The following is a 98,716-nucleotide window of genomic DNA, read 5'->3' on the forward strand; positions in this document are numbered from 1 at the left end:
TTTTAAGGCTTTTGATTTACTGTTTCATTATGTCAATTATGGCTGGGTATAGTGAGCATACTTTTTAGACCACAGCCAAAAATTTAATGGGTTAAAACGCCTTGTTTGACCATCAAGGGTGGCGAGTTTTGATACCTACTAGACTGGCGTAAAATTTGCTGACTTAACCAGTCAATTTGCGCATCGACAAACGGCGTGTCGGTCTGTAATTGGTTAAAAATAACCAAAGCGACTTTTAGCCCTGCTTGCCAAATGGCTTGTAGGGTTAGCATGGCGTGATTAAGGCTGCCAAGCTTGATACCGACGACCAGGATGACAGGGCATTTGAGCGCGGCTGCCACATCAGCAAGCGTTTCTTGCTCATTAATAGGGGTAAACCAGCCGCCTGCCCCTTCAACTAAAATCACATCGGCAGGATAGGCTGCGATGGACTTATGGATGGTATCGACTAATTGGGTTTTGGTGAGTGTCACGTTATCAAGCTGCGCGGCGATATGCGGTGAGCAAGGCGTCGCTAGCTGGATAGGCGCAATGACAGACAGCGGTGGTTTGACATTGGCAAATTGATTGATGCGCCTTGCATCATCGCTATATGTTTGCCCGTTGTCATCGGTTTCCATGCCTGCCGTAACGGGCTTGATAGCATATACACTTTTGCCTTTTTCAGCTATATTCTTGACCAGTTGCGCGGTGGTGGTGGTTTTACCGATTTCTGTGTCGGTACCTGTGACAAAATATGCGCCGTTTAGTGAAGATGCAGCATCGTTAACATTAGATAAATTCATTATTTCTTACTTGCTTTATGGTTAATGGTTTGGGTGGTTTTTTGAGCTGATTGGGTAATTTTTTCAATTTTTTGCTCAAACGCTGGCATTAGTTCTTGCAAAGTTTGTTGCTGATTTTTCATAAGCAGTCTATAAACAACCCATGAACACAGCCATTTTTAATAATTTCATTGTGATTCCTTTTTTAAAATACGTGCAAAAATCTGCTAAACTTTATCACAACTCTAATCAATGTCGCAAAATAACAGGAAAAAAGATGAACGATTCACCGATTATTGCCATTGTTGGATTTGGCTCATTAGGGGCGTTATTTGCAAGTTTATTAGCCCCGAATATGCCTTTTGAAAACTTGCGTATCGTCGCCGATACTGACCGTGTCAACCGCTACCAACAGCAAGGTTTATTGGTGAATGGCGAACCATTACCACTCAACTATGTCATACCAAATGAAAGCCCTCCTTCAGACCTAAGTCCTGCCGACTTGGTCATCGTCTGTACCAAGTTTTATCAACTCAATGACGTATTGCCCTTGATTGAAAGTCAACTTGGCGACAATACACTGATTGTTTCTGCCCTCAACGGTATCGCCAGCGAAAAAGTGTTGGCAAACGCCTTTGGTGATGAGCGCATTGTGTATTGTGTGGCGCAGCAAATGGACGCCATGAAAAATGAACCGCATGAAAAAAATGGGAAAAATGGTAGCCAACTGATTTATCGCGATCATGGACAATTGGTCATTGGCGCGATGACAACTGATAGCGCTGAACGCGCACGCGTGCAACAAGTCGATGCCCTCTTTAATCAAGTCAATTTCCCGCACTCAGTGAGCGATGACATGCCGCGCCAGCTGTGGGGCAAGTTGATGTTAAATACCGGCGTCAATCAAACCGTGGCATTGTATCAAGGCACCTTTGATACTGTGCAACAAGCGGGTGAGGCGCGCGAGATGTTCAAAGCCGCCATGCGAGAAGTGATGGCAGTGGCACACGCTGAAGGCGTAACCTTAACTAAGGAAGATTTCAAAAAATGGTTGGCAATTATGGATGCGCTGGATCCTAAAGGCATGCCATCGATGCGACAGGATTTAAAAGCAGGGCGACGCTGTGAGCTTGATTTGTTTGCAGGGACGATTCGCGAATTGGGTGATAAGCATGGCATTGACACGCCGGTCAATGACATCCTATATGATGGTATCATTGCATTAATGACAAACAATCAGTCGTGATGACAACCCTAGCGCTATTGAAAATAAGTAGGCATAAAAGCAGTGAATGGAAACGGTGGATAAAAGCAATGAATAACCACTACAAATAAAAAAAGGGCATCTACCTTGCCCTTTTTTATCTCAACAACCATTATTTTTTACCAAAACGCTCACTCATTTGCGCATAAAAACGTGCCACATGGTCACCCACTACACTGGCATCTTTGGGATTAAACTTCATCACTCGCCCAAAATCCAAGCCAACATACAACACGATATCAGCGAAGGTGAGTCTATCACCGAGCAAGTATTTATGACTCGATAATAGCTTGTCAAAGTACGGCAATGCTTTTTTGACACGGTTGATGCTCTCTTCTGCCATACCAGGCACTTGGTTGCCCACCGAAGCGCGAGATGGATGCCCATGCTGGAAAGCCAGCATCATGTTATACAGCACATGAAACTCCGCATTGCGTGACATCGCGGTAATTTTGGCGCGCTGTATAGGGTCTGAGCCCATCACTTGCTTACCATTCCCTGCAAGTCGACTATCAAGGTATTCACAAATGGCATGTGAATCGTTAAGCACAGTGCCATCATCAAGCACTAATACAGGCAACAGCCCCAGTGGATTTACCGCCAAAAACTCTGGCGAGTTTTGCTCATTTTTTCCAATATCCACGTTGATGACTTGTAAATTATGAATATCATTGATATCAAGCTCTTTGACTTTTAATAATAAGTCGACCTTGCGAGGATTTGGCGGGGCATTCATGGTATATAGTTTCATCACTTGTTCCTTATGATGTGTGATTTTAGCTTTAATATACTTGAAACCACCGTTTTACGAAATAGGGTTTTTAAGGGCAAAGGAAATTTCGCTGATAAAAAATCCCCCTAGCGGCAGGAGGATTTTTCAGTTTGAGAACAAATGTTTATCAAAGCTTATTTTTTATCCTGCGCTTTTTGCTCATCTTTATGGCCTTCTTTATGCCAAAAGGCTTTGACTACTTCAAATTGCTCGGCAAGCGTCTGCATCAAGGAGCTGTCTTTGTGCGCTTTTTTGGCGAGGGGTGGCAAGATGTGCTCATAATAGGTATTGGCGAGCACTCGGCGCAGTAAGCCTTCGCCGATGAAGCCTTGGTCATCGTTGAGTGTACTGGCAGAGCGGAGCATGTTGCGAATGTCGTATTGGGTTGGCACGATATCAGGCACCTGCTTATTACAATCTGTTAGGGTGTACACCGCGACCCGCGCCGAGCGTACTGAAGTTTCAACGGTGAACACCACATCGTTGTTGGTCTCAACAAATTGACCGATGAGACCTAAATTGGTGCAGCCTTCGGGTACGATTTGTGGACGGTCGCCTTTGGCACGTGGCATAAACATCGAAGTGATATAAGGCATATAGGCGGTGTTAGCGATGGTGTTGGCTAAAATATCATCTTTTTGCTCGAGCAAATCTAGGTGATATAGTAGCTCCGTTACAATTTCATGCCCGGTACATTCTGGCATGGTTTTTGGCACATAGTTGCCTTTTTTGTCCATCAACAGCCCATACACCCATATCACCACCACGTCTTTGGGTTGGTCAGGAAATTGCGGTTGGCGGTTGATAGTAAAGCTCATAAGCCAGTTGGAATCAGTGATGGTAACAATACCGCCTGTGACTGTTTTGCCTGATAGCGGCGGATTGACAGAATATTTTTCGCTGATTTTGCGTAAAAACGCCGAGTCTTTGCAAGTTAAGGTTGCTGACATCCAGGCAGATTTGGGTACATGACGGTTAAATTTCTCTGGACGACCAAACACAGCGGATTGTTTGGCAAGGTCATTCCATAGTACCCAGCCTTTCGTTTTTCCCATTTCATCATCAGTTAGATGGATATCAGGCGCAGTGTCACTGGTGCCATAGCGCGTATCTTCCGTCATTGACCCTGTGGTAATAATCACAAAATCATTGTCCCGTACAGGGATATGGACTTGTTGACCTTGTTGGGTTGTTGTCAGCCCTTTAACGATTTTTTTGTCGCCTTGCTGCTCAAAATCTACCGCTGTCACTAACGTGTCACTTTGTAGTTTGACGCCTTTATTGATTAAAAATTTTTGCGCAGGTACCACAAAGCTGTCATATTGGTTGTATTTAGAAAATAACAGGGTCGACATATCTTTGATACCATCTAAGGCTTCCAAAAACCGGTGCATATAAAGCTTGCACTCAAGTAAGCTGTGCCAGTTTTCAAAAGCAAACATACTACGCCATAGCGTCCAAAAATTACTGTCCAAAAAACTCTGGCTAAAGTAATCTTCAATGGTGAGATTATCGAGTTCGTCTTGATTTTTTAGTAATAAGCGGACGATGGCAAGTTGGTCGGCTTTGTTGAGATTAAACTTGTGAAAATCTTTGATGTCACCTTTGTTATGAATCAACCGTGCTTTGGAATAGTTGGGGTCATTGTCATTGATCAGGCGGTATTCATCAAGCACTGAATAAGGCTCTGGTAACTCTAGCGCCGGTATATCTTGGAACATATCCCAAAAATTCTCATAGGTGGTAATCATCTCACGACCGCCGCGCATGATATAACCGTCTTTGGCATTACCAGCGCCATCGAGTGAGCCGCCTTGCACCGCTAATTCTTCTAAAAAGGTAATATTCTCGCCTGGGATATGGGCATCTCGGATAAAATAATACGCCGCTGCCAACCCGCCAATACCGCCGCCGACAATATAGACTTTACTGTCTTTAAAACGTCCGGTATCAAAACCGATATTACGCTGATAGTTACCTCGGGCATCGCTAAACGGCATCGAATTGCCAGGTTGATTAGATTGATAATCCGCCCGCTGTGGCTGGTGATCGATCTCTTTAAAAACCATATTTTTCAAAAATTCACTGTTGTTCTTAGGGTTGGTTGTCATAATGAAGTGCCTTATTTTGAATAAGATTAGTATTGAATATCATTAGCGTTAATTAACTTTTAAATCGCGCTGCTACCCTTTGACATTGACCGTAACTGCGCATTCTTAATTGCCCATTAAGACTGCTACACAACAACCAAAGATAAAGGCGTGGTTATAAAAATTATGATTGATAGTCATTATTTATAATTAATAAACTCACTTAGCTTTTTAACTAAGCAATTTTATTATAACCACATTATAGAACCTCGCTAAAGCAACTTTGTGTCGACTAAGCTTTGATTAAATATTCAGTTATTTGCGCTTTTGTAATCAAAAGTAACCAGTCGTCGCACCTATTCAGTTTTCTAAAGGGATAAAAATCGATTGAGTTCACTGGCTAAACTTCGTAAAATGTATCACTATACTAGAACACTGAAATGCTTTACTTGTTATCTTTTACTCAAAAAAACCTACTATGCCGCATACTTCGCCATCATCCCTATCCGCCTATGATTATTTGGTTGAGCTATTGAGCCAAACCGATGATAGTGACTTTATCCGCGAAATTTTGGCAGCGCTACTGACTGAAAAAGAACAAAAAGAAATCGCCAATCGTATTCAAATTTTTGCCTTGTTTCAGCAAGCGCTACCACAACGCGAAATTGCGGAGCGCTTGGGGGTGGGCATTGCAACCGTATCACGGGGCGCCAAAGCATATGGTCAACACGATATCAACCAATTATTGCCAAATCTGAGTCATTTGAACCTATAAATTTGTGATAATGGCTTCAAGCGTAAATAAGCCCCTCACAGTAGCATACATACTTTAGGGTGATTAGAAGGACGATGAAAATCAGCGTGAAAATAACTGGCATGCCATAAAAGAGTTGCAAGCAGGGGTTAATCTGATTACAATGTATCATCATACTAGAACACTGAAACATTAATTAAAATTTATGATAGGGTAAATTTAAGCCGCTATAAATTTAAGATACGGTAAATTTAAGACACTATAAATCTAAGACACCATGATGACTACACACGCCAAACCGCCCAAAATCGCCCTTGCCAGCAAACCAAGCCTGATTAAACTTGCACAAGACATTGATTTTTTTGAACTCTTTAAACGCATCGAAGCCAAATACGCTACTTGTTTTTTACTGGAATCGTTGGGCGAAGAAAGCTATATCTCACGTCATCATGCCATCGGCTTTGACCCTGCGATGACAGTGTTGGCAAAAGATCGCCATACCTTGACTATCACCAACAATCGTACGGGGGAAAGCACGGATTATACCTGTGACAATCCTTACCAACTACTGCGCGAAATCACCCCACAACATGTGATTTCACGTAGCCATACCGGCGGATTGGTCGGTTTTCTGGGATTTGATAGTGTCAATTTTTTTGAGCCGACCCTGAATATTCAAACCAGTGATGATTTCGAGCCGTTCAAATTCGGGGTGTACTTAGATGGGTTAAGCCTTGATAAGATGACCGGTGAAATTTTTTATTATTATTACGATACCGACCACCAAAGCAATCGTATTGACGAAATCAAGTCATTATTGAATGCTATTTCGCCTAACTATACGCAGCCCACTGCTGAGCATTTGGGCGATGGGATGAACCGCGAGCAACATGCGGTAGCGGTGATGAAAGTCAAAGAAGACATTAAAGCTGGGCTGATTTTTCAGTGTGAAGTGGGTTTCAAATCGCATTATCGCATCCAAGGCGATACTATGCCAATTTATAGTAAACTGCGCGAAGTCAACCCGTCACCGCATATGTACTATGTCAAATTTGGCGCCCAAAAAATCATCGGCGCATCGCCTGAGTTGTTGTTCCGATTGCGCAATGGTGAGATGGAGACCTTCCCACTGGCGGGCACCACCAAGCGCGGCAAGGATGAGACCGAAGATCGCCAATTAGCGCGCGCCTTGCTCAATGACCCCAAAGAAATCGCCGAACATAATATGTTGGTGGACTTACATCGTAATGATATCGGGCGGGTGGCACGCTTTGGGACGGTAAAAGTGCGTAACTTAATGGATATCAAGCGCTTTTCACATGTCCAGCATATCTCCAGTGAAATCGTCGGTATTCTTGACCCTAATCATGATATGTTCACCGCGCTTGCCAGTAATTTTCCCGCAGGCACGCTATCGGGCGCACCCAAAATTGAAGCGATGAAAATTATAAATACGCTAGAGCCCGATGGTCGCGGCGCTTACGGTGGCGCACTCGGTCAGTTTTGTTTTAATGGGGATTGTATTTTTGCTATTCCGATTCGCTCGCTGTTTATCAATGGCGAAAAAGCGTATGCGCAAACTTGCGGCGGCAATGTATATGACTCCAATCCTGAAGATGAGTATGAAGAAATTGTGCGAAAACTGTCTGCGATGAAAGTTGTACTGTCCAATTTTGCGCCAGTGCAGTAAAGTCTGCTCCATCATGACGATACGCCAACTAGATACGTATGATAGCGATGTATATCAGCAGTATTTTAAACGTTTAGAATAACCGCCAAACCTATTTTTAGAGTTGACTATGCAAGTGTTAATTATTGATAACTACGATTCTTTTACCTTTAACCTATACCAATATATTGGTGAAATCCTATCCTCTGAATATCCAGGTGCTTTTCAGGTCACGGTCAAACGCAACAACGAAATCACGCTAGATGACGTCAAAGCGATGAATCCTGACCGTATCATCATCTCACCAGGTCCTGGCTCGCCCGATGACCCTGCGTATTTTGGTGTGTGTGGGGACGTCATTACTGAGCTTGGCAAAACCATACCTCTATTAGGCGTTTGTCTCGGCATGCAGGGCATTGCGCATTTTTTTGGTGGTCAAGTGGTGCGAGCCAATGTGCCCATGCATGGCAAGACGTCACCGATTCGCCACGATGGTCAAGGCGTGTATCGAGGTTTGCCCCAGCAGCTTGACATCATGCGTTATCATTCACTGATGGTCGACGCCGCCTCACTCCCCGATTGCTTGGTAGTGACCAGCGTGGTATCTAGTGAGCAACATAGTGATAAAAACCTCAAAGATGCCAGTCTAGCAGGCGATGAAATCATGGGCATTCGCCATCGTGACTATCCGATTCAAGGGGTGCAATATCACCCAGAATCCTTCGCCACCGAAGGGGCGAAAACCTTGCTAAAAAACTTTTTGTTAGGGTAATTTACAACATCAACAAAATCACCGACAACACCGCCCCAACGGCAACAAACGCCAAACCACGTTTAAAGATTTTTGAACTTGGGGCAAATAAAAAGAAACTCGATAGCACAAAAAACAATAAACTCATGCCAAACAATACATTGAGCCCACCCATACTACCTTTAGAGGGCGCTTTATGAAAATTCACCATTTTATCTAATACCACGGGCAGTTTTTTGCTGGTATAAGTCACCTCACCGGTTTTAACATTGTACTGTCCATCTTTAAAAACCTGTATATCGCCCTGCTGCTCCCTAAAATCGATGTTTTTCATTTTTAGGGTTTTGGCTAAATTTTTCTCATCAAGATTGGTTGCCACGACTTGCTTGACAGTTTTTGAAGATTTTAAAAAATCCGTGTCGCGAAATACCAGCAACATGCCACTTAGCGAATAGACCAGCATAATGCCAACCATAAAGAATCCAACATAGCGGTGCCCAAGCCTCATGTAGATACGAAAATCTTTCATTGTCATTGTTTGACTGCCTCTTAAAAAATTGAGCCGTCATTATCCAATAATAGATTGATAATGTAAATAATAATGATTATCATTTAATTAAATAACATCGTACCTATCTACACAGACCAATTTTTGCGCCATTGGTTACTGCTGCAAACGCACCAAATGTAGACTTCACCGAGAAAGCCTATGAATCAAAAACCGTCAATCAAATTTGGTAAGGCTGTTTTAACACATAGGCATAGGCAATCTTTTTACCTTGGTCATCATATTCCCAGTACACGCCCTGCACTTCTGGCTCAAAGCCTGGCAAGCGATTAACCCCTTCTTGCAGTGCCAAAAAGTAGTCCAACACTGCCCCATCCCACACTTCGCCAGGTACAATACAGTACACCCCTGGTGGATACGGTAGCGCCCCTTCCATCGCCACCCGTCCGCGAATTTCTGTTAGCGCAACCAGCTCAACCTCATTACGGATAAAGGCATTATGGGCATCAAATGCGCTTATAGCAACCTTGGGACGATGTTCGCGCTCAAACATTTGTTTTTGTCGTTTGTTCAACTGATGCTTGGCATAGAAGTTATGCATGAGCTGGCAAAGTTCATTGATGGTCAGTTTGCGGTACTGCGGGTATGCCTTAGCCAGTGTCGGTAACACTTGGGTGACGCGGCTGTTTTCGCGAATGTGCTTTTCAAAACTGACGATACGGGCGACCAAGTGCTGGAATTTTGCCAAAGTTTCGGCAGGCGTCAGTAAGAATAAAATCGAGTTTAAATCGGCTTTTTCTGGAATGACCGAGCTTTCACGCAGATAATGCGCCAAAATTGCGGCAGGAATCCCTGTCGCTTCATACTCGCCCGTTTGCATATCAATGCCTGGCGTGGTCAGTAGCAATTTACAGGGGTCGATAAAGTATTGGTCATCGGCATAATGCTGAAAATCATGCCAACGCGCGCCTGCCTCAAAGCGGAAGAAACGAATATCATGGGCAATGGTTTCGGTATCGTAGTCTTGCCAAGCTTGCCCATCTACTGTAGGCGGAACAAACGGCAAAATCATGGTACAAGTGTCTAGCAGCATTTTACGAGCTTCGATACCACCGATGACACACTCGTGCCACATGCGCTGACCGGCTTTACCTTCATGCATTTTGGCATTGACATCAAGTGAGGCAAACAACGGGTAAAACGGCGAGGTCGACACGTGCATCATAAACGAGTTGTTAAAACGTTTATGATTGACATAACGGGCTTGCCCGCTGATATGGTTATCTTTTTTATGGATTTGTGAGGCTTGCGAAAAGCCCGCTTGTTGCTTGTGTACCGATTGGGTCACCAAAATTCCTGGATCATTTTCACCCAGCTCAAGTAGCAATGGCGAGCAATCACGCATCATCGGGATAAACTGCTCATAACCCACCCAAGCACTGTCAAACAAAATATAGTCACATAGATGCCCGATGCGATCCACCACTTGGCGGGCGTTATAAATAGTGCCATCATACGTGCCCAGCTGAATTACCGCCAAGCGAAATGGGCGGGCATCATCGGCTTTATCGGGCGCAACTTCACGAATACGCGCGCGTATTTCGGCTTCCTCAAAACAATGGCCAGGAATGCCGCCAATCAAACCATAAGCATTGCGGTCGGTCTCTAAATACACAGGCGTACCACCTGCCATGGTTAAGGCGCCTTGGTACACAGATTTGTGATTGTTACGGTCAAACAGCACCAAATCACCATGCGCCACTAAGGCACCAATCGCAATTTTATTGGAAGAGGAAGTGCCATTGAGCACAAAATAGGTTTTATCCGCATTAAACACTTTCGCCGCATGCGCTTGTGCCTCAAAAGCTGGGCCTTCATGAATTAGCAAATCGCCGAGACGGACATCGGCATTACAGGAGTCGGCACGAAATAGTGTTTCACCAAAGTATAAATAAAAGCGTCTGCCCGAAGGATGCTTACGAAAAAACTGTCCGCCTTGGTGCCCAGGACAGTCAAACGCCGCATTGCCATAGTCGGTATAGTCCATCAAGGCTTGGAAAAAAGGCGGATCGAGCGTGGCGATATAATCCGCCGCCGCCGCATTGACCAATTGTCCGTTATAAAACTTTTGATCATCTGCCAGCTCTAGCACACCATATACATTGGGTAGCCATTCATCAGGCACTACATCACCATATTCAATCGCCACAAATATCGGAATAGCAAAACCCAAATCTTCAATATCTTGATACACACGCGGCAAATCTGTCATCGTGACCACAATTGCTGCAATATTGGTATAGTCGGTCGATTCAATATCGATGGTACGATAATTAAGATTTAGGGCGTATTCGATGCCATCACTGATGACTACTTTCATAATTATTTTCCTTGCTGCAACCGTGTCAGTTGCCAAAGCGTTTTTTAGACAATTATCTTAACGTAAAAATATGAAAAAGTGAAAAAAAGTGCTTTTGTAGACGCTTATTACAGTGTTTGAAAATAGCCAGTAACATCGCTACCACACATCATTACGTGAATGACGTAAAATAGCTGTTAAGACCTGTTACACTAATGCTAACAATAATAAAAAGGACTCTTTCATGGGCGTAGATAACAGTATTTGGACTACTATTATTATGTATATGATTGCTGCCGTAATCTTAGGCATATTAACATATTTATGGCTAACGTTCCGACTCAAGAAAAAACAGCGCGATGATGCGATTCGTAATCAAACAATGGGAGCTAATCAAAGTATTGATAGCCAGCGCATCGATAATCAGCGTTAACTTAGATTGTCTTACAAGGATCAAGTATGCAAGTAGATAGTCAAATCTGGATGACCATTTTAGGTTTTATCAGTTTATCGATTGTGATTAGCATCGTAACCCATTTTTGGATTCGCTATCACTTAAAAAATAAAGCCGCTAATCTGCCGCCGCAATCTCATACGACGCGTGCTCATACAACATCTGAGTCGCATCAAAACAATCACTCATAAGCACGGTGTGAAATTTTTAGACAACACTTTTTAGAAAACACTGTAATTAAGCGCATTAGCCAGCTAATGCGCTTGTCATGCCGCTCTATCAACTATCATCGGTCACCGTATGATGGGCTAATTGTTAAAAATATAAAAAAATACATAAAAAACAGTTGACGGAAAAAATAAAAATATATATTATACGCTCCACTTCGACATTAACGGTGAAAGCGGTCGAGGTCGCGCTATAAACTAAGCGTGCTAGTGTCCCCATCGTCTAGAGGCCTAGGACATCGCCCTTTCACGGCGGTAACCGGGGTTCGAATCCCCGTGGGGACGCCAATCTTTTTTAGTGTTAACGCTAAAAAATACAGTTAAAAAGCCATGCTAATTTAGTATGGCTTTTTTGTTTTTGTGGCTTTAGAAATTCTCTTTGCCTTTTTTTACTTATGCAGTTCTCTTCTTATGCGGTTTTTAGCGGTAACCTCAATTTGTTGACAAGCCATTTTTGCTAAGGTTTTGCCAGATACACCTGCCCAAATTGCAAATCCTCTGGAAAAGTCAGTTTGATATTGCTATGACTGCCTTCCACCAATAACGGCTGTTTGCCAAAATGCTCAAATAAACTGGCTTCATCAGTAAACGCAATCGTTTGCTCAATGGCTTGGGTTAGATAATCATACAGTGTTGCCAATGGGAAAATCTGCGGGGTTTGTGCTAGCCACAATTGACTGCGATCAAGCGTTTTTTGTGCCAATACTTTGTCTTGTGAATGGATGATGTGTTTGACCGTATCACGCACCGGTACTGCTAATAAGCCACCCGCCGACTCTTGCCATTGCTTTTGCTGTGACTGTTGAGGCGACTGTTGCAAAAATTGCTGCGTGGTCTGTGTGATCAATTTTTCTATATCGCTCGGATTGACACAAGGACGCGCAGCATCATGAATTAACACCCAATGATTATCATACGCATGATGACTGTCCTTATTACTGAAGGATTTATCATTAAAGACTTTGTCATTGAACGGATTTTGATATTGTTGCCAAATCGTTTGCACGGCGTTAAACACCGAATTCATCCGCTCTTTACCACCTATCACCCACTCTATTGGCATGCTAAAGTTAAGTGTTTTGGCAATCGTATCTTCTTCAGAAATTACCAAATAGCAAGTGCTTAGCTGCTGGACTTTGCTTAGCGCCGCTATGCTGTGTTGTAGCACCGTCTGACTGCCAATATGGGTGTACTGTTTTGGCATCTGATTACCAAAGCGTTTGCCAACGCCTGCAGCGACGACCACGGTGTCAATCGTAAAGTTGTTAGATAAATTGGCAGGTATTGCGTTAAGTTCTGACATGGCGTCTTTTCAACAATAAAGTAAACAGTTGACAGTAAAAATTGAGACAAATATAACTTTGGCAGTTCTTATGCTTTTATGGGTGAGACGTGGCGGTATTGTGGGCATTCGGTGTGACCATATCGGTACTATACACACTGCTAGCAGTCGACATTTGCACAAAAGTTTCACCTTGTTTGATTAAACCTAAATCGGAGCGAGCATGTTCTTCCACTGCTTCAAGTCCGTTTTTTAAGTCTTTAACATCGGCAAGCAATACCTCATTGGCTTTTTGCTGATCCGTATTGATGGATTGCTGTTCGCTGATTTGTTTATTTAATGCTGCCAAATCGCCACGACCATTGGTGCCAAACCAATACTGGTATTGTAGACATACCAACACAATCACCGCAAAAATAATCATAAACAGTTGACGCAAATAAGTCATGACAGCACTCAATAATAAAAACTTTTGGCATAAAAAAACCTTACCCCACGCATTGTAGCAAATTCAATGTCATGGGTTAAGGTTTTTATCACTTCAATGCTTTATCAAGCTCTAAAATTTAAGCTTTTGGATTTAAGCTTTTGGTGCTGAGCTTTTAAAGTTAGGCTTTTGGGTTGCGTAAACCGATAAACTCGTCAGCACCGTGGTAGCTTGCGGTGACCATCTGCTCGATACGAAGCAATTGGTTATATTTGGCAACACGGTCAGAACGGCACAGTGAGCCTGTTTTGATTTGACCTGCAGCTGTCCCCACGGCTAAGTCAGCGATGGTGCTGTCTTCAGTCTCACCTGAGCGGTGTGAGATGACGGTGGCATAGCCGTTTTTCTTCGCTAGATAGATGGCATCTAAAGTTTCTGATAAAGTACCGATTTGGTTGAATTTAATCAAAATCGCATTGGCAATGTGTTTGTCGATACCTTCTTGTAGGATTTTTGGGTTGGTGACAAACAAATCGTCACCCACGAGCTGTACTTTGTCGCCCAATTTTTGCGTTAAGTACGCCCAGCCATCCCAATCGCTTTCATCCAGACCATCTTCAATCGAGATAATTGGGTATTGGTTCACAAGACTGGCTAAATAATCCGCAAAACCTTCTGAACTAAAGGCTTTATTGCCTTCGCCTTCAAGTACGTATTGACCATTTTTGTAAAACTCTGATGAGGCACAATCAAGCGCTAAGTAAATGTCTTTACCTGCGGTATACCCTGCTTGCTCAATCGCTTGCATGATGACAGTAATCGCTTCTTCGTTTGAGCGTAAGTTTGGTGCAAAACCACCTTCATCACCGACGGCGGTATTTAAGCCTTGTTTTTTTAGCACAGATTTTAGGCTGTGGAACACTTCTGTACCCGCACGCAACGCTTCACTGAAGCTGGTAAAATTAACAGGCTCAATCATAAACTCTTGGATATCAACAGTGTTGTCCGCGTGGGCACCGCCATTTAGGATGTTCATCATCGGCACCGGCATCGATAGTGATGTTTGCCCACGTAGGTTGGCAATGTACTGGTGAAGTGGCAGTTTTTGTGATTGTGCGGCGGCACGGGCTGCTGCTAAAGATACTGCTAAGGTCGCATTGGCGCCCAATTTTTCTTTGTTTTCTGTACCATCAAGCGCTAATAATTTGTTGTCAATGTCTTGTTGTTTTGATACGTCCATATCAACCAGTGATGAACGAATTTCGCGGTTGACGTTGGCAACGGCTTTTTTGACCCCTTTACCCAGATAGCGTGATGCGTCACCATCACGCAGCTCAAGCGCTTCACGTGAACCTGTCGATGCCCCCGATGGTGCTGCTGCACGACCGATAGTACCATCCGCTAAAATCACATCGGCTTCAATGGTTGGGTTGCCGCGTGAGTCCAAAATTTCGCGGGCAATGATATCTTTGATTTGGTTATTGGTGGTGGTTTCTTCAGCGTACATGGTATTTTCCTTGGCTGTCACAATCAACAATGGGATTGTTAAAATACAAATGGGGTGGGATTATCATAGCATATTTTAACAGGTTTTAGCAGCTTATCACTATCGCCCGTAGGTCATGCATAGTCATACTTAGCCAAGTAAAATCAGCCTCAATAGGTTGTCAAAATAACCATAAGCCGTTAGGAAGTAACCTTCATGCGGGTGAGTCGCAAGGCATTGAGTAGTACAGAAATCGAGCTCAGCGCCATCGCCGCTGCCGCAATCATCGGATTGAGTAGCCCAAACGCCGCTAACGGTATACCAAGGCAATTATAGATAAACGCAAAAAATAGGTTTTGCTTGATATTACGCAGGGTTGCGCGGGCAATTGTGACCGCATAATCGACATGTTTGAGCGACTCGCCCATTAGCCTTGCCGTCGCAATGTGTTTGGCAATATCGGTTGCGCCTTCTACCGCAAAACTTACGGTCGCTGTTGCCATCGCGGGGGCATCATTCACCCCATCGCCCACCATTGCTACTTTTTTACCTTGTTGTTGTAGGCTATCAATTTTTTGCGCTTTATCACGGGGTGACAGCTCACCAAAGGCTTGGTTTGCTTTGACTTGTTGGGCGATAAAGTCAACTACCGACTGCTTGTCACCACTCATCACTATCACATCTAGATGATGGGCTTGCAGCGACGCAATCACCTTAACACTGTCTGGTTTGAGCTCATCGGCTAGCGCAAAGGCTGCCACAGGGGTGTCATTGATACTTACCGCCACTTGACTGGCAATCTGCCAAACAGGATTGGCTTGGATAATCGCTGCAGGCAACTGAAGATTGGCAAAACTTGGCGTGCCGATTTTCACCCGCCCAATCGTGGCTACCTGTGCCTGTATCCCCTGCCCGAGCACTGTTTCCACATGGCTTATGGTAAATGCCGCTGGATTTTGAGGCTTATCAGTCTGTTTATTGTAGGATTCAGCATAGTTCACTAGCGTGGTCGCAAGCGGGTGGTTCGCATGACGCTCGACACTGGCAACAAGCTGCAGCAGCGCTGCTTTGTCTAGGTTAAACAGTTTTAGATTGTCATCTATCAGGTATACTGCAGATAATTGGGGTTTACCTTGGGTGATGGTGCCTGTCTTATCCAGTACTACCGTATCAATTGCACCTGCCGCTTCTAAGGCTTGCGCATCTTTAAACCAAACCCCTGAGCGTGCTGCCACACCCATGCCCGCCATGATGGCTGCCGGCGTCGCCAATCCCAATGCACAGGGGCAAGCAATCACTAACACCGACACCGCACGCATGAGTGCCGTGTCAAACGCGCCTAAGAACCAATAATTGGCAAAAAAAGTCAACAAAGCGATGGCAACCACCACCGGCACAAAGATACCTGCGACTCTATCTGCGAGACGGGCGATGTGAGCTTTACTGCCTTGCGCGTCGTTGAGCGCTTGTATCATATCGCCAAGCCGTGTTTGGCTACCTTTGGCGGTGATTTGGTATTCAAAGCTACCGTTTTCTACCATGGCACCTGCCAGCACCGTACTACCAATATGTTTAGACAGGGGCACTGATTCACCCGTTAAATGGCTCTCATCACACCAGCCTTCGCCAGCGGTGACAATGCCATCCGTGGCAATGCGAGTACCTGCTTTAGCACGTAAAATTTGACCAGCAGTGACTTGCTCAAGGGGCAGGATTTGCCACTGCGCATCTTGGCTTTGCGGATTGGGGTTTTTAACTTCCACTTGCTCAGGGGTGAGCGCTAATAGCAAATTGATGCTATTTAGGCTGTGTTTTTTGGTACGGGCTTCTAGGTATTTCCCCATTTTGACAAAGGCAATTACCATCACGCTGGCTTCAAAATACACATGGGGCATGCTATGCGCCATCCCATCATGCCCCATGTGCGCTGTGGTTTGCAGATAGCTCAACCAACTATAGGTCGAATACGCCCAAATTGTCAGTGTGCCAAGCACCACCAGCACATCCATATTGGCAAGACCGCCTTTGATACTCGCCCACGCGCTTTTGTAAAACGCCATCGACAAGCCAAACTGTACGATAGTCGCCAACACAAATTGTAGCCATAGCGGCGGCATCAGTGCGTGACTGCCTATCATCATGCCCGCCATGCCAATCAAAAAAGGCAGCAAGCAAATCCAAACCGCAATCAAGGTGTAGGGCGCTATTTGCTCATGGGCTTCATGCGCAAATAGCGCGTTTTGCGGCTGTACTTTTGCCTCATAGCCTGTCTTTTTCACCCATTCTACGATCTGCTCGGCGTTGGTTTGTGAGGCATCAAACTGCACCTGCGCTACTTCATTGGCATAATTGACATCGGCTTGCACGATTGCAGGCTTTTTATTGAGCACTTTTTCGATGCGGCTAGCACAGGCTTGACAAGTCATGCCATCGATATCAAGAATGATTTGCTCGGTATGGACGTTGTCTGACGCGTGGATCGATTGGGTAGTCATGATAGTGTCTGTCTTGTATGGTGTCTTTGTGTGGCGTCTTTATATTACGTCAAAACCAGCGTCTTCAATCGCTTCTTTAAGCGCGCTTTGTTGTACTTGGCTGTCATCAAAGCTGATGGTTGCGCTGTTATGGTCAAGGCTGACATCGACAGATTGCACCCCTGCCAATTGATTGAGGGCATTGGTTACGCTTTTGACGCAGCCGCCACAAGTCATGCCTTGGATATTTAAGGTGATGGTTTGGGTTGTCATACTACGCTCCTTTTTTAGGTGGTTTTAGGTGGCTATTTTTTTAATTAATGGGCTTGTTTGCTAAGCCAATCTTGCATTTGTTTGATTTCTGGCGTTTGCGCTTGTTTAATCTGCTTGGCGAGTGCTAGCATCGCTGGATTTTTACCATAGGTTTGCTCTATCGTTGCCATATCAATTGCGCCTTGGTGATGCGGTATCATACCCTTGGCAAAGGCAATATCAGGATTGGCGTCCATAGTCCCTTGCATCATGGCATCGTGGTTGCTCATGTCTTTTTGCTGATAGGCTTGCGTTATTTCTTTGGCATTGCTCGCCGCTACCTCACTTGATTCGTTTTTATCTAACCAGTTTTGCATGACGCTGATTTCACTTTGCTGGGCATCGACGATTTTTTGCGCAAGGGCTCTCATCTCGGCATCTTTGCCATATTGCAGCTCCACTTTTGCCATCGCAATTGCGCCTTCATGATGCGGTATCATGCCTTTAGCAAATCCCACATCGGCATTCTTAGCTTGCACCCCTTCTGACATGGCTTGGTGCATTTTATTCATGATATCCATATAAGCCATGATATGCGGCGGCTGTGATTGTGACTGCGTATCTGCTGCCGAAGCCATATGATGCATTGACTGCGCTTGGGTCATACTCGCATGGGTACTCATTGAATCGGTACTTGATGCCGTCGTTGCAGTTTGGCTAGTGTCATTTTTTGTACAAGCCGTCATACCTAGCGCCAATGCCACCAGCCATGGCAAACCCATGATGTTATTCATATTCATATCCTTCAGGTTGCTTTTTTTACGTTCTTTGAAAAAAAAGATTGATTTATCACACTGTGGTATTACTATAAACCTTAACATTAGGTCAAGGTCAAGCAAAAAATGAATATTAATGAAGTCGCTAAATTGACTGAATTATCGCCCAGACAAATTCGTGAGTATGAAAAACTCGGTTTATTACAGACCATCCAGCGCACGGACAGTGGTTACCGTATTTTTAGCGATACCCAATTACAGCGTCTAAAATTTATCAAACATGCCCGTGATGTGGATTTTTCGTTAGCGCAGATTGAAGCGTTATTGGCTCTACAAGACAACAAGCAGCGTAGCAATGCCAAAGTCAAAGCATTAACGCGCAATCACATCGATGAACTAAACGATAAAATACAGCGATTACAATCAATGAAAGCCACCCTGCAAGGATGGCACGATAATTGTTTGGGAGATGGCTCGCCTACCTGTAGCATTTTAGAGGGCTTGCAAGATGGCGTACAAGATGGCGTACAAGATGGTTCAGTGACCAAGCACGCTTGCCACATCGAGCGTAGCCACTGAACAAGCGATTTAGGAAAGTCTACCATCTTTTGCCAAATCACCCGCTAAAGTGCGATTGTTGGCAGGGTTGGCAGGTGCTTCAATCGGGAAAGGCTCGGTAATATAGTCGACATTGGTCAGCGCAGCTTTGAAGGCAAAAACTGACGTCTGGGTATCATCAAAGCTTACAATCACGCGATGATTTTCAGGCTCAAGATGTACTGCCTGCACCCCGCCGATGGTGGTTAAAGCTTTCATGACTTCCTCATAGCCTGCTGGGTCATTAATACCTTTTAAATCATACGCGACTGTTTGAATTGCCATGGTTATTCCTGTATTTATACTATGGGTGATAAAATATTGTTATATTCCTATAACCTAGCACTATAACATAGCCAAAAAAAAGCCTCGTTATCGATTGATAGCATTTTAATAACGAGGCGTTGCAAATTTGTGTTAAAAATTTGAGTAAAAATTAATGAGTATCTAATACCTCAAACCCTTTGACTAAGGTATCAAGCTGTTTTAACTGGGCTAAAAATGGCTCAAGCTGGCTCAACCGCAGCGCACAAGGGCCATCGCATTTGGCAACATCAGGATTTGGATGCGCTTCCAAAAATAACCCTGCCAATCCTGTTGCCATGCCAGCGCGTGCTAACGTAGTAATCTGTTCTCGGCGACCGCCTGCACTGTCTGCTCTTGCCCCTGGCTGCTGCAAGCTATGGGTCACATCAAAAAACACGGGAACCTGCATTTTTTTCATAGTGTCAAAGCCAAGCATATCGACAACAAGATTGTTATAACCAAACGCACTGCCACGCTCGCACAAGATGATTTTATCATTACCGGCTTCAAGGCATTTATTGATGATATGCTTCATCTCATGGGGTGCCAAAAACTGTGCTTTTTTGACATTAATAATCGCACCGGTTTTTGCCATCGCTGCTACCAAGTCGGTTTGTCGGCTCAAAAACGCGGGCAACTGGATAATATCCGCCACTGCTGCCACAGGCTCAGCTTGGTACGGCTCGTGTACGTCAGTGATAATGGGCACATTGAACGCTTTTTTGATATCGCTTAGCCAGTCGATACCTTTTTCCAGACCTGGACCACGAAATGAATACAAGCTTGAGCGATTGGCTTTATCAAAACTTGCCTTAAACACATAGCCGATATTTAAGCGCTTACAGATGTCAATATAACTTTCAGCAATTTCAAATGCCAAATCTTTGCTTTCTAGTACATTCATGCCGCCAAACAGCACAAACGGTTGATCATTGCCGATGGTGATATCATTGAGCTGAATATGGGATTGTGGTGTCGGTAAGTTAGTGGTCATAGGGCTCTCAGTATGTTGTTAAAGTTGTTATTGATTATCACTATAGCATAATTGGCTAGATACGAAGCTGGCTAAAAACAAAAAACCACCTGTAACAGATGGTTTTCTTATGCGCCATAAATACTATTTTTTGGTTTGTTTCGCCGCTGCAACAAAGCTATTGAACAATGGATGACCACCGCGTGGCTGGCTGGTAAATTCTGGATGGAATTGTACCGCGATATACCAAGGGTGATTGGCAATTTCTACTGACTCGACCAAATGCTGTTTGGCTGAATAACCAGAAATTTTCATACCAGCATTTTCCAGCTGTTCGATATAGCGACCATTCATTTCATAACGGTGACGATGGCGCTCAGTAATCACAGGGCTGCCATAGATTTGGCGCAGTTTGCTGTCTTCCACAAGCTCGGCTTTTTGAGCACCCAAACGCATGGTACCGCCCAAATCTGAGGCGTCACTACGCACTTGTAGTTCACCTTTTTCATCAAACCATTCTGTAATCAAACCAATCAATGGCGCTTTGGTTTTTTTATCAAACTCTGTTGAGTTGGCGTCAAGACCTAATACATTGCGCGCAAACTCAATGACGGCTAATTGCATACCCAAACAAATCCCCAAATAAGGCACATTGTTTTCGCGGGCATAGCGAATCGCTTTCATTTTACCCAGAGTGCCGCGCTCACCGAATCCGCCAGGAACAAGCACGGCATCGGCAGATTTAATATGCTCAAACAGGCTGTCATCGTTTTCAAGTTTTTCGGCATCCACATAGTCAATATTGACTTTGACATTATTTGCCACGCCCGCATGTAGCAAGGCTTCATTGATTGACTTATAGGCATCAGGCAGTTCGACGTATTTACCCACCATCGCCACAGTGACGGTTTCTTGGGTATTTAACAACGCTTGGGTAAACTGGTGCCAATCACTCAAGTCCGCCTCTGGGGTATCTAACCCAAAGCGTTCACAAATCAAATCATCTAAATGTTGGGCATGCAGGATACTTGGAATTTGATAAATGGATTTGGCATCTGGACAAAGGATAACGGCACGTTGCTCAACATTGGTAAACGATGCAATTTTTAGGCGATTATCATCGCTAATCGCGTGTTCACTACGGCAAATTAGCACATCAGGCTGCAAGCCAATGCTGCGTAATTCTTTGACTGAGTGCTGGGTTGGTTTGGTTTTGCTCTCGCCTGCACTCGCGATATAAGGCACGAGGGTTAAATGCATCAGCATCGCATTGTTGCGACCGAGTTCAACTTGCATTTGACGCACCGCTTCCATGAATGGCAAGCTTTCAATATCACCGACAGTACCACCGATTTCAATCATCGCAATATCGTAGCCTTCTCCGCTGGCACGAATACGCGCTTTGATTTCATCAGTAATATGCGGAATGACCTGTACCGTACCGCCCAAATAATCACCGCGACGTTCTTTCTCAATCACTGCCGAATAAATACGCCCACTGGTAAAGTTGTTGCGTTGCGTCATTTTTGAGTGGCGCAAAAAACGCTCGTAATAACCCAAATCAAGGTCAGTCTCTGCGCCATCTTCGGTAACAAATACTTCACCATGCTGAAACGGGCTCATTGTACCTGGATCAATATTGATATAAGGGTCCATTTTGGTCATGGTGACTTTCAGACCACGTGCCTCAAGAATCGCGGCTACCGATGCAGCGGTGATACCTTTGCCAAGTGAAGAAACGACACCGCCAGTTACAAAGATGAATTTTGTCATGTTATCTATTTCGCTCGTTGGTAAAAAAGAATTTTACTCGAAAATGCCTAGGTTTAGCAAAAAATTATTTTTATCAATAAATCGCGCACTCATAAAAAAATCCACTCATCGCTGAGTGGATTTTTTGATAGCAAATTCTAGTAAATATTAGAATTTGTATTCTAAACCTGCACCTAGACCAAAACCACTTGCATCTAGATCAAAACCATCTTCGCTAGCTTCAATTTTGCTGTAACCAGTATATAGGTGACCAGTTGTTGCAGCATTAAAACCATATTTACCACCAACTACAAAACGTGAACCATCTAAGCCATCAAGACCACTCATGTTTTTTACCATATCGCCTTGTGCGTAAGCTTTCCATTTTGTAGCAGGAATTGCGTATGAGCCGCTTAGAGTAAATAAGTTCTCATTTTTATCTTCATCTAAATCTGTAACTTGATATAGTGCGCCTAATGTAGTAGCAGCATTTACATCAAATGCTCCACTTACGCGCGCAGTGCTGAAGTCGCTAGATTTGATATAAGTAGCACCTGCACGGAAAGGTTGGTTAGTTGGCTCATATTTTAAGCCTGCACCGAATGCTTCTGATTCAGTCGCTAAATCAGTTGAATTTTTTTCTTCCATAACATACATGCCCATGAACTGAAGACCATTGTATGATGGAGAGAAGTAAGCAAGGGCATTGTTAGCGCGATTACCGTCCCAATATGCCAAGCCTAATTTTACTGTCTCGCCTTCGTCAACACCTAAAATATCTGCTGTTTCTTCATCAGCAGCTTCGACGCTGAAACCTGTGCTATAGGTGTCATATAGACTTACAGTTTGACCTGCGTAATTGATATTATCATCGATTGCAGACAAACGACCAGCAACTAAAGTACCATATTGTTTGTTTGATAGACCAATATAAGTATCGCGTGAACGGAAGTTTCGACCTTGGTCCGCATCAACATCAATACCATATTCTAATTGATACACTAGGTCAGTATTGGCTGTTAATGCTTCCGCACCTTTAAAACCGATACGTGAACCTGTAAGATTACTTGAACCTGTAGAATTTAGTTGAGTGGTACTATAATCTTCATCGATTAATTTATTACCATCTTTCTTTACTGTTAAGTTACCATCAACATAGTCAGTAGTTAATAGAACGTTACCGTAAACTGTTGGAGCAGCATTGGCAGCAGAAACTGAAAGTGCAGCGACGGCTGTGGCTAAAAGTAATTTTTTCATAGGTCATCTCTATCAGTAAAAACAAATTTTAGATAACTGGTGACTTGTCAGCACCACTACCTCTCCGAATAACCAAAGCAAGAAAACTATTACTTTGGCTCATATTAATAGCGTCAACTATTAATTGTATAAATCTAGCAATAAAGTTTGAATATATTTACAATTTATTCTTACTAATTACTAAAATCATACTTCTAAATACTAGGATAACAATTTTGAAATATTTTGCAATAGTTTTTACACTTTTTATATCAATTGTGATTTATTTTTAATCAAATTGATAATTATTGATTTTTGTCAAGATAATAGCGAACTTTATTCTGCCAATAAAAAAGCTAACTAAAGAATTAGTTAGCTTTTACAGCAATCTAAAAGTTAGATATATTAGAATTTGTATTCGATACCCGTACCAACGATAGTTACATCTTTGAAGTTATCTGCTTTAACTTGTCCAGCATAGATGTGACCAGTAGTTGATTTATTGAAGGCATACTCGCCACCTACAGCAACTTCTGAGCTATCATTGTCACCAAAATCAGTGTCGATATATTGGGCTTTTGCAGTCCAAGGTGTATTAGCGATTTTGTATTTACCTGAAATCAACCAAGATTCAGAATCATCAGAATAGCCATAAACATCAGCTTGTTGATATAGTGCACCAAGGGTTAAACCTTGAACCATATTCATTTTACCCATATCGAAGGTGCCTGCTAGACGCCATGCTGAATCTTCTACATATTTTCTGCCATCTAGTACTGGACCAAATGATGTTCCAACATTGTTATCATAAGCAGCAGCTAAATACACACCGTTTTGATCATAGGCTAAAGATGCTGAATAGGCATTATCTTTATTATCAACTTTTTCGTTAGTATTTGGATAAGTAGTTACACCATCGTTATCATCTTTTTCAGATAAGACAACTGCTGCAATAAAAGTTAATGGCATGCCCACTAAAGTTGGTGATTTGTACGCAATCACATTATTGGCACGGGTCTCACCCATAACACCTGAGTTTTCTAAACTTAATGTAGCTGCATTGGCGTTAAAAACATCCGCATTACCTTTTGCCATTTTAAATGGGGTGTCATGACGACCGGCAATTAAAGTACCTAAAGTGTTGTGTGCTAAGCCGATATAGGTATTACGTGAAGTAAACTGGGTACGGTCATCATCTGGGCTTACACCGTATTCTAATTGATAAACCAAGTTAACAGTGTCAGTTAACTCCTCGCTACCTTTAAACCCAATACGTGATGCGTTTGAGTTTAGTTTCACTGTACTTTCGTCATTAGGTGCTGAAGTTGCAGTAGCATTGGCACGGTAGTTATCATCGTAATTCGTATCAGTGTAGTCAGCTGTCAAAAATACTTTACCATAAACAGTTGGAGCAGCATGGGCAGCAGAAACTGAAAGTGCAGCGACGGCTGTGGCTAAAAGTAATTTTTTCATAGGTCATCTCTATCAGGAAAAACAAATTTTAGATAACTGGTAGCTTGTCAGCACCACTACCTCTCCGAACAACCAAAGCAAGAAAATCTTTACTTTGATTACTATTAATAGCGTCAACTATTAATTGTATAAGTCTAGCAATAAAGTTTGAATATATTTACATTTTATTCGTACTAATTACTAAAAGCATACCTCTGAATACTAGGATAACAATTTTGAAATATTTTGCAATAGTTTTTTTAATTTTTTAATGGCTGTAAATTTATTTTTAATCTTAATGACATAATATTCTTTCTAGTATTAAATCATATTTTTTTTAATTAATTTTTAGCGTTAATGAAAATAAAAAAGCTAACTAAATAATTAGTTAGCTTTTACGATAAACTAAGAGCTAGATATATTAGAACTTGTATTCAATACCTGTACCTACAATCAAATCATCTTTGTTATTGTCACGGCTGATTTGCCCTGCATAGATGTGACCGGTTGTGGCTTTGTTGAATGCATATTCTCCACCAACTGCGATTTCATTTACATCAGCATCTTTTACGCCTTTTTCGTCAGTGGTATTAACATACTGTGCTTTAACTGCCCAAGGTGTTGCACCAACTTTATATTTACCACTAATTAGCCAAGATTTTTCATCTTCACTGGCTTTGTTAACACGGTTGTTGTTAACGATGCTATAATTATCGTAGTATTGGCTTTGTTGGTATAGAGCACCTAAAGTTAAGCCCGAAACCATATTCATTTTGCCCATATCTAAACCAGCAACCAAACGCCACGTATTATCAATCACGCCAGTATTTACATTGTTAGCACCCATGTCTTTGTCATAAGCACCGGCTAGATAAACACCATTTTTGTCATAGGCTAATAATGCAGAATAACCGTTATCTTTTACTTTTCTATCGCGGTAGACTGCAGGTTTTCCAGGAGTTTTAATTGTACCGTCAGCATTTTTAACAGCATCAGTCTTAGCGGTTACTAAAACGTCACCATCTGTATCAGTTTCAGATAAAGCAGTAGCTGCCATAAAACTCACTGGCATACCAACAATGACAGGTGATTGATATGCCAATGTGTTGTTAGCACGATTTTCACCTGAAACACCCGCGTTCGCCATATCAAATAAGGTGTCATTAAATACGTCAACTTTATTTTGTGCAAGTTTCAATGGGGTATCATTGCGTCCTACCAATACAGTACCCATCGTATTATGGGCTAAGCCTACATAAGTATTACGTGATTTAAATTGTTGGCTATCGTCATCAGGGTTGATTTGATATTCTAATTGATAAATAAGTTTAGTGGTGTCAGTTAAATCGTCGTCACCTTTAAAACCGATACGTGAAGCGTTTGAATTGAGTTTAAACGTATCTTCATCTTTTTTATTAGATGCGTCGTAGTCTGTACTAACATAATCTAAGGTTAAAAATGCTTTACCATATACAGTTGGCGCAGCATGGGCAGCAGTGATTGAAGCTAAAGCGATGGCTGAAGCGATTGCGATTTTTTTCATAAGGATTTCTCCACAATATCCTAGGTGAAACTACACAGATGCGTAGCAATTCTTTTGTATAGATAGATTTTGCCAACAATTTGTTACAAAACAATGAAACAGTTAACAGAATCTAAATTTAATTGTGAAATTAGAGTAATTCACTCTGAAACATTTTGCAATATTTTTATGCCATAAAAAAACCACCAGTTACAAATCTGATGGTTTTTTGAATGATTGATAGGTTTGATTTGCTAAAATCTAGTTAGCTTTGAGATTAAGACGGGCTTGATGTAACAATGGCTCAGTATATCCGCTAGGTTGTACTGTACCTTTAAAGATAAGATCACGCGCCGCATTATATGACCAAGTATTGTAGTCATTTGCCATTGGGATATAGGCTGGATCGTCTTTACTTTGCTCATCGACCATTTTTGCCATACGTTTGAGTACGTCATCCACTTGTTGTGGCGTCACAACCCCATGCGCTAGCCAGTTGGCAACGTGCTGGCTAGAAATACGCAAGGTAGCACGGTCTTCCATCAAGGCAACGTCATCAATATCTAGTACCTTAGAACAGCCAACGCCTTGGTCAACCCAGCGCGCTACATATCCTAAGATACCTTGAATGTTGTTTTCAAGCTCGGCAGTTTTTTGCTCATCTGTCCAGTTGGTATCCGTAGCAAGTGGCACGGTCAAAATGTCATCTAGCTTGGCAGGCTCGCGGTCTTTAATATTATCTAACACGTCCATGACGTTGGTTTCATGGTAGTGCATGGCGTGAAGCGTCGCGCCCGTCGGTGATGGTACCCAAGCACAAGTCGCGCCTGATTTTGGATGATTGGACTTGGTGGCAACCATTTCTTTCATGTTGTCAGGTTTTGCCCACATGCCTTTACCGATTTGCGCTTTACCAGGTAAGCCCAATTTGACGCCCATGTCTACGTTCCAACGCTCATAAGCATTGAGCCAATCGGTATTTTTCATGTCGTTTTTACGGACAAAGGGACCTGCTTTCATACTGGTGTGCATCTCATCACCGGTACGATCCATAAAGCCTGTGTTAATAAAGATAACGCGGTTTTTAGCAACGCGGATACATTCTTTTAAGTTAACGGTAGTACGGCGCTCTTCATCCATGATACCGACTTTTAAAGTATTCTCGGGTAGGTCTAACGCTTTTTCTACTGCAGAGAATAAATCTACCGTAAATTGCACTTCTTCTGGACCGTGCATTTTTGGTTTTACGATATACATTGAACCTGTGCGTGAATTGCTTAAGCTGTTTTTACCCAAAATATCTGGCAGGCTACACAGTGGTGTGATTAGCGCATCCATGATACCTTCATAAATTTCTTCTTGTTTGCCTTCAAAATCGACTAAAATCGCGGGGTTGGTCATCAAGTGACCGACGTTACGAATCAGCATCACTGAACGACCGTGCAAGGTGATTTTACCACCATCTGGCGCGGTGTATTCACGGTCAGGGTTCATGGTACGGGTGGTTTGTTTGCCATTTTTTTCAAAGCTATCTTTCAGGTCGCCTTTCATCAAGCCAAACCAGTTGCGATATACTTCTACTTTCTCTTCGGCGTCAACGGCAGCGACTGAGTCTTCACAGTCTTGAATGGTGGTAACCGCGGCTTCCATCAAGACATCTTTGATGCCTGCAGGGTCATCTTTACCCACATGGCTTGATGGGTCGATTTGGATTTCGGCATGTAGGCCGTTGTTTTTCAGTAAAATACCCGTTGGATTTGCCGCATCGCCTAGGAAACCTGCGAATTTTTCTGGCTGGGCTAATGAGGTAGTTTTGTCACCTTGGACTATCACTAATTTACCGTCTTCAACTTTAAAACCGGTAACGTCAGCATATTTGCCCTCCGCTAAGGCAAAGTTGCTATCCAAGAAGTTTTTGGCGTATTTTACGACTTCGCCGCCACGAACAGGGTTGTAGCCTTTGCCTTTTTCTGCGCCATTGCTCTCATCGATGACATCGGTACCATATAGCGCATCATACAAGCTGCCCCAACGCGCATTCGCTGCGTTTAGCGCATAACGGGCATTGCGTACAGGTACCACCAACTGTGGGCCTGCGATATGGGCGATTTCGTCATCCACGTTTTGGGTTTCAACCAAAAAGTCATCGCCTTCTGGGACGATGTAGTTGATGTCTTTTAAAAATTGGGTATAGGCGGCTTTGTCGATTTGACCGTTGCTAGCGGGGTTTTTGGCATGCCAGTCATCGATTTGGGTTTGAATCTCGTCACGTTTTGCCAACAATGCTTTATTACGGGGTTGGAATGCTTTGACAATTTTTTCAAATTCTTGCCAATATTTTTCGTTATCGATGCCCACGACTGGCGTAACTTCATTGGCAATGAAGTTATAAAGCTGTGTATCAATCGCTAGACTACCCTTCTGAACGCGTTCTGACATGGCATTTTTCCTTATGTTTTGACCTAAAATAGCAAAAAATTCACATTTGATTATACGAACATCATTTATAAAAATAAAGAAATAAAAACTATTTATTTTTTAAATAATCGTTATATATAAATTTTTGTGCCAAGGGTTTTATTACTGATTTTTGGTAAAATATCACTTTATTAACGTGTCAATAAGTGAGTAATTCTTTGTCAAATTCCGCTCTTATCAATACCCCACTACAAACGGACGGCAGTTTTGATGAATTAGCCGTCATCGACTTGGATAACGATAACTCTGTCTATCAGCCAAAGCCCATTGATATCACCCCTGTTTTGGCGTTTTTGGGTAGTACGACGTCGGATAAATGGCTAAAAGCTGCGATGGCAGATTTGCCGACTATCATCCAAGATCATGCCAATTGTGAAAAAAAAGCCGCAGGCACTGCGATGAATTTGATTTTTCGCTATATGTCGCATACTGAGCTGCAATTAAAGCTTGCTCAGCTGATTCGAGAAGAAATGCTCCATTATGAGCAAGTGATGGGATTGATGGCAGAGCGTGGACAAGCGTGGCAACATATTGCTGCAGGTCGCTACGCCGCAGGTATGCTCAAACATAAACGCACTTACGAGCCGCAAGCGATGATAGACACTTTAATTATTGGTGCTTTCATCGAAGCCCGATCTTGTGAACGTTTTTGGGCACTGTCACAAGTGATTGAGGATGAGCGTTTGGCAAAATATTATCGCTATTTGCTAAAATCAGAAAGTCGTCATTTTGAAGATTATTTGGCATTAGCGCAAAGTATCAGTGACGAGCCAATTGATGCGCGGGTGGCGTTTTTTCGTCAAGTAGAAACGCAGCTCATCAATGAACCCGATGATGAATTACGCTTTCATAGTGGGGTACCCAGTTGGATTGCATGAGGTTGGATTGCGTGAGATTTTCATAGACTGTAACGATAAAAAAAGCTAACCATCAAATGGGGTGGATGGTTAGCTATTACAATTTAATCCTTAAACTGATTCACTGCCACTTACTGTCACTCACTACCAACGCTTGGAATAGAGCCATCAGGATTTATAGTGCGTTTTTGGGCATTTTCTGGGGTAGTATAAAGATTGCGCTCATTAATGGTGTCGCTTTTTAGCTGTTCATTACCAACCGCGTCACCGCCAATAGTATGTTCATTGACATTATCATCGAACGCTTGTCCCGGTTGGTCACGACGATCGACGAACTCGGCGGATTTATCGCCTAAATTGACGTGTTTGGTTTGTGCTTCTGGTGAATTCATGGTCATTCCTTTTTCGTTATCAACCCAATTAAATGCTTAAACTTAATGATATCGAAAATTAGTGATCTCGGTCGATATCTACACTACCATCTGATAACGTATGAAGTGAATTTTCTGCATTGAGATTGGCTTGGGCAGTTTGCTGTAATTTCTGCGCCTCTTCCTCAGAAATACGTGCTACATTTTCATCCGATAATTCGCCATTCGCCACGTCTTCTGCGGATTGGACTTTTACCGCCGCTTGTGGGGTATTATCAAAAATATCGGGCGTTTCCATTGACGGCGACATGCCTGTGGTCAATCCATCACCCGATTGGTGGGTGACACTGTCTTCTACTACAACGGCTTGTGGGGTCACGGCGACACCTGTTTTTGGATCTACAATCTCTACATTATTTTGATTTTGCATTTTTTATTCCTTTAATTAATTGTTATCGCTCAATTAGTTATTATTTTTGTAAGTTGAGCTGTATAAATTAGTCAATCAAAATTTAATGATTAAACGCTTAGTATTCAAAAGTTTAACAATTAAAATTCTAGTGGTTGTCAGTACGCAATGACTCGTCAATAAACGGGGTGTTTTCACTTTTGTCTAAGTCTTGTGGTTCACCTTTCACACTATTTTGTTTGTCCAAGTTTTCTGATAATTGACTGGGATCCACATTTTCTGTCGCTTTTTGAATTTCGGTTTGGTTGCTTGGTTGATTCTGTTCTTGGTTTTGTGCTTGATTCTGTGACATGGTAATTTTCCTTATGTTTTTTATTAGTATAAATTCAAGTCAAAGATTTTAATCAAAGACTTTTAAATAGAGCGCGATTAAATTTATGTAAAAAAAATAGCCAATTCAATCGCTTTCATACTTTTACTTTTATAAGTTCGATAGTAGCAAATAACGCCAGTTTGTGATAAGTGTTCGCGTAACAAGCTGTTATCACTATGTGATAAGTGTTTAGCTGTGTGAAATTTTGGCAGATTTATTACCATTCGGTAAATTTTGAACGCTGGGTGTAAATCAGCGCATTCATCAACAAAAAAACCGCCATCTTCTGTAGATAGCGGTGCAATTGACTCAAACTTGTGATTAGCAAAATTAGCCTTTTCTAGTGATTTTGGCTAATAAATAATCTTGTGCCGAGAATGCTGCTTCACCTTCACTAGGGGTAATCGCTCGCCATGTGCCTTTGGCATCAAGCTCCCATGCATTGACATTGTCTTTTAGGTAATTGTGCAAATCTTCCATAATGCGTTTGAAGACGACGGGGTCTTCAATGGGAAAAGCCACTTCAACACGGCTAAATAAATTGCGATCCATCCAGTCTGCACTGGCGCAATATAAACGGTAGGTACGTTTGCCATTAGCATTGGGATTTTGATGCCCATTGGCAAAATAATACACGCGGGTATGCTCCAAAAACCGCCCAACGATAGAGCGCACGGTGATGTTGTCGGATATGCCGGGTAATTGCGGACGAATACAACACATTGAACGAATAATCAGATTGACTTTAACGCCTGCTTGCGATGCTTCATATAGCTTGTCAATCAGTAATTTTTCGGTCATCGCATTGACCTTGATGATGATGTGCGCCTCTTTGCCTGCTTTGGCATGAGCAATTTCGTTGTCGATAAAACCCATGAGTCTGTCATGTAAGGTGAAGGGGGCATGCAGTAGTTTTTGCACTTTGGCTGGCTTGCCCATGCCCGTGAGTTCGTTAAATATTTTATGCACATCTTCGGTGATTGCTTCATTGGCGGTAAATAGACCATAGTCGGTATAAGCTTTGGCATTGCCCGCATGGTAGTTGCCTGTGCCCAAATGCACATAGCGGCGGATTTTATCTTCCTCACGGCGCACAATCATCATCAGCTTGGCGTGGGTCTTGTATCCGACGATGCCATACACCACCACTGCCCCAGCCTGCTGCAGAAAGTTTGCTACTTCGATGTTGGATTTTTCATCAAAGCGCGCACGCAGCTCAATCACCGCAGTGACTTCTTTGCCTTTACGGGCAGCTTCGGCCAGCGCTTGGACAATTTCAGAGTTTGTCCCCGAGCGATAAAGGGTCTGTTTGATGGCTAATACACGGGGGTCATTGGCGGCTTGGCGCAAAATGTTGACCACAGGTGAAAACGAATGAAACGGATGATGCAGCAAGACATCTTGCTTACGAATGACATGGAACACGTTTTCATTTTTATCCAAGCTATCACGGCGAAACGCTTTGGGAATGGCATGATTAAACGGCTCATAACGCAAATTTGGGATTTTAAAATCAAACAACAAACGCGTCAGATTGACAGGACCATTGACACGGTATAATTGCTCTTGGCTTAAACCAAACTCATCAAGTAGATAATCCACCATCGGCTGTGGGCAATAGGTGGTCACTTCTAAGCGCACTTTGGCACCAAATCGGCGGTTCTCTAACTCACCTTCCAACGCTTTCGCCAAGTCTTCGACATCATCGGATAAATCTAAATCGGCGTTACGGGTCAAACGAAATTGGTGGCAGCCTGTGACCGTCATGCCAGGGAATAAGTCTTCGATATGCCCGTGAATCACTGCGGTGAGCATGATGTGATGTTCTTTACCGCCTGTCAGTTCATTGGGTAAGCGAATAACCCGCGGTAAGCTTCGGGGTGCAGGGACAATCGCCATGTTAATATCGCGACCAAAACCATCTTTGCCCTCTAAGCCCACCATAAAATTCAAGCTTTTATTCACCAATCTAGGAAAAGGATGTGCAGGGTCAATACTAATCGGCGTCAGCACGGGCGCGACTTGCTCAGCAAAATATTTTTTTACCCAGGCGGCTTGCTCTTGGGTCAATTCATCACGTTTTAGATAGCGAATGTCTTGCTCCGCCAGTGCAGGCAGAATTTCATCGTTCAAAATACGGTATTGCTCATCCACCGCATGATGAGCGATTTTAGAGATATATGACAAAACCTTACTGGGGCGCATACCATCGATACTGCTCACCACGTCGCCCATTTGTACTTTTTGCATCAAGCCTGCGACACGGATTTCAAAAAATTCATCTAAATTGGATGAAAAAATGATCAAGAAAAACAGTCGTTCAAGCAGTGGGTGGCGAGGATTGGTGGCTTGGGCGAGTACCCGCTGATGAAACTGTAACAGTGACAATTCACGATTAAAGTACAGCTCGCTATCGTTTTGTTGATATTCAAACACGTTTGGGTAGCAAATGCTGTTAAAGCCTAGTATCGGATTGATTTGTGATACATGCTCTTCGCTGGGTTGGTCTTGTTTGGCAGTGTTTGGCATAGCACAGTCCTTTTATGGTCAAGCATTTTTAACAGTGTAAAGTTAACAATATAATGATAAGCGTGTAATGATACATGAGTTTCTTGACTATTCCGTGTCGGGCAAATCTGCCGCCCCCATGCGCCGTAGAATAATTTGGGTTTTGTTAAGCAGGCGGCGGTCGTTACGGTTGCCTTCAAAATATTTGGGATTAGGTAGCATAGCAATCAAAGATGCGGCTTGTCGCTTGGTCAAATGCGCTGCCGACTTATGGTAGTAGTGCTGAGCGGCTGCTTCAATGCCATACACGCCTTTACCAAACTCTGCGACATTGAGATAAGCAAGCAAAATCCGCTCTTTGGTCCACATGTTTTCAATCATCAAGGTAATTAACGCTTCTTCGCCTTTGCGAAAATACGAGCGATTGGGGTATAAAAATAAATTCTTGGCAAGCTGTTGGCTAATGGTTGAGCCACCCGCGCTGATAGCCCCCGCTTTTTCATTTTTCTTAATCGCATTCTCAATGCCCTGCACATCAAAGCCAGCGTGATTGACAAAGTTGGCATCTTCGCTGGCAATCGCCGCGCGTTTTACATTCACCGAAATTTGATTGTCATCTACCCAGGTCTGGCTGACAGGGGCAAAATTGCCCAAGCGATACAGTATCATGAACATACTGTTGTTGATAGGCTGGGTTTTCCAGACAACCAATAAGGCTGCAACTATTACATGAAACGCAACAAAACAGGCAATGACTATGAGCAAAATGCGCTTGACCCAGCCACCAAACCCGATACCACGGTTGGTGGGTGGTAAAGCTGTGTTGACAGGTTTGGGCTTTATCGACATTTTGGTAGCGGGTTTCTTGGTAGCGGGTTTGGTCACGGTGTATTCCTAGCGGCGGGGGCAAAAGCAGCGATGGCTTAAGCCAAAAATATAACGTATTATGGCATTTTTGGCTATATGCTAAGGCAGAATATGTCCGACTTCGACGCCCAAAACATGACAAATCCGCACGATCACATTATGGCTGACCCAACTACTTGGCGATTATATGGCACAGTCGGGTGTCATCTGTGTGAAATCGCTGAAAGCTTATTGCGTCAAGCACAAGCCGTTGCCGATATACGCTGGCAGTCGATTGATATTGCCGAGTTACCAGAACAAGAGATGCTGGAATTTGCTGATAAAATACCTGTGCTAGTTACCGCTAACAAGACCTTATATTATCCTTTTTCCATCATGGATATTATGGCGTTAAGCTGACAAACCAATATAGATTATTGGCATAATATTAAAACTTTAATTCATTATGTCTTGGCAAATTTTTTTATCATCAACGCCATGCCACTAGCTGCGGATTTTCTTGGGCAGTGGCACGCGCTGAGGTCAAGATGCGCTCAAAGCCATTAATTTCCCGCGCTTCAAGACACTGCTTCTTTCCCACCTGCTTCATCGTCAAAGAAATGGTAAGGTAATGATTAGTAGTTTAACGATTAGCGGTTTAACGCTTAGGGGATACCTGCGTCCTCTACCTTCTTTTGGCTCAGGATAAAAAATAATTCGCTACCCTGTCTGGGCTTAATTGAATTATAGCAAGGCGCCAGTTTATCAATGGTGAAAAACTGCTGAAATAATGTTTCATATTCTTGCTTGTCGCCACCAAACGGTGGATTGCTTTCAAAATGCTTATCTAGCAACACGCCCACCAATTTACCCGTGGGTTTGAGGAGCTTTTGCATTTGCTTGGCATAATCGCTGCGTCTACTGGGGTCAATCGCGCAAAAAAACGTCTGCTCAATAATATAATCAAACTGATACTGCGCAGGCTCTAAGCCAAAAAAATCCGCTTGTAGTAGGTGCGCTTTGGGAAAACTGGGATAGCGCTTGGCAAAATTATCCAAAGGGAGCTTGGCAAAATCCACCACACAAACATGGCTAAAACCTTGTTCGTGAAGATAGCCTGCTTCGTAGGCGTTGCCCGCCCCAGGGATTAAAATCTGTACCGATTTACTCACGCCGTTGTCGAGTAAATGCTCGATATAGGCTTGCAGGGGTGGCGAAATTTTACCGATGTCCCACCCAGTGTAGCCATCATCATAGCGTTTTTGCCAAAATTCGGCGTCGTTGACCGAGTGTTCAGTTAGCGTGTTGTTATCTTCCATGATTGCTGCTCCTGATAGTTTTTTAGGCTTTTCGAATGGTTAAAATTTGCTCGCTACGACCAAATGCACCGTGTGCGTCATGTAGCACGCTACTGGTCAGACCCACGCCATCGCTCCCAAATTGTTGCACAGTCTCAAGTCCCAGCCAACGCCCAACAGGCATACGGTGCAGATGGATTTGCAAATCTAAATTGGGGAAAAACCATTCAATGGTATTGGGTTGATGAATGCGCGGTACCACGCCATTGGCGGTATCGACCATACCCATCAAATGCACAAAGTCGGATGTGGGCGGTACTTGACCGTTTTCTTCGACCATGTCGATATCGGTATTGATCCACACGATGCCATCGCCTTGGCGGTTATCGGGGTCAGCTTTAAGATAAATACTGTCGATATAGCCACCACCCCAATGCTTCATGCCGTCCCAGTTCGGATAGCTTTCTGGATGACCGATTCGCTCATCTTCCAGCCCAGCAATCTCTGATGTGTCGCTGGTTTGCATACGCCACGCGCGGGCAACGATACAGGTTTTGCCATTGGCCGCCATTGTGGTTTCGATCAGTTCGATAGTGCGACCCGGACGGATGATGTGGGTGGTCACGCTAACATCGCCAAAATAAATCAGCCCAAAAATATCCAGACTGATGCGCCCGATACGCATGTCACTGCGCGGTTTAAATTGTTCAAGCTCGTAAGCCAACAGTCCGGTCGCTGCCGCCATGTGTTGTTCGTTGTCATTCCATGCGCCTTGGCAGTGGATATTGCAGCGGTAGTTTGATGTGGTGATATCATCGGTCATGGTGCGGTCAAGCAGTGTGTAATAGCTATTGCCCATAAAGTTCCCTTTTGTTCCTAAAAATTGGTTGTGCCTAAAAATTAGTTGTGTCTAAAAATTGGTTGTGTCTAAAATTGCCAAAAAATTGTAGCACATTGGCTACCGGCTATTGGTGGAATTTTTGCAAAGTTGCCGCCATGACAACCCCCAAAACTTCGCACTTGCTTAGCATACACCCGATTTGCATCTGCCAAAATCTATCCAGCTTCTGCCAATGAATGAGTTTGAAATGCTTAACGATTAGCCGCCAAAAGCCAGTATAATATGCGGATAATATAAAATTTTTTCCTGTATTTTGACACTATCTTATATTTTGATACTCGCCTGTATTTTGACAGCATATTTTAACAACATAAAGATAAGTAATCCTATGACTGCAACTGCCTTACTTGATACCGATCACATCAACATCGACAAGCCGCCGTTTATCTTGGTGGACGGCTCGTATTATATGTTCCGCAATTTTCATGCCTTGCCTGTCACCATGCAAACTACCCAAGGCTTGCACACCAACTCCATCCGCGGCACGCTCAACGCCCTCAAAAAACTGATGGAAAAATACCGCCCGACGCACATGGCGGTGGCGTTTGACACCAAAGCGCCGACCTTTCGCCACAAGCTTTCCCCCATTTATAAAGGCGACCGCCCAGAAATGCCCGCCGAACTTGCCGAGCAAATCCCTTACATTCACAAGATGATACAAGCGATGGGCATACCGCTACTCGCTATTGAAGGCGTAGAAGCTGACGACATCATCGGCACACTCGCCCACCGTGCTTGCTTAGAAGGTCATCATGTCATCATCTCCACAGGCGACAAAGATATGTGCCAACTGGTCAATCCCTGTGTCATCGTGGAAAACAGCTTTGATGACAAACGCTATGACATCGCAGGGGTCAAAGACAAATTTGGCGTCGAGCCCCGTCAAATCATCGACTATCTCACCCTCATGGGCGACGCATCGGATGGTATCAAGGGTGTCGCAGGCATCGGCGCAAAAACCGCGCAAAAACTGCTTGAGCAATACGACAGCATTGACAATATCCTTGCCAATGTCGACCAGTTAAAAGGCAAGCAACAACAAACCTTTTTGCAAAGCACCGACAGCATTGCGCTGGATAAACGCTTGGCGACCATTATTACCGACCTTGATATCGTGCCTGACTGGGAGACTTTGCGGCTACCAACTGACCCAAGTTTTAACATAGCAGAAAAACGCGCAATTTTTACCGAACTGGAATTTAAAAGTGAAATAGCGTCGCTCAACCATCCGTTTCACCCATCAAATAACGGCAATTTTAAAGCTGCTGAGCCTGCTCAAAATGCTGTGGTCGAAGCGATTAAAACTAGCCAAGCTAGCAAAAATACTGCCAACAAGCAGTGGCATACTGTCACCACCCAAGCCGATTTTGATAAATTAATCCAATGCCTTGGCGCATCAAAGCATTTTGTCATTGATACCGAAACCACCGATGTGAATTGGCAACATGCCGAGCTTGTCGGCTTGTCGTTTGCGCTGCAATCGCATGAAGCCTATTATGTGCCTGTTGCCCACGTTGATGAGATGGGCAATCGGATTGAACAACTTGCCCGTGAGGATGTTTTAGCCCAGTTAAAACCGATTTTACAAAATCCACAAATCGGCAAAATCGGTCAGCATTTAAAATACGACGCGCATATTTTGGCAAATTACGATATCAACTTAATCAACGAGCCAAGCAACTGGGCGATGGACACCATGCTTGCCAGTTATGTGATTAATGCTGTTGCCACCCGTCACGGTATGGACGACTTGGCACGTCACTATCTACACACCCAAACCATCACCTTTGAAGATGTGGCAGGCAAAGGCGCCAAGCAAATCACCTTTGACAAAGTCCCTTTAACCGTGGCAAGTGACTACGCCTGTGAAGACGCCGATATCACCTATCAGTTATTTGAACTGTTTAGCGAAAAACTCAAAGCAGAACCGAACAACGCCAAGCTACTCCATGAACTAGAAATCCCTGTTGCCCAAATCCTGTGCCAAATGGAGCATGACGGGATTTTGCTCAATAAAGGGTTTTTGGGGGAACTATCCGCGCGTTTTGATGAAAAAATCCAAGCACTTGAAACAGTCGCCTTTGCGCAAGCCGGCGAAACCTTTAACCTTGCCAGTCCAAAGCAATTGGGTGAAGTGCTGTTTGACCGCTTAGGCATTACAGGTGGTAAAAAAACCAAAACCGGGCAATACTCCACCAGTGAAGCAGTGCTTGCCACCATCGACCATCCGCTGATTGAAACCGTGCTTGAGCATCGCAGTCTGTCTAAGCTTAAAAGCACCTACACAGACGCGTTGGCAAATGTGGCAGACAGCAACGACCGTGTGCATACCAGTTATCATCAAGCGTTGACAACCACAGGACGGTTGTCCTCGACTGAGCCGAATTTGCAAAACATCCCGATTCGCACTGATACTGGGCGGCTCATTCGTGGCGCGTTTATTGCCCCAAAAGGTCGCAAATTGCTATCGGCGGACTATTCGCAAATCGAGCTTCGGCTGATGGCACACTTTGCCAATGACCCTGTGCTCATCCGCGCGTTTCAGGAGGGGCATGACATTCACCGCGCCACCGCCGCTGAGATTTTGGGCAAGGCGTTTGATGATGTGACGAGCGAAGAACGCCGCCAAGCCAAAGCGGTCAACTTTGGGCTACTCTATGGCATGAGTGAATTTGGGCTTGCCAAGCAGTTGGGCTTTACTCGCCAGCAAGCGCAAGACTATATCAAGCTATACTTCGCCCGCTACCCTACGGTGCGTGCTTATATGCAAGCCACCCGCACGGCTGCGCAAAACCAAGGCTATATCACCACGATTTTGGGGCGTAAGCTATTCACCCCCGATATGCAGCACCCCAACCGCGGCGTGCGCCAAGCGGCAGAACGCGCGGCGATTAATGCGCCACTACAAGGCTCAGCTGCCGATATCATCAAACTTGCCATGATTGCGGTAAATGAGGTATTGCCAAAAGAAAACGCTAAAATGCTACTACAGGTGCATGATGAGCTGGTGTTTGAAGCGGATGAGGATAAAGCCGAGGCGATTGCCGAGTTGATAAAAAACGCCATGCAAGATGTGTTGTCAAAAACCGCTAAGGAAAAAGGCTGGGATGTGGATTTTGCCGTGCCGCTGGTGGTTGAAGTGGGCATTGGTGATAACTGGGATGAGGCGCATTAAGCTTTATTAGTAGTTGAGTAAACCGATTGGCTCAATCCGAATTTGTCAGTTATACTTTGAGAAAAGCGAATAAGGAGAGAGACATGGCGCAAATTGTTTTAACCCTTGATGATGAGGTACTTGAGCAAGTTTTGCACCAAGCCAAAGCGGAAAACTTGTCGTCTACTAGTTGGCTTGATAAGCTAATCAAACAACGTGCTGGGATGCTTAATCAGCCTAATAATAGTAATAATCAATGGTCATCTAACGTGCAAGAATTAGCAGGGGCGTGGCAGGATTTTCCGACTTTGGAAGACATCCGTCACTCAATGAGCCAAGACGTGCATAGAGAGCCGTTATGAAGTATTTACTGGACACCAACACTCTTATCTATTATTTCAAAGGCTTAGGCAACGTCAAACAGCGATTATTGGCTTGTCAGCGAAGTGAGATTGTTTTGTCGAGTGTGGTTTATTATGAATTGCAAGTTGGAATTTTAAAATCTACCAGTCCGCAAAAGCGTATTGCCTTATATGCCATGTAGTTAGACTTGGTTTCGGTTGTTGAAGTTGAAAATGCCGTTAATTCATTGACCGATTGTGCAAAAACTGATTGTTCTGCTTGCTCAAGCCGTTTTTGCAAGATATCGTTTGGGGTAGATTGGATTTCTTAAACTACGGTATTTAAAATTGACTTTTTAACCATTATCTAATTCCTTGCAAAACATCTCTAAGTTTAAGTTACTAATATCTAGTAATTAATAATTAATTTTCAACCAACATAATTTATAGCATCTTGCAGGAGAGTTAAATCACAATTTTTTGCTAGTCTATTCATCAGTGATGGATTTGTAATATTCATTTTTGCTGATGATTGTGCCCTTTTTTTTAACAAAGGTAAGATATAATCCTTACCTGAAACTATGCTTAATTTATTAGCTAGTGAATTATTAAACTCTTCTACTACTTCATTACGTGTTGATATATATTGGCTATATCCTGCAATAGTTATAACAGAGTTTTTAACAAACTGTATTCTCTGCTGAAATTTGTTCTCCTCTAGAACACCTCTATTACACGATAATAGATATGTAACATCAAAACTCACGGTTGCAAGTTCAGGATACAAAATTTTTGCAACTTTATACTCGATAAATAATTCAAACAATTTTTCCTCATTTTTCACTAGCCAATCGTTGTAATCAAAATCTTTTACAATTTCGATATATGTTTTATTACTGTCTTCATCATCTAAAATATTAACTAGAGCATTTACATCACAAAGAATGTTTTCTAAACAATAACAAGGAAGACGAAAAAAACCTTTTGTATTTTGAACATCATTTTTGGTTAAAAACATTAAATCACCGTCAATGACATATAATAAAGGTCGTGAGCTTATTTCTTGTTTAAACTTATTTATCACTTTATCTCTTCCGCCTAATGGGAAGATATTATCTACTCTAAATTTACCTTCAAATAATCTAGAAAATAGAATTTTAAATATTTTTTCATAGCCTCTCTTAGTATCTTCAACGTAAATATCTATGTCATTATACTCAGTATAGAAAACAGATTTTGCAAAGTTTCCTTCAAAACTTCTTTCAGGTATATCAACCATTCTTTCTACATCCTACTGCTTTATCTTTACGACCTGCGACTATCTCTGGTGAATGTGTTGCAAGAATAAACTGATTCTGTGAATCCAAATTAAATAATGTTTCAGAAAATCTTTCTTGCCATCTTAAATGTAATGATAATTCAGGCTCATCAATAACAAATATTTTTCCTTTATTTGGATTTTCATTAATAAAAACATGAGCAAAGATGATTAGCAGTTGTTTTTCTCCAGAAGATAACCCATCAATAGATGATTTTATACCATTTGGTCTTTTAATTGTCATGTGACCAACTGCATCAACTGAGAGTTCTTTATGAGATTCTTTGTAGAAATCATTTACTGTATTCAAAAAATTATTAATTGGCTCATAAAGTTTATCAACAGTAGATTTATGATTATCAATAATTTCTACAATACTTGCTATCCTTTCGATTTGAGATTTATTTAAAAGCCATTCTATCATGGCATATTCTTTAACTTTTTCATTTTCAAAAGATTGAAAAAATTGAGTAATAGAATAAAAAAATTCATCCAGCTGTCTAGCAATTTTTGAGTCTTCTCCAACTATGTTAAAAATTGCTTCACGTATTTCATTCTTCCTATTAAGTAAACTTTGTTTCTCTTGAATATAATGTGAATCAATAATTAGTGAATCACTTGAATCAAGCTTTGTGTAAGTGAAAATTGATTTAAGAATTTCATCACGAAGAACCTTTGACTGCCTATCATCCCTGTTTCTTATATTTCTATACTTATTTTGAACCAAAATTGCAATATCCATTAGACTGGTATTACTGGAAGCATTCATAAAATCTTTTGGATAGCTTCTATCTAATCTATAACCTTGTTTGTAACTAGAAATAACTTTTTCAATAAAATAAGATTTTTCATCTTCTAATGACTCAATTCTTCGGTCTAGCCCAAGAAAAATTGGACTCTCAATTCTATTTAAAAACTTTAGAACTCCATTTTCTGAATTTTTTAACAAGACTTTTTCAAGAAAATCTTTTAATTTTTCTTCTATACTTATAGAGTTTTCTAAATCTTTTGAAATAAATTCAATTGGTATTACCAGTATTTCTTTGACTTCATCGCAAGATAAGACGAGACTATCCTTGGTACGATTAGCAGATATAGCAATATCCCTATCTTTCCGCACTTTAGAGTTTTCAAATATTAAAATACAATCGTCAAAAGGTATTAAAATTAAATCCTTGAAATTTGGTCTAAGTAGAGCATTTATTAGTTTTAGAGCTGTAGTTTTACCAGAGCCATTACCACCTACTAAGAAGTTAATATCATCATTAAAATTAATATCAAAATCTAGATAACCATAAACTTTTTTCGCAATAAACTTTTTTATTTTCATTTTAATACCTTTCGAACAATTTTAAGAATTAAATCGCCTTTAACTGCTCAATTTGCTTATTCATTTCCGCCAGTTGCGTATCCATTTCCGCCAGTTTCGCTTTCTCGCTTTCCACCACATTGGCGGGCGCTTTACTCACAAATGCTTCATTAGACAGCTTACTACGCAGACTTTCTGCTTGTTTGGTAATTTTTTCTTGCGCTTTGGCAAGGCGATTAAGCTCCGCCGTTGGGTCAATCAAGCCTTTCATCGGCACGAGCACTTTTAACTGCCCGACCATACTTGATGACGACAACGGTAACTCTTTATCAGCGCCGTCACCCGCATTCACAATAGTCAGCGTATCGACTTTGGCAAGCGATTTAAACTGATTTTCAATACGGCTAAGACGGGCGGTTTCCTCATCGCTGATGTTATCAAGTAGCACAGGCAGACGCACCGCATTGCCAAGCTTCATCTCACCACGGATGTTACGAATCGCCCCAATCAGCGCTTGTAGCCACGTCATGTCATGCTCAGTCTGTAGGCTGATTAGGCTGTCATCCGCTGTTGGGAAGGCAGCAGTCATGATACTGTCAGTCGCTTTTTTATCGATGATAGGCGCAATGGTCTGCCAAATGCTCTCGGTGATATACGGCATAATCGGATGGGTAAAGCGCATGGCGACTTCAAGGCAGTTGAGCAGCACATAGCGGATTTGGGCTTTACGCTCAGCACTCACCGATTCATCGTTTAGGCTCGATTTGGCAAGCTCGACATACCAGTCGCAGTATTCATTCCAGATAAACTCATAGATATCTTGGCTCACCAAGTCAAAACGGTACTGGCTCATGTGCTCATGGATGGCTTTCACCGTGGAGTTTAGACGGCTCATAATCCACTGCTCTGGCAATTCCCACAACTCGGTATTGGCGGTTTTGTCGATGTTTAGCGCATTGCCGTCTTTATCGACACAGTTCATCAGCACAAAACGGGTGGCATTCCAAATCTTGTTACAAAAATTGCGGTTGCCTTCAATGCGCTTGAGGTCAAAATTGATATCACGCCCCGTACTGGCAAGCGAGGTAAAAGTAAAGCGCAGCGCGTCCGTGCCAAACGCAGGGATACCGTCGGCAAATTCTTTGCGCGTGGCTTTTTCGATTTTTTGCGCGTCTTTCGGGTTCATAAGACCTGTGGTGCGTTTGGCGACTAGGGTTTCTAAATCAATGCCGTCAATCAGGTCAATCGGGTCAAGTACGTTGCCTTTAGATTTGGACATTTTTTGCCCTTGTCCATCACGCACCAAGCCATGGACATACACCGTCTTAAACGGCACTTGCGGGTTGCCGTCTTTGTCTTTGATAAAGTATAGGGTCATCATCATCATACGGGCAACCCAGAAGAAAATGATATCAAAACCTGTGACCAACACGCTGGTTGGGTGGAAGGTTTTGAGTGCTTGGCTGTAGTCGTCAAAGTTTAGCTCACCTGTCCAATCCAGGGTGCTAAACGTCCACAATGCCGAGCTAAACCAAGTGTCTAGTACATCACTATCTTGGCGCAGCGCTAGGCTATCAGCAAGGTGGTATTTTTGGCGGACTTCTGCTTCATCACGCCCGACATAGATATTGCCCTCGTCATCGTACCACGCAGGAATACGGTGTCCCCACCAAAGCTGACGGCTGATACACCAGTCTTGGATATCGCGCATCCACGCCATATACATATTTTTGTACTGGGCAGGGACAAACTCGGTGCGCCCGTCTTCCACCGCCTCGATGGCAGGTTTTGCCAGTTTTTCGATGGACACATACCATTGGTCGGTGAGCCACGGCTCAACGATGGTGTTACTGCGGTCGCCTTTGGGCACTTTTAAATCATGCGGTTTGATTTCTTCAAGCCAGCCTTCAGCCTCGCTTTGCTCAACCATTTTCTTACGCGCGGCAAACCGCTCAAGTCCTGCATACTCGCTAGGCGTGGTCTCAAGCTGTGGCTCTTTGGTTTGCAAATCAGTAAAAATCTGCATCTCTGGCAAGATATGCGCTGAATTATCAAAGATATTAATCATCGGCAAATTGTGGCGTTTGCCTGTTTCGTAGTCATTAAAGTCATGGGCAGGCGTGATTTTGACACAGCCTGTGCCAAATTCCATGTCCACTGCTTTGTCATCGCCCACAATCGGCACAATGCGACCTGTAATCGGTAGCGTCACGGTTTGCCCGATAAGGTGCTGGTAGCGTGCGTCTTCTGGGTTCACGGCAACGGCGGTATCACCGAGCAAGGTCTCTGGGCGGGTGGTGGCAACGACAAGGTAATTTTTACCGTCTTGGGTTTTAGCATTTTTATCGGTCAAATAATAGCGAAAATGCCACAGTGAGCCTTTCTCGTCATGATTTTCTACTTCCAAATCCGACAAGGCGGTTTGTAGCTTAGTATCCCAGTTGACTAGACGTTTACCGCGATAAATCAGCCCATCTTCGTACAGACGCACGAACACTTCTTTGACGGCATTGGACAAGCCATCATCCATGGTAAAACGCTCACGGCTCCAGTCTACCGAGCTACCTAGACGGCGGATTTGGCGGGTGATGTTGCCACCACTCTCGGCTTTCCACTCCCAAATTTTTTCAAGGAACTTTTCACGACCTAAATCATGGCGTTTGATGCCTTGGGCGTTCAATTGACGCTCAACGACCATTTGCGTGGCAATCCCTGCGTGGTCGGTGCCTGGTTGCCAGAGGGTGTTTTCGCCCAGCATTCGGTGATAGCGCGTGAGCGTGTCCATGATGGCATTGTTAAAGCCGTGCCCCATGTGCAGTGAGCCTGTAACATTCGGCGGTGGCAGGGCAATAGAAAACGATTGTTGTTTATCATAGCTTGGCTGAAAGTAGCCTTTGTCTTCCCACACTTGGTACATGCCGTTTTCGACGTCGCTTGGGTTGTAAGCGTTTTCTAAAGACGTTAAGGCTTGGGCGATTTGATGTTGCGTGCTCATAGATGGTCAACTTTTGCAATAAAAAAGAAAGGAATGTCAAAAAGGTAATTAACGGATTTTACCGTAAATTGCCTAGATTGTAGAGTATTTTGTGGGTAAGATAGCGGTTGATAAAATAATAAATGGGTTAATAACTCGTAAGGTTTGCGTTATGCACTTAGAATCTCTAAAGATTAAGAACTTTCGGATTTTGGAAGATGTGACAATTGAGAAATTGGGTCATGTGAATTTGATTGTGGGAAAAAATAATTCGGGGAAAAGTACCGTTCTTGAAGCCTTAGCTTTGTTAGCAAGTGGGTTTAATCCTGAAGTAATGCTATTTATTTCAAATAATAGAAATGTATATCGTCATCTAAATACAAAAGACACAGAATCTAAGGTATTTTCAATTGAAAATATTATAAGTAAATCTAATGAAGACCCCTTTTTGAATTGGACTTATATTGGAAATCAAAGCCATTATTTAACTTTTGGTTATGTTAAGAATGGTAAAAATAATAATTTGGACATAGATAGAGAAAAAGGATATTCATTTACCTATTTTATTGATGATAGAAATTTTATGAACTTTGAAGTCAAAGCTATAAGTAATAGAGCTTTATTTATGGATATGTCCGAAAATTCACATCATATGAAAAAGAAAGCTTTTAATTTTGGTTATATCACTACTAATAACATTGACTTAAATTTGTTTGCTTCTTCATGGGATAAAATTGCATTAACAGATGATGAAAATTTAGTTTTGGAAATGCTTAAGTTGATTGATAGCGATATAACTAACTTGGCTTTTCTAAGTTTGGTGGATTCTGAAACAAGAATACCATTTGTTAGACTTAAAAATATTGAAAGAAGAATACCATTACATCAAATGGGTGATGGAATTTTCAGACTATTACAGATTATTTTAGAAATTCCAAAGTCAAAAAATAGTATCCTTTTAATAGATGAATTTGAAAACGGACTACATTACAGCGTTCAGCCCAAAGTTTGGGAACTTATCTTTGAACTCGCCCACCGCTTTAACATCCAAGTATTTGCCACTACCCACAGTTGGGACTGTATCGAAAGTTTTTCCCAAGTCGCCAAAGACCGCACCGACATGGAAGGCGTACTATTTCGCATGGGTCACAGCGTCCGCAAATCTGATAAAGGCAAACTTATCGCCACCGTATTTGATGAAGATGACTTATACAATCTAACCAAAATGAATATTGAGGTTAGATAATGATAAAGCACCTTATTGTTGAAGCAGAATCAGATAAATTATTTATCCAAACTTTTTTGCGTCATGAAAATCTAAACCTTCAATTAAACATTGACGTAGCAACACCCCAAGACCTTGAGCCAACCGCCTACACGACAAAACAAGCAGTATTGCAACAGCTGCCAAGGTTAGTAAAACTTTTAGAAACAGGACAAGTAAGCCATATTGGTATTTTGGTTGACATGGATTTTACTGATAAAACCGATATTAAAACCCAAAATCTACGGCAAATTAGCGAGCGATTAAACCCATTAGGATTTTATCAATTCCCACAACAAAATGATGAATTAGGTATTTATTTTGAAAATTTAGATTACGATAACCCAATTGGCGTTTGGCTAATGCCAAATAATCAAGATGAAGGCTATCTCGAAACTTGGATAAAAATGACGATGCCAACGAATGAACAAAATCATTTTGGACAAATCGAAAACTTTATCCATAGCCTTGGAACAAGCCATTTTAAAAATCCTACCACATCACTGGATAAAGCACGGATTTATACATGGCTTGCCACCCAATCAAAACCCACCCAAGATTTATCAAAAGCCTTGGCACTAGCTGACCCAAACACCGCTACCTACCAAAATTTTAAAAACTGGCTTATTACCACATTTGGATAAAGCAAAAAACCGCCATTTTAAAGGGCGGTTTTTATTAAAATCAATCCATTTTACCAGGCACAGGATTATCCAAAATTGTTTGGGTTTGTTTGGCGCGAAAATCACTGATTTTTTGCGCAAGCGTGCTATCACCAATCGCCAAAATTTGCGCTGCCAGTAGCCCTGCATTTGCCGCACCCGCTGCCCCGATGGCAAGCGTACCCACCGCCACCCCTTTGGGCATTTGCACGATGGATAGCAAACTGTCCCAACCGCTTAGGATGGAGGACTTGACAGGCACACCAAGTACAGGCAAATCCGTCTGAGACGCACACATCCCGGGCAGATGCGCCGCGCCGCCTGCCCCTGCGATAATCACAGACAGGCCGCGAGCTTTGGCAGTTTTGGCATAGTCAAACAATCTATCAGGGGTGCGATGTGCCGATACCACTTCACACTCAAAGGGCACCCCAAAATCCGCTAACATTTGCGCGGCGTTTTGCATGGTTTCCCAGTCAGATTGACTACCCATGATGATACCGACTTTGGCTTGACCTTGTGGCGATGGGATGGGTGGTGGTAGCTGGTGTGTCTGGGCGTTTGGCTGACTTGCTGACATGGAAAATTCCTTTTGCCAAAAAATTGACGGACTAAAAATAAAAAAACGTGCATGAAATGCACGGTTAAAACTTAATATAGCATGATTTTTTACCCTTGAAAATCAAAATCTATGAGGCAACTATATCACCACATTGGCGGGTACTCGCGGCTTTTGTTCAGGGGCAAATTTTTGATGACTAAGCATGGCCAGCTGCGTCTCAATCGTATCGCACATCATCCCTAAGGGCAATTCGTTTTCCCCCGTACCAAACGGCTCGCTGATTTCATCGACGATTTCATTGAGCGCCATAAAGGTGTAGCCGACAAAACTGACTACAAATGGCGTTACCCAGCCAATCGCATTGCCCAGTCCAAATGGCAGCATAAAGCAATACAGATACACAGTGCGATGCAGCAGCACAAAATAGGCATACGGAATCGGTGTGTTATTAATGCGTTCACAGCCCGCTTGGATATGGGCAATTTCACCCAAGGTGTTATCTAAGCTTTGCCACTGCCAAACATCGATTTTTTGCTCGGCTTGCCAGTTGGCGAGCATCTGCCCCATGATTTGGGTCAAGCGTAAGGCAATAAAGTTTTGCCCAACCACGGCTTGCTGTTCTTCAACCGTTAATAGCCGCTGCAGGTTTGCTGTATTATCCTCACTCCGCAGCTGTTGGCGTAGACTGTGGACAAAAGCGATTTGATGACGGATAAAGGCTTGTTTTTCCGCCATACTGACATTCGGCAGTGTCATCACTTGACGGGCGATGTTGCGACTTAGCCAAACCAGCGTGCCCCACAGCTTGCGCCCTTCCCAAAATCGATCATACGCTGCGTTATTACAAAACCCGTGGAAAATCGCAAGTGAGATACCGAGTATCGCAAACACCGAAGGATTGAGCGGTACAGGCTCGGTGGCGATATGGGTTTGATAAAAATAGATGAAAAAGGAGAAAATAAACAACAAAACTTGTGGCACAATCAGCCGTTTAAAGTACGAGCCTTGCAGCACAAATAGCATCTTTAGCGGCTCAATCGGACGTCGAATCATACCTAACCCATCTTAATCGTTTGCTCACTGGCTATCATTATTAGCCGTAAGCTTTAAACAAATATTTTAATTTATGTTACACCCAGTTTACCGTTTAGCTTTGGGTCAATGCTGATATTGAATAAAATTCGCTGAGCTCAAAGCCGGATGATCGGTATCAAATTGATAAGCCGTCAAAAACCCATCTTTGGCAGCAGAATAATCCACACAGACCACTTGATGACTAAGTAGCTCAGGCGTGCCATTGAGCCAATAATGCCCGACAAAAATAGGTTTGTCGTGGTCAAGACCAAACAAAATCTCAGCGCTCAGCGTGTCTTTAGGGATATGAATCAAATCCTCTTGACTGGCGCGCGCAATCTGGTGAATCGGCTGAAACGACAAACTAGGCTGCCACCACTGCACGCGTACATTTTTACGTTGATGACCTTCTTTATCGACCAAATGAATGCCTTCAGGTAGCGGTGCTTCCACACCTTTAAGCACTCTTTCCAGTGCCTCAAAAGGTGGCGTGCCTTCCTCACTGGTTTTTTGTAGCGCAACGGGCGTCAAGCGATTGTCTATCGTTAACAGCGGCTTTAACATCGCCATCGCATCACTGTCCCAACAAGCATGCACAAAACACGCATCATCCAATGCTAGCCACAGGGGTAATTCATAAAACCGCTTGAGCCAAAACTGGTGTAACTCACTGCCAAACCCTACTTCATCAAGAAACGCTTGATGCTGCGAGGTATGTCTATCATCATGTTGTCGTAAATATTGGCTTACATCGCGGGCATCGGGTGTGGCGTAAGCTAACGCATTATACTCGTGATTACCCATGACTGCGAGCGCTTGCTCGTGGTCAATCATCGCAAATACGATAGATAAGGTTTGCAGCTGTTGACTGCCCCGATCAATCAAGTCGCCGATAAAAATCGCTTGGTGATTGGGAGGTGCTTGAAAACACTGACCATTATCTTGATAGCCCAACTGCGTCAGTAACCCAATGAGCTTATCTGCCTGACCATGCACATCACCAATCACATCATAAATCATGTTTTTCACCTTCTACTGCTTTTTAAGACTTTACCTAACTAGGCAACTTGTAACTAGACAACCTGTGACTGGGCAACCTGCCACGCAATTTTTAGCCCCTATTTTTAGCCATTCAATGTTAGCCACCAAAGCCTAAAAATCTAGGGTGCATTAATTGGTTAAAAAAATGCGCCACAATACCGGGCTCAATGGCAATCGTGGCTAACATACCAAAAATACCACCTACCAAATGTGCCGAATGATTGATACTGCCGCGACCTTGCCCATCCGCCCACACACTATACGCCACATACGCCACCGCGAACACAATCGCAGGTACAGGAATCACAAACAGCAATAGTGTCGACCAAGGATTCATCAAGATATAGCTAAAAATTACTGCTGAAACAGCGCCCGATGCGCCTAGGCTGCTATAGCGAGGATTGTTCTTTTGTTTTAGATAGGTTGGCATAATCGCCACAACCAAAGCGGCAAGATAAAACAGCACAAACCCTAGACTGCCGAGTTTGGACATGAAAAAACCCTGTACCGCTTGTCCAAACGAATACAAAGTAAACATATTAAAAAACAAGTGCATGCCATCGGCATGGATAAAACCATGGGTGACAAAGCGATCGACTTGTCCACGCTGCACCGCAGGCGGATAAAAAATTAACCTTTGCATCAGTTGGGGTGATTGCCAAGCTAATAAACTGACAACTACCGTAATAATAATGATAAATAAAGTATGGTTAGAAAAAAGTGACATAACACCTCAAAATAGCAATAAATAATGATAAGTAGGATTATGATAAAGATAGCGGATTATCTCAATAAGCCAAATGTGAATTTATTGATATAGGTGCTACATAAATCTGCCTTGTAGTGTCACGTTCACCTTGTAGCATGAAGCTAATGACAAACCCTTCAAATTTGAGCAACACACCTTTACCCAAGTTTACCCAAAATGGGGACGATTTGAATTTTTAACACAATATTTACGCAATAGTTACCTTAACATAACTGAAGGCGAGCCGATTTTGCTTTAATTTATTAGTTATATTTGAGTAATACTGCAAAAGACTTAACAAAATCTGTTTAAGTGTGGGCAGTTTTTCTCAGTATTGTTAAGCGTAAATTAATTAGCAATGCAATAACAAACCCAACAACCATAAATAATAATTTTTGAAAATATATAATAGAATTATTGGCTAGTGTGCTGGATATAAAAATAATACATTGGTTTTATGGTGGTTGATAACCCTTCATTTTCTTGAGGCTTGAATTATGAATATCATTGAACATTTAACCCGTACAGTAACACCCGTTGTTTTAAATAATGCAAATGACGCCAACCGCTCATCTTTATTAGAAAAATTATACGCTATCTTGGTTGCCCGTCTTGCTGACGGTAACGTCTCTAACAGCTTTGCTAATGCAACCATCGCTGATAATGACAATAGCTTTTTTGACCGTGTACTACCAGATACCACCCACCGTACAGAGCTAGTGCAACAGCTCTCACGTCATTACAGTGTACCAGAGCAAGAGACTGCTTCGTTAGTAAGCCGTGCCGCGCCGCTGGTACTGCGTGAATTACGCTCACTTGCAGGTACAACACCACTCAATACTTTCTTATCAAACAATATTGCGTCTGTGGCTTCTGTGATTCCTGCTTGGGCATATGCATTTATCCCAGCGGGCATTTTAACCATGTTGAATTTGTCGCCTGTGCATGCAGCCACCACGCCTACTGTCCAAACGACCACTCGTACAGAGGAGCATCTAGTTGCTACGCCTAAACGCGATGAAGGCGGCTTGATGAAAATGTTATTGCCAATCATTGGTTTGTTGATTTTAGGTGCACTCGCTTGGGCATTATTAAAATCATGTAACAAAACTGAGCCAGTCGCGACGCCAGTTGTGGCTTCTACTACTGCTTCAACAACGACAACCACTACCACAACTGAAGTCTCTGCGGCAAGTGCCACAAATAGCATGGCAATGCCTGTAGCATCAACCACTGACATGGCGGTAGCAAGCATGCCAATGGCGACCACTGAGACAATAGCAGCGACAATTATCTCTACCACTGAGCCTTCAGTGGTATTTGAAAATGGTCGCCTAAGCTTCTACTTCGCTACAGGTGAAGCACAAGTCGCTGGTAATGCCAAAGAAAAAGCCAATGATATCCTTGAAGCAGCTAAACAAGGCAAAAAAATCGGTATCAGTGGTTATACCGACAGCACAGGTAATGCTGCTGCCAATGAAAAGTTAGCAAAAGAGCGTGCCCAAGCGGTTAGATTATTCTTGATAGCTAATGGTGTGCCGCAATCACAACTTGAATTGATCAAACCACAAGACACGACAGGTGCTGAGGGTAAAGACCAAGAAGGTCGCCGTGTTGATGCCTATATTATCGACGACAATGCTATTCCTGCCACTGGTACCACAACTGTTACCACGGTTGCAAGCCCAGCGAAATAAATCACCTTTTACGGTTGATTCATCATTAAAAATCCTCGATAGCTTATCGAGGATTTTTTTTGCTGTTAAAAATTTTTAGATGCCACTGGCTTTTTGGGTAAAAAATTTCATCAAGGGTTTAATTCTGCTAACCATGCTCACGCCTTCACTGCGTAGCTGCTGAATCGGACGCAACTGTGTACCAAAAATCCAATTGATCCCAGAAAAACTGTGCATCATCATAGCGTTATTAGCGTAGCGTTGACGCTCATAACGCTGTAAAGTGGCAAAACTTGCCCATAGCTTGTTGCCTGACCGCTGATAATCTTTTTGCAAAATATCGCTCAAGGCGATGATATCGAGCATACCCAAGTTTAAGCCTTGTCCCGCCAAAGGATGCACCCCATGCGCGGCATCGCCAATCAACGCTAAGTTAGCTTTGACATAATTTTTGGCATGTTGGGCACCCAGTGGGAAACTGGCGATTGATTCAATCTCAGTGATATCCCCTAAGGCATAGCCACTGGCAAAGGCGAGTTCTTTGGCAAGCTCTTTTGGTGGCAGCGTGAGTAAATCAAGTGCCGCATTGGTCGGCAATGTCCATACCACCGATTGCCAATGTTGAGGATTTGCCTGATCGTCAGCCGTCACATCTGCCAGCGGTAAAAGTGCCAAAGGCCCTGTCGGCAAAAACACTTGTCTGGCTGTCGCCTTGTGTGGCTGCTCGGTTTTGATGGCGCAGCAGATTGCCGTTTGCTGATACGCCAAAGTATCTAACCCAATCCCTGCCGCTTGGCGTACCATAGAGCCGCGGCCGTCAGCCCCGATTAACAGCTTACCTTGATACGTGGTGCCATTATCTAAGCTAACTTGATACCCCAAATCTTCACCTTGCCAAGCAATATCAGTGACCTTATGCCCTGCAATATGGCGCAAATAGGATTGACCCTGATGGACAAGGCTCTCATTGTCAAAACCGTCATACAGCGCTTTTTCGATGATAAAGGGCTCAACCATACTGCCCAATAATTGCGGTGTTTGAGCATCACCAAAATTTAGCTCCCCCACGCCATTGGTTTGCCATACCTGCATTTGGGTATAGTCGGCTTTGCGTTTGCTTTGTTCGATACGCTGCCATGCACCGACCTCTTTGAGTAGGTTGATACTGGCAACACTTAGCGCATAGACACGAGCATCACGCTCGGTGAGTTTGTCGCGCCAATCGGCTGCTAAAAGTGTTGGGCGAGCATCGATTAAGGTGACAGGATGGCGCGCTTGGGCAAGCTTTAACGCCAATGTCGCGCCAACAATACCGCCGCCGATGATTAATGTAGTGTTTTTCATGATTTCAGCCCCATCGCAAAGGTAGCCACAGCTGGCTTCACAAATGGCACTTTATCAAAGGCAATGAGTCCGACATTACGCGCGATTTTGAGCAAGGGATTTTGGTGCATAAAGCCATATACCACCGTATCGCAGAAAATTTCTACCCGTTTTTGGTCGGCTTTACGGCGTTTGGCATAAGTTTGTAGCATGCGACTATCGCCAATATCTTCGCCGCGCATCACTTGCTGTGCCAGCATTTTGGCGAGCGTATCAGCATCGCGCATACATAAATTAAAGCCTTGTCCTGCCACAGGGTGCAAGGTGTGGGCGGCATTGCCCATGATGACGCAGCGTCCTTTGACTTGACTATCTGCCAATATTTTCACCAGTGGATACGCGCCGCGTTTACCCGCTTTGACAAACTTGCCTGCTAGATAGCCAAAGGCTTGTTGAATGGTGTCAAGAAAGTATTCATCATCGTCCAAATAGCGCTGTTCTTCGCCTTTTGGGCACACCCATACCACAGAGCGGCGATAGCCTTGCTGGGCTTGTCGTCCATCCCCTTGACCGATATCAAACGCATCAACCAAAGGCAACACAGCAACTGCGCCCATTTTATTAAAGCGTTCAATTGCTTGATGATGGTGCGGTTTGTCCGTTATCACCACGCCCACGACAGCTACTTGGTGATAATCGTGCGCAGTTGCGCCAATGCCCAGTAGTTGACGGCTTGGCGAGTTTTGACCATCACAAGCCACCAATACATCAGCCGTTAAGGTTTGGCAAGCTTGGTGAGCTTGGTCAAAGCGAATGGTGACATCGGTTGCCGTCTGTTGTATATCGGTCAAGGTGGCACCGTCTAGCAAGGTTATCAGCGGATTGTTTTGTACGGCGAGCAGTAATTTTTTGCCAAGCCATGCGTTTTCCATTACCTGCCCAAAACTTTCCACCCCTTCGGCTTCTTTGTTGAGCGTCGCTTTACCAAAACTACCTTCTTCACTGATACTAACTTCATCGATGCGGCAGGCATGGCTTTGTAAATCATCCCATAGCGCTTTGCCATTAAAGGTGATACCACGATAAATTTGTACCGTACGGCGTGACAGCGCGATGTTACGGCTGTCAAATTGCGCGCGGTGTAAGTCATCATCAGGGCTGATGGTGGGGTATTTGGCTTTTTCTAGTAGCGTACTTGAGATGCCTTTGTCGGCAAGCAGTAGCGCAAAGGATAAACCCACATTGCCGCCGCCGATAATCACCACAGTTTGGGGGGTAAGAATATTCATGCTTGTTCTCTTTTTTAAAGGGCGGTTAAAGCGCACCTTATCAGAATTTTTTACCAGTTTAGCACAAATCCTTATGCGCTTTGTGGCGGCAATTGGGTAAAATCCATAAAACAAATATTAAAGGAATAAGCAAAATGCCAGTGCTGCAGTGGTGGTTGCTGTTTTTGCTTAGCAGTATGTTTTATGGTTGGGTGCTGCTAGGCAATGGTGCAAAATGGCTAGAAGGCTGGCAATCGTGGTGGCTAATTGGCTGGTTTTCGCTAGATTGGACAGCCGAGCAAATCCGCTTGTATGTACTGATAATTTGGATTGTTGAAATGATTTGGTTTGTGGTCGGTTTGTTTCAACCAAGTTTACGTAGTTTTTAGACTGTATTTCGACAAAAATTTTGGCTACCTTTTTTTGTGAGGTTCTGTTAAAATAGGCAAAATCAAACCTTAGCGAGTTGGCATGATAAAGTTAATGGCACAGACTGGTAATACATTAAAACCAGTTAGCTATTTTCTTTAAAATCAATGTCTTCTCGCTTTTTTGTGGGCGATACTTTTTACGGTATGTGCATTGACTGGGCATCGTATACCGTCGCACACATGGGTAGAACACAGGATACGAGCGGAGGCACTAGGTGAACACGAATTACGCAAAAGCAATTTTGGCATTGGCAGATGGTACGGTTTTTTATGGTCGCAGCATCGGTGCTAGCGGACACACCGTTGGTGAAGTCGTGTTTAATACAGCGATGACAGGTTACCAAGAAATCTTGACCGACCCAAGCTACGCCCAGCAAATCGTCACCTTAACCTACCCGCATATCGGTAACACTGGCACCAACGATGAAGACACAGAGTCAGGTCGTATTCACAAAGTGTGGGCAAATGGATTGATTATCCGTGATTTGACCATGGCGACCAGTAACTTTCGCTCAAGCCAATCACTCAATGAGTATCTGATTAACCATAACACCGTTGCCATCGCTGATATCGACACCCGTAAACTCACTCGCCTACTACGTGAAAAAGGCGCACAAAACGGTTGTATTATGACCGCCGATAGCGACGGTCATCTGGATGAAGCCAAAGCAATCGAACTTGCCAAAAGCTTTGCCGGTATCAAAGGCATGGACTTGGCGAAAGTCTGCTGTGACCAAGCGGGTTTTACCTGGACGCAAGGCTCATGGCAATTGGTGAGTCCAGAAGTGAGCCCAACTTGTGGTCACTTTAAAGAATTGGGCACTGACATCGAGCAAAAATTTAACATCGTGGCGTATGACTTTGGCGTCAAAACCAACATTTTGCGCATGCTCGTTGACCGCGGCTGTCATGTCACCGTTGTGCCTGCCCAAACGCCTATCAATGAAGTGCTCAAACATAACCCAGACGGTATTTTCTTATCCAATGGTCCTGGCGACCCTGCCCCATGTGATTACGCCATTGATGCCATCAAACACATCATCACCGAGACTGATATTCCGCTGTTTGGGATTTGTCTAGGTCATCAGCTATTGGCACTGGCTAGCGGCGCGCAAACCTTGAAAATGAAATTTGGTCACCATGGTGCCAACCACCCTGTGCAAGATATCGAGCAAGGTACGGTGATGATTACCTCACAAAACCACGGTTTTGCGGTGGATGAAGCCACCCTGCCAAGCAACATTAAAGTGACGCATCGCTCGTTGTTTGATGGCTCAAATCAAGGCATTGAGCTGACCGATAAGCCTGCGTTTAGTTTTCAAGGACATCCAGAGGCAAGCCCAGGACCCCATGACTGTGCGCCATTGTTTGATAAATTTGCGGATATGATGGCAAAAGCGAAAGGTTAATTTTAAAGTGCATCATTTGCACTTTTTTAAAGATAAAATTTGAGATTTATATGACCGAAATTAAAATCAAAGACTTGCGAGGGGTGGGTGACGTTGAGCTAAATCTTGACGATACTAAGCGAGTTTTTGTTTTTTTTGGGTCAAATGGAGTAGGCAAAACCAAAACTTTAGAATCTTTGTTCATATTTTTACTGGCTAAAACCTCAAACTTCATAAGGTTCTTTCAATATATCCCACAAAAGCGAATTGCTGAAAAAATTGAAGTAGAAAAAGAATTTTTAGATTTCAAAGGTAAAGGCGTTTTATTAACAGATGATAGTATTGACTACAATCAACTTTTTAAACAAATAAATTCCCAAGATATTGATGCAATTGCATTTTTGGGTGCAAGTGAACGTAGTGCTATTTATAGAAATGATAGCAATGCTACCTTAAATCATGAACAGATAAGTGTTCTAATACAGCATTCTATTAACAATCAGTTATTATCAAACTTTAATATGAAAACTGATATTCATAGATGGTTCACGGAGCGTGCCAAATCTGTCAACCCCTACCAAAAAGAAGAAGACAATCGTAAAGTTGATATTGATACGGTTTTAAATGCCCTACATATTTTAGACAGCCGTATTGAAAAAACCCTAAAAATCGATGGTGACGGCAATGTATTTTTGACCGTTGAAGGTCAAGAAAGAGAATTAAGCGAACTAAGCTCTGGCTTTATCTCAGTGGTAAAAATCATTCAATCTATTATTTCCGCTTATTCAGCATTTACCAACGCCACCGATTTGTTAAACGTCAAAGGCGTGGTGTTGATTGATGAAATCGAAAGCCATTTGCACATCGAATGGCAAACCAAAATCGTGCCAACGCTGAAAAATTTATTTCCTAACACCACCTTTTACATAGCTACTCATTCACCCTTAGTATTATCACAACTGGCTGAAGGTGAAGCGTATTTATTAAAACGTGACGCTGATGGTGTGGTAAGAAGTCAAGAAATAAATTCACCCAATACTCGGTTATTAGAAAATGTATTACAAGATGCGTTTGATGTCGATTTAAATCAACTAAAACGTGAAAACATGGAACACATTGACCAAACCAAAGCGAAACAAAAATTATTAGCCCTATTAAATAAATAGGATAAACAGATAGGTGAAAAAATGAATCAAAAATCTGTTTTAGTGGATGCTAATATTTTAATCGCTGTGATTGATGGAAAGGATGATAATCCTAATCATATTGAAGCAAAACAAAAATTTAATGACTTAATCGCTCAAAATGCCACGATTGCCATTACCCCTTTGATTCGTTATGAAGTATTACGAGGTGTAAAAAGTATTTCAATTGATGAAGCCCAAGAAATTTTAGACGATTTTGTTGAATTTAATATCACTGATAAAGAAGCTAATCCTTCCGCTAGAATTTTTCACTTTAGCCGTAGTCAGGATTTTTCAGCGAAAGACACAGGTATCAGACTCGATAAACAGAACTTTGATGTATTTCATTATGTTGTCGCCAAAATTCGCAATTTAGAATTGGTCAATGTTAATCAAAAAGATTTTAACAAAATTGAAAATGTTATTAAATTAATGCCAAATCCGCCTTTTAAGTAATTGTTAGTAAGAGAGAAGCTATGCCAAAACGTACCGACATCAAATCCATTCTTATCATCGGCGCAGGTCCTATCGTCATCGGACAAGCCTGTGAATTTGACTACTCAGGCGCACAAGCCTGTAAAGCCTTACGTGAAGAAGGCTACCGCGTCATTCTGGTTAACTCAAATCCAGCCACCATCATGACTGACCCCGTCATGGCAGATGCCACCTACATCGAGCCCATCACCTGGCAAACGGTAGAGCGTATCATTGATAAAGAACGCCCCGATGCCATCTTGCCCACCATGGGCGGACAAACCGCGCTCAACTGTGCGTTAGACTTGGACAAGCATGGCGTACTGGAAAAATATGGCTGTGAGCTGATTGGCGCGACCAAAGACGCCATCGAAAAAGCCGAAGACCGCAACCTGTTTGACCAAGCGATGAAAAAAATCGGCTTAGAGTGCCCACGCGCCGAAGTGGCCGAAACCATGGAACAAGCCTTTGCCATTCAAGCCAAAGTCGGCTTTCCCTGCATCATTCGCCCGTCGTTTACCATGGGGGGTTCGGGTGGCGGTATCGCTTACAACCGTGACGAATTTGTCGAGATTTGTGAGCGTGGTTTTGACTTATCGCCCACTCACCAACTATTGATTGACGAAAGCTTAATCGGTTGGAAAGAGTACGAGATGGAGGTTGTCCGTGACAAAAAAGACAACTGTATCATCGTCTGTTCAATTGAAAACTTCGACCCTATGGGTGTCCACACTGGCGACTCTATCACTGTGGCACCTGCTCAGACTTTGACGGATAAAGAATACCAAATCATGCGTAATGCGTCATTGGCGGTGCTGCGTGAGATTGGCGTGGAGACAGGTGGTTCAAACGTACAATTTGGTATTGACCCAAAAACAGGTCGTATGGTGGTCATCGAGATGAACCCACGTGTCAGCCGTTCATCTGCCTTGGCATCTAAAGCCACGGGTTTCCCGATTGCCAAAATCGCAGCAAAGCTTGCGGTCGGTTACACGCTCGATGAACTTAGCAATGACATTACAGGCGGCTTGACCCCAGCCAGCTTTGAGCCCGCCATTGACTATGTGGTGACTAAAGTACCGCGCTTTAACTTTGAAAAATTCCCCCAAGCTGACAGCACCTTATCTACCCAAATGAAATCGGTGGGTGAAGTGATGGCGATTGGTCGTAATTTCCAAGAGTCGATGCAAAAAGCGTTACGCGGTCTTGAAATTGGCGTGAATGGTTTTGATGAGTATCTTGATTTCAATCAAGACGAGGATACCATTCGCAGCACCTTAAAAGTTAAGTTAAAAACCCCCACACCTGACCGTATTTTCTACATTGCTGATGCCTTCCGTTTTGGCATGAGCGTGGATGAGGTGTTTGAGTTTACTCGCATTGACCCTTGGTTTTTAGTGCAAATTGAAGACATCGTCAAAACGGAAAAATTGGTGAAAGAAACTGGCTTTGGCGGTTTGACCAGCGACAACTTGCGTCAATTCAAACGTAAAGGGTTATCAGATTTACGCTTGGCAACGCTCTTGGGAATTTCACAAAAACAACTGCGTAAAAAACGTTGGGATTTGGGCGTGTATCCTGTGTACAAACGCGTGGATACCTGTGCCGCGGAGTTTTCGACGTCAACCGCTTATATGTATTCAAGCTATGATGACGAATGTGAAGCCAATCCAACTAACAACAAAAAAATCATGGTCATCGGCGGCGGTCCCAACCGCATTGGTCAAGGTATTGAATTTGACTATTGCTGTGTGCATGCCGCCTTGGCAATGCGTGAAGATGGTTATGAGACCATCATGGTCAACTGTAACCCTGAAACGGTTTCCACTGACTATGACACCTCTGACCGTCTGTACTTTGAGCCTATTACGTTAGAAGATGTGCTTGAAATCGTGCGCATCGAAAAACCCGAAGGCGTGATTGTGCAGTACGGTGGACAAACGCCATTAAAATTAGCGCGCGCATTGGAAGCTGCAGGTGTGCATATCATCGGTACCAGCCCAGATGCGATTGACCGTGCAGAAGACCGTGAACGTTTCCAACACATGATTCAGCAATTGGGCTTTACTCAGCCACCCAATGCCTTGGCGACCAGTACCGAAGACGGTATCGTCAAAGCGACGCAAGTGGGCTATCCCCTAGTTGTCCGTCCCTCTTACGTGTTGGGCGGTCGCGCCATGGAAATCGTCTACAACGAAAACGAACTGCGTCGTTATTTGCGTGAAGCCGTACAAGCGTCTAATGAAGCCCCTGTATTACTTGACCGCTTCTTGGATGATGCGATTGAAGTGGATGTGGATTGTATCTCTGACGGCACCAATGTGGTGATTGGCGGTATCATGCAGCACATCGAACAAGCGGGCGTGCATTCAGGCGATTCAGCGTGTTCAATCCCGCCGTATTCACTCAGCCAAGAGATTTGTGATGTGATGCGCGAACAAACCGTGGCGATGGCAAAAGAGCTGGGTGTGGTGGGCTTGATGAACGTCCAATACGCGGTCAAAGATGGTGTGGTTTATATCCTTGAAGTCAATCCGCGTGCCTCACGTACGGTGCCTTTTGTATCAAAATGCATCGGCACTTCACTTGCGCAAGTCGCTGCTCGTTGTATGGCTGGCACAACACTTGTGGAACAGAACTTTACCACTGAAGTGATTCCAACATTTTTTGCAGTCAAAGAAGCGGTCTTCCCTTTTGCCAAATTCCCAGGCGTTGACCCCATCTTAAGCCCTGAGATGAAATCAACGGGTGAAGTCATGGGCGTGGGTCAGACCTTTGGTGAGGCTTACTACAAAGCCATCATCGGCAGTAATGATAGATTGCCCGGTTTGCCAGTGGAAAATGAAGTTAAAAAAGTGTTCTTATCGGTGCGTGAAAGCGACAAAGCCAATCTGGTACCAGTGGCAAAACAATTTGCCGAGTATGGCTTTAAACTCGTGGCAACCTCAGGTACACAAAAAATCTTGACCGAAGCCGGTATCCCCTGTGAGCGCATCAACAAAGTTACCGAGGGTCGCCCACATATCGTCGATGCCATCAAAAACGGTGAGATTGCGATTGTGGTCAATACCACTGAAGGCAAACAAGCGCATGAAGACTCATTCTCGATTCGCCGCTCAGCCTTACAGCATAAAGTATTTAATGTGACTACCTTAAATGCCGCGGCAGCAGTTACCCAAGCGTATAAAGTGCAACTGCCATTTGATGTATATAAGCTCCAATCGCTACATACACAGCAATAGCCACCGCTATTTTAAAATACTGATAGCCAGCGCTGTCAGTATTTTTTTATGGGCTAAGATAATCCTAAGGTTTGGGGTGTACACTGGGTTTGCCCTAAGTATAGCCACGTTTATCAATGTTTTGACCACTAACCACAATCAGGGTGTAAATACCATGAGACAACCTTCTAAGACCTTTAACGTCATACTGCTCGCTGCTGTATTAGCGCCGACGACAACGGTATATGCCAAAAGCGATAGCGAAAAAGCAGGCGATATATTGCATATTGCTATCCCAGTAGCAGGCTTAGGCATGGCACTTGCCAAAGATGACCAAGAAGGCGTGTATCAACTAGGCAAAACCATGGCAACTAATTTGGCGGCTACCTATGCGCTCAAATACGCCACCAATGACACCGCGTGGGGCGAACGTCCCAATGGCGAAGATTACTCATTTCCATCAGGGCATGCTAGTGATTCTTGCGCGGGCGCGACTTTCATCGGTCAACGCTATGGCTGGCGCTATGGCTCGATGGCAATGCTTCCTGCTGCCTATGTGGGCTGGTCACGTGTGGATGCCGACAAACACCATACCCGTGATGTGGTTGCTGGCTGCGCGCTGGGTGTCGTCAGTGGTTTGGTGATGACGCAACCGTTTGACAATGCCACTATTTTACCTTGGTATGAAAATAAAGCCGTGGGTGTTACCATCAGCTCAGCTTGGTAATGTCAGGCTCATGCAGTCAATTGAGTGAATGCTTTGCATCACAAGCCGTTATCAAGTAAAATACCGTTATTGTGGTGATTGACGCAGCACAGCAAATTTTTTACTAGAACCTTGTTAGGCAGTAGCCCTGTCTAGCATGGTTTTTTTCATCTATACAAAATAGCTAGTGGTCAATCACGAGCGTTGATGACCATTTTTTGTGACTTGTTACTTTGGCAATCTTGCCGTTTGAATCCCTATTTGTGACAAAAGGAATCCCCTATGCAACGTTATCCAATGACGCCTCAAGGTCACGCGGCTTTAGAAGAAGAGCTCAAACAGCTCAAAACCGTTGACCGTCCACGTATTACCGCGGCGATTGCCGAAGCGCGCGAACATGGCGATTTAAAAGAAAATGCTGAGTACCATGCTGCCCGTGAGCAGCAAGGATTTTGTGAAGCCCGTATTCGCGATATTGAAGCAAAATTAGGCGGGGCTGAAGTCATTGATCCGCTCAAACTACCGCAAGAAGGTCGCGTGGTGTTTGGCGTCACGGTAGTGATTGAAAATCTCGATACGGAAGAGCAAAAACGCTATAAAATTGTGGGTGATGACGAAGCGGATTTTAAAGCCAACAAAATCTCCATCAACTCGCCCATCGCGCGCGGTCTGATTGGCAAATCAGAAGGCGATGAAGCCAAAATCCAAACCCCAAGCGGCGAAGTCGAATACGAAATCGTCGAAGTTTTGTACCAATAACCGCTATTTAGCCGATAAAGCCAATCATTTGATTGGCTTTTTTATTGTGATAAATTATGGGTAATTGTCAAAAAATGGCGAAAAACACGTTGACAAAAATGTTACAATAATTCGATAGGTTGATTTTACAGATTATTTTTTGATGACTTGATAGGAAAGGTTATGAGCCACGATACCACAAACAATGCCACTAATAACGCCACCATTTTACAATCTGTCCCCGTCGGGCAAAAAGTCGGTATCGCGTTTTCAGGCGGACTTGACACCTCAGCTGCGCTACTTTGGATGAAGCAAAAAGGCGCGCTGCCATACGCTTATACCGCGAACTTAGGTCAACCTGACGAAGACGATTACAACGCCATTCCCAAAAAAGCCGACCAATACGGTGCGGTCAAAGCGCGTTTGATTGATTGCCGTTTGCAATTGGCGCTTGAAGGTATTGCCGCAATTCAATGCGGTGCGTTTCATGTCAGCACCGGTGGTATGCCCTACTTTAACACCACGCCACTGGGTCGTGCGGTTACAGGCACCATGCTAGTCACCGCCATGAAAGAAGATGATGTCAACATTTGGGGCGATGGCTCAACTTATAAAGGCAATGATATTGAGCGTTTTTACCGTTACGGTTTACTTACCAACCCTGCCCTTAAAATCTATAAACCGTGGCTTGACCAAACCTTCATTGATGAATTGGGCGGTCGTAGCGAGATGTCACAGTTCCTAATCGACAATGGCTTTGACTACAAAATGTCCAAAGAAAAAGCCTACTCAACCGACTCAAATATGCTCGGCGCGACGCATGAAGCCAAAGACTTGGAGTTTTTGGATGCCAGCATGCACATCGTTGAGCCGATTATGGGTGTGGCATTTTGGGATGAAAATGTCAAAATCGACAAAGAAACAGTAACCGTACGCTTTGAACAAGGCATGCCCGTGGCAATCAATGACGAAACCTTTGATAGCCCAGTGGATTTGATTTTAAAAGCCAACGAAATCGGCGGTCGTCATGGTCTTGGGATGAGTGACCAAATTGAGAACCGTATCATCGAAGCCAAATCACGTGGTATCTATGAAGCCCCTGCCATGGCGCTGTTGCACATTGCCTATGAGCGTCTGGTCACTGGGATTCATAACGAAGACACCATCGAGCAGTACCGTATCAATGGTTTACGTCTAGGTCGCTTGTTGTACCAAGGTCGCTGGTTTGACTCACAAGCCTTGATGCTTCGTGAAACAGCCCAGCGCTGGGTCGCCAAAGCTATCACGGGTGAAGTCACCATCGAGCTACGCCGCGGTAATGACTATACCATCTTAAATACTAAATCCGACAACTTGACCTACCAACCAGAACGTCTATCAATGGAAAAAGTGGAAGATGCGGCGTTCACGCCAATGGATCGTATTGGTCAGCTGACCATGCGCAATCTAGATATTTCAGATACCCGGGCTAAATTGGCGTTATATAGCCAATCAGGTTTGTTATCCAATGCCCATGGCTCAGACGTACCGCAACTAGAGCAAAAATAATGCGGTAAATAAAAAAAGGGCAATCGATGCGATTGCCCTTTTTTGTGACTACCATTAATCATTGGTATGAAAGAGTAAGAACAGCTCAACGATATTTTTTTCTATGGCTTGTGCCATTTGACTCATGGTTTCTGGGTCTTTGAGTAGCTCTTGCATATCAGGTTGGTCTTCATCAATGCCACTAAACAAAATCATCGGTAACGTCAGCATTGCCACATCTTCTTCGCTGTCGTCATTATCAAACCAATCATCTTCTTCGTCATCGCTGGCATACATGGCATCAACAAAGCCCACCGACCATTCGCTGATTTCTGAGTTTTCAATATCGAGATAATCAGTTTCGTCGACATCAAAAGGCAGCTCAATTTCACGCTCATCTTGCAGCATGGCTTGCAGCTCATCACGCCACTGTACGATGGCTGCTAATACATCTGGCTTGACTTGTTTTTCATGCCCTTCAAAAAGATAGGTTTGCCAATTGTATAAAGGTTTGCCGACAATAGAAGCGGTTAAAAAGCCGTGTGTAGCGATGCTCGATAGCCCAAATTCGTTGTCATCACTGTCTAAAAAATCGATTAAATCATCAAAATCCATGGTAGTTATCCTAGTATTCTATCAAAAAAGCGGATTGAAAAAAGAAAGGTTAATACCTAGTGTATTAACCTTTTGCTTGACTTACAACTCATCATCATCAAAATCGTCGTCATCATCTAAGTCATCAAGATCGTCATCAAAACTGTCTTTGAGTGAGCGCTCTAGACGCTTTTCTTCCAATAAATTATCAATCAAACGACGTTTTTCAAGACTACTTGCCCGACTTCGACCCGATGCGTCGTCATCTACGAGTCGCGCGTCATCGTCATCATCAAAATTGTCATCTTCAAAGCTATCGTCAATATCTGGATCAGCCATTTAGTGCTCCTTTCGCTGGTCGATTCGATAAATTTGCAATTTCATAAAGCCTTATAATGGGTTTTGTCGGTCAAGTCAAGTGGCGATAGAAAAAATAGCGATGATTCGTTTATTTTTCTGTGGCGGTCAAAATATCATCGCGTTTGGCAATGAGTTCGGTCATCAAGGTTTCTGATAAACCGTTGTACCAAACCATTTCACGCTCTGTGATAGTGGTCGGATGTTGCAAGTTTTTAAACTGCACTTTACCATCTAAAGTTTTAAGCAAATCCAGTGGATACAGGAGTAATAAACCATCTTCTTTGGCGTGGTTTGCCATTAGTTTTTGTACGTCATCGAATTGATGACTGATACTGGTACCGATGGTTAATGGCAAGGCAAAACGCGATAGCTCACGGTGTTTTTCGTATACCACTTGGTTGAGGATAATCAACAATTTTGACAACAACACCGCTGCCAGTGGCAATTGCTCCGCTTTACCTGCTAGATGAATGACTGCGCCATTGGCATTAAAATGCGAGTTGTCTTTGATATACACGTCTTTGATATAGCGATTTAACACATTGTTTGAGGAATTAAACAAACTGTTTGATGCGCGCATCAATAGCTGATTACATAATTGAAAATACGGTTTTGCAACTTCAGGTGCCACCCGTTTTAGCAGATGATACTGGTCATAAAAATGAATTTGTAATTCAATTTCAGGCTGTTTTTGGCTGTCTACTATATTTTCTTGAGCCAGATTGTCAGTCGCTTCAGTGGCTGTAGGCTGGGTTTGGTGAATGTCTTTAGCAGATTTTGATTTTTCTCGATTTAAAAAATCATTGATGGTTTTGCCAGTGGCGGCAGGTTGCGCGGTGGCGTTGCTATCCCCTATATTGTACAAGGTGTCTTCGTCTAACTGCAATTCACCATCGGCTGTCAATACAGGGTTGGGGGGTGCTAAACCGCCACGCGCAAGCGCGATATGCTGCTGGACTTTTTCACCCAATTGCGCAAGCTGTTCCTGCGTTGGGCGCGCCATATAGCCATAAATCAACCATAAAAACCCATGCAAAATTGCTGACCCTAATACAAACAACCATTGACTACTGACAATCTCGCCTTTGGAGACCGCTTTCATAATGATAGTGGCGTGACCGAGAACTTGGTTGTTTTGGATAATGGGTTTATCAATTACCTGCCCCACTTCGTTTTGCGCTTGTCCCGTTTGCACCAGCGGCTGGTTGTTTTGGTCACTGATGACAAGCTTGGCGACTTCCTGATCTACTTGGTAGCGGTTTGCCAAGACGCTCAGGCTAATTCTATCTTGGCTCGTGATGCCCACCATGGCTTCTTTGGCTAACTGTTCAACAATTTTTTCACCCTTTTGGGTACGCTGCTCGTATTGGGATTTTTCACTACTAAAAGTAAGCATCAAAAAATGTAAACAAAAACTAATAAGTAGCACAATAGCGAATTTGCCTTGACGGGGAGCTAGATGATTCATGGGTAGATTAAACTTTCTTTAGGAGCGATTAAATGCTACATTATCATGTTTATTTTTTTGGCATACAAGGGGTAAACTACCATGACGACGAATTTTTTGTATCAACTTAATCAGCATTTTCCCCATAGTTACGCGATTACCCTAAGCGCTGCCAAGTTTGAATTGGGGCTATTGAGCCAAGTCAGCGAAACCCTTGCAAGCCTTCATCCTGCCATTCGCCTCTTACATCAAGATACCTTAGTCAATGAGCTTGATTGGCAAGCCAATGACACACTCGCCCAAGCTGAGCAAACCAGTCCTGTGACGACAATTCGCTGGATTGTGACGCTGGAATCAGATAGCGATATCAGCGACTTACCCCAACGGGTCAAACAAGTCGCCGCCAACAACCTCTATCACGTAGATATCAATGTCATGCCCCTTGCGACATTGGTGCGCCCGCATAAACTGGCGTTGTTTGATATGGATTCGACCTTGATTGAGCAAGAAGTGATTGTGGAATTGGCAAAAAAAGCCGGGATTGGTGAGCAAGTTGATACTATTACCGAATCTGCCATGCGCGGCGAAATTGATTTTGCCCAAAGCTTTACTCGCCGTGTGGCTTTACTTAAAGGGTTATCAAGTGAGGTGCTCGAAGACATTATTGCCAATCACATTACCTTTAGCCCAGGGGCAAAACGCTTGATTAGCGCACTGAAAAATCATGGTTACTATGTGGTATTGGTCTCAGGCGGCTTTAACTATTTTGCCGAATACGTGAAAAACAGCTTAGGAATGGATGAGAGTTATGCCAATGACCTAGATATCGTCGATAATCTAGTGACAGGTGAAATCACCTCAGCGATTGTAGATGGCAAGCGTAAAGCCGAAATTTTGCAAGCCGTAGCACAGCGTTTAAGCATTAAGCTGTCAGAGACTGTTGCTGTCGGCGATGGCGCTAATGACTTGCCAATGCTAGGGCTAGCTGATATCGGTATTGCCTATCGCGCCAAACCGATTGTGCGTGACCAAGCAGATTATGCGGTAACCGTCGCAGGACTCGATGGGGTGATGACTGTCTTGGGATTGAGCGATTCATGTTAGCGGTTAGTTTTAAAGATTATTTTTAAAAATGAATTTTAAAGATTATAAAAAAGCCACCCAGACTATCGAGTGGCTTTTTTGTTTTTTTGGATAAAAAAGCTAAATTAGCAATTTCGCCACGATTTTATCGACGATGACTTGTAATTTTTGCCTCACTATCGGTGATAAAATGACAATACCGCCTAGCACACCCATGAGACAGCCGAGCACGGTATCCCAAAACCGCGTGATGATAATCTCACTGATTGCGGTAGGCCGCACCGCGCTGTACTCTGCCAAAAAGATGGTCAGTGGGGTGATAAAAATAACCGCCACCCCATAATGGCGTACCACAAAAGTCTCAATACAAAACATCATGCCAAAAATGCCTAGCGCCACACCCATATCGCTCAAATGCACCGATAGCAATAGCCAAGCTAGCAGCATACCAATCGCTGTACCCACAATCCGATGTATCTGCTTGACCCACATGCTTTGAAAATTCATCCCTTGCATGATGACATAGCAGCTCATCGGCACCCAATAGGGCTTGGGCATCTCTAGCCACAGCGCGAGCAGCAATGATAAAGCAATAAACGACGATACAATAAAAGTATCACCCAAAATCTCCCGCACGGGCATCGGTGTGTTTACCGGTAAGACAGGCTTGTTATAAATTAGCAGTAACGCATAAAAACACGCCACCATCCCCGCAAACAACGCGCCCAATGCCACCACGCCAATCAGCTGTGGGATTTGTGACACCGGTGCAGGCATAAACAGCGCAATCGCTGAAGCCATGATGATAAACAGCCCAGCAGGCGGTGGTAACTTATAATAACGGCTAAACAGCGTACACCAAAAGGTCACAAAAAACATCAGGGGAATTGTCAAGATGGGTACGTTGTGGGCGACCAAACCAACGGCAAAACACGCGACCATCCCAAAACTACACGCCAATACCGTGGTCATGCGAGACAATAACGACCCAGTATAGGGTAAGTTTAAAATCACCATCGCACCGAGTGACGCGAGTAGCCCCATGCGCAAATCACCCAGATACGCCCCGACCATCACTGGAAAACTAATCGCAAATGCCACAAACAATGGCATATGCCAAGGTCTGGGATTGCGATTGAATTGGGTCAAGGTGGTGAGCGGGTGCTTGATATATTGATGAGTGATAGGGTTGTCCAAATGAAAGACTCTTTTGTTAATCATATTGAGGGCTAAAAACTTAAACTTAAACTTAAATAACCTGCTAAAAACACAAAACTGGAGCAAGCCCCAGTTTTAGATGTTTATCTATTTCACATGCCATCCAAATTTAATTGGATTTAATTAGATGCGCTGTAGCGATTAGCTAGCTTGATGAATGCGTCCGATTTATCGACCTGACTCATCAACCAAAGACACGCCAATACGCTGGGCAACTTCTTCATAACCTTCGACCACATCACCGAGGCTTTGACGGAAACGGTCTTTATCCAGTTTTTTCTTGGTTTGTTTGTCCCAGACGCGGCAACCATCTGGCGAGAACTCATCGCCCAGTACGATACGGTCTTTGAATACCCCAAATTCTAGTTTGAAATCCACCAACATCAAACCACCGTCATCAAACATTTTTGATAACACGTCATTGACTTTGAAGGTTAAGGCTTTCATTTCATCCAGTTGTGCTTGCGTTGCCCAGCCGAGTGATACCGCTAATGAATCATTTACCATTGGGTCGCCTAGACCGTCATCTTTATAAAATAATTCAAAGGTAGGTGGAGTCAACGCTTGACCTTCTTGCAAGCCTAAGCGACGTACTAGGCTACCTGCCGCATAGTTACGTACCACACACTCGACGGGAATCATTGTTAGGCGTTTGACCAGCACTTCTTCATCCGATAATTGCTGTTCAAAATGGGTTTCGATGCCTGCTTCGCTGAGTTTTTGCATGATAAAGGCATTAAAGCGGTTATTGACTTTGCCTTTACGCGCTAACTGTTCGATACGCTCGCCGTTGAACGCAGAGGTATCATCACGAAATTCTAAAATCAGATAATCTGGATTGTCAGTTTCGAAGACGGATTTTGCTTTGCCTTTATAAAGTAAATCGAGTTTTTGCATGGTAATTCCCAAATGGCTGTTTAAGATTGGCTAAGGTTGGCTCAGTGTAGCTAATTTATGACAGTTGCATTGATTGGCTGATACGCGGTTAGCAACACCAGCTGCAAACTATCATAGATGCGGTCAGCCACTCTCTATTTTACGGTACTAATTGGACGCGGTAGCTCAAAACGCTTACTGCCTTCTTTTGTGATTTTTAACGTATTTTCACCCGATTGCGGCACTGCATAAACTGGCGTAAAAGGTAGCGTTTGTGCATCTGCCGGTAATTGGATGGGTTCAAGTTTTTTGGTTTTGGTATAGTCCAAAGAATTGTCGCCAACTTTACGTTTAAAAGTAGTACAGCCTGTCATAGCAATGCTAGCAGAGGCAATAATCGCTAGGGCTAGCTGGGCGTTGAATCGATTGCGGTTGGTGCTGCGTGTTTTTTTCATAGTAAACCTGCTTTGGCAAGTGCTTCATCCATCACTTGTTGGTGTTCTGGGGTAAGCCAAGTTAATGGTAAACGGATACCTTGCTCAATATGACCCATTTTGTGTAACGCATATTTTGCAGGAATTGGACTTGACTCGATAAATAAATCTTGGTGTAAATGGGCTATTTTTTGGTTTAATGCTTCGGCTTGTTCAAACTCACCTTTGAGTGCCAAGCCAAAAATTTGGCTCATGATTTTTGGTGCGACATTGGCGGTCACTGAGATATTGCCTTTTGCCCCATGACGCATCAGTGCTAACGCGCTTTCATCATCCCCTGACCATACAATCATGCGACCTTTTACTGCTTCAATCAGTTTGGCACCACGCGCCACGTCACCCGTCGCATCTTTAATCGCGATGATATTTTCGATGTCCGCTAAGCGCTCGACCGTTGCTTGCTGCATATCAACAACAGTGCGCCCGGGTACGTTGTATAGCACTTGGGGAATGTCCACGGCTTCAGCAATGGCTTTATAGTGTAAGTATAGCCCTTCTTGGGTCGGTTTGTTGTAGTAGGGGACAACCAACAGCACGGCATCAGCGCCCGCCTGTTTGGCGTGCTGGGTCAGCTCAATGGCTTCAACTGTATTGTTAGCGCCGGTACCCGCGATGACGGGAATACGACCACCCACTTGCTTCATGGTAAATTCAATGACATCCACATGCTCTTGCATGGATAAGGTTGCGGATTCACCCGTCGTACCAACCGATACCAGTACGTCCGTACCTTGCTCGATTTGCCAATCAATGAGATTTGCCAATGATTGCCAATCGACGTCACCATTGCTATGCATAGGTGTAATCAACGCGACCATAGAGCCTTGTAGTTTATCTAAAATGGGGGTCATAACAATACCTTGGACAAAACCTTAAGTAGAATATGTAACAGCTGCGACAATTTTTTGAAAATTTTTGTCTAGTGTAGCATACATTTGGGGCGAAGTTTAAGCGCTTTGATAGCAAACGCAAGTTTCTCCACCGCTGTAGCAAATCAGGTTATAGACCCCACTCAACCAGATAATAAGGCAGCAGCTGGTTTATAGTCGCTGGCTTACAGTGGCGAATGGTATGGGTTAAGCATCAACCGTTTGAACCTGGATAGTTAGCACATCAATGGTGGGCGGGCAGTTAAACCGAAACGGCAACCCTGTCATGCCAATCCCAGTATTCACCCATACTTGGTAGCGTTTGCTGGGTTTGTTAGCCGCATTGAGTGCTTTGGGATGATAGTCGGATTGTTTGGGTATATCGGGTTGACGTAACCCTGCCGCCAGTTTATTACCTGTCAATGCTCTCACCATCAGCGGTGTCAGTATAGGTATATTGACCTGCCCACCATGGGTTTGCCCCGCAATCACCAAAGTATCGTTGTTGGCGTCACTTAACGTTCGCGGATTGGCTTCTAACTGCTTGATATCATGGGTGGCAATCACTAATGGCTGCCCCGCGCCGCGCTGCTGTTCAATCACGCGCGGTAAATCCATTGTACTGCCATTATGAATGCCTATGATTTTTATCCCGGCAATGCGCAAGCCTTGCTCAGGCAATAATTGAATACCGAAGGTTGGCAAAATATTCATTAACTGCATATTGCTAGCAGGTTCGCTATTTTGTGCATCATCGACAACCTGCTGGGTATCGGCATCGCTAAGGACGGTATAGCAAGGCTTGTTCAGCGTTTTAAATGGGCTTAGATGGGCATCCAAAGTTGTCGCTTGATATAACCAATCACCCAAAATCAGCACCGCATCAACATCTAAGCGGTTAAGGCATTTCACCAAACGCGCTAACTGATGCGGGTTAGAAAATATACCAATGTGGATATCACTCAGCACCGCAATTTTTGCAGCTTGTCTTTTGATAGGTTGTGATGATGGCGCAGCCAGTGAAATATCGGTCGCAGGTTGATAGGTCGCAGATACGGTCAAATTGATTGAAAAATGCGAAACGCGCAGCCGATTGGGCTCAACCCAGCTCATATAGATATACAACAAGGATAACGCGATAAGCAGCCAGTAAATAATTTGGTTGTCATACAGCAGTTGCACGTTTGCCCACACCAACAACCAAACAAACCAATAGCGCGCGTAGAAACTGACCAGTTGCAGCAGGATTTGCAGATTATCTGTTCGCGCTTTGAGTTGCACGGTTTTTAGGCACGACCATAGGATTACCAAAACGGCAATGAGCGCTCCAAGATGACCTAGCCAACTGCCAATCATGCTACCACCCATATCAAGCGTTACCTAAATTTACTGAATAATCAATAATTTGCATGACAAATACGTATAAAAAAAGCGCCCATTATAAATGGCAATGATGAATATGACAATTTAAACTATCATCATATCGCAAAAAATGGATTAACAGCTAGGCGAGTTTTTTGTATTAAATTGCTTTAAAAAACGCCTGACTTTGCATTTTCCCCCATTGTCTGTCAGCGACGGCAAAACAAAGACGAGCGCGTTTGCATACGTCGTACCCTGTTTAGCCTTAACCATGGGCTATTTAGATGGGCTAGCTACTTAAAAAACAAACCATAGAAAAAATCCGCCATCATTTATAAAAGCTGATATGATAGCTTATTTTCCCATGGCTTTTTAACCATAGCCTTTTAACCATAGCTTTTAAAATAGCCTTTTAAACACAGCCTTTTAAATGTAGCACGGTGACCCAATTTGCTCAGCGCTTGCTTAGATTTTTTGGCTCTTTAACTCATTAATTTGAAGGACGTCAGCGTTATGACAGCAAGCGTTAATGTGTCAAACTCCCCTATCAAAGAAACTCTCCAGCCGCAAGCACAGGCTAACCATCGCCACGCGTTTGATGTGGTAATTGTTGGCAGTGGCGGTGCAGGTTTATCGTTAGCTTTATCCTTGCCAAGCCATCTATCGATTGCGGTTTTGGCAAAAGACAAGCTCACCGAAGCCAGCACTTTTTATGCCCAAGGCGGCGTGGCAGCAGTACTATCGGATGATGACTCGGTTGATGAGCATGTCGATGATACCTTGATTGCAGGGGCAGGTCTTTGCCATGAAGATGCGGTACGTTTTACGGTAGAGCATAGCCGAGAAGCGGTGGAGTTTTTGCTCAAACAAGGTGTCAAGTTTACCTTGGATGAGAACGAAACCTTGCACCTGACCCGTGAAGGTGGTCATACCAAACGTCGTATCATCCATGCGGCAGATGCCACTGGGGTGGCCATTTCTACCACGTTAGTCAAACGTGTCAAACAATGTCCGAATGTCAAACTGTTTGAGTATGTCGCTGCCATTGATGTCATCACCACCAACAAACTTAGCAAACACAACTACAGTCCGATTAGCGAGCCCAATCGTGCCGTGGGGCTGTACGCCCTTGATTTGGCCACCAATCAAGTCATTACCTTTACCGCGCCCTTTATCGCCTTAGCATGCGGCGGGGCATCAAAAGCGTATTTGTATACATCTAACCCAGATATTGCCACGGGCGATGGTATCGCGATGGCATGGCGCGCAGGTTGCCGCGTTGCGAATTTGGAATTTAATCAGTTCCATCCTACTTGTCTATATCATCCAGAAGCGCGTTCGTTTTTAATCACCGAAGCCATGCGCGGTGAAGGTGCCTACCTGCGCCTGCCAGCAACCAAAGAACATCCAGAAGGTGAGCGCTTTATGCTTCGCTTCGATGAACGGGGTGAGCTGGCACCGCGTGACATCGTGGCTCGCACCATCGATTTTGAGATGAAGCGTTTGGGAATACGTCATGTTTGGTTAGATATTACTCATAGAGACCCAGCGTTTATTAAAGGTCATTTCCCTATGTTATATGAGCGGCTACTAGAGCTGGGCATTGACATGACCCAAGATAAAATCCCCGTGGTACCCGCCGCTCACTACACCTGTGGTGGGGTGATGGTCAATGAAAACGCCCAAACCGATGTGTTCAATCTATATGCCATGGGCGAAACGTCATTTACGGGTCTGCATGGCGCCAATCGCATGGCGAGCAACTCGCTATTAGAATGTTTTGTGTATGGGATGACTGCAGCGCGCCATATTGCCGCCGCATTTGCAGAAAATCGCGTCCCCCCCATTCCTGCTATTCCTGATTGGGACAGCCAACATGTAACCGACCCTGACGAAGAAGTCATCCTACTACAAAACTGGGATGAATTGCGCCAAAGCATGTGGCACTACGTTGGTATTGTGCGCTCAGACAAACGCCTACATCGCGCACTCAACCGCATTTTGTTGTTAAAACAAGAAGTAAATGATTACTACGCCAACTTTGTGGTCAGCAAAAATCTGATTGAATTGCGTAATTTGCTGCTAGTCTCTGAGCTCATTGTGCGCTCGGCGCTACGTCGCCACGAATCGCGCGGACTGCATTACAACAAAGACTTTCCGCAAACTTTGCCAGTCGCGGCAGACGTGATTTTAACCCCATCTATGCCATAGTTTGGGTTAAATAAAAAAGGGAATGTTTATCATCCCCTTTTTTCAAAATAATTGTAAAAGCTTTATAACACTAAATAACGACATTAAATACCCAGCTGCGTTAGCACTTTTGCCAACACTTCATCAGGTGTACCCTGCGCATCAATGCGTTTGACGCGCTGTGGTTGCTGCGCTGCTTGATAAGCAAACCCTTGATGCACCCGCTCAAAAAACGCTAGCTGATTTTGCTCAAAGCGGTCTAGTTTGCCGCGATTTTTGGCACGGCTCATCCCTTCTGTCACCGGTAAATCTAGCCAAATGGTCATATCTGGCATTTTTGCCACAAAATCCCTAATCAGTAATTCAATTTTGCTAAGTTCTGCCCTATCGCCCTGTTTGCGCCCAAACCCTTGATAGGCAATGGTGGAATCGGTAAAGCGGTCGCACAGCACCCATTTACCCTGAGCGAGCGCTGGCAAAATCACTTGCGCCACATGATCGGCACGCGCCGCAAACATCAATAGCAGTTCACTGTCCTCTGTCATGGTCGTTGCTGGGTCAAGTAACATGGCGCGTAACTTCTCAGCAAACGGACTACCGCCCGGTTCACGGGTTTGGATAAAGTCAATGCCTTGCGCGGTCAAATGCGCTGCCACATTGGCAATCAAGGTAGATTTACCCACCCCTTCGGTACCTTCAAATGAGATAAATTTTTCGCTAATGCGGGCTTTCGCAGCTGTTTGCATGGGTATCGTTTTTTACTGACCTAATTGGCTGTTTTGGCTGGCGCGTTTTTCACGCATCACCCGCAGATAGTCTTGTACCGCTTGGTTATGGTCTTCTAAATTACTGGTAAATTTATGACCGCCATTACCCGTTGCCACAAAATACAGCGAATCAGTTTGATTTGGGTGAAGTGCCGCTTTAATGGATGCAATACTTGGCAAGGCAATCGGTGTCGGTGGTAAGCCGTCAATTTGGTAGGTGTTATAAGCGGTTTTTTCTTCAAGGTCAGATTTGCGAATATTGCCATCGTAACGATCGCCCATGCCATAAATCACGGTCGGATCGGTTTGCAGGCGCATATTATTCTTCAGACGATTGACGAACACGCCTGCCACTTCACCCCGCTCACTTTCGACACTGGTTTCTTTTTCAATAATGGATGCCATAATTAGCGCTTCATACGGTGTGTTGTACGGGAGATTGGCTTGGCGATTGTTCCAATTTTCCATCAACGCCGTGTGTTGACGGGTAAATAAATCCGTTAGCACTTTTTTATCGCTACTGCCTTCATTAAAATAATAGGTGTCCGGTGAGAACCAACCTTCAAGGTTGCCATTCGGATGGTAGTCAGCAGGGATATTGAGCCCAAGTTTATCGACGTCAACTTTGCTACCATGGATAACTTCGTTTTTAATCCCTTTATTGTCCGTCAAATGTTGATATAAATCTTTGGCTGTTTTGCCTTCAATGATTTGCACTTTAATAAAAGCGACTTTCTCACCTTGTTGTAGCATGGCTAAATAATTGGCAAAACTTGGATTTTCAGGCAGTTGATAGACCCCTGAATGGAGCGGTTTATCCACCGTCATTTTGATATATAGTTTGGCAAGTGGCGCGACGAACAGCTTTTTCTTTTTATCCCAGTCGTCTACCAGCGCATAGTAGGTTTGACCTTTATTAATAGTCACCATCTGCTTAGGCTGGGTGATAGTGCCATATAGGGTGTTATACCAAGCAAATAACAACCAGCCTAGCACCAATACAATAAACCCGAGCAGCCCCAGTAGACGGTATTTATTTTTTTTGTTTCTACCGGTGATGTGGTCATTAAATTCTCGCGTTGAACGATTAATCAGACAAGCATCATTGCCATTGACGTTTTTACTATGCGGGTCTTCGTCATCCTTGTCAGTGATATCCTTGTCATCGATACCGTTATCTTTGCTATGATTGTCCTGCAATTGAGAATCTGGAATATCCTCGGCGTGAGAGGCGTCACTGTGCTGAGTAGGATGATGCTCAGAACCGTCTGAGGGACTAGACAGGTTGTTATCAGATTGGTCGTTCATAGAGAAGGCTTATATTGACTCAATAAGCGAGAATTTAACAATTAATGACAAAAATAGCAATTTTTTTTAGTTACCAGCAACACGATTTAAGTTAATTTCTGCGTATAGATTGGGGTCAAATCAAGCGTTGTTGACTGCCCATTAGGTAGCATCAATGCCTGAATGGGCAAAATCCCGCGTACAGCATTGCAAAAGAACAAGCTTGTGATATTGGCTAACTCCTCGCTGGCTAAATACCGCTCCTCATGAGCCCTATCAGAGTCGGCAAACTTAGCCAATAACACCTGCCGCATCACCCCTTTTACCCCTGAGCGGTTGATGGGCGGTGTGTACCACACGTTTTCATGATTAAGCTGATAAAACACATTGCAAAAGGTACCTTCTACCCAATGCCCCATCACATCTTGTACCAGCCCATCAATCATTTGCGCATTTTGAGTTTGGTGCTGCCACAGCTCGTGACTTGCCATCACTTTATCTTGGGCGTTTAGTAGCTTAAGTCCTACCAAGGGTTTGGGTAGACACGCAATTTGCTGCGTAAGACAGATGGCGGTAGCGGCAGATTGGATGATGACTTGATTGGCTTGCTGTGATAATGGCTTATCCGTGCGCATAAGCTTAATAAAAGCGTCAAATTCAGAGTTACAAAATCCATAGCCTTTGATAGGTTGGTTTTTTCGGCAGACTATCAGCTTGAGCATACCGTGATTGAGGGTTTTAGCAAAATTGGCTAACTGACTATTAAAGTATGCGCGAATAGTATGATTGGGGGATTCTAAATTGGCTGCGTCTAAATTGGCTGCGTCTAAGTCCGCGTTGGTTAAATTGAGTTGTAACGCATGGGCACTCTCTTTGATTCTATCTAAATGGTAATTTAGCCAATTGATTTGTCCTGCCACCACCGCCATGGTGGTAAAAAACCCATCGCCATACGCTATCACCCGTGAGTCAATATCGATAGCGGTGATTGGCGTTTGCTTGGCATACTGAGCATCAGATAATGAATACCACATGGTTATTTGGCTACTTGATTAAATTAATAGTTGACTGTATGACAGTGAAAGCCGCAGCAATTAGCCGCTTTTTTTAGCGGTTTTGGCGGTGACAGTGGGTTTTCTGACCACCAAATCACAATGATAATTGTCACAGCGTGCTAATTCTACCAAAATTCCGTGGTAGCTCGCATTTTTAATCGGCTGTCCTTGCACCATGTGGGCAACAATGTCTGAGCCATCTTGTCCAAACCAATTTTGGGTCAGATGAAACGCTGTTTTGGCATGCTTGATGCTGATGTTTTTAACGCTGGCATTGTCATAGGCACTGGCATAATACCACTGTACCTCGATATACATAGGCGAATCAAGCAAATCAAAATACGGCTCGCCAGTTTTGGCAAAACTATATTTACTTGCCACATTGCTTCGGTAGTCCAAACTTTGCGTATCAATGGTGATGGGTTGACCCAATAATAACGTCACAGCGTCGATATCGTGAATACTGACTTTGTTTGCCAGCGTTTGTTGCTGCCATTCATTGATGGGATAGACCACAGGTGTTGGCTGCGAGGTAGGGTTGATAGACGGATTGGCGGCTGCGGTCGATGCGGTAGTGCTAGCAGTCACACTGGCATTATGCTGTGAGGCGATTTGTTTGACCTTATCACAGCCAGTTAAGGTGAGTGTTAGAATAACGCACCCCCCGCCAAGATTTTTTAGCCAAGTGCGTTTATTTTGGCTAGCGCCTTTTTGGTTAGTGCCTTTTTGGGTAACGCTTATCGGATGTTCTGAGCGGTTTTGACGCGGTAAAAAAAGCGGTTTGCGGGCAATTAGCTTCATTGTGTAGTATATAACGGGTTGGTGTGGATAGCGCATTGTAACAAGGCATTGACAGCAGTTAACAGTACGCTTTTGTTGTTATTTTTAGCCAAATCGATGAAATGCTACGCTTTACACCCACCCAATCAATACCTAGCCAATCAAAACCCAGCATTGATATAGCAGCTACAGTTATTGTAAAGTGAGGGGAATTGGTAATTTTGCTCATCGTATTATAGGTTTTCCCATGTCATCAATTCCTGATTCAAACGTCCGTTATCATTGCATGGTAATCGGCAATCCGATTGCCCATAGCAAATCGCCTGATTTGCACCAAGCCTTTGCCAAACAAACTGGCATCACCTTGTCTTACCAACGCCAATATTGTCCCAACGATGTCGAGAGTTTTACCGCTGTCATCGAAGCATTTTTTGCAGGCGGTGGGACAGGGGCAAATGTGACCGTACCTTTTAAAGAGATGGCATTTTCGCTGTGCCAGCAGCGCGGTGAGCTATCTGAATACGCGCGCTTGGCGGGTGCAGTCAATACCCTTGCCATTAAAGCGGGCAAACTGTATGGCGACAATACCGATGGTCGCGGTTTGGTGGCGGATTTATTGTCGCAAGGCGTCAGGTTAAAAGACGCAAATGTTGCTATTTTGGGGGCAGGTGGGGCGACTCGTGGCGCGATTTTGCCGTTGCTAGATGCGCAAGTAAAATCGCTGCATATTGCCAATCGCACCGTAGAAAAGGCAGAGAATTTAACCCGATTATTTGATACCGATAAGCTCACCTTTTCAAGTTTGACGGATTTGCCCAACGATATTGAGGTGATTATCAATGCAACGTCGATAGGTCTAAGCGGTGACACCTTGCCGTTTGCCAAGGATATGACTGTCGATTTTGCCTATGACATGATGTATGGCAAACCCTCGGCGTTTTTGGAATTTTTTAAGGCGAAACATGCCAAAACCTCGGATGGCTTAGGAATGCTGGTCAATCAAGGGGCATTAAGTTTTGCGCTTTGGACGGGTAAACAAGTCGATTTGACGAATTTTCATTTTTAGCTTTCTCATAAAAAAGCGGTCAGCATTCGCCTACGCCTTAGATAAACGCTTTAGATAAAATAGACAAAACCAAAATTTGCCCAAGACATCGCAAGAAAACCCAATAAAAAAAGCCAGTGACAAAACTGGCTTTTTGTAGTCAGGCTAATTTAGCGATTCGCCTTGCCTAATTGCGCCAAAATATCACTGATTTCTTTATTGGCTTGGCTTTCGGTTTGGGTGTCACCATTTGGCGTCAAGTTGTCAAATAACTGTGGCAAAAGCTCCGCCATACTTTGACGGACTTCGCTTTGGTCGACACCAGTTTGTGCCGCAACTTGCGCCAACTCATTATTATCAAATAGCTGATTGATATCATTGGCATCCAGCGGTTGGTTTGATTGGTCAGCACTCATCCAAGAGTTGGCTTGATGACCGAATCCCATATTTTGGATTTTATTAAAAGCGCCTGATAGACCCCCATTACGCTGAATAAACATCAACGCGATTGGCAACAAAGCCGCCATTAACATACCCTTGCCACCAAAGCCACTTTGACTTTGCGGAAATTGGTTAATACCCACGTTATTGCCCATTCCACTACCTAGACCACCGCCCATGCCACCCCCTAGCACGCTACCCAGCACTTGTCCAAGCACGCCACCTTGGGACATACCTTGATTTTGGTTCATCGCCATACCGATGATATCATCCAAACCAAAACCATTTGATTGCATTTGTGGTTGCTGCACCCCGCCGCCTAAAACATTACCAAAAATATTCCCTAGGCCGCCCATATCCGCTTGGCTTTGACCGCCCATTCTGCTTTGGCCCATTTTGCTTTGAATGGCACTTTGCGCCACTTGTGTTACTAGACTTGTTAATAGACCCATGGTCGTTCCCTTTTATCTTTTTCAATGATTGTTATATATCACCAATAATACCGCGCTGAAGCATGCCAATTGCCGACTGCAATTAAGTTCAAGCTAAAATGCGCCCTCGCCTCAACACTTGGTTGATTTAATTGTAGCAATATTGAATATAACTTATATACCATTTTTGTTATCGCCCCAGCGTGTTTGCTAGCACCTTAAATTGCCGCCATGTATCGCGATCGACTTGGTCTTGCCAAATGGTTACACTGATTTTAGCTGGGGCTGATTCTATCAAGCCAAATGTTAAAATCACCAAGCACCCCATATCAGCGATGCCCAGCAAATTTGCCTGCCACACCGCTTGCTTATGATGTCTAGGTACTTTGACAACCCCACGTACCCACTGGATTTGCCAAGTTAAAAAATCAAAGTTGTCATAGGGTAAGGTTTGATTGTTAGTTTGCGGTTTGGCATGTAACGATGAAATAGCCAATAAGTGACAACTAGAGACTTGCCCGAACCAAAGACTGGCTATAGCGACCATACCTAACAAAATTTTGTAGGCAAGTGCCAAAGGTACCAGGGTTAAAATGCCAACAACCACCCATAAACAAGCCCCCCAAAGCAGTTTTTTATTCACACTGGGTATGAGCCTGGCATCAATATCAATAAATGCGGTGTTATGACGCGGTAAGTAGCGCTCGTTCATCTAAGTCAATTAAGAAGAAGCTTTTAATGATTTGAGCTTGGCTATCAAATCAGCAAATTCTGGTTTGGTCGGATGATTGTGTAAAAACCAATCCAGCAAATCAGGATCTTCTTCTTTCACCAATTCTGCAAAAATTTGCTGCTCTTGTGAGTCGGCTTTTAGATAGTGCGCTCTCACATACGGGTCAAAATAATAATCGAGTTCTTTTAGACCGCGTCTGGCACGGTAGATGACTTTGCGCTGCTCTAATGTAGGTTCTGGCTGGTTGTCACTCATAATAAATCCTTATCGTTGCGCGTTAAATTCGTGTAATTTTTTACCTGTTATTAAGCTTTTGCCTGTTGCGTCGCTTGCCACATCGCAAGCCCTGCTTTAGTCGCTGCTACATTATGGGTACGCAATATACACGCCCCTTGCTGTACAGCAAATAGCCCTGCAACCATACTAGCAACATCTCTATCGGTAGGGTCATGGGGTAGATTGGCTGACTTGAGGACTTCCCCAACAAAGCGTTTACGGGATAATGCCACCATGACAGGTAAGTTAAACCTATGCAACCGATAAAATTCATTCAGCCATGCCAGATTTTGCTGGGCGTTTTTGGCAAAGCCAAACCCTGGGTCAATGATAAGATTGTCACGTCTGACCCCACCTGCCATAACCTCATCAATGCGCTGCTGTAACTCAGTAATAACATCGCTATATAAATCTTGATAATCATCTAGCTGATTCATGGTCGTTGGCTCACCGCGCATATGCATGAGCATGACAGGGATATCAAGTTTGGCAGCAGTAGCAATGGCATCGGGGCGCGTCAAGGCTCGGACATCATTCCAAATTTTGGCGCCGACTTGACTGGCGAGGGTTACCACGGTCGGGCTACTGGTATCAACCGAAACCCACACTTGCTCACCAAATTTATGATCAATCGCTTCAACGACTTTAATGACTCGGTCAATTTCTTCTTGCTCACTCACAGGACTGGCATTTGGGCGAGTAGATTCACCACCCACATCAATAATCGTCGCCCCGTCTTTGATCATCTGCTCGGTATGACGCAAGCCTTGGTCGATATGATTATATCGACCACCATCAGAAAATGAGTCTGGGGTGACATTTAAGATGCCCATGATACGGGGATAAGATAAATCGAGCGTTTGATTATGATAATGAATGGCAAAGTTGGGAATGGGCTGTAACTGCATGATGTCCGCAATGATGGCTAAAATTTTTTACTATTTTAAGTGAAAAACAAAAAAACCGCTATCAAGTTGGTAGCGGTTTTTGCCTAGCCTATATCATGGATAATTTACATTGCAGGTAACGGAGGCGGCGTCAAGCCCGACCCACTTGACGGTGGATTGCTTGGTTTATCAAAATTTACTCTAACAGGCTCTTGATAAACTTTAGGCTCGCGTGGTGGGATACCCGCCATAATGTCTTGCAATTGGTCACGGTCAATAGTTTCCCACTTCATTAACGCATCGACCATGGCATGCATTTTGTCCGCATTACCTTCAATTAATGCACGTGCGATATCATACTGCGCTTCTAGGATACGACGAACTTCGTCGTCCACTTTCTGCTGAGTCGCTTCTGAGATAGTGCGAGATGAGGCACCAAAATAACCTTGGTTTTCATCTTCTTCGTACACCATCACACCCATGGCATCTGACATACCGTACTTAGTAACCATCGCACGTGCCATTTTGGTAGCACGTTCAAAGTCATTTGACGCGCCAGTCGATTGCTGATTGATAAAGACTTCTTCAGCGATACGACCACCAAACAAAATAGCAATGTCATTTAGCATTTTTGACTTATAAACACTAGTCTGATCATGCTCTGGCAATTGCCAAGTGACACCTAACGCCCAGCCACGAGGCATAATAGTAACCTTATGCACAGGGTCGGTACCCGGTAGCATTTCAGCCACTAAGGCATGTCCTGCTTCATGATAAGCCGTTGCACGACGCTCTTCTTCACGCAGTACCATCGATTTACGTTCTGGACCCATATAAAGCTTGTCTTTGGCTTCTTCAAAGTCGTTCATATCGACTGACGCTTTGTTGTTACGTGCAGCAAATAGTGCCGCCTCATTCACCAAATTCGCTAATTGCGCACCACTAAAGCCTGGCGTACCACGCGCCAATGAACGAATATCGACGCCAATTGTTGAGGGCAATTTTTTCATGTGTACACGAAGAATTTGCTCACGGCCTTTGATATCAGGCAAGCCAACTTGCACTTGACGATCGAAACGACCTGGACGCAACAATGCTTTATCGAGTACATCAACACGGTTGGTTGCCGCAATCACGATTACCCCATCATTGCCTTCAAAACCATCCATCTCAACCAATAACTGGTTTAAAGTTTGTTCACGTTCGTCATGACCACCGCCCATACCTGCGCCGCGATGACGACCGACAGCATCAATCTCGTCAATAAAGATGATACAAGGGGCATTTTTCTTGGCTTGTTCAAACATATCACGCACACGGCTTGCACCGACACCCACAAACATCTCAACAAAGTCAGAACCTGAAATTGAGAAGAATGGTACTTTCGCTTCACCTGCAATCGCTTTGGCAAGCAAGGTTTTACCAGTACCGGGTGGACCTACCATCAACACACCACGTGGAATAGTCGCGCCAAGTTTGGTAAATTTTTCTGGGTCACGTAAGAAGTCGACAATTTCTGTTACTTCTTGCTTGGCTTCATCACACCCTGCCACATCTGCAAATGTCACTTTGATTTGGTCTTCTGATAGCATTTTGGCTTTAGATTTACCAAAACTCATCGGACCCATGCCGCGACCACCACCTGCACCACCGCCGCTCATATTACGCATGATGAACAAGAACAAACCAATAATCAATAGCACTGGGAAGCTTGCAATCAGTAATTGCATCATCACACCTTGACGTTCAGGGGTGGCGCCTTGAACTTCAACATTATGCTTGATAAGCTTTGGCATTAGCTCAGTGTCAGTGACCGCAGGACGCACTGTCTCAAAAGTTGAGCCGTTTTTCTTTTCGCCAGAAATTTGCTCACCGTCAATTTTGACACTTTTGACCTGGTCAGTTGCCACCGCAGTGACAAATTGGGAGTAATTGAGCTTATCAGGTTCATTGCGGGTATCAAAATTGCTAAAGACTAGCACTAATACCCCTATCACAACTAACCACAATAAGGTATTTTTTACCATGTCGCTCACGTTGTTTTTCATCCTTCGCGTTAGGGGGTTGATTAAAAAGTGGGGTTAAATCAAAATGTTTACCAAAGATAGGTAGATGTTTCACCAAAAATAGACGTTACATTAATCTTTCAATATAGCATGATATATGGATTTACCTTAACATTATCAAGCGAATTCTCTGTTATTTTCTAGTAAAAACATATTACCAATTTTTATCCAGTTAACTTCATGGATAGACTAAAGCAAATTACCTTATTTGGTGGCAATCCAATACATTTCTTTTGAGCGCGCGCGTGACGCTGCAGGCTTGATACTGCGCACTTTGCTAAAACGCTGCTGCATATTTTTTCGTAAGGCGTCAGAGCCTTCGCCTTGGAATACCTTAATCACTAAGGTGCCACCTTCAGGGAGCACTTGCTCGGCAAAGTCCATGGCAAGCTCACACAAATAAATCATGCGTGGCTGATCGACTGCCGTAAAACCAGAGGTGTTGGGCGCCATATCAGACAGTACCACTTCCACTTTTTTATCAGCGACTTCTGCCATAATGTTGTCAAACACTGATTGCTCACGAAAATCCCCTTGGATAAAGGTCACATTCTCTAGCGTATCCATCGGCAGTATGTCTGAGGCAATGAGTTTGCCATTGTCACCGACTAGTTTGCCAGCAACTTGCGACCAGCTGCCTGGGGCAGAACCCAAATCGACCACCGTCATGCCTTTTTTAATCAGCTGCAGTTTTTCGTTAATTTCTAGCAATTTGTAAGCCGCTCTTGCCCGATAGCCATCGCGCTGGGCAAGTTTGACATAGTGGTCGTCAATGTGCTCTTTCATCCACGCACGGCTACTTTTGGACAATTTTTTGTTGGTAATACGCGTTGCCATAATTTTCTACAAACTACCCTTTATATATAGTTTAAAAATTCTTCACTTGGGATTTGGCTAAAAAATCCAAAGCCATCCTAGAATGACCATTGGTAAATTTTGACAATCTCAAGGGTTAAGGCTGTTATTTTAGCATATTTCACCCAGTTAGCTTGTGTTAACTCATGGATTGGCTATTGATTTTTTTAATCCAGTGATTTTTGTAGATTGATAAGTCATGGCAGCGTTTTTGCCTATGTGTTTTTGCCTATGTATTGCCCATAATTTATTAGGCAAAATGATTAATATGGTATAATGCTAGCTAATTTTTTTTATAGGTCAATTGACAGTTATGGCAAATTCAAGCTTATCAAATGCTGATATCAAACATTTAAAAGGCATCGGTCACCAGCTGAACCCGGTGGTAATGATTGGTGGTCAAGGCGTTACCCCAACCGTTATTGAAGAAATTGGGCGCGCACTGAACGATCATGAGCTGATTAAAGTAAAAATCCCAGCCGGTAGCAAAGCAGATCGTGACGCTGTGGCAAATGCGATTGCTGAAGCCACTGATGCGATTTTGGTAACCAGTATCGGTCGTATGGTGTTATTATTACGTCGCAATCTGGACGCCAATCCTAAGTTATCAAACTTGGTACGTTTTGGCTAGGGCTACAATGGATACGTTACAGGGTGTGACATTCGCACTGACGAGCACGGTTGAGCCACTCACCGTATCGGCAATACTGGACTACCAGCTATCAGTACATGTGGTCGCTGATAGTAAATTTTTAACTATCTTATTTGATGCTGCCCATCCCAAGATTGATGATAGTCAAACCGCTCTACAAGCTGGTCTATGGGCAAATTTTCCGACATTTAGCCCATCGGCACTTCAACGTGTAATGCGTCAAGATTATTTATGGCAAGCAGATTGTTTTGAGTGTTTTATTGCCAAAGATAGCCAAGCGGATAGCCCGTATCTTGAGGTCAATTTGGCGACCAATGGTGAGTTTAATCTTTATTATTTTGACAGCTATCGGACACCGAATGCGTTACCCCCTCGGCGCTTGCCTATCACAGCGCTGACTTATGGTGAGGATATCAATTTTTTTAGCCAGGCGGTTACACAAGATAGCGAGCTTCCGCTTGTTTTTTGGTGTTCTGCAAGTCCAATGCTGCTCACTCATGTACGAGCGGTACAGCAGCAATATGGGTTTAGCACTGGTACTTTTCGTGTCGGTATGACATTTGCCAAATCAGCATTGAACAAGCTGGTTGATGCAAAGGGTAATTATGCGCTAAATCCAACGCGTGTGATTCAGCAACCGTCTGACAATGGATTAGCAGATAACTCAGCTCCAATAGTCGATGAAATGAGTTATTGGGCCATACAGCATGCACAACCAGCGGACTTTCATAACAAGGCACACTGGATAAATACCTAAATTATGATGCTTTTAAACCATCGCACAGCGAAAAATAAAAAACTGGCCTATAAGCCAGTTTTTTTAATATCGAGATAGTGTCACGATTAACGCGCTGGCGCCATTGCCAAGTAAGTTTGCGGATTGACGGCTTGACCATTTTGGCGTACTTCATAATGTAAGTGTGCGCCTGTTGAACGACCCGTGTTGCCTACCGCAGCGATTTGCTGATTTGCATACACCGTATCGCCAACGTTAACATAGTTTGCAGAGGTATGGGCGTAACGGGTGACAGTACCGTTGCCATGATCCACTTCAACATAACGACCATACCCGGTACCCCAACCTGAGAAAGTCACCACACCATTACCGGTGGCATAAATAGGGGTGCCAATGGGAGCAGCAAAGTCCATCCCTTTATGAAACTGTGATTTACCAGTGACCGGGTGGATACGATAGCCAAAACCTGAACTCATGCGTGCAGATGACGTAATTGGGCGCAACGCTAACATGCCATTACCCGCATAGCTGCCCGTGGTAGGCATATTGATGATGGTGGTGGTTGGCTGAGTCGATAGCTTTTGTGCTAAACTTGCGAGGCGGTCTTCTTTTTGCTGGGTTTGTTGGCTTAGATTTTTGATAGCGGCATTGACGGCATCTGAAGGCAGATAATAATCTTCACCATCGTCTTCACGGACAATAACTTGACTGGTTTTACCAGCATTGGTAATCGATAGAATTTGAGCTTGTGCAACACTCATTGTAGTTAAAGCAACAACTGGTAATGCGATTAGAGCTAACTTCATCTTTTATCCTTTGTTAAACCTTATGCTATTAAACCTTGTGCCAATATTGTATAAGCGCTACTTTAGCGCATTGGCAAGATTTAATTCACTATAATTTGGTCTTAAAATCACCTACACTAAGACCCAATACTAAGACTAAATCAAAATTTTTGTCGCTTAACTACCCACCACACTGCTCATTGACTATGAAAAAACCAACCAACCATCTTGCTTCCCGCACTGAGCGTCTTGCCAACTATCAATTACCGTTTCAAAAAAAGCTGCAGCAGTTACAGCAATTGACGAACGATGTTCGCAGCGCTTGGCAAAACGTGTTGCCTCAAGAGGTCTTAGCAAGCTTACAAGTGATTGCTTGTGAATCGTTTAGACTTGTGGTGAGTACGAACAGTCATACCCTTGCCAATCACCTCAATTACAACCAGCAGCACCTACTATCAACACTGCAAGCGTTCGACAACAATTTTCATCAATTTACCCAGTTACGATTTCGAGTAGTGATTGTCAAACCTGTCCATACCGCGCAAATGACAGATTTACAATGTAATCATAATGTTAGCAATGTAAAGAATTGTGAGCTAAGCGAATCTACGAAGCGAAATATAACACAGCTATGTGACCTTGTCACGGACAACGAGCCACTTAGAACGGCATTACAAAAACTGATAAAAGACTAAAATAGCCAAGTTACAATGTAATTTTATGTAAATTATGTTACTAATATAGTAAGATTTATCAATGCATTGATGGCTTGTGCAAGTGAAAGTAAAAAAGTAGAAAAAAATTTACAATTAACATGATAGATAAAGATATCTTTTTTTTTATTTTTAGTGCGCTTATAGTAGTCAATGGCTAAAAAAAGATATCCAAAAATTAAATGATAAAATTGGATGGTTGGGTTTAATTAGTGTAATAAAATGATAACTTCTTGATGAAAAAATGTTACTAATCAAACCATATGTAAAATTTTTTGATTAGTATAAATACATAATAAAATTAATAAATCTAAATAAATCTAGTTAACATTGTCATTTTTTGTTACAACTTTATAGTTAGTTTCATCACTGAATAAAGCTTGTAATAATTTATTATTGAGTGCATGACCTGACTTGTAAGCGTAAAATTCACCCAAAATTTGGTGACCGGCAAGGTATAAGTCACCAATCGCATCTAATACTTTATGGCGTACAAATTCATCGTCAAAGCGTAACCCTTCAGGATTAAGTACGCCGCTATCATCTAAAACAATGGCGTTTTGCATACTACCCCCTAGCCCTAAGTTATTGCTTTTTAGGTACTCAATATCTTTTAAAAAGCCGAATGTGCGCGCTTTGGCAATATGCTCGATAAAATTGCCTTCATTAAAATCCAATTTAAACTTTTGATGTGAGCCATTAAACGCAGGGTGATTAAAGTCAATTTGGAAATCTAACACAAATCCATCGTAGGGACGAAATCCAGCGACTTTATCCTCCACGCGAACCTCAATCGGTTGCAACACCTGAATATAGCGTTTGGCAGACGTTTGCTCGGCAATACCCGCTTGCTGCAATACTTGTACAAATTCGATGGCACTACCATCCATGATTGGAATTTCAGGCGCTGACACTTCGATTTGTAAGTTATCAATTTGAAGCGCAGCGATGGCACTCATCAAATGCTCGACTGTCCCAATGCGCTGACCTAATTCATTGGTGAGATTTGAGGACATCATGGTATCGGTTACCGCATGATAGATAGCGGGTATGGGCTGTGCATCTGCCACATCGCTACGTAAAAATTGAATCCCATAGTCAATGGGTGCAGGAGAAAAGCGCAGGTGTACAGGGTTACCGCTATGTAAGCCGATGCCTTCAAGATTAATGGGTTGTTGAATAGTACGCTGCTGCATAATGCCCCCTAGTAGATTGCACTCATCCTTAGCCAAAGCTAAGTTGATATAATTTGTTACATTTGGCTATTCTACCATTGTCCCTTTCCACATCATAGTGATGCTTGATTGATTTTATCGACCTTTATGATTGACTACAGTGATAAAAAAACCCCACAACGATTAAGCTGTGAGGCTGTTAAAAGTCATACGGTATTTTAGCGATTTTGCTGACGACGTAGATAATCTTGAATACTGTTGCCTGTGCGTTGTGGCTGCGATGATTGCGGTTGCGCTGGCGCAGGCTCAATAGCTTGCTGTACAGGTGGCTGAGGTGCAGGGATGGGTTGTGGTATATCACGGCGTGCCGCATACGCAGGTTCATGCGTGCCTGCTTCTACTTTGTGGGTGCTAGAGGCATCTGAGACAAAATCTCTAGTTGTATGCTTTGGGGTATTATCTAGTGTAAGACCTGTTGCCACCACGGTCACTTGGATTTCATCGCCCATGTCTTCATCAAATACCACGCCATAGAAGATGTTGGCTTCATCAATATCCACCAAGCTATGCACTTTTTGGGTGATGCGCTCTTGCTCTTCAAAATTGAAGTCTGAGCTAGCCACCACGTTGACCAAGAGACCTTTGGCATTTTTAAGTAATAAGTTGTCAAGTAATGGGCTTTTGATGGCTTTTTCGGCAGCGATCTCAGCGCGGTCTTCACCACTGCCTTTACCGATACCCATCATCGCATGGCCTCGGGAAGTCATTGCCGTGCGAATATCGTTAAAGTCGATGTTAATAAAACCATCTTTTGAAATCATATTAGAGATACCTTGCACCGCTTGAAGTAAGACTTCATCGGCTTTTTTGAAGGCATCTTTCATAGAGATTTTGCCATACACTGTCATCAATTTATCGTTAGGGATAGTGATGATGGAGTCGACAAAGTTAGAAAGCTGCTCAATACCTTCTCTAGCCACTTTATTGCGTCTGCCACCTTCAAAGGTAAATGGCATGGTCACCACCGCAACGGTCAACACGCCCAGCTCTTTGGCTAGTCTGGCGATGACTGGCGCAGCGCCTGTACCTGTACCACCGCCCATACCTGCGGTAATAAATACCATGTCAGAATTTTCTAGCAATTGGCGAATTTGTTCTTCATCGCTCTCAGCTGCTTCACGACCCACTTCTGGATTGGCACCTGCCCCCAAGCCGCGGTTGTTATTTTTGATACCGAGCTGGATTTTATTAGGCGCTGACAGGCGGTCAAGCGCTTGTCTATCAGTGTTGGCACAGACAAAGGTAATGCCTTTTACACCATTTTGTACCATGGTTTCAACGGCATTCCCACCGCCACCGCCGACACCGATGACGGTTAAACGGGCTGAATCGGCAAATGTATCAGTGTGATCTTGTACAATACTAAACTTCGCTTCCATAATTGAAAATCTCCGTATACTGTCAAGTAGGCTTGAGCAGCATAAATAGCAAACATATTAAATTAAATATCAAATAAATCATTACACAATTAGTGGATTTTAGAGTCAATCATAACATGAGCACTCTTAAAATACTAAACATCTCTTTTTTAGAAAAATTTACCAAAAAATTTATTCACAATTTTGAGTTTTTCTCGCATGGGCTGAACCTGCAAAGAGTCGGGTGAGCTTTTCTCGCTATGATGAAATGCCTCACTTTGACTATATAACAGTGTGCCAAACGCGGTTTGGTATTTACGCTCACCAATCATCGTCGCAATGGTGCGAAGCTTGTCATCATCACCATATTGGGTGTAGGCAGAAATCGCTGAGTGTTGATTGACCTTGTTTACTTTATTGGCAAAGATTTTTTTGGCTAATGGCAATAATCCACGCATTTCAGCACCACCGCCCGTGATCACATAGCCTTGTTGTAAAAACTCACTTAGTCCTTCTTTATCCAGCTCTTTTTTAATATTGCCTAAAATACTGATATAGCGAGCTTCAGTGACTTCAAGTAGCTCAAGCATATTAATGGTTTTTTCATCGTCATGCTGTGAGCGCTTGATAGTAAAAAATTGGCTTGAGTCAATCCCATGACGATCGACACTGGCTTGGGATTTTTTCATATTTTCCGCTTCAGCAATGGTAACGTCTAGCAACATAGAGATATCCAGCGTTGCGTGATGTCCGCCTTCGGCAAAACAATGGGTATAAATCAGCTTATCCTCACGGTAAACGCAGACACTGGTGGTCGATGCCCCAATATCAATCAGACATACGCCATGATATTTTTCTTCAGGCAATAAGCCGTATTCGGCGGTAGATACCGCATCAAATAGCATTTGGTCGATACTGACATCACATTCTTGCAGCAGTTGCTGCAAATTTTGGCGGCCTTTGACCGGCATCATCATCAGATGATAGAGCACCATCAAGTCACTCGCTTGCATCCCAATCGCATCATCAATCATCTCAGCATTGCCATCTAAAGCAATACCTTGCTGGGCATAATGCATCAAATACAAATCATCTGTAAGATGTTTATTTTTGGCTTGGGTTAGCGCGGCAACCACGTCTTTGGCTTGTACGATATCGTGTTTGATTTTGACTTCGCCCACACTATTGACGCTTTGTAAATCTGGGGTAGAAAAACTAAGCCAAACACTGTTGACACGGCAATTTGCCATGTCTTCAGCGTTTTGAATAGATTGTTTGATGGCAGATTTTAGACGTTCGCGGTGGCGAATGGTACCTTGCGAGAAATCATGATTTTTGACAGTAGATAAACCGATAATACGAATATCTTGCGCACTGTGGATTTGCCCAATCACAGTATGAATAGCAGTAGCACTTAGGTGGACGACGACGATCAGATCTGGCTTTTTCATAGAACACTACAAAATTATGTTTCACCTAATGGCTGGGGTTGGCGGTGGTTTTTAAGGCGTTAGTTTTTGAATCGGTTGCTGAGTTGGCATCGGTCACCGGTTTAGTATCAGCGGATTTGGCATTGACGGCAGTTGTATCACTTGCTTGCTGTATCAAAGGTCGTTTGGTAATTGCCATGCCATTTTTATAGCGTAGATCCACCGTTTGCAGCGTTTTAAGCTGTGGTTTAAGCTGATTTTGTAACATGATGCTCAGTCGATACAGTTTTTCTGACGTATTGTCATTATCAACCAGTACCCGAAGTCCGTTATCAAAGCGAAATAGCCATGCCATTCTGGGCGTTACGATGACTTCTTCAATTTTCATACCCAGTGGCATAAACCAATCACTGACTTGCTTGATTTGCTGCATCATCACAATGGCATTTTGGCTATCGCCTTGTAGCTGCATTAGGCTGGTATTATTTAGGTCATTGCTATCGGCAGGTTTAAATACCGTACCATTGGCATCGACTAAACGCTCACTACCAAACTTGGCAACGGCTTGGCGCGGTACTACATTGACCACAATACCTTGTTGCCAATCGCGGCGCACATCGGCTTGCCCTACCCAATCTACCGTCTCAAGTTTTGCTAGATAGCTTTGCAAATCAGCCTTGAGTAAATTTGTGTCTGCTTTTTCGCCCAATAATTGCTGAAGCTGCAGGGTTTGCTGGGTATTTAACCCTTTATGCTGCAAACTAATCGCGGCATTGGGTAATTTGTTGAACACATTAATCGCCAAAGCCGCTAATATCAGCAACAATAACACAACGCCAAGCATTAACAACTTTGGCAGCAGCTGATGAAAGCGATTGGGGAGCGTAGTATCTAGAGAAGCAGTTGCCACAAATGAATTTGCCATATTGACCAATCATAACTCGGTCTAAAATTATTAATTACTAAAATCTCAACAACAAAAATCAAAATAACTAAAAATATTACAAGGATTTATGCTTAGAAGCATATCATAGCAAATTCAATGAAATGAATGGTAAATAGATAATACGCTTCTAGACAATTCAAGTACTTTTTTTGTAAACAAATATAAACGAAAACGACTTATTCGCTCAACGTTTGTTCTAAGATACGCACGCATAGCGTCGCAAAATCCATGCCACGCGCTTTTGCTGCCATCGGCACCAGACTATGACTGGTCATACCTGGCACCGTATTGAGTTCAAGTAGATATAGCGTGCCTTCGTCATCTCGTAAAAAATCCACGCGTGACCAACCTTTGCCCCCAATGGCGGCAAACGCTTTTCTGGCGATTTGTTGCATGGTTTGCTCTTGCGCCTCGCTCAAATCTGATGGGCATTGGTAGACCGTATCATCACGATTGTATTTGGCTTCGTAGTCATAAAACTCAGTGGTTGGGATGATGCGAATACTGGGCAACACCTCGTCACCGAGGATTGAGCAAGCATACTCACCGCCTGTGATGGCTTTTTCTGCCAAAATAGCGCCGTGGTATTGTTTGAGCTGTGGGTAGGTCTTGGCAAGCTCGCCCGCTTCTTTAATTTTAAAGACGCCGACACTACTGCCTTCGGCGGCGGGTTTGACAAACAGCGGCAAACCTAGCTGCTGTTCGATAGCGGTAAAATCGGTATTGTCATCAAGCACGACGTAAGGTACGTTTGGTAAATCTAACGCTTGCCAAACTAGGCGATTGCGAAACTTATCCATGGCAATTGCAGAGGCTAACACACCACAACCGGTATACGGAATATTAAAGCCGTCTAGCACCCCTTGCAGGCTGCCATCTTCGCCAAAAGTGCCATGCAACACATTAAATACGCGGTCATAGTCGCGCAGTTTTGAGATATCTGTTTCTTTGGGGTCAAAGTGATGGGCATCCACGCCTTTAGCGAGTAGCGCATCAAGCACAGCTTGACCACTCGTCAGTGACACCTCACGCTCGGCACTCCAGCCCCCACAGACGACCGCCACTTTACCAAATTGTTTGACATCGATAAGCTCTGACATATTGATTCCTAATCTTTTGTTAACCGGATTTATTGCTATAATTATTTCACACAAATTTTTAAACTATTGCTTGGCTATGACTTAGCAATAGTATGGGTATGGTTTAGTAATTTTTTTTCACTTATAAAATAATCGCCTGCTGGCAGCATGGGCAAGCTACAACAGCTTTTCAATATCTTAGTTTCATAGCCGTTTACCGCGTGCTTTTCAATCAAGCGGTTGTTCAATCAAACGGTTACTTATCCGCTAGAAATAAATTATTTTTTGCCAAATCTAGACAGAGTTGACCCACGTTACCCGCCCCTTGGGTAATCAGCAAATCATTGCCTTTTAACATACTACCTAGCACCTGACGGATTTGATCCATGTCATTGATGTTCAGCATAATTGGCTCAACTTGTCCGCGAGTACGGATGGTACGGGCAAGGCTGCGACTATCCGCGCCTTCAATCACGGCTTCACCTGCGCTATACACATCGAGTAGCATCAACACATCGACTTGTGACAATACGTCCACAAAATCATCGAAGCAATCACGGGTACGGGTAAAACGGTGAGGCTGGAAAATCATCACCAAGCGGCGATCGGGATAGCTTTGGCGAGCCGCTTTGATGGTCATTGCCACTTCAGTTGGGTGGTGACCATAGTCGTCAATCAATAGCACATCGCCTGCGCCATCTTTCACAGGGTAGTTACCATTGTTTTCAAAACGTCTGCCCACGCCGGCAAATTTTTTGACCGCTTGACAAATGGCTTCATCACTGACACCTTCATCGGTGGAGATGGTGATAGCCGCTAAGGCGTTATAGACATTATGAATGCCAGGAATGTTCAAAGTAATCGGCAGTGGCTCACGGTCTTTACGCAGTACGGTAAAATGGGTTTTGGTGCCATCTGCCACCACATCAATGGCTTGCACATCGTTATGTTTTTCTAACCCATAAGTCAACACAGGACGTGCGATTTTATCAATCAGTCCGTATAACTCTTTGTCATCACCGCACAATACTGCCAACCCATAAAACGGCATATTCTGTAAAAACTGCACATACGCGGCTTTTAGTTTGTCAAAACTGCCGCCATAGGTTTCCATATGGTCTTGGTCGATATTGGTGACAATCGCTGCCATCGGACGCAGCGATAAAAACGACGCATCTGACTCATCCGCTTCCGCCACCAAATAACGGCTTTGACCTAATGACGCGTTTTTGCCTGAGGCGTTAAGTTTACCACCAATCACATAAGTAGGATCTAACCCTGCTTCGGTTAAAATCATGGTAAGCAGGCTAGTGGTGGTGGTCTTGCCATGCGCACCCGCTACTGCAATACCATGACGGTAACGCATCAGCTCACCTAGCATATCGGCGCGGCGTACCACAGGAATACGTCCTGACAAGGCGGCTTGGATTTCTGGATTGGTATGATCAATGGCTGATGACACCACGACCACATCGGCTTCACTGATGTTTTTGGAATCATGCCCGATAAACACTTGAATGCCCATTTGGGTCAAACGGTCGGTCACTGGGCTTTGTTTGATGTCTGAACCGCTAACCATATAGCCATGATTATGGACGACTTCGGCAATACCGCACATCCCTGCCCCACCAATACCGACAAAATGCACGTGGCGAATACGGCGCATCTCTGGAATTTCGACCACACGTTTGGTAATTTTTTTGGTGACACGGTTGGTTTTTTCAGGTTTTTCAGTAGATTGGGCAGTGGCAGTTTTGGCTGATTTTGACATAGACAGGCTCAATGATAAATGACTTATAAGTTGTAAAAAATAATTAGGGTTTTAACTGGGATAAAATGGCATCGGCAGCCAGCTGTGTGGCATTGGGTTTGGCAAATTCACGCGCTTTTTCTGCCATCGCTAAAATTTGATGACGGTCGAGCTTGGCTAAAATCGCACTTAAACTCTCTGCCGTTAATTCTTTTTGCGGCATTAAAAACGCGGCGCCATGTTGTGATAGGGTTTTGGCATTGGCCGTTTGGTGATCATCTACCGCATGGGGCAGCGGCACAAACACCGCAGGCAATCCAACCGTGGCAACTTCTGTGACCGTCAGCGCCCCAGCACGGCAGACTATCACATCTGCCCAGCTGTATGCTGCTGCCATATCTTTGACAAATGGCAAAATCTCATACTGGGTTGATTGGAGTTGTGCTTCGCTATATACCGCTTGGGTAGCCTCTTGGTTGTTTTTACCACATTGATGCCGCACTTGCCACGGCTTGGCGTCTGGCATACTTTCTAGTTTTTTTAGCGTGGGCGCGATATGATTATTTAGTGCCTGAGCACCCAGAGAACCGCCAATGACCAATAGCTTTAAAGGACTGCTATCATTGACATCGATACGGGCTTTTGGTGGCGGTACTTGTACGATAGCCTCACGTACGGGGTTGCCAACTGTCATCACTTTATTAGAAGGTAGTTCGGTGAAGGTATTTGGGAAGGCTTCTAACACTTGATTAGCAAGCTTAGATAGATAGTTATTACTCATGCCTGCGATGGCATTTTGTTCATGAATCAAAATGGGTATTTTACAAAATTTGGCAGCCAATCCGCCGGGTGCGGTCACATAACCACCAAACCCTACCACGATGCCGATTTTATTGGTTTTGATGATTTTGATAGCGGCTAATGTTGCTTTGAGTAAGGTTGACGGGGCTTTAAATAAGCGTTTGATACCGTTCCCGCGTAACCCCTGCATATTGATGGCATGGTAGGTAAAGTCGTAATGTTGTAGCAACTCATTTTCCATACCGACTAGGGTGCCGAGCCAATGCACTTGGGCACCTGATTGTTGTAACGCTTGAGCCACCGCAATCGCGGGAAACACATGCCCACCCGTGCCTGCTGCCATCATCAGCACGCGCGGTTTTTGCATCGTTGGCTCACTCATTACAAAATCCTTATTCAATCGATATATTCATTGGGATTATCCCATCATAAAAGACCGATTATTTGGAAAAACAATCACCATAAAAATGGCAAAATCATAGCATTTTTTTTATACCTTTAAAAGATAAAAGGTTATTTTATAAAAAAACCCTTGAATCACTGTTCAAGGGTTTTTGATAACTTTGTTGCGTGTTTAACTTATGTTAATGACTCACCTAAAATCACACCGCCGTCTTTTTTGGTAATCATCACCGTCGCTGAACGTGGTGTAGTACCACCAGTAATCGCGCCCCATGTGACCCCTGGTTGATCTTCGCCTGGATGTTGGATATTGATGAACAGCGTTTTAAAGTCTGGCGTTAAGGTGATACCCGTTACTTCACAACCTTTTGGACCCACAAAGAAACGTTTGATATTTTGTTCTGTAGCTTGCATACCAACGCGGGTTTTGATACCCGCTGATGTGGTTACTTCTTTACCATCATTGACTTTACCTGGCAACGCAGCTAGTAGCATACAGTTGGTTCTGCTAGTGTAAGCACCGTCATCGGTTTGAATCCATAATACGCCACGTGGGTCGAAGTATAAGCCATCTGGTGAAGACAAATCGTTATTGGCATTTAAACCAGACAAATTTTCTGCGGTTAAATCATTTGGCGCTGCAAATAGGTAGATATCCCAGTTAAAGCTGGTAGCTGTATGGTCGTTACCTTTTTCAGCCCAACGAATGATATGTCCGTTACGGTTACCCTTGTTGGTAGCATAGTTACGTGGGTTAGCTGCATCTACCGGATATGAAACGCCACGATTAGAATTGTTGGTTAATGTGACATAAACTTCACCCGTCACAGGGCTGACCGATACCCATTCTGGACGATCCATTCTAGTTGCACCTAGTGCGTCACCCGCAATACGAGCATGTACCAACACATCAGCTTGGTTAGCAAACGCGTATTTTGCATAAGACGCAGTTAATGCGCCTGTACCAAACGTTAATGGTTTCCATTCACCTGTACCATCATCTTTAAATACTGCAACGTACAAAGTACCTTTATCTAAGAACCTGTTCACGATTAAAAAATATGTTAGGATAGACGCTGCTCAGTGGCCGGTTCTGCCAAGCGGTGATGTCATCCAAGATGTTGTCAGTGACTCTGGAAACC

General features: G+C 43.6%; 90 protein-coding genes, 1 tRNA gene and 2 pseudogenes. 30 read left to right on the forward strand and 63 right to left on the reverse strand.

Going from position 1 to position 98,716, the window contains the following annotated elements; genetic code table 11:
- Positions 1-83: 83 nt before the first annotated feature.
- A complete protein-coding gene (bioD, locus tag ACH0AB_RS06220; RefSeq protein WP_406877603.1) occupies positions 84-785 on the reverse strand; it encodes a dethiobiotin synthase in 702 nt (233 codons plus the stop codon).
- Positions 785-907, reverse strand: coding sequence for a hypothetical protein (locus ACH0AB_RS06225; RefSeq protein ID WP_257619932.1), 123 nt, complete (start codon positions 905-907; stop codon positions 785-787). The genes bioD and ACH0AB_RS06225 overlap by 1 nt, the downstream gene beginning before the upstream one ends.
- A gap of 134 nt (positions 908-1,041) precedes the next feature.
- On the opposite strand from ACH0AB_RS06225, the gene ACH0AB_RS06230 reads away from it, so the two are divergent.
- Positions 1,042-2,010 (forward strand): ketopantoate reductase family protein, encoded by a 969-nt coding sequence (locus ACH0AB_RS06230; RefSeq protein WP_406877604.1) that lies wholly within the window; start codon positions 1,042-1,044, stop codon positions 2,008-2,010.
- A gap of 130 nt (positions 2,011-2,140) precedes the next feature.
- Here ACH0AB_RS06230 and ACH0AB_RS06235 read toward each other — a convergent pair whose 3' ends face one another.
- Both ACH0AB_RS06235 and ACH0AB_RS06240 read right to left on the reverse strand, forming a co-directional pair.
- Positions 2,141-2,779 carry a glutathione S-transferase family protein gene (locus ACH0AB_RS06235; RefSeq protein WP_278931969.1) on the reverse strand — a complete coding sequence of 213 codons (639 nt, stop codon included), beginning with the start codon at positions 2,777-2,779 and terminating at the stop codon, positions 2,141-2,143.
- A 155-nt stretch (positions 2,780-2,934) separates the two neighbouring features.
- Positions 2,935-4,911, reverse strand: a complete 1,977-nt coding sequence (locus ACH0AB_RS06240; protein ID WP_406877606.1) for an oleate hydratase — start codon at positions 4,909-4,911, stop codon at positions 2,935-2,937.
- Between the two features lie 457 nt (positions 4,912-5,368).
- On the opposite strand from ACH0AB_RS06240, the gene ACH0AB_RS06245 reads away from it, so the two are divergent.
- The 3 genes from ACH0AB_RS06245 to ACH0AB_RS06255 all read left to right on the forward strand — a co-directional run bounded on the left by ACH0AB_RS06245 (position 5,369) and on the right by ACH0AB_RS06255 (position 8,085).
- Entirely contained in the window at positions 5,369-5,665 is a 297-nt protein-coding gene (locus ACH0AB_RS06245; RefSeq protein ID WP_282842295.1) for a Trp family transcriptional regulator, read from the forward strand.
- A gap of 256 nt (positions 5,666-5,921) precedes the next feature.
- Positions 5,922-7,334 carry an anthranilate synthase component I family protein gene (locus tag ACH0AB_RS06250; RefSeq protein WP_406877607.1) on the forward strand — a complete coding sequence of 471 codons (1,413 nt, stop codon included), beginning with the start codon at positions 5,922-5,924 and terminating at the stop codon, positions 7,332-7,334.
- 109 nt (positions 7,335-7,443) lie between these two features.
- Positions 7,444-8,085: an anthranilate synthase component II gene (locus ACH0AB_RS06255; protein WP_406877608.1), complete on the forward strand. Its 642-nt coding sequence runs from the start codon at positions 7,444-7,446 to the stop codon at positions 8,083-8,085.
- Between the two features lies 1 nt (position 8,086).
- On the opposite strand, the gene ACH0AB_RS06260 is transcribed toward ACH0AB_RS06255, so the two are convergent.
- Both ACH0AB_RS06260 and speC read right to left on the reverse strand, forming a co-directional pair.
- The gene (locus tag ACH0AB_RS06260) at positions 8,087-8,599 is read right to left on the reverse strand and encodes a hypothetical protein (protein WP_406877609.1); all 513 of its coding nucleotides are present in this window, start codon (positions 8,597-8,599) and stop codon (positions 8,087-8,089) included.
- A 193-nt stretch (positions 8,600-8,792) separates the two neighbouring features.
- Positions 8,793-10,952 (reverse strand): ornithine decarboxylase, encoded by a 2,160-nt coding sequence (speC, locus tag ACH0AB_RS06265; RefSeq protein WP_406877610.1) that lies wholly within the window; start codon positions 10,950-10,952, stop codon positions 8,793-8,795.
- A gap of 223 nt (positions 10,953-11,175) precedes the next feature.
- Here speC and ACH0AB_RS06270 point away from each other — a divergent pair, with 223 nt between their 5' ends.
- From ACH0AB_RS06270 to ACH0AB_RS06280, 3 genes are all read left to right on the forward strand, one after another.
- Entirely contained in the window at positions 11,176-11,364 is a 189-nt protein-coding gene (locus tag ACH0AB_RS06270) for a hypothetical protein (protein ID WP_007116099.1), read from the forward strand.
- A gap of 26 nt (positions 11,365-11,390) precedes the next feature.
- Positions 11,391-11,576: a hypothetical protein gene (locus ACH0AB_RS06275; protein WP_406877611.1), complete on the forward strand. Its 186-nt coding sequence runs from the start codon at positions 11,391-11,393 to the stop codon at positions 11,574-11,576.
- A gap of 248 nt (positions 11,577-11,824) precedes the next feature.
- Positions 11,825-11,900: transfer RNA gene (locus ACH0AB_RS06280), tRNA-Glu, on the forward strand.
- Positions 11,901-12,069: 169 nt separating this feature from the next.
- Here ACH0AB_RS06280 and ACH0AB_RS06285 read toward each other — a convergent pair.
- From ACH0AB_RS06285 to copM, 6 genes are all read right to left on the reverse strand, one after another.
- A complete protein-coding gene (locus ACH0AB_RS06285; RefSeq protein ID WP_406877612.1) occupies positions 12,070-12,915 on the reverse strand; it encodes an IspD/TarI family cytidylyltransferase in 846 nt (281 codons plus the stop codon).
- A 76-nt stretch (positions 12,916-12,991) separates the two neighbouring features.
- Positions 12,992-13,342 (reverse strand): septum formation initiator family protein, encoded by a 351-nt coding sequence (locus ACH0AB_RS06290; protein WP_099833501.1) that lies wholly within the window; start codon positions 13,340-13,342, stop codon positions 12,992-12,994.
- A gap of 160 nt (positions 13,343-13,502) precedes the next feature.
- Complete coding sequence (gene eno, locus ACH0AB_RS06295; RefSeq protein WP_314233526.1) at positions 13,503-14,828, reverse strand: phosphopyruvate hydratase; 1,326 nt, start codon at positions 14,826-14,828, stop codon at positions 13,503-13,505.
- Positions 14,829-15,007: 179 nt separating this feature from the next.
- Positions 15,008-17,302: a heavy metal translocating P-type ATPase gene (locus tag ACH0AB_RS06300; protein WP_406877613.1), complete on the reverse strand. Its 2,295-nt coding sequence runs from the start codon at positions 17,300-17,302 to the stop codon at positions 15,008-15,010.
- Positions 17,303-17,341: 39 nt separating this feature from the next.
- Complete coding sequence (locus ACH0AB_RS06305; protein WP_406877614.1) at positions 17,342-17,554, reverse strand: heavy-metal-associated domain-containing protein; 213 nt, start codon at positions 17,552-17,554, stop codon at positions 17,342-17,344.
- Between the two features lie 44 nt (positions 17,555-17,598).
- Positions 17,599-18,327, reverse strand: a complete 729-nt coding sequence (gene copM, locus ACH0AB_RS06310; protein WP_406877615.1) for a CopM family metallochaperone — start codon at positions 18,325-18,327, stop codon at positions 17,599-17,601.
- Positions 18,328-18,435: 108 nt separating this feature from the next.
- On the opposite strand from copM, the gene ACH0AB_RS06315 reads away from it, so the two are divergent.
- Positions 18,436-18,888, forward strand: coding sequence for a MerR family DNA-binding protein (locus ACH0AB_RS06315; RefSeq protein WP_406877616.1), 453 nt, complete (start codon positions 18,436-18,438; stop codon positions 18,886-18,888).
- Between the two features lie 9 nt (positions 18,889-18,897).
- Here the strand turns inward: ACH0AB_RS06315 and ACH0AB_RS06320 are convergent, their stop codons facing one another.
- From ACH0AB_RS06320 to ACH0AB_RS06350, 7 genes are all read right to left on the reverse strand, one after another.
- Positions 18,898-19,191, reverse strand: coding sequence for a heavy-metal-associated domain-containing protein (locus tag ACH0AB_RS06320; protein ID WP_135888454.1), 294 nt, complete (start codon positions 19,189-19,191; stop codon positions 18,898-18,900).
- A gap of 151 nt (positions 19,192-19,342) precedes the next feature.
- Positions 19,343-20,206 (reverse strand): 3-deoxy-8-phosphooctulonate synthase, encoded by an 864-nt coding sequence (gene kdsA, locus ACH0AB_RS06325; protein WP_007116110.1) that lies wholly within the window; start codon positions 20,204-20,206, stop codon positions 19,343-19,345.
- 123 nt (positions 20,207-20,329) lie between these two features.
- Complete coding sequence (locus tag ACH0AB_RS06330) at positions 20,330-21,958, reverse strand: CTP synthase (RefSeq protein ID WP_406877617.1); 1,629 nt, start codon at positions 21,956-21,958, stop codon at positions 20,330-20,332.
- Positions 21,959-22,105: 147 nt separating this feature from the next.
- Positions 22,106-23,194: a porin gene (locus ACH0AB_RS06335; protein ID WP_406877619.1), complete on the reverse strand. Its 1,089-nt coding sequence runs from the start codon at positions 23,192-23,194 to the stop codon at positions 22,106-22,108.
- Positions 23,195-23,578: 384 nt separating this feature from the next.
- A complete protein-coding gene (locus ACH0AB_RS06340) occupies positions 23,579-24,646 on the reverse strand; it encodes a porin (protein WP_406877620.1) in 1,068 nt (355 codons plus the stop codon).
- Between the two features lie 400 nt (positions 24,647-25,046).
- The gene (locus tag ACH0AB_RS06345; RefSeq protein ID WP_406877621.1) at positions 25,047-26,168 is read right to left on the reverse strand and encodes a porin; all 1,122 of its coding nucleotides are present in this window, start codon (positions 26,166-26,168) and stop codon (positions 25,047-25,049) included.
- Between the two features lie 240 nt (positions 26,169-26,408).
- The gene (locus ACH0AB_RS06350) at positions 26,409-28,586 is read right to left on the reverse strand and encodes a malate synthase G (RefSeq protein ID WP_406877622.1); all 2,178 of its coding nucleotides are present in this window, start codon (positions 28,584-28,586) and stop codon (positions 26,409-26,411) included.
- A gap of 269 nt (positions 28,587-28,855) precedes the next feature.
- On the opposite strand from ACH0AB_RS06350, the gene ACH0AB_RS06355 reads away from it, so the two are divergent.
- Positions 28,856-29,503, forward strand: a complete 648-nt coding sequence (locus ACH0AB_RS06355) for a MiaE family protein (protein ID WP_406877665.1) — start codon at positions 28,856-28,858, stop codon at positions 29,501-29,503.
- A gap of 116 nt (positions 29,504-29,619) precedes the next feature.
- On the opposite strand, the gene ACH0AB_RS06360 is transcribed toward ACH0AB_RS06355, so the two are convergent.
- The 5 genes from ACH0AB_RS06360 to mtgA all read right to left on the reverse strand — a co-directional run bounded on the left by ACH0AB_RS06360 (position 29,620) and on the right by mtgA (position 33,992).
- The gene (locus ACH0AB_RS06360) at positions 29,620-29,874 is read right to left on the reverse strand and encodes a hypothetical protein (RefSeq protein ID WP_309576949.1); all 255 of its coding nucleotides are present in this window, start codon (positions 29,872-29,874) and stop codon (positions 29,620-29,622) included.
- A gap of 58 nt (positions 29,875-29,932) precedes the next feature.
- Positions 29,933-30,283, reverse strand: coding sequence for a hypothetical protein (locus ACH0AB_RS06365; protein ID WP_065253205.1), 351 nt, complete (start codon positions 30,281-30,283; stop codon positions 29,933-29,935).
- A 127-nt stretch (positions 30,284-30,410) separates the two neighbouring features.
- On the reverse strand, positions 30,411-30,614 hold the full coding sequence (locus ACH0AB_RS06370; protein WP_406877623.1) for a hypothetical protein: 204 nt from the start codon (positions 30,612-30,614) through the stop codon (positions 30,411-30,413).
- 351 nt (positions 30,615-30,965) lie between these two features.
- A complete protein-coding gene (ppk1, locus tag ACH0AB_RS06375; protein WP_406877625.1) occupies positions 30,966-33,164 on the reverse strand; it encodes a polyphosphate kinase 1 in 2,199 nt (732 codons plus the stop codon).
- A gap of 87 nt (positions 33,165-33,251) precedes the next feature.
- Positions 33,252-33,992, reverse strand: a complete 741-nt coding sequence (gene mtgA / locus ACH0AB_RS06380) for a monofunctional biosynthetic peptidoglycan transglycosylase (protein WP_406877666.1) — start codon at positions 33,990-33,992, stop codon at positions 33,252-33,254.
- Positions 33,993-34,121: 129 nt separating this feature from the next.
- On the opposite strand from mtgA, the gene ACH0AB_RS06385 reads away from it, so the two are divergent.
- The gene (locus tag ACH0AB_RS06385; protein WP_406877626.1) at positions 34,122-34,409 is read left to right on the forward strand and encodes a glutaredoxin family protein; all 288 of its coding nucleotides are present in this window, start codon (positions 34,122-34,124) and stop codon (positions 34,407-34,409) included.
- A 245-nt stretch (positions 34,410-34,654) separates the two neighbouring features.
- Here ACH0AB_RS06385 and ACH0AB_RS06390 read toward each other — a convergent pair whose 3' ends face one another.
- Both ACH0AB_RS06390 and ACH0AB_RS06395 read right to left on the reverse strand, forming a co-directional pair.
- Positions 34,655-35,308, reverse strand: coding sequence for a methyltransferase domain-containing protein (locus tag ACH0AB_RS06390; RefSeq protein WP_406877628.1), 654 nt, complete (start codon positions 35,306-35,308; stop codon positions 34,655-34,657).
- A gap of 22 nt (positions 35,309-35,330) precedes the next feature.
- Entirely contained in the window at positions 35,331-36,110 is a 780-nt protein-coding gene (locus ACH0AB_RS06395) for a thioesterase family protein (RefSeq protein WP_406877667.1), read from the reverse strand.
- 406 nt (positions 36,111-36,516) lie between these two features.
- On the opposite strand from ACH0AB_RS06395, the gene polA reads away from it, so the two are divergent.
- From polA to ACH0AB_RS06410, 3 genes are all read left to right on the forward strand, one after another.
- On the forward strand, positions 36,517-39,363 hold the full coding sequence (gene polA, locus ACH0AB_RS06400; protein WP_406877629.1) for a DNA polymerase I: 2,847 nt from the start codon (positions 36,517-36,519) through the stop codon (positions 39,361-39,363).
- Positions 39,364-39,446: 83 nt separating this feature from the next.
- The gene (locus tag ACH0AB_RS06405) at positions 39,447-39,704 is read left to right on the forward strand and encodes a hypothetical protein (RefSeq protein WP_406877630.1); all 258 of its coding nucleotides are present in this window, start codon (positions 39,447-39,449) and stop codon (positions 39,702-39,704) included.
- Positions 39,701-39,886 (forward strand): PIN domain-containing protein, encoded by a 186-nt coding sequence (locus ACH0AB_RS06410; protein ID WP_406877631.1) that lies wholly within the window; start codon positions 39,701-39,703, stop codon positions 39,884-39,886. Before ACH0AB_RS06405 ends, ACH0AB_RS06410 begins: the two co-directional genes overlap by 4 nt.
- 227 nt (positions 39,887-40,113) lie before the next feature.
- Here the strand turns inward: ACH0AB_RS06410 and ACH0AB_RS06415 are convergent, their stop codons facing one another.
- Genes ACH0AB_RS06415 through ACH0AB_RS06425 form a run of 3 tightly spaced genes read right to left on the reverse strand, consistent with a single transcriptional unit; the run spans position 40,114 to position 45,305 of the window.
- The gene (locus ACH0AB_RS06415) at positions 40,114-40,962 is read right to left on the reverse strand and encodes a DUF4435 domain-containing protein (RefSeq protein ID WP_406877632.1); all 849 of its coding nucleotides are present in this window, start codon (positions 40,960-40,962) and stop codon (positions 40,114-40,116) included.
- Complete coding sequence (locus tag ACH0AB_RS06420) at positions 40,955-42,331, reverse strand: AAA family ATPase (RefSeq protein ID WP_406877633.1); 1,377 nt, start codon at positions 42,329-42,331, stop codon at positions 40,955-40,957. The genes ACH0AB_RS06415 and ACH0AB_RS06420 overlap by 8 nt, the downstream gene beginning before the upstream one ends.
- A 28-nt stretch (positions 42,332-42,359) precedes the next feature.
- Positions 42,360-45,305: a valine--tRNA ligase gene (locus tag ACH0AB_RS06425; protein WP_406877634.1), complete on the reverse strand. Its 2,946-nt coding sequence runs from the start codon at positions 45,303-45,305 to the stop codon at positions 42,360-42,362.
- Positions 45,306-45,456: 151 nt separating this feature from the next.
- On the opposite strand from ACH0AB_RS06425, the gene ACH0AB_RS06430 reads away from it, so the two are divergent.
- Positions 45,457-46,530, forward strand: coding sequence for an AAA family ATPase (locus ACH0AB_RS06430; RefSeq protein WP_406877635.1), 1,074 nt, complete (start codon positions 45,457-45,459; stop codon positions 46,528-46,530).
- Positions 46,530-47,192, forward strand: a complete 663-nt coding sequence (locus ACH0AB_RS06435; RefSeq protein ID WP_060995081.1) for a DUF3226 domain-containing protein — start codon at positions 46,530-46,532, stop codon at positions 47,190-47,192. Before ACH0AB_RS06430 ends, ACH0AB_RS06435 begins: the two co-directional genes overlap by 1 nt.
- 40 nt (positions 47,193-47,232) lie before the next feature.
- Here the strand turns inward: ACH0AB_RS06435 and purE are convergent, their stop codons facing one another.
- The 4 genes from purE to ACH0AB_RS06455 form a co-directional block, all read right to left on the reverse strand.
- The gene (gene purE / locus ACH0AB_RS06440) at positions 47,233-47,790 is read right to left on the reverse strand and encodes a 5-(carboxyamino)imidazole ribonucleotide mutase (RefSeq protein ID WP_095356172.1); all 558 of its coding nucleotides are present in this window, start codon (positions 47,788-47,790) and stop codon (positions 47,233-47,235) included.
- A 120-nt stretch (positions 47,791-47,910) separates the two neighbouring features.
- A complete protein-coding gene (locus ACH0AB_RS06445; RefSeq protein WP_007116136.1) occupies positions 47,911-48,825 on the reverse strand; it encodes a bestrophin family protein in 915 nt (304 codons plus the stop codon).
- A gap of 105 nt (positions 48,826-48,930) precedes the next feature.
- A complete protein-coding gene (locus ACH0AB_RS06450) occupies positions 48,931-49,866 on the reverse strand; it encodes a metallophosphoesterase (RefSeq protein ID WP_406877636.1) in 936 nt (311 codons plus the stop codon).
- A gap of 118 nt (positions 49,867-49,984) precedes the next feature.
- Positions 49,985-50,614 carry a rhomboid family intramembrane serine protease gene (locus tag ACH0AB_RS06455; RefSeq protein ID WP_248146952.1) on the reverse strand — a complete coding sequence of 210 codons (630 nt, stop codon included), beginning with the start codon at positions 50,612-50,614 and terminating at the stop codon, positions 49,985-49,987.
- 518 nt (positions 50,615-51,132) lie between these two features.
- Here ACH0AB_RS06455 and ACH0AB_RS06460 point away from each other — a divergent pair.
- Positions 51,133-52,332: an OmpA family protein gene (locus ACH0AB_RS06460; RefSeq protein ID WP_406877637.1), complete on the forward strand. Its 1,200-nt coding sequence runs from the start codon at positions 51,133-51,135 to the stop codon at positions 52,330-52,332.
- Between the two features lie 75 nt (positions 52,333-52,407).
- On the opposite strand, the gene ACH0AB_RS06465 is transcribed toward ACH0AB_RS06460, so the two are convergent.
- On the reverse strand, positions 52,408-53,655 hold the full coding sequence (locus ACH0AB_RS06465; RefSeq protein ID WP_406877638.1) for an FAD-dependent oxidoreductase: 1,248 nt from the start codon (positions 53,653-53,655) through the stop codon (positions 52,408-52,410).
- A complete protein-coding gene (locus ACH0AB_RS06470; protein WP_406877640.1) occupies positions 53,652-54,923 on the reverse strand; it encodes an FAD-dependent monooxygenase in 1,272 nt (423 codons plus the stop codon). Before ACH0AB_RS06470 ends, ACH0AB_RS06465 begins: the two co-directional genes overlap by 4 nt.
- Before the next feature lie 134 nt (positions 54,924-55,057).
- Here ACH0AB_RS06470 and ACH0AB_RS06475 point away from each other — a divergent pair, with 134 nt between their 5' ends.
- The 8 genes from ACH0AB_RS06475 to argG all read left to right on the forward strand — a co-directional run bounded on the left by ACH0AB_RS06475 (position 55,058) and on the right by argG (position 64,592).
- Positions 55,058-55,291: a hypothetical protein gene (locus tag ACH0AB_RS06475; RefSeq protein ID WP_248108032.1), complete on the forward strand. Its 234-nt coding sequence runs from the start codon at positions 55,058-55,060 to the stop codon at positions 55,289-55,291.
- A gap of 257 nt (positions 55,292-55,548) precedes the next feature.
- Positions 55,549-56,742 carry a glutamine-hydrolyzing carbamoyl-phosphate synthase small subunit gene (gene carA / locus ACH0AB_RS06480; protein ID WP_076774892.1) on the forward strand — a complete coding sequence of 398 codons (1,194 nt, stop codon included), beginning with the start codon at positions 55,549-55,551 and terminating at the stop codon, positions 56,740-56,742.
- A gap of 50 nt (positions 56,743-56,792) precedes the next feature.
- Positions 56,793-57,887 (forward strand): AAA family ATPase, encoded by a 1,095-nt coding sequence (locus ACH0AB_RS06485; protein WP_406877641.1) that lies wholly within the window; start codon positions 56,793-56,795, stop codon positions 57,885-57,887.
- Between the two features lie 21 nt (positions 57,888-57,908).
- Entirely contained in the window at positions 57,909-58,361 is a 453-nt protein-coding gene (locus tag ACH0AB_RS06490; protein WP_051499975.1) for a PIN domain-containing protein, read from the forward strand.
- A gap of 20 nt (positions 58,362-58,381) precedes the next feature.
- Positions 58,382-61,621, forward strand: a complete 3,240-nt coding sequence (gene carB / locus ACH0AB_RS06495; protein ID WP_406877642.1) for a carbamoyl-phosphate synthase large subunit — start codon at positions 58,382-58,384, stop codon at positions 61,619-61,621.
- A gap of 154 nt (positions 61,622-61,775) precedes the next feature.
- Entirely contained in the window at positions 61,776-62,327 is a 552-nt protein-coding gene (locus ACH0AB_RS06500; RefSeq protein ID WP_406877643.1) for a phosphatase PAP2 family protein, read from the forward strand.
- A 261-nt stretch (positions 62,328-62,588) separates the two neighbouring features.
- Entirely contained in the window at positions 62,589-63,065 is a 477-nt protein-coding gene (greA, locus tag ACH0AB_RS06505) for a transcription elongation factor GreA (RefSeq protein ID WP_007116148.1), read from the forward strand.
- A 162-nt stretch (positions 63,066-63,227) separates the two neighbouring features.
- Positions 63,228-64,592, forward strand: coding sequence for an argininosuccinate synthase (argG, locus tag ACH0AB_RS06510; RefSeq protein WP_036594535.1), 1,365 nt, complete (start codon positions 63,228-63,230; stop codon positions 64,590-64,592).
- Positions 64,593-64,646: 54 nt separating this feature from the next.
- Here argG and ACH0AB_RS06515 read toward each other — a convergent pair whose 3' ends face one another.
- From ACH0AB_RS06515 to ACH0AB_RS06525, 3 genes are all read right to left on the reverse strand, one after another.
- The gene (locus ACH0AB_RS06515) at positions 64,647-65,186 is read right to left on the reverse strand and encodes a YecA/YgfB family protein (RefSeq protein WP_406877646.1); all 540 of its coding nucleotides are present in this window, start codon (positions 65,184-65,186) and stop codon (positions 64,647-64,649) included.
- Between the two features lie 81 nt (positions 65,187-65,267).
- Positions 65,268-65,504, reverse strand: a complete 237-nt coding sequence (locus tag ACH0AB_RS06520; RefSeq protein WP_007116151.1) for a PA3496 family putative envelope integrity protein — start codon at positions 65,502-65,504, stop codon at positions 65,268-65,270.
- Between the two features lie 109 nt (positions 65,505-65,613).
- Positions 65,614-66,993: a hypothetical protein gene (locus ACH0AB_RS06525; RefSeq protein ID WP_309592976.1), complete on the reverse strand. Its 1,380-nt coding sequence runs from the start codon at positions 66,991-66,993 to the stop codon at positions 65,614-65,616.
- 81 nt (positions 66,994-67,074) lie between these two features.
- Here ACH0AB_RS06525 and serB point away from each other — a divergent pair, with 81 nt between their 5' ends.
- Entirely contained in the window at positions 67,075-68,076 is a 1,002-nt protein-coding gene (gene serB, locus ACH0AB_RS06530) for a phosphoserine phosphatase SerB (RefSeq protein WP_095356158.1), read from the forward strand.
- 99 nt (positions 68,077-68,175) lie between these two features.
- Here serB and ACH0AB_RS06535 read toward each other — a convergent pair whose 3' ends face one another.
- The 5 genes from ACH0AB_RS06535 to ACH0AB_RS06555 form a co-directional block, all read right to left on the reverse strand.
- Entirely contained in the window at positions 68,176-69,276 is a 1,101-nt protein-coding gene (locus ACH0AB_RS06535; protein WP_406877647.1) for an FUSC family protein, read from the reverse strand.
- 165 nt (positions 69,277-69,441) lie between these two features.
- Positions 69,442-70,170: a phosphoribosylaminoimidazolesuccinocarboxamide synthase gene (gene purC, locus ACH0AB_RS06540; protein ID WP_050325481.1), complete on the reverse strand. Its 729-nt coding sequence runs from the start codon at positions 70,168-70,170 to the stop codon at positions 69,442-69,444.
- A gap of 134 nt (positions 70,171-70,304) precedes the next feature.
- Positions 70,305-70,604, reverse strand: coding sequence for a hypothetical protein (locus tag ACH0AB_RS06545; protein ID WP_007116155.1), 300 nt, complete (start codon positions 70,602-70,604; stop codon positions 70,305-70,307).
- On the reverse strand, positions 70,601-71,494 hold the full coding sequence (gene dapA, locus ACH0AB_RS06550; protein WP_309592978.1) for a 4-hydroxy-tetrahydrodipicolinate synthase: 894 nt from the start codon (positions 71,492-71,494) through the stop codon (positions 70,601-70,603). Before dapA ends, ACH0AB_RS06545 begins: the two co-directional genes overlap by 4 nt.
- 225 nt (positions 71,495-71,719) lie before the next feature.
- Positions 71,720-72,868, reverse strand: a complete 1,149-nt coding sequence (locus tag ACH0AB_RS06555; RefSeq protein WP_406877649.1) for a metallophosphoesterase — start codon at positions 72,866-72,868, stop codon at positions 71,720-71,722.
- A 519-nt stretch (positions 72,869-73,387) separates the two neighbouring features.
- On the opposite strand from ACH0AB_RS06555, the gene nadB reads away from it, so the two are divergent.
- Entirely contained in the window at positions 73,388-75,085 is a 1,698-nt protein-coding gene (gene nadB / locus ACH0AB_RS06560) for an L-aspartate oxidase (RefSeq protein WP_007116158.1), read from the forward strand.
- An 83-nt stretch (positions 75,086-75,168) separates the two neighbouring features.
- Here the strand turns inward: nadB and tmk are convergent, their stop codons facing one another.
- The 4 genes from tmk to ACH0AB_RS06580 all read right to left on the reverse strand — a co-directional run bounded on the left by tmk (position 75,169) and on the right by ACH0AB_RS06580 (position 78,974).
- Positions 75,169-75,810, reverse strand: coding sequence for a dTMP kinase (gene tmk / locus ACH0AB_RS06565; protein WP_406877650.1), 642 nt, complete (start codon positions 75,808-75,810; stop codon positions 75,169-75,171).
- A 12-nt stretch (positions 75,811-75,822) separates the two neighbouring features.
- Positions 75,823-77,139 carry an endolytic transglycosylase MltG gene (gene mltG / locus ACH0AB_RS06570; RefSeq protein ID WP_406877651.1) on the reverse strand — a complete coding sequence of 439 codons (1,317 nt, stop codon included), beginning with the start codon at positions 77,137-77,139 and terminating at the stop codon, positions 75,823-75,825.
- Between the two features lie 86 nt (positions 77,140-77,225).
- Positions 77,226-78,152, reverse strand: a complete 927-nt coding sequence (locus ACH0AB_RS06575; protein ID WP_406877652.1) for an aminotransferase class IV — start codon at positions 78,150-78,152, stop codon at positions 77,226-77,228.
- Positions 78,153-78,212: 60 nt separating this feature from the next.
- Positions 78,213-78,974 (reverse strand): hypothetical protein, encoded by a 762-nt coding sequence (locus ACH0AB_RS06580; RefSeq protein WP_406877653.1) that lies wholly within the window; start codon positions 78,972-78,974, stop codon positions 78,213-78,215.
- 226 nt (positions 78,975-79,200) lie between these two features.
- Between ACH0AB_RS06580 and aroE the strand changes: the two genes are divergently transcribed.
- The gene (gene aroE, locus ACH0AB_RS06585) at positions 79,201-80,019 is read left to right on the forward strand and encodes a shikimate dehydrogenase (RefSeq protein ID WP_406877654.1); all 819 of its coding nucleotides are present in this window, start codon (positions 79,201-79,203) and stop codon (positions 80,017-80,019) included.
- A gap of 149 nt (positions 80,020-80,168) precedes the next feature.
- Here the strand turns inward: aroE and ACH0AB_RS06590 are convergent, their stop codons facing one another.
- The 6 genes from ACH0AB_RS06590 to rlmE form a co-directional block, all read right to left on the reverse strand.
- Positions 80,169-80,891 (reverse strand): YidB family protein, encoded by a 723-nt coding sequence (locus ACH0AB_RS06590; RefSeq protein ID WP_406877655.1) that lies wholly within the window; start codon positions 80,889-80,891, stop codon positions 80,169-80,171.
- A 169-nt stretch (positions 80,892-81,060) separates the two neighbouring features.
- Positions 81,061-81,582 (reverse strand): hypothetical protein, encoded by a 522-nt coding sequence (locus ACH0AB_RS06595; protein ID WP_406877656.1) that lies wholly within the window; start codon positions 81,580-81,582, stop codon positions 81,061-81,063.
- Positions 81,583-81,591: 9 nt separating this feature from the next.
- Positions 81,592-81,858 carry an FAD assembly factor SdhE gene (locus ACH0AB_RS06600; RefSeq protein WP_406877657.1) on the reverse strand — a complete coding sequence of 89 codons (267 nt, stop codon included), beginning with the start codon at positions 81,856-81,858 and terminating at the stop codon, positions 81,592-81,594.
- A 50-nt stretch (positions 81,859-81,908) separates the two neighbouring features.
- Positions 81,909-82,787 (reverse strand): dihydropteroate synthase, encoded by an 879-nt coding sequence (folP, locus tag ACH0AB_RS06605; protein WP_406877658.1) that lies wholly within the window; start codon positions 82,785-82,787, stop codon positions 81,909-81,911.
- A gap of 104 nt (positions 82,788-82,891) precedes the next feature.
- Positions 82,892-84,793 carry an ATP-dependent zinc metalloprotease FtsH gene (gene ftsH / locus ACH0AB_RS06610; RefSeq protein WP_040403605.1) on the reverse strand — a complete coding sequence of 634 codons (1,902 nt, stop codon included), beginning with the start codon at positions 84,791-84,793 and terminating at the stop codon, positions 82,892-82,894.
- A 243-nt stretch (positions 84,794-85,036) separates the two neighbouring features.
- The gene (gene rlmE, locus ACH0AB_RS06615) at positions 85,037-85,669 is read right to left on the reverse strand and encodes a 23S rRNA (uridine(2552)-2'-O)-methyltransferase RlmE (protein WP_050325460.1); all 633 of its coding nucleotides are present in this window, start codon (positions 85,667-85,669) and stop codon (positions 85,037-85,039) included.
- A 331-nt stretch (positions 85,670-86,000) separates the two neighbouring features.
- Between rlmE and ACH0AB_RS06620 the strand changes: the two genes are divergently transcribed.
- On the forward strand, positions 86,001-86,318 hold the full coding sequence (locus ACH0AB_RS06620) for a YhbY family RNA-binding protein (protein WP_312535999.1): 318 nt from the start codon (positions 86,001-86,003) through the stop codon (positions 86,316-86,318).
- Between the two features lie 7 nt (positions 86,319-86,325).
- Complete coding sequence (locus tag ACH0AB_RS06625) at positions 86,326-87,096, forward strand: DOMON domain-containing protein (RefSeq protein WP_369625998.1); 771 nt, start codon at positions 86,326-86,328, stop codon at positions 87,094-87,096.
- 86 nt (positions 87,097-87,182) lie between these two features.
- Here the strand turns inward: ACH0AB_RS06625 and ACH0AB_RS06630 are convergent, their stop codons facing one another.
- Entirely contained in the window at positions 87,183-87,881 is a 699-nt protein-coding gene (locus tag ACH0AB_RS06630) for a M23 family metallopeptidase (RefSeq protein WP_060995235.1), read from the reverse strand.
- 185 nt (positions 87,882-88,066) lie between these two features.
- Here ACH0AB_RS06630 and ACH0AB_RS06635 point away from each other — a divergent pair, with 185 nt between their 5' ends.
- Complete coding sequence (locus ACH0AB_RS06635) at positions 88,067-88,555, forward strand: DciA family protein (protein WP_406877660.1); 489 nt, start codon at positions 88,067-88,069, stop codon at positions 88,553-88,555.
- 338 nt (positions 88,556-88,893) lie between these two features.
- Here ACH0AB_RS06635 and lpxC read toward each other — a convergent pair whose 3' ends face one another.
- The 9 genes and pseudogenes from lpxC to ACH0AB_RS11990 form a co-directional block, all read right to left on the reverse strand.
- Positions 88,894-89,772 carry a UDP-3-O-acyl-N-acetylglucosamine deacetylase gene (gene lpxC / locus ACH0AB_RS06640; protein WP_253852216.1) on the reverse strand — a complete coding sequence of 293 codons (879 nt, stop codon included), beginning with the start codon at positions 89,770-89,772 and terminating at the stop codon, positions 88,894-88,896.
- A gap of 194 nt (positions 89,773-89,966) precedes the next feature.
- The gene (gene ftsZ / locus ACH0AB_RS06645; protein WP_065253596.1) at positions 89,967-91,187 is read right to left on the reverse strand and encodes a cell division protein FtsZ; all 1,221 of its coding nucleotides are present in this window, start codon (positions 91,185-91,187) and stop codon (positions 89,967-89,969) included.
- Positions 91,188-91,336: 149 nt separating this feature from the next.
- Positions 91,337-92,617 carry a cell division protein FtsA gene (gene ftsA, locus ACH0AB_RS06650; protein WP_406877661.1) on the reverse strand — a complete coding sequence of 427 codons (1,281 nt, stop codon included), beginning with the start codon at positions 92,615-92,617 and terminating at the stop codon, positions 91,337-91,339.
- 25 nt (positions 92,618-92,642) lie between these two features.
- Complete coding sequence (locus ACH0AB_RS06655; protein ID WP_406877662.1) at positions 92,643-93,521, reverse strand: cell division protein FtsQ/DivIB; 879 nt, start codon at positions 93,519-93,521, stop codon at positions 92,643-92,645.
- 197 nt (positions 93,522-93,718) lie between these two features.
- Positions 93,719-94,642 carry a D-alanine--D-alanine ligase gene (locus tag ACH0AB_RS06660; RefSeq protein WP_095356141.1) on the reverse strand — a complete coding sequence of 308 codons (924 nt, stop codon included), beginning with the start codon at positions 94,640-94,642 and terminating at the stop codon, positions 93,719-93,721.
- Between the two features lie 235 nt (positions 94,643-94,877).
- Complete coding sequence (murC, locus tag ACH0AB_RS06665; protein ID WP_060995614.1) at positions 94,878-96,287, reverse strand: UDP-N-acetylmuramate--L-alanine ligase; 1,410 nt, start codon at positions 96,285-96,287, stop codon at positions 94,878-94,880.
- Between the two features lie 148 nt (positions 96,288-96,435).
- Entirely contained in the window at positions 96,436-97,554 is a 1,119-nt protein-coding gene (gene murG / locus ACH0AB_RS06670) for an undecaprenyldiphospho-muramoylpentapeptide beta-N-acetylglucosaminyltransferase (protein WP_406877664.1), read from the reverse strand.
- 197 nt (positions 97,555-97,751) lie between these two features.
- Positions 97,752-98,621, reverse strand: a pseudogene (locus tag ACH0AB_RS06675) (PhoX family protein); the annotation flags it as partial.
- A gap of 4 nt (positions 98,622-98,625) precedes the next feature.
- Positions 98,626-98,716, reverse strand: a pseudogene (locus ACH0AB_RS11990) (transposase); the annotation flags it as partial.

Source organism: Moraxella sp. 179-F 1C4 NHS, from assembly GCF_045370505.1.
GTDB lineage: Bacteria > Pseudomonadota > Gammaproteobacteria > Pseudomonadales > Moraxellaceae > Faucicola > Faucicola tetraodonis.

Coding starts and splice junctions, on each gene's coding strand:
- ACH0AB_RS06490 (WP_051499975.1), top strand. CDS start 57,909: ATGAATCAAAAATCTGTTTTAGTGGATGCTAATATTTTAATCGCTGTG.
- ACH0AB_RS06525 (WP_309592976.1), bottom strand. CDS start 66,993: ATGAATCATCTAGCTCCCCGTCAAGGCAAATTCGCTATTGTGCTACTT.
- ACH0AB_RS06305 (WP_406877614.1), bottom strand. CDS start 17,554: ATGACAACCCAAACCATCACCTTAAATATCCAAGGCATGACTTGTGGC.
- ACH0AB_RS06405 (WP_406877630.1), top strand. CDS start 39,447: ATGGCGCAAATTGTTTTAACCCTTGATGATGAGGTACTTGAGCAAGTT.
- ACH0AB_RS06300 (WP_406877613.1), bottom strand. CDS start 17,302: ATGACTACCCAATCGATCCACGCGTCAGACAACGTCCATACCGAGCAA.
- ACH0AB_RS06535 (WP_406877647.1), bottom strand. CDS start 69,276: ATGATTAACAAAAGAGTCTTTCATTTGGACAACCCTATCACTCATCAA.
- mtgA (WP_406877666.1), bottom strand. CDS start 33,992: ATGTCGATAAAGCCCAAACCTGTCAACACAGCTTTACCACCCACCAAC.
- ACH0AB_RS06625 (WP_369625998.1), top strand. CDS start 86,326: ATGGATACGTTACAGGGTGTGACATTCGCACTGACGAGCACGGTTGAG.
- ACH0AB_RS06385 (WP_406877626.1), top strand. CDS start 34,122: ATGTCCGACTTCGACGCCCAAAACATGACAAATCCGCACGATCACATT.
- ACH0AB_RS06580 (WP_406877653.1), bottom strand. CDS start 78,974: ATGAAGCTAATTGCCCGCAAACCGCTTTTTTTACCGCGTCAAAACCGC.
- copM (WP_406877615.1), bottom strand. CDS start 18,327: ATGAATAACATCATGGGTTTGCCATGGCTGGTGGCATTGGCGCTAGGT.
- greA (WP_007116148.1), top strand. CDS start 62,589: ATGCAACGTTATCCAATGACGCCTCAAGGTCACGCGGCTTTAGAAGAA.
- ACH0AB_RS06515 (WP_406877646.1), bottom strand. CDS start 65,186: ATGGATTTTGATGATTTAATCGATTTTTTAGACAGTGATGACAACGAA.
- ACH0AB_RS06595 (WP_406877656.1), bottom strand. CDS start 81,582: ATGAACGAGCGCTACTTACCGCGTCATAACACCGCATTTATTGATATT.
- ACH0AB_RS06235 (WP_278931969.1), bottom strand. CDS start 2,779: ATGAAACTATATACCATGAATGCCCCGCCAAATCCTCGCAAGGTCGAC.
- aroE (WP_406877654.1), top strand. CDS start 79,201: ATGTCATCAATTCCTGATTCAAACGTCCGTTATCATTGCATGGTAATC.
- ACH0AB_RS06225 (WP_257619932.1), bottom strand. CDS start 907: ATGAAAAATCAGCAACAAACTTTGCAAGAACTAATGCCAGCGTTTGAG.
- ACH0AB_RS06545 (WP_007116155.1), bottom strand. CDS start 70,604: ATGAAAAAAACACGCAGCACCAACCGCAATCGATTCAACGCCCAGCTA.
- ACH0AB_RS06245 (WP_282842295.1), top strand. CDS start 5,369: ATGCCGCATACTTCGCCATCATCCCTATCCGCCTATGATTATTTGGTT.
- ACH0AB_RS06475 (WP_248108032.1), top strand. CDS start 55,058: ATGCCAGTGCTGCAGTGGTGGTTGCTGTTTTTGCTTAGCAGTATGTTT.
- ppk1 (WP_406877625.1), bottom strand. CDS start 33,164: ATGCCAAACACTGCCAAACAAGACCAACCCAGCGAAGAGCATGTATCA.
- ACH0AB_RS06285 (WP_406877612.1), bottom strand. CDS start 12,915: ATGTCAGAACTTAACGCAATACCTGCCAATTTATCTAACAACTTTACG.
- ACH0AB_RS06485 (WP_406877641.1), top strand. CDS start 56,793: ATGACCGAAATTAAAATCAAAGACTTGCGAGGGGTGGGTGACGTTGAG.
- rlmE (WP_050325460.1), bottom strand. CDS start 85,669: ATGGCAACGCGTATTACCAACAAAAAATTGTCCAAAAGTAGCCGTGCG.
- ACH0AB_RS06335 (WP_406877619.1), bottom strand. CDS start 23,194: ATGAAAAAATTACTTTTAGCCACAGCCGTCGCTGCACTTTCAGTTTCT.
- ACH0AB_RS06655 (WP_406877662.1), bottom strand. CDS start 93,521: ATGGCAAATTCATTTGTGGCAACTGCTTCTCTAGATACTACGCTCCCC.
- argG (WP_036594535.1), top strand. CDS start 63,228: ATGAGCCACGATACCACAAACAATGCCACTAATAACGCCACCATTTTA.
- murG (WP_406877664.1), bottom strand. CDS start 97,554: ATGAGTGAGCCAACGATGCAAAAACCGCGCGTGCTGATGATGGCAGCA.
- ACH0AB_RS06660 (WP_095356141.1), bottom strand. CDS start 94,642: ATGTCAGAGCTTATCGATGTCAAACAATTTGGTAAAGTGGCGGTCGTC.
- ACH0AB_RS06315 (WP_406877616.1), top strand. CDS start 18,436: ATGAATATTAATGAAGTCGCTAAATTGACTGAATTATCGCCCAGACAA.
- ACH0AB_RS06365 (WP_065253205.1), bottom strand. CDS start 30,283: ATGCAAAATCAAAATAATGTAGAGATTGTAGATCCAAAAACAGGTGTC.
- ACH0AB_RS06520 (WP_007116151.1), bottom strand. CDS start 65,504: ATGGCTGATCCAGATATTGACGATAGCTTTGAAGATGACAATTTTGAT.
- ACH0AB_RS06255 (WP_406877608.1), top strand. CDS start 7,444: ATGCAAGTGTTAATTATTGATAACTACGATTCTTTTACCTTTAACCTA.
- ACH0AB_RS06455 (WP_248146952.1), bottom strand. CDS start 50,614: ATGTCACTTTTTTCTAACCATACTTTATTTATCATTATTATTACGGTA.
- ACH0AB_RS06630 (WP_060995235.1), bottom strand. CDS start 87,881: ATGAAGTTAGCTCTAATCGCATTACCAGTTGTTGCTTTAACTACAATG.
- purC (WP_050325481.1), bottom strand. CDS start 70,170: ATGCAAAAACTCGATTTACTTTATAAAGGCAAAGCAAAATCCGTCTTC.
- ACH0AB_RS06340 (WP_406877620.1), bottom strand. CDS start 24,646: ATGAAAAAATTACTTTTAGCCACAGCCGTCGCTGCACTTTCAGTTTCT.
- murC (WP_060995614.1), bottom strand. CDS start 96,287: ATGCGCCGTATTCGCCACGTGCATTTTGTCGGTATTGGTGGGGCAGGG.
- ACH0AB_RS06250 (WP_406877607.1), top strand. CDS start 5,922: ATGATGACTACACACGCCAAACCGCCCAAAATCGCCCTTGCCAGCAAA.
- ACH0AB_RS06270 (WP_007116099.1), top strand. CDS start 11,176: ATGGGCGTAGATAACAGTATTTGGACTACTATTATTATGTATATGATT.
- ACH0AB_RS06470 (WP_406877640.1), bottom strand. CDS start 54,923: ATGAATATTCTTACCCCCCAAACTGTGGTGATTATCGGCGGCGGCAAT.
- tmk (WP_406877650.1), bottom strand. CDS start 75,810: ATGCAAACAGCTGCGAAAGCCCGCATTAGCGAAAAATTTATCTCATTT.
- ACH0AB_RS06620 (WP_312535999.1), top strand. CDS start 86,001: ATGGCAAATTCAAGCTTATCAAATGCTGATATCAAACATTTAAAAGGC.
- ACH0AB_RS06450 (WP_406877636.1), bottom strand. CDS start 49,866: ATGATTTATGATGTGATTGGTGATGTGCATGGTCAGGCAGATAAGCTC.
- ACH0AB_RS06290 (WP_099833501.1), bottom strand. CDS start 13,342: ATGACTTATTTGCGTCAACTGTTTATGATTATTTTTGCGGTGATTGTG.
- ACH0AB_RS06600 (WP_406877657.1), bottom strand. CDS start 81,858: ATGAGTGACAACCAGCCAGAACCTACATTAGAGCAGCGCAAAGTCATC.
- nadB (WP_007116158.1), top strand. CDS start 73,388: ATGACAGCAAGCGTTAATGTGTCAAACTCCCCTATCAAAGAAACTCTC.
- ACH0AB_RS06410 (WP_406877631.1), top strand. CDS start 39,701: ATGAAGTATTTACTGGACACCAACACTCTTATCTATTATTTCAAAGGC.
- ftsZ (WP_065253596.1), bottom strand. CDS start 91,187: ATGGAAGCGAAGTTTAGTATTGTACAAGATCACACTGATACATTTGCC.
- ACH0AB_RS06465 (WP_406877638.1), bottom strand. CDS start 53,655: ATGAAAAACACTACATTAATCATCGGCGGCGGTATTGTTGGCGCGACA.
- ACH0AB_RS06445 (WP_007116136.1), bottom strand. CDS start 48,825: ATGATTCGACGTCCGATTGAGCCGCTAAAGATGCTATTTGTGCTGCAA.
- bioD (WP_406877603.1), bottom strand. CDS start 785: ATGAATTTATCTAATGTTAACGATGCTGCATCTTCACTAAACGGCGCA.
- ACH0AB_RS06240 (WP_406877606.1), bottom strand. CDS start 4,911: ATGACAACCAACCCTAAGAACAACAGTGAATTTTTGAAAAATATGGTT.
- ACH0AB_RS06275 (WP_406877611.1), top strand. CDS start 11,391: ATGCAAGTAGATAGTCAAATCTGGATGACCATTTTAGGTTTTATCAGT.
- ACH0AB_RS06500 (WP_406877643.1), top strand. CDS start 61,776: ATGAGACAACCTTCTAAGACCTTTAACGTCATACTGCTCGCTGCTGTA.
- ACH0AB_RS06430 (WP_406877635.1), top strand. CDS start 45,457: ATGCACTTAGAATCTCTAAAGATTAAGAACTTTCGGATTTTGGAAGAT.
- ACH0AB_RS06350 (WP_406877622.1), bottom strand. CDS start 28,586: ATGTCAGAACGCGTTCAGAAGGGTAGTCTAGCGATTGATACACAGCTT.
- speC (WP_406877610.1), bottom strand. CDS start 10,952: ATGAAAGTAGTCATCAGTGATGGCATCGAATACGCCCTAAATCTTAAT.
- kdsA (WP_007116110.1), bottom strand. CDS start 20,206: ATGACCACTAACTTACCGACACCACAATCCCATATTCAGCTCAATGAT.
- ACH0AB_RS06260 (WP_406877609.1), bottom strand. CDS start 8,599: ATGACAATGAAAGATTTTCGTATCTACATGAGGCTTGGGCACCGCTAT.
- ACH0AB_RS06575 (WP_406877652.1), bottom strand. CDS start 78,152: ATGTGGTATTCATTATCTGATGCTCAGTATGCCAAGCAAACGCCAATC.
- purE (WP_095356172.1), bottom strand. CDS start 47,790: ATGTCAGCAAGTCAGCCAAACGCCCAGACACACCAGCTACCACCACCC.
- ACH0AB_RS06395 (WP_406877667.1), bottom strand. CDS start 36,110: ATGACCGATGATATCACCACATCAAACTACCGCTGCAATATCCACTGC.
- dapA (WP_309592978.1), bottom strand. CDS start 71,494: ATGACCCCCATTTTAGATAAACTACAAGGCTCTATGGTCGCGTTGATT.
- ftsA (WP_406877661.1), bottom strand. CDS start 92,617: ATGAAAAAGCCAGATCTGATCGTCGTCGTCCACCTAAGTGCTACTGCT.
- ACH0AB_RS06345 (WP_406877621.1), bottom strand. CDS start 26,168: ATGAAAAAAATCGCAATCGCTTCAGCCATCGCTTTAGCTTCAATCACT.
- polA (WP_406877629.1), top strand. CDS start 36,517: ATGACTGCAACTGCCTTACTTGATACCGATCACATCAACATCGACAAG.
- ACH0AB_RS06420 (WP_406877633.1), bottom strand. CDS start 42,331: ATGAAAATAAAAAAGTTTATTGCGAAAAAAGTTTATGGTTATCTAGAT.
- ftsH (WP_040403605.1), bottom strand. CDS start 84,793: ATGGTAAAAAATACCTTATTGTGGTTAGTTGTGATAGGGGTATTAGTG.
- ACH0AB_RS06415 (WP_406877632.1), bottom strand. CDS start 40,962: ATGGTTGATATACCTGAAAGAAGTTTTGAAGGAAACTTTGCAAAATCT.
- ACH0AB_RS06390 (WP_406877628.1), bottom strand. CDS start 35,308: ATGGAAGATAACAACACGCTAACTGAACACTCGGTCAACGACGCCGAA.
- serB (WP_095356158.1), top strand. CDS start 67,075: ATGACGACGAATTTTTTGTATCAACTTAATCAGCATTTTCCCCATAGT.
- ACH0AB_RS06555 (WP_406877649.1), bottom strand. CDS start 72,868: ATGATTGGCAGTTGGCTAGGTCATCTTGGAGCGCTCATTGCCGTTTTG.
- ACH0AB_RS06360 (WP_309576949.1), bottom strand. CDS start 29,874: ATGAATTCACCAGAAGCACAAACCAAACACGTCAATTTAGGCGATAAA.
- folP (WP_406877658.1), bottom strand. CDS start 82,787: ATGCAGTTACAGCCCATTCCCAACTTTGCCATTCATTATCATAATCAA.
- ACH0AB_RS06320 (WP_135888454.1), bottom strand. CDS start 19,191: ATGGCAATTCAAACAGTCGCGTATGATTTAAAAGGTATTAATGACCCA.
- carB (WP_406877642.1), top strand. CDS start 58,382: ATGCCAAAACGTACCGACATCAAATCCATTCTTATCATCGGCGCAGGT.
- ACH0AB_RS06230 (WP_406877604.1), top strand. CDS start 1,042: ATGAACGATTCACCGATTATTGCCATTGTTGGATTTGGCTCATTAGGG.
- ACH0AB_RS06330 (WP_406877617.1), bottom strand. CDS start 21,958: ATGACAAAATTCATCTTTGTAACTGGCGGTGTCGTTTCTTCACTTGGC.
- ACH0AB_RS06635 (WP_406877660.1), top strand. CDS start 88,067: ATGAAAAAACCAACCAACCATCTTGCTTCCCGCACTGAGCGTCTTGCC.
- ACH0AB_RS06590 (WP_406877655.1), bottom strand. CDS start 80,891: ATGGGTCTATTAACAAGTCTAGTAACACAAGTGGCGCAAAGTGCCATT.
- ACH0AB_RS06435 (WP_060995081.1), top strand. CDS start 46,530: ATGATAAAGCACCTTATTGTTGAAGCAGAATCAGATAAATTATTTATC.
- eno (WP_314233526.1), bottom strand. CDS start 14,828: ATGTACGCTGAAGAAACCACCACCAATAACCAAATCAAAGATATCATT.
- ACH0AB_RS06370 (WP_406877623.1), bottom strand. CDS start 30,614: ATGTCACAGAATCAAGCACAAAACCAAGAACAGAATCAACCAAGCAAC.
- mltG (WP_406877651.1), bottom strand. CDS start 77,139: ATGAACGACCAATCTGATAACAACCTGTCTAGTCCCTCAGACGGTTCT.
- ACH0AB_RS06460 (WP_406877637.1), top strand. CDS start 51,133: ATGAATATCATTGAACATTTAACCCGTACAGTAACACCCGTTGTTTTA.
- ACH0AB_RS06425 (WP_406877634.1), bottom strand. CDS start 45,305: ATGAGCACGCAACATCAAATCGCCCAAGCCTTAACGTCTTTAGAAAAC.